This window comes from Cellulomonas xiejunii (genome assembly GCF_024508315.1).
In the GTDB taxonomy this organism is placed as follows: domain Bacteria; phylum Actinomycetota; class Actinomycetes; order Actinomycetales; family Cellulomonadaceae; genus Cellulomonas; species Cellulomonas xiejunii.
This window is the reverse complement of the sequence record NZ_CP101987.1, coordinates 2,752,225-2,867,567: the sequence shown is the minus strand read 5'-3', so window position 1 is coordinate 2,867,567 and position 115,343 is coordinate 2,752,225. Positions and strand designations below refer to the sequence as shown.

Sequence of the window (115,343 nt, the reverse complement as noted above, 5' to 3'; positions counted from 1 at the left end):
GCCGACGGCCTCCTCGTACGCGATGTCGACACCGTCGTGCTCGAGCAGCAGCTCGAGGACGTAGTCCCGCTCCTCGGTCGACCGTGCGACGGGTCGGAAGACGCCGACGCGCTGCACGGTGCGCGTCAGCAGGTCGACGAGACCCAGTGCGACGACGGACTTGCCCGTGTCACCCTCGGCCGACATGACATAGATCGTCCTGGCCACAGTGCTGCTCACTTCTCTGGCCCCGGTGGGGGCTCGTGGTTCTTCGGTCGCGTCCGGGCCGGTGGGCCCGGACGCGACCGCTGGAAAATGGTGCTACTCGTTGTCACCGCCGGTGTCCGCGGTCGCCGGCGACTGCCGGGGCTGCGGGCCACCCTCCTCGGTCGCCGTCTCGCCGACGTCGGGCCACACCCAGTCGCGCACCTCGGGGATGTCCTCGCCGTGCTCCCGCGTGTACTGCCGGGCACGGATGCGGGCATCCACCATGCGCTGCCGGAGCCCCGCGTGCGAGGCCCGCAGCCAGTGGACGTGGTCGATGACATCGATGACGAGGTGGTACCGGTCGAGGTCGTTGAGCATCACCATGTCGAAAGGCGTCGTGGTGGTGCCCTCCTCCTTGTACCCGCGGACGTGCAGGTTGGCGTGCCCGTTGCGGCGGTACGTGAGGCGGTGGATGAGCCAAGGGTAACCGTGGTAGGCGAACACGATCGGACGGTCGGCCGTGAAGATCGTGTCGAACTCCCGGTCCGACAGGCCGTGCGGGTGCTCCCGCGCGTCCTGCAGGCGCATGAGGTCGACGACGTTGACGACACGGATCTTGAGCTGCGGCAGCTCGCGTCGCAGGATGTCCGCCGCGGCCAGGACCTCGAGCGTCGGGACGTCGCCGGCGCACGCGAGGACCACGTCGGGCTCCTCGTCCTTGGCCTCCGACCCGGCCCACTCCCAGATGCCCAGACCCCGTGTGCAGTGCGCGACCGCCTGGTCCATCGTGAGGAAGTTCGGCGCGGGCTGCTTGCCCGACACGACGACGTTGACGTACTGCCGGCTGCGCAGGCAGTGGTCGTACGTGCTCAGGAGGGTGTTGGCGTCCGGCGGCAGGTAGACCCGCACCACCTCGGCCTTCTTGTTGACCACGTGGTCGATGAACCCGGGGTCCTGGTGGCTGAAGCCGTTGTGGTCCTGGCGCCACACGTGGCTCGACAGCAGGTAGTTCAGGCTGGCGATCGGCCGGCGCCACGGGATGTCGTTCGTGACCTTCAGCCACTTCGCGTGCTGGTTGAACATCGAGTCGACGATGTGGATGAAGGCCTCGTACGACGTGAACAGGCCGTGCCGCCCGGTGAGCAGGTAGCCCTCGAGCCAGCCCTGGCACTGGTGCTCCGACAGCATCTCCATGACGCGGCCGGCACGGGCCATGTGCTCGTCGACGTCAGGCCCGTAGAACTCCGCGTTCCACTGCTTGTCCGTGACCTCGTACACCGCCTGCAGGCGGTTCGACGCGGTCTCGTCGGGTCCGAAGATCCGGAAGTTCTCCGGGTTGCGGCGGATGACCTCGGTGAGGAACTCGCCGAGCACGCGGGGCGCCTCCGCGAACGTCGCGCCGGGTGCCGGCACGTCCTGCGCGAAGTCGCGGAAGTTCGGCAGGCGCAGGTCGCGCAGCAGCTCACCGCCGTTGGCGTGCGGGTTGGCGCTCATGCGCAGGTCACCCGCCGGTGCGAGTGCCGAGATGTCGTCGTCCACGCGGCCCGTGGCGTCGAACAGCTCGTCCGGGCGGTACGACTGCAGCCACTCCTCGAGGACCGCGAGGTGCTCGGGGGTGTCGCGGGCGTTGGCCAGGGGCACCTGGTGCGCGCGCCACGAGCCGGTGGTCTTCTTGCCGTCGATCTCCGCCGGGCCCGTCCAGCCCTTGGGCGTGCGGAAGACGATCATCGGGTACATCGGTCGGGTCAGGTCGCCCGTCGCGGCACGCGCCTTGATGTCGGCGATCTCGTCGAGCACCTCGTCGAGCAGGACCGCGAACCGTCGGTGGATCGACAGATCGTCCTCGTCGTCGAAGCCCGCGACGAACTCGTGCGGTGTGTGGCCGTAGCCGCGCATCAGGTCGGCGAGCTCGTCGTCCGGGATGCGCGCCAGGACCGTCGGGTTGGCGATCTTGTAGCCGTTGAGGTGCAGGATCGGCAGGACGATGCCGTCCTGCTGCGGGTTGACGAACTTGTTCGAGTGCCAGCTGGTCGCCAGCGGGCCCGTCTCGGCCTCGCCGTCACCGACGACCGCCGCGACCAGCAGGTGCGGGTTGTCGAAGGCCGCGCCGTACGCGTGGCTCAGGGCGTAGCCGAGCTCACCGCCCTCGTGGATCGACCCGGGGGTCTCCGGTGCGACGTGCGACGGGATGCCGCCGGGGAACGAGAACTGCCGGAACAGCCGGCGCAGCCCCTCCTCGTCCTCGGTGAGGTCGGAGTACACCTCCGAGTACGTGCCGTCGAGGTACGCGCTGGCCACCAGGCCGGGGCCACCGTGACCCGGACCGGTGATGTAGATCGTCGACTGCTGGCGCTCGGCGATCGCGCGGTTGAGGTGCGCGTACAGGAAGGTCAGACCTGGTGTGGTGCCCCAGTGACCCAGGAGCCGCGGCTTGACGTCGTCGCGGCTCAGCGGACGGCGCAGCAGCGGGTTGTCGAGCAGGTAGATCTGGCCCACCGACAGGTAGTTGGCCGCGCGCCAGAACTTCTCGATCCGCTGGAGGGTCGCGTCGTCGATCTCGCCCGTGCCCTTGCGCCATGCCGTGCGCGCCTCCGCCGCGGCGAAGTGCCCAGCAGCGATGGGACCGGCGCCCGCAGGGCGCTCCTGGTCCGAGGTGGTGGAAGTCATGTGTCCCCTCCCGTGGGAAAGTGCCGTTCCGCTGGGTCGGCCCCCAGCCTTGCCTGAGGTCGTGGCGAGAGATGGGACGTCGGGCCCACAACGCCTGTGCTCCTGACCACAGCCATACAAGCGCACATGCCACGCACGCGCAGCGGCATGGGAGGGGCCCGGGGGTGAACATCACGTCCCGCGCCGACCGGTCGGGCCGGTCACGCCGGGTACCGTGAGGTGTGGCCGACACCCCCACGTCCCTGTGGCGCGCAGCAGTCCGGCCGCGCATGCTCCTCCTGCTCGTGGTCTTCCTCGCGGCCGCCGCCGTGTGCGGCCGCCTCGGCGCGTGGCAGCTCGAACGAGCGGACGTGCGCGGCGCGGCGGCTGCCGAGCGCGAGGCCCAGCGTGTGGTGTCGGCGGATCCCGTGGACCTGGCGGACCTGCTCGCACCGGGCGACACGTTCGTCGGGGACCTCGTCGCTCGCAAGGCGGTCGTGACCGGTACCTACGACGACGACGCGACGCTGCTCGTGACGGGCCGTGCGCACGCCGGCCGGACCGACGGCTACCTCGTGCTGACACCGCTGCGCGTGCCCACCCCCGACGGGGAGGCGATCCTGCCCGTCGTGCGTGGCTGGTCGCCCACTGCGGACGTCGCCGCTGCGCCCGCGGGTGACGTGGAGGTCGTCGGGTGGCTGCAGGTGGGCGAGGAGGCCGGGCACGCCATCGCCGACGGGCGCACCGACGCGATCAGCGCGGCGCAGCTGCTCGCCGCCTGGGGCGGGCCCGTCTACACCGGGTACCTCGTGACGCAGACGAGCGACCCGGGCGACCCGGCGGTCGCTGACGGTCTCGAGCAGCTCGCGCCGCCGACGCGCGCGGGCTCCGGTCTCAACATCCAGAACCTCGCCTACGCCGCGCAGTGGTGGATCTTCGGGCTGTTCGCCGTCGGGCTGTGGTGGCGGCTGGTGCGCGACGAGGCCGCGGGGCGCCCCGGCCCCCCGGGGCTGCCCGCGGCGTCCGGTGGCGAGCCGGCACGCGGCGACGGCGACCGCGACGGCGCGGACGGCGGCGACGACCGCGTGGACAGCGGCGACGACCGGGTGACCAGCGGCGCTTGACGGCTCCCTCCCCGTGGGGGGCGGAGCCGAGGTCAGCGGCGCGTCAGGATCTGCACGTGGTGGTCCTCGACCGGGTCCGGTGCGACGCCGTCCACCGCGTCCACGAGGCGCAGCGTGTCGCCGGTGCACTCGTAGAACCACGTCTGGGGCTTCTGCAGCGCTGTGCGCCGCTCCTCCTGCGGGTCGGACTCCTGCGTCCACGGCGTGCCGTTCTCCAGGACCACCACCTCGTGCATGATCCCCGAGGCGTCGGCGTCGCCGAGGTCGACCTGCGTGGTCGTGGCGACGTAGGGGGCCACGACGGTCCCCTCCGTCGTGGCGGTGATGTTCACGTCGACGTCGGCGCGCTCCAGCGTGACGAGATTCGTCGTCTCGGTCATCCCGGAGTACGTCGCGGTGAACTCACCGTCCGCGAAGGAGAACGACCGCTCACCGCCGAACTGGGTGTCGTACTTCCACACGATCTGCCGCATCGTCTCCGCCTGCACGGCCGCCTCGCGCGCGAGGTCCGCCACCCACGTGCCGGACTCCAGGCACGCGACCTCGGGTGGGGCGCTCGGGCTCGGGGTCGGCGTGGGGCTGGGGGCGGCCGTCGCGGCCGTGGTCGCCTGCGGGGCGCTCGAACCGACGCAGCCGACGAGGGCCAGGCATGCCACCGCGCCCATGGCGGTCGTGGCCGAACGGACGGTGCTGCGGGACATCACGGCTCCCCAGGGGCTGACACCCCGGGAGGCTGACCAAGGGGGCGTACGGGACGAAACGGACGCGCGAGTATGGCACACGCTGCGTTCCACCCGCCGTGCCGTCCCGTCCCGTTCGCGGCCGTGCCAGGGGTGCGATGAACGACTCGTCAGGCCGACTCGTGCTGCCAGGACCGCCACAGCGCCGCGTACTCGCCGCCTGCCGCGACGAGCTCGTCGTGGGGCCCGATCTCGCTGATCCGCCCGGCGTCGACCACGGCGACGCGGTCGGCGTCGTGCGCCGTGTGCAGCCGGTGGGCGATCGCGACGACCGTCCGGCCGGCGAGCACCGCGGACAGCGACCGCTCGAGGTGCCGCGCGGCACGCGGGTCGAGCAGTGACGTCGCCTCGTCCAGCACGAGCGTGTGCGGGTCGAGCAGTACGAGGCGGGCCAGCGCGAGCTGCTGGGCCTGTGCCGGCGTGAGCGCGGCGCCCCCGGAGCCGACCTCGGTGGCCAGGCCCTCGGGCAGGCCCTGGACCCACTCCCACGCGTCGACCGCGCGCAGCGCGTGCTCGATCTCGGCGTCGTCCGCGTCGACCTTGGCCAGGCGCAGGTTGTCCGCGACGGTGCCGACGAAGACGTGGTGCTCCTGCGTGACGAGCGCCACGTGACCGCGCAGCTCCTCGAGCGGCAGGTCGACCAGGGGCACGCCGCCGACGGTCGCGGTCCCGCCCGTGGGCGGGTGGATACCGGCGAGCATGCGACCCAGCGTCGACTTGCCCGCCCCGGACGGCCCGACGACGGCGAGCCGCTCACCGGGGGCGAGGTCGAGGTCGATGCCGTGCAGCACGTCGTGTCCTTCGCGGTACGCGTACCGCAGGGCGTGCGTCGAGACGCGCTCGTCCGCGGGGCGCGCGTCGGTCGCCACGCGGTCCGTCTCGACGAGCCGCACGCCGACGATGCGCGCGAGCGCGGTCGTGGCCACCTGGATCTCGTCGACCCAGTAGATGAGCTCCCACACCGGGCCCGTCACCTGGTAGGCGTACAGGACGATGGCGGTCACCGCGCCGAACGTCACGTGACCGGTCGAGGCGAGGTACCCGCCCCACACCAGCACGGCGACGGGTGCGAGGACGAACGCGAGGTCGACCCCCGGGAACAGGATCGTGCGCAGCCGCAGGGTCGCGAGCTCGGCGTCGAACGCCTCGTGCAGGTCGTCGTGGACGCGCCGCTCGCGCGCGTCGGCGAGGCTCAGGGCGTCGATCGTGCGCGCCCCCTCGACGGTCTCGGTGATCGTCCCGTTGAGCACCGCGTACGCCGCGGACTCCCGCACGTACGCGGGTGTCGCGCGCTTGAGGTACCACCGCACCATCAGGACCATCGTCGGGACCCCGACGAACAGCGCGACGGCGACGAGCGGGGCGATGAGCAGGCACGCGACGACGGTGAGCGTGATGGTGACGACCGCGACGATGACGCGCGGCACGCCGAAGCGGACGGCGTGCTGCAGCTTGTTGACGTCGTTGGTGGTCCGCGCCACGAGGTCACCCGTGCCGGCCCGCTCGACGACCGAGAGCGGCAGCGCCGTCACCGTCTCGAGGAACTCCTCACGCAGCTCGGCGAAGACCTTCTCGCCGAACAGCATGGACGCGCGCTGCGCGTACCGGATGAGGCCGGTCTGCGTGAGCACCGCGACCGCGCCGACGACGACGAGCGTGTTGACGTACCTCGCGTCGGTGCCCCGGGCGACGGCGTCGACGAGGCGGCCGAGCAGGAGCGGACCGGCGAGGCCTGCGACGGCCGCGAGCGTGTGCAGGACCGCCAGACCGCTGAGCGGTCGCCGGTGCCGGCGCAGCAGGGCGCCGGCGTAGGCGCGCACGGTCGCCGCGTCGGCGATGGGGAGCTTCACGCGGCACCTCCGGTGGTCAGGTCGACGGGGGACAGGTGGTCGTCGTGCGTGTCGGCGAACGTCGGCTCGACGGGCAGGTCGTCGTCGAGCTGGCGTCCCACGACCGCGCGGTACCGCGCTGCGACCTCGGGCCCGGCGGCGCCGTCGAGGAGTGCGGCGTGCGTGCCGCGGGCGACGAGCACGCCGTCCTGCACGAGCTGGACCTCGTCGACGTGGTCCAGGACCAGTGGGCTGGCGGTGACGACGAGTGTCGTGCGGCCGCGCCGGGCGTCGGCGAGCCGGGACGCGATGCGGGCCTCGGTGTGGGCGTCGACCGCGCTCGTCGGCTCGACGAGCACGAGGATCTCGGGCTCGGTGAGCAGGGCGCGGGCCAGCGCGACACGCTGGCGCTGGCCGCCCGACAAAGAGCGGCCCTTCTCGGGCAGCTCGCCGTCGAGCCCCTCGGGCACGGAGTCGAGCACGTCCTGCGCGTCGGCCAGCGCGATGGCGGCGAGCAGGTCCTCGCGACTCGCGCCGCCGCGCACGTCCAGTCCGGCCGCGAGGGTCCCGGAGAACAGCTGCGGCATCGCCTCGGCGACGACGACACGGCGCCGCACCTCGGCGAGCGGCAGGTCGCGCAGCGGCACGCCGCCGAGCAGCACGGGCGTCTCGGCCTCGTCCGCGTCGTCGAACCGTCCCAGTCGGGTGGCGATGCGCGCGGACTCGTCGGGGTCGGCGGACACGAGCGCGACGACGCGGCCCGTCGTGAGCGTGACGCCGCTGACCTCGTCGACGAGGGGAGACCCTGCGGGGGGCATGGCGGCCGCCTCGCCCGGGGTCGCGCCGGCGGCCGGCACCACCCGCAGCACGGCGAGCACCTTGCGCGTCCCGACCAGCGCGCGCGTCGTCGCCTGCAGGAACTCCGTCGCGTTCTGCACCGGCCAGCCGAGGAAGGCGGCGTAGCCGTACGTCGTCACGAGCTGGCCCGGCGTGATCGTGCCGGCCAGGGCCATGTGCGCACCCATCCACACGAGCGCGATGACGAACGAGCCCGGCAGGAGCACCTGCAGCGCGTCGAGCCACGACTGCGTGACGGCGACGTGCTCACCGCGCTCCCGGACGAGCTGAGACTGGGCGCGGTAGCGCCCCGTGAACACCGACTCGCCGCCGATGCCCCGCAGCACGCGCAGCCCCGAGACGGTGTCGGCGCCGAGCGTGGTCAGGCGACCCGACGCCTCGCGCTGCGCGGACTGCCGGCGCTGCAGCGGCTTGACCAGCAGGCCGAGGGTGGCCGCGACCGTCGGCAGCCCGAGCAGCACGACGAGCCCGAGCGGCACGGACACGCGGAGCATCAGGACGGCCACGGCCCCGTACGCCGTCAGCGAGCCGACGAAGCGTGCCATGACGGCGAAGACGTCACCCACCCGCAGCGCGTCGTTCGCCACCGCGGACACGACCTCGCCGGTCGGCAGCTCCGCCGTGATCGCGTGACCGGCGCGCGCCGACGTGCGGCCCACGAGCTGCGCCGTCGTGAACGCGGCCCGCAGCCAGTTGGCGATGTCGAAGCGGTGACCGAGCGCCGACGCGCCGGCGCTCAGGAGCCCGAGCGCGAGCAGGGAGCCCGCCGCCTTCAGCAGGTCGGGACCGAAGCCCTGCTCCAGCCCGTCGTCGATCGCCCGACCCGTCAGGTAGGGCAGGAACGCCTGGCAGGCGAACTGCACCACGCCGCACCCGACGGCGGCGAGCAGGATGCCCCACTGCCGGCGGGCCAGCCAGCCCAGGTAGGTGACGGGACCGCGCAGCGGCGGGGTGCCGGGATCGGCAAGAGGGAGGGAACGCACGTCCAGCAACGTTACGGGGCGGTACCGACATCGCCGAAGGGCATTACTGCGCGACCTGACCCACCGGACCGGAACGCGCGGCGCGGAGCACCCGGACCAGGCCGGGCGCCCGGCTCAGGGCGCGGGTGGCCGGGACACGCGGCGAGCGACGAACCCCAGCACCAGCAGCACGGGCGAGAGGAGGAGCAGGACGACGCCGAAGACCCGCTCCGTGCCGGCGTTGCCGGCCGCGGTGCTGCCGATGCTCTCGAGTCCTCCACCCTGGCACGTGACCTCCTTGACCAGCGGCATGGTCTCCACCCGGACGAGGAGGACCCGCTCGTCCTCGCCGACCGTGTCGGTGACCGTCTGCCGCTCGGTCGCGACGTCGAGCTCGCGCTCGCCCGAGGGCGCGCTGCCGGTGCAGGTGACCGCGGCGAGGTCGAGGTCCGCAGGGGCCCCGTAGACCAGACGTGCCGACGTGCTGGTCACCAGCTCGAGCGGCTCGCCGGCCGCGACGGTGTCGCGCAGGGCGACCGTCGTGGGTGGTCCACCTGAGGAGCCTGCGAGCATCACCACGCCCATGACCAGGACGAGCGCGGCCCCCGCCCAGACCACGACGGCGAACATGGCCGTCGCACGCCGTACCCCCAGAGGTCCGTCCTCGGGCCTCACGGCAGCGTCACGGACTCGAGCACCGTCTCCAGCTCCTCGTCGAACTGCTCCTCGGGAGCGGTCACCGCTGCGATCAACCCGGAGCCGTCCTCGAGCGTCATGAACAGCCACCTCGAGCGCGCGGCGAAGGTCCCGCTGCCGTCTGCCCGCGGCTGGTCCCCGACGTACTCGAGCTGCACCGCCTCGCTGGCGCCCGACTTCTCCACGGGTCCGTCGGCGACCTTCTTCGCCCCCGTCGCCGCGACCATCGAGGCGAAGACGGCGTCCGCCTCGACCTGCAGCGGTCGGGGCTCGGGGACGAGGACGACGCTGGCCATCGCGTCGGTCGCGTCGCTACCGCGGCGGACCACGAGGGCGCCCTCCGACTCGTCGACCTCCCAGGTGCCGGGCGTGGAGAACGTGACGTCACCGACGGTGTGCGTCGTCCAGCCGTCGGGCACGTCGGGCTCGGCCGGCCCGGTCGTCCCGCACGACGTCAGCAGGGCGCCGAGCACCAGCGTGCCGACGAGCGTCGCGCCACGGGTGAAGGTCAACGGCATCTCCTTGGTCACGGGGCGCAACGTAGCAAGAGGCGCGCGGCGCATCAGGCGAAGCCCCCGCCGCAGCCGTCGCGCGACACGAACGACTGCCCGTTCCAGTACTCGTACTGCGAGATCGTCTGACGGGTGGCCGTGTACCCCCCGGAGAGCTCCAGCTTGGCGAGGTAGGCAGCGTCGAAGTTCACGCCGTACTCGGAGGTCTCGCGCGTCGACGTCTGTCGCCAGAGCTGGCCGTTGCCGACCGCGGCACGACCGAACTCCTGGATCGAGACCCACGGGATGACCCGGGACTGGCGTACTCCGCGACGTCGAAGCCGTCGCTCAGCCCGGGGGCGTAGGGGATCCCGGCGCTGTAGAGCGTGCGCATCGCGACCTCGCGGTCCGCGTCGGTGCGGATCGGGAGGTTCATCGCGACCTCGTTCACGACGTCCGGGTCCTCGAACTGCGCCCGCGACGCGTGTCCGGCCTCGGCGGTGCCGTCGGCGACATAGCTCGACCTCACGGTCATGGACGTGGGCACGCCGGCCTTGTCGTACTCGACCTCGAGCACGTACTCGCCCTCCAGGCGCCCCGAGAGCTCGGCGTACTGACCGGTCTGACCGGGTGCATCGCCGGGGGAGAGGCCCTGGAGGTCGCCCGAGATCCCCGCGGCGCTCTTGAAGTACACGGTCCAGCTCCCGTCCTTGCGGATGCGCGTGCCCAGCGTCTGGTCGATCGATGCCTGCGCGCTGGCGCCGCCCAGGAAGGCATTGAGGACACCGGAGGCCTCACCGCCCGCCCCGGCTGCGTAGTAGGTCTCGTCCGGCACCACTCTCTCCTGGGACGTGTCACCGAACGCGTCGTGCAGCTGGTCGACGACCCACCGGCTGGGCCCTGCGGGTCCGACGACGACGTCCTTGGCGGTGGCGACGTTCTTGGCCGCCAGCAGCGCCTCCGCGTCCTCCAAGGTGGCGACGTGGTGGACCTCCCCGCCGGTGAGGTGGGCGGATGCGCTCGCACCCGCACCGAGGCCGGCGCCGTACCGGTGACCGTCCCCGGTGACGGAGACGTCGAAGCCGATGCCGACCGACGCGCCCCCCTCGAGTCCTGCACCGCGGGTCATCCGGTACGTCCCGTCACCGAGCTCTTCGATGAGCCAGTCGCCGTTGGCTCCGCCGAAGAGCACCACACCCGCGCGTACCCCGACGGAGCCGCCGTCGGCGGTGACCACGCACTGCTCGGGCGGGAGGTAGTCCTCGGGTCCGCGTACGTCGGGGCTCGGTGCGTCGCAGCCGCCGTCGCCGCCGAAGGCCTCGGCGATCCGGCACACGGCCGCCGCGACGTGCCCTTGCGCGTCGAACGCGCGCACGGACACCACGACCGCCGAGATGAGGAGCGCGGCGATCGCCAGGACGCCGATCACCTCGATCGAACCGGCACCCGAGTCGCGAGCGCGGACCATTGGCAGGGAGTTCCCGCGCGGGGTGGCGAGAGCAGGGGTTTCGGTCAGGGGCCGAGTCTGACCGGTCGCGCCCGGTCGACGATGGGCCGCTGTGCCCATCTTGCGGGCGGATAGAGCAACGCCGGAGCCCGTGGGCGAGCCGTGCTGGGCCGCTGGGCCCAGCGTCGGGCCCAGGTGCGACCGGGCGAAACGGTCCCCGGACCCTACGCATGAGACGTCGAGGTGCCGACGATGAGGTGTGCCTCAGAACCCACCGGCCGGCGCCGCGCCGCCGTCTCCTCGCGCGAGCGTGCTGCCGACCGTGAGTCGCCATGAGTCGAAGCTGCCGCGCGGAGCCTCCAGGACGTCGACGGCGCCGCGGCGAGGTCGTGTCACCCCGAACGGGCGCAGCACGGTGGTCGCGACCACCCGTCCCTCCCGGTCGATCAGCGCGACATCGAGGGACCGTGTCATACCCACGCCGTGCACGGTCGTCTCGCCGACGAACCACATCGCGTCCGGGAGAGGGGTGCGCGCGAGCATCCCCCGGGCGCGGCGTGCCCAGGTGTCCGCGACGAGGAGGTCCGCGACGTCGCGTCCGTCCACGATCAGCCGAGTGCCGGGATTGCCCATCTCTCGTTCCCCACTATCATCCGCTGGTCCGGGATTGTCTGGGTCATACCCTTCGTGCCATGTCCGAATGGTCCAGCGATGTAACGTTTCGCCCGATCGTGTCGCCGAGCGTCACACTGCCCACGCAGGACTCTGCACCGAGGAGAGCACGGTATCCATGCAGCGCATCGTCGTGTCGGCGCTCGTGCCGCCCACCCCGGAGGTGCGTGAGCTCGTCGAGAGCGACGCCCTGCTGCTGGTTCCGCCCGACGACCTGCCGGCACTGGTCGAGCGGCTCGACGACCGCCGGACCCACATCCTCCTTCTGGGTGAAAGGCGGCACGAGCCCCTCGTCCGGCGCCATGCCGCCCTGCTGTCGGACGTCGGGTGCCCCGTCGCCTGGCGGGCCGTTCACCACGGGCCCGCCGCGCTCGCGCTGGTGGCCAACCAGGTCGCCGCGGCGGGTGTGGACGCGGGGATCGCCGTCGTGATCGCGGACCGGCTGCTCGAGCAGGCGTGGAGCGGCGCGTGGACGCCGAGCGTCGCGAAGCTCGAGCACCCGGAGGTGGCGGTCGGTCAGCACCTGCGGTCGTGGCTCCCGGGAGGGGACGGGTTCGTCGTGACGTTCTCCGGGCCGCTGCCGGACGCCCGGGCCGTCGGGCGCGTCGCGGCGGCCGAGCCGGTGCTCGGTCGCGGCGACGTGTACGGAGCCGGGCTCGGGCGCATCCCGGCCGCCGGGCTGCGTGACGTCCTCACGGTGGCCGGCGCGACGGGGACGGTGGACCTGCCGGCGCTCGCCCTCGACACGCGAGGGCGTGTAGGTGTCGACGGGGCCGTCGAGCTCGTCGCCCTGCCCGTCGAGCAGCGCATGGAGCTGCCGCCCGCTCGTGGACGGTGCGGCGTGTGCGACGCCCTCGTCTTCTCCGAGAACTGCCCCTTCTGCCATGTGCGGCCTCTTGCCGCCGACCCCCGAGGAGTCCTCGCGTGAACCCCCGCCAGCGCCGTGGCGTGCTTTTCATCCTGCTGGCCGTCGTCCTCGCCGTCGCCGTGTTCTTCGTCGTGGCGTCCTACGTGGGGAACGTCGCGAGCCAGGTCGGCTCGGTCGTCACCGTGTACCGCACGGCGGACGACATGCCCGCGTTCGCCACCATCGACGAGTCGTCCATCGTGACCGACGAGGTGCCGGAACGCTGGCTCTCGGAGTCCGCCCGCCTCGACGCGGACGACCTGGTCGGGCGACGCATCGGCTTCAACATCGCCGCGGGGACGCTGCTGTCGGAGGACATGCTGGTGCCGCCGTCGGACCTGTCGCCCACCGAGCGTGAGATCGCGATCCAGGTCAACCAGATCACGGGTGTCGCCGACCGGGTGCGCCCTGGCGACTACGTCGACATCTACGCGGTCTTCGCCGACGTCCCCGGGCTGCCCAAGCAGGTGCGGGTGCTGGTCCAGAACGTTCGCGTGGTCTCGGTGCGCGGCAGCCAGGTGCGGCTCGACGAGGACAGCCCCACCGGTGAGGCCGCGGTCGTCCCGGTGACGCTCGCGCTCGAGCCCAACGACGCCCTCGCCGTCACGTACGCGGCGGCGTTCGCGCAGGAGGTCCGGCTCGTCGGTCTGCCGACCGGTACCGGTGAGAACCGGACGGGTGAGCGGAGCGAGTTCGACGCCGAAGACCTCGGTGGCGTCTCGGTGCCCGAGGGGGGTGTCGGCTGATGGCAGGGACCGTCGTCATCGGCTGCGCCGACCAGACGCTCGCCTACGACCTGCGCTCGCAGCTCGCCGAGGTCTCCGACGTCGAGGTGCTCGCGGTCGTGGAGTCGACCGCCGAGCTCGCGCGGGTGGTCGTCGAGCGCGACCCCAACCTCGTGCTGCTGCACGACCAGCTCGGCCCCGAGCCGACGCACCAGGTGGTGCGCGACCTCAGCCTGCGGCGCCCCGCGAGCGTCACGCTCATCGTCAGCGGCGACGTGGACCCCGAGACGCTCGCAGCCGCGACCGACGCGGGAGCACGAGGGCTCCTCACCTACCCGCTGTCGTTCGCCGAGGTGCAGCAGCGCATCACGAACGCGATCGACTGGTCGCTGCGTCTCCAGTCGCTCCTGATCGAGCAGAACGCCGGGGAGGGCGGACACCGGGCGCTCGTGCTCGCGATCGCCGGCACGAAGGGAGGTGTCGGTGCCACGACGCTGGCGACGCACCTGGCCTGGGACGTGCGACGCGAGCTCCCCTCGCACCGCGTCCTGCTGATCGACCTCGACCTGGAGAAGGGCGACGTCTCCAGCTTCATCGAGGCCCGCCACCGCACGTCGATCGCCGACCTCGCGAAGGTGTCGGACGACCTGTCCTTCCGCACGGTCGCCGACGCCATCTACGAGCACGAGTCAGGCCTGCACCTGCTGCTGCCGCCCGAGGACGTGCGTGAGGTCGAGCACGTGACGCCCCGGGCGATCCGGCAGATCGTCGGCCTGGTGCGGCAGCAGTACGACCTCATCGTGATCGACGTGGGTGCGCGCGTCACGCCGCTGCAGGCTGCGGTCGTGGAGATCGCCGACGAGGTCGTGGCGGTCGCCACGCCGGACCTCGTCAGCGTGCGTGCCCTGCGTCGCAACGTCGCGACCTGGGAGACGCTGTCGGTCCGCAAGCCGGAAGGGACCTTCGTCGTCCTCAACCGCCACAACCGCGCCGACGAGATCCAGCCGGACACCCTGGCACGCCTGTCGCCGAGCCCTCTGCTCGAGGAGCGTCTGCCGGACCTCGGGCGCAAGGTCGAGCGTGCGGTGAACTCCCGGTCTCCCGAGTACGTCACCGACGTCGCCTGGTGGCAGGTCGTCCGCGCGCTCGGGCGACGGCTCGGCGTGGCCCGCGTGACGACCCCCGACGGCACGCCGGACCCGGCGTCGCGCACAGGGCGCCGGCGCTCGGGGCGGGACGACGGCTCGGCGTCCCTCGAGTTCGTCGGCGTCATGCCGTGGCTGGTGATCATGGGCGCCGCGCTCGTCCAGATGGTCGTGGTCGCTCTGACGCTCGTCTGGACCGGGTACGCAGCGAGCTCGGCGGCGCGGGAGACCGCACTGCAGGCGACCTCGTACGAGGTGCGCAAAGCGGCCGAGGACGCGATGCCGTCGGCGATGCACGGCGGTCTCGAGGTCTCGCGCGACGCGACCGGTCGTCGGGTGACGGTCAGCACGCACGTGCCGATCCTCGCGCCGGGTCTCGCGTCGTCGCCCTGGAAGATCACCATGTCCCGAGAGGTGGTGCTCGAGCCATGACCGTCCTGCGACGCAGGCTCTCCCGCGGCGACCGGGGGACCTCGACGATCGAGGCCGTCGGAGGGGTCGTCCTCATAGCGATCACCCTCGTGTGCATCGTGCAGGCGGCGTGGTTCGCCATCGCGGTCGACGCAGCCGGGCAGGCGGCCCGCGACGGAGCCCGTGCGCGCAGCCTGAGCCTGGACGTCCGGGCGGCGGTCGACCGTTCGCTGCCGGGCGACCTCGACGGCCGGATCACCTACCCGGCGCCGGACACCGTGCGCGTCCAGCTCGACGTCCGGCGGGTCAGCATGTTCCCCCCGATCACCGTCGCCCGGGAGGTCGCGATGCCGAGGACGGGACGATGAGCGGGTACACCGAGTTCTCGCAGGACCCTCCGGCCCAGCAGGCCGTCACCAGCAGCCCTTTCGCGCGGTCCGAGCTCGACGAGCAGCTCGTCGGGCAGTTCAAGCGCAAGCTGCTCGACGAGGTCGACCTCCACGAGCTCGGCCGACTCGAACCGGGTCAGCGCCGTGTGCGGCTCGAGCGCGTGGTCGCGCACCTCGTGTCCACCGAGGGCGTCATCCTGACGACGCGTGAGCGCAACGCCCTCATCCGGCGTGTCGTGGACGAGTCGATCGGGCTCGGTGTCCTCGAGCCGCTGCTCGCGGACGAGACGGTCTCGGAGATCATGATCAACGGTCATGACACGCTGTACGTCGAACGATTCGGCCAGCTCGAGCGCGTGGGGACGGCCTTCGCGTCGGAGGAGCAGCTGCGGCAGACGATCGACCGCATCGTGTCCACCGTCAACCGCCGGGTCGACGAGTCGAGCCCGATGGTCGATGCGCGTCTGCCTGCGGACGAGCGCATGCCGCGCGGTGCACGCGTGCACGTCGTCCTCCCTCCGCTCGCGCTCGACGGGCCGACCGTCACGATCCGGTTGTTCCCGCGCGCCTACGGGCTCGACGAGCTCCTCCGTCGAGGCACGCTCGACGCCGCCACCGCCGAGCTCCTCGCCGCCTGCGTCCGTGCGCGGGCCAACATCGTCGTGTCGGGCGGGACGTCCTCCGGGAAGACGACGTTCCTCAACGCCCTGTCGGCGTTCATCCAGGGCCGCCAGCGGATCATCACCATCGAGGACGCCGCTGAGCTCTCCCTCTCGCAGGAGCACGTCATCCGGCTCGAGACCCGGCCGGCGAACGTCGAGGGCCAGGGTCAGGTCACGATCCGCGACCTCGTCCGCAACGCGCTCCGGATGCGCCCCGACCGTGTGATCGTCGGCGAGGTGCGCGGGGGCGAGGCGCTGGACATGCTCCAGGCGATGAACACGGGTCACGAGGGCTCGCTGGCCACGGTGCACGCGAACTCGTCGGTCGACGCGCTCATCCGCCTCGAGACGCTGGCGTCGATGAGCGACGTCGACGTGCCCTTCCACGCCCTGCGGGACCAGGTGAACAACGCCATCGACATCGTCGTGCAGCTGCTGCGCGGCTCCGACGGGACCCGGCGCGTCGTCGAGGTCGGTTGGGTCGCGTCCCGGCATCGCGAGGACTTCGAGGTCCGCCCGATCATGCACTGGGACCCTGAGGCGGAGGGTCCCAGCGGGACGCCGGGGACGTTCGTGCTGCACCCGATGCCCCAAGCGCTCGCTGACAAGCTCCGGATCGCGGGTGAACCGATCGGGATCCAGGCGTCCGCAGCAAGAGCTGCCACGGGCCGCGTCCCGTCGCCCGGTCAGGCTGCGGTCTCATGACGGTGCTCATGATCCTCGTGGGGGTGGCTGCGGCGTCGGTGCTCTTCGTCGTCGGGGTCGCCGACGTCCTCTACGTGCGCAACCGTCGACGCGAGATGGTCCTGGAGGTCGTCGACCAGGGCGGCGGCACGTGGTTGGACCGCGTCGAGGCCTGGGACAGGTCCTACGCCCGCACCCGCGCGGGGAAGTGGGTGGCGGCCCAGCTCGTGCTGGCGGGCGACGAGCGGTCACCCGTGCTCGTGTCCGGGGTCGCCGCGGCCGGGGGTCTCGTGTTCGGCTGGCTCCTCGCGGTGCTGCTGGCGCCCGTGTTCGGGCTCCTCGGAGTCGCGGCGATGGTCATCGGTCTGCGTACCTGGTTGGGGCGCGCGCGGGAGCGCCGGAACGAGCAGTTCATCGCGCAGATGCCCGAGCTGGCACGGGTGCTGTCGAACGCGACGAGCGCCGGTCTGTCCATCGCGGCCGCCGTCGGCGTCGCGGGTGGGGAGCTCAACGACCCCGCCGGCAGCGAGCTCAAGCGGGTGGCCAACCGCATGCGCTTCGGGGCGAGCCTCGAGACCGCGATGGGCGAGCTCTCGGAACGCCTGCCCTCGCGGGAGGCGTCCGTGCTGACCTCGACGCTGCTCGTCTCGTCGCGCAGCGGCGGGTCTCTCGTCACCGCGCTGCGTGACATCGCGGACACCCTCGAGCAGCGCAAGGAGACCCGGCGCGAGGTGCGCACCATCCTGGCGCAGGCGACGGCCACCGGCTACACCGTCGTCGGGATGGGGGCGGGGATCCTGGTCCTCCTCAACTTCCTCCAGGAGGGCACGGTCGCGAAGATGACCCAGGACTGGCTGGGACGGGCGGCGCTGGTCGTGGGCTGCGGTCTCCTCGTCGGTGGCGCCCTGCTGATCAGGCGGATGACGAGGTTCCCCTCATGAACGTGATGGTGGTGACGCTGCTCGCCGGTGCCGTCGCCGCTACCGCCACGCTGCTGCTGCTCGTCGGCTACCGCTCCTTACGGACGGACGCCCTGGACACCCTCGCGGTCGAGGACCTCGACCTCCTGCGCGGTCAGCAGCGGCGACGTGCGGAAGGCACCTCGCCGCTGCAGCGGCTCGCACGGCGGCTGGTGCCACGACTGCGACGCCTGCTCGGACCGCGGCGGCTCGCAGCGCTGCAGAAGCGTGTCGACGAGGCTGGTCGGCCCGACGGGCTCACGGTCGACGGCCTGCTCGAGCGGATCGCCTGGTGGTTCGTCCTGATGCTGCCCCTGGCGGTCGTCTTCGTCCTCCAGGGCAACCTGCTGTACGTCCCGCTGGTGTTCGCGGCACCTGCGGTCCTCCCGCTGAGCCAGCTCGCTCGCAGCCAGCGGCTGCGGCGTGAGCAGATCGACCGCGACCTCCCGGACTTCCTCGACGTGCTGGCTGTCACGGTGATGGCCGGCGTCTCGTTCCGTCAGGCCCTCGCCCGGGTCTCGGAGCGGTTCGACGGCGCCCTCGGCGAGGAGGTGCAGCTCACGCTGCACCAGATCACCAACGGGGCCTCGGTGCGCGATGCGCTCGTCGCGCTGCGCCAGCGCAGCTCGTCCGAGCCGGTCGGCCAGTTCGTCTCCGCGCTGCTGCAGTCCCAGGAGCTCGGTGCACCGCTCGCGCAGTCGCTGAAGCAGATCGCCCAGGACATGCGACGCGACAGCGGCCAGCGGCAGCGCCAGGCGGCGTCGCGCATGGCCCCGCGCGTCACGCTCGTGACGTCCCTGGTGCTGGTCCCGGCCTCGATGATCTTCATCTTCGTCGGGCTGTGGGTGGGCGCGGACATCGACGTCGGCTCGCTGACGGGAGGGCTGGGCGGATGACGCCTTCCCAGGGCTTCCACCGCCGCATCGTCTCGACAGCGATGTTCGTCCGGCTCGGCGCCATCGTCGTCGCGCTGTTCGGTCTCATGGGCGAGACGATGACGGCGCCCATCCTGCTGAGCGTCCTGGCGCTCGCAGGCACGTCGTTCGGCGTCCTGCTCGACGGCAGGGTGCTCGACGTGCTGCGGAAGCACCCGCTCGTGCTCGTCGTCGACATCAGCCTCAACCTGGCACTCGTCGCCGTGCTGGGGGTCGAGAACCCGCTCGTGCTGGCGACCTTCCCGACGGCGTTGCTGATCGGCATGCTGTGGACGCAGCGCTTCGCGGTCGTCGGTGCCGCCATCCTCGCAGCGGGGTACGTCCTCGTCGTCCAGACCGGACAGGTGGAGCAGTACGGGTTCATGCTGGATGTCGGTGTGCCCGCTCTCTACCTCTGTCTCGTCGGGATCGGCGGGGCCGTGCGTGCTGCGCACCGCGAGCAGGTCGCGGCGTACCGGGCCGCCGACCTGGCCCTGCGGGCCGTCGCCGCGTCCGACGAGCGCGCGCGCCTCGCGCGAGAGATGCACGACTCGCTCGGCAAGACGTTGCACGGGATCGCTCTGGGGGCGCGAGGGCTCGTGCTGTGGGTCGAGCGCGACCCTGCGCAGGCCAGGGTGCAGGCGATCGCTCTCGCCGAGGCCTCCGAGACCGCTGCGCAGGAGGCGCGGGAGATCCTCGTGCGCATGCGCACCGATCAGCCCGATCGCCCGCTCGTCGACGTCCTCGGCGACATCTGTCAGCAGTGGGAGGCCGACCACGGGGTGCCGTGCGAGGTCGTCGCTCGCTGCGCGGTGGACCTCCCGACCGACGTGCGGTACGAGGTCCTGGCGATCATCGGTGAGGCCCTCGAGAACGCGGCCCGGCACGCGGACGCCACGCGGGTCCGCGTCGAGCTCGAGAAGGACGGCCCGGACTGCCGCATCACGGTGGCCGACGACGGCACGGGCTTCATGCCGGAGCCTGACGGCCACAGCCCTCGCGGGCACTTCGGGCTCACGGGGATGCACGAGCGTGCCGCCGAGGTCGGCATTCAGGTCCGGATCGCGTCGCGGCCCGGCGCGGGGACCCGCGTCGAGGTGGTGCACCGCGGCAGCCACGACCCGTCCGGGTCGGTCGAGCGGGGAGTGGTGGATGTCTACGGATGAGCAGCAGCTGCAGCAGACCGGCAACGGGTCGCAGGGGCGTGCCACGCAGGATGTCGTGACAGTCGTCCTCGTGGACGACAACCCCGTCATCCGCATGGGTCTGCGCAGCCTCCTGGCGGCGTCGGAGCGTTTCCGCGTGGTGGGGGAGGCGGGGGACGGGGAGGAAGCGGTCCGCGTCGTGCGGGCGACGTTGCCGGACGTCGTGCTGCTCGACGTGCGGATGCCGCGACGGGACGGCGTGCAGGTCGCCGCAGAAGTGCGCACCTGGTGCAAGATCCTCATGCTCACGTACGCCGACACGCCGGACGTGGTCCGCGCAGCCCTCGATGCCGGTGCGAGCGGCTACCTCGTCCACGGGGCGTTCGACGCCGAGGACCTCCAGCGGGCCATCCTGTCGGTCGCGTCCGGCTCCTTCGTCCTGTCGGAGCGCGCGGCCACGGCCATGCGGGCGTCGTGGAGCCAGCCGGTCCAGGACGTGCCCCCCACGCGGCCAGACGTCGGACTGTCGGCACGTGAGACCGAGGTCATGGAACTCGTGTCGGCCGGCCGCACGAACGCCGAGATCGCTCGGACGTGCTTCGTGTCCGAGAAGACCGTCAAGAACCACATCAACCACATCTTCGCGAAGCTCGGGGTACGCACCCGCGCGGAGGCCGTCTCGGTGTGGCTGGGTGGTGCGACGTACCCATCGGCGCAGGGGTCGTGAATAGGTCCGGAAGTGGGTCCGTGGGCCCGTCGGCCGGACGGTGCCGGTCCGTAGTGTCCTCGTTGTCGAGAACAGCCGGGTACGCGTAGGGCGGGCCTGGAGAGCAGCGGAGCGGTGTTGACACCGCCGGCACCGATAGGAGCAGAGACATGACTCGCATGTTCGTCGCCACGCAGGTCCGCGTTCAGAAGGCTATCGAGCGGCTGGGTGACAGTGAGAAGGGCCAGGGGACGCTCGAGTACATCGGCATCCTGGTGATCGCGGCGCTGCTGATCGCGGCGGTCGTCGGCACGATGAAGACCTGGGACCCGACGTCGACCGTGCAGCACTGGATCGACGACATCAAGAAGAACGTCGAGTCTTGATCTGACGGTCGAGAGAACGTGTGCGCGCCGGGGCGGATCCGCCCCGGCGCGCACACGTGTCCCATGGATGGTGACGGGTTGACATGCGGGGAGGACGGTCCGGTGCGGGTACGTCGATGGTGGGGATCACGCTTCGCGGGGGAAGCGGCCGATCGCGGTGCAGCTGCGACCGCCATCGTCATCATGACGACGCTGGCCGCGCTCGCACTGCTGATGTGGGTCGTCTTCCCGCTGCTCAAGGTGTCGGCGCAAGCCGGCGAGTCGTCCTCGGCAGCTGATGCCGCGGCGCTGGCCGGTGCACAGCGGGTCCGGGAGGCGGCGCTGGACGCGGTGCGGACGCTCCCCGTCGGGACCACCCTCGGGTCAGCGCTGCCGCCGTCGGTGGGCATCGAGGCCGCCGCGCAGTACGCCGAGCGGAACGGCACGCGTGTCGTCCCCGGCTCCTACCGGGCAGACCTCGGTCGTGACCGGGTACGGGTCCAGGTCGAGCTGCCGGAGGCGGGCGAGACCAGCACCTACCGGTCTGCAGAGGCGCAGGTCGGTGTCTGGCTCGATCGATGCACGCTGGGTCGCCAGCGCGTCATCGTCGGGTACCAGCCGCCGCCGACGCCCACCCCGACCCCCACGCCGTCGCCTTCGCCGTCGCCGACAGCGACGCCGTCGCCGACGCCGCCCCCTCCGCCCATCCCGATCTACGGGTGGCACCACACCTTCACGTGCCGATCCGACTCGGGCGCGACGTTGGTGAGCTTCGGACCGGACCCGAGTGCGGACACGGTGCGCACGGCCATGAGGTCCTGGCTCGATGGTCGGCTGACGCCGGCGCTCGTGCAATGATGCTGCGCGATCGGGCGGGTGACGAGACACATGTGCGGAGGAACCGGATGAGGCATCGGCGTCGTGCGCTACACCCGGCAGCCCGCGGGGTCCGCGGGATGGCCGCAGTCGTCGCACTCGCTCTGGTCGCTGGTGCCTCTGCCGCCCACGCCGGCGCGGCCGGCGTGCCCGGCGACGTCGTGGTGGAAGGGCTCGACGTGCCGGTGCGTGCGACGTTCTCCACGCGTGGGCAGGGCGAGGCTGAGCAGCCGCCCGTCGATGGTGTCGTCCACGGCGTTCGGCGCGTGGACGGCGGCACGGTGCTGTACGTGTCGCTGGGCATCGCCGCGAGCTTCGACGAGAAGTTCTACGGCTCGTCGCTCTCACGTCAGGGCGTTGCGCCGTACGAGCGTGAGAACTTCAGCAGCCTCCTGCTCGTGGACCGCAACGGGGGCAAGGCGTACCGACCGTTGCCCGGGCCGGGCACGACATCGCCTGTCCTCGACCTGCAGGCGGACCCGGGTGAGCTGGCCGTGATGTACGCCGTGTTCCCGGAGCTGCCGCCGTCGACCGCCGTGGTCGACCTGTTCTTCGGTGGTGAGCAGGTGGGGGTCCTCGGGCTCCCGGTCGAGGAGGGTGCGCTCGCCCCCGTGGTCGACGAGGTCGTCCCGCAGACGGGTACAGGCTGGCCGCGCGTGCCCTCGGGGGCGTCGCTCGGCGAGCTTGATCCGACGCTCGCGACCTTCGACCTCGTGAAGTGGTCGGAGTCCGCCGCGACCGTCACGGCGGAGACCGGGCAGCAGGTCGACGCGACGCTCGACGCCAACGTGCTGTTCGACAAGAGCTCCGCCGTTCTGACCCCGGCAGCCACGGACGTGCTCGCCCGCGTCGCGCAGGACATCGCCGCGCGGGGCAGGGGCGAGGTCCTCGTCACCGGCCACACGGACTCCGATGGCAGCGACTCCTCCAACCAGGCACTGTCCGAGCAGCGCGCAGCCGCGGTCGTCGAGGCGATCCGTGGAGCAGCCGGTGACGCCGTGACGTTCACCGCTGTCGGCAAGGGCGAGAGCGAGCCCGCGGTCCCCAACGACTCGCCTGAGAACATGCAGATCAACAGGCGTGTCGAGATCTCGTACCAGGTGGAGGACCAGTGAGCAGAGTCCGGGCTCTCCCGGTCGCCCTCGTCGTGCTCGCGCTGGTCGGTTGCACGTCGACGAGCGCGCCCGACCCGACCGGCACGGGGACCGTCAGCCCTTCCGCGGGGACCGATGAGCTGACGATCGAGGAGTTCGCGGAGAGCGTCCTGGTCGGCCAGGCGGGGGCGGACGAGGGTTCCCCGCTCGTGACGCTCCAGGGCAGCCTCGAGGAGGACCCTGGCGTACCGCTCAGCGTGGACGTGCTCACGCTCGACACCACGGCGACGGGGACCGACATGACGTTCACCGTCGCGACGGGCGACGGGTCCACCACCGGATGGGGACCGACCAGGTCCTGGACGACGCCGGGGGAGTCGGCCTTCAGCGACGTCCGGGGCATCACGCTGACGGTGGAGACCACCGCGACATCTCTCCGCCCGTACACCGTCATGACGCACGTCGCGGACGGGCTCGACATGCTGTGCGCCTGCTCGGACTTCCCTCTGAGCCTCGACGGTGACCGGCGAGTGCTCACCGCGCTCTTCCCGCCGCTGCCGGCGGGGGTCGAGACGGCGACGTTGGGGCTGCCGGGGTTCGAACCCGTCGAAGTGCCTGTCACCCGCTCGTGAGCGCGCGGCACGCCCACCGTCGCCTCGCAGGAGCTCCCGAACCGCCGACGCCGTGCCGGTCTCCTAGGGCCCGGTCGGTCGGCCGGCGGACCTGACCGGGCCGACCGATCGGTGGCATCGGTGGGCCCTGGGTCCTACTCCACCGGCGGGCAACGGGCCCGGAGCTAGAACCGGCGACCCTCGGCCGGCGGCGGAACGGTACGTAGCGTCCTTCCTGGACAGATGCTGAGGACCAGGAGGCCGACGTGGTGCTGCGGACCCTACGGGCGCGTGCCGGGGTGGGCGACAAGGGTGCGGGGACGCTCGAGTACACGGGGATCCTGGCGCTCGCGGCGATCCTCGTCGCGGCCACCGTCGCAGGGACGACCACCGTGGCCCCCTACGCGGCGTCGGCCCTGTGTCGTGTCGTGACGGCGCTCGACGGCGGCACCGGTGGGTGCGACGTCCCAGCACCCCCCACGCCCCCGGACGACATGGACTACCACCCGGGCGTCTGCATGCTCTCCGAGACCAAGGAGAAGTACAGCGCCGAGGTCAAGATCTGGTTCGTCAAGCTCAGCGACAGCTCCGGGTTCATCGTCCAGGAGTTCTCCGACAAGACGGTGCGGGCCACGCTCACCGACGGTGCCGGGATCGGCGTCAGCGGCAACGTCGGATCCAAGACGTTCGACGCCGGCAAGCTCGGTGACGGCGACAACGCCGGGGCCGAGGTGAGCCTGGGTGGCGACCTGAAGTTCGAGTACGGCTCGACGTGGCAGTTCGACTCGAACGAGCAGTGGGAGTCGATGCGCGACCAGCTCGACGACTACCTCGTCCAGCAGGAGCAGATGAAGGGGCGCGGCGCGGCGGGCATGGCGATCTACCTGTCGTTGACCGACGGCTGGGTCGACGCGCCGAAGGACCCGAAGGTCTCGTACGCGAAGATCACGCTCGAGGCCGCGTTGAAGGCCAGCGCCGGCACGCGCATCCCCGGCACGAGCAAGGACGAGAAGGGCAAGGACAAGCTCATCGACCCCAAGGTGGGCGTCAACGGCTCCCTCACCGCCGGCGGCTCGGTGATCGTCATGAACGACAAGGAGACCGGCGCCAAGAGCTACACCTACGAGCTGAGCGGCAAGGGGACGCTGGGCGGCAGCATGGTGGTCGGCCACGCGACCGGTGAGGGATCGGTGACGGGCGCGTTCACGACGACGTACGACAAGAGCGGCAACCTCTCGCAGATCGCCTTCAAGTCGGCGTACGAGGTGGGGGGCAGCGCGAGCCTGGGCAACAACACGTTCAAGTCGGCGAACGGCAAGCTCGCCGACGGTGAGAGCCGCTCCGTGGTCACGACGACCAAGCTCGACGTGACCGACGAGAACAGGGCTCTGGTGCAGGGCTGGATCGACGACAACGCCGCCGGTCAGACCCTCACGCTGCCGTTCGCGGCGATGATCCCGGAGAAGCCGTCGAACGACCCCTTCATGCAGCTGATGTACGAGAAGGCCAAGCTCAGCCAGGTGACCTACCACAACGTGAAGGACTCCTGGGAGTTCGGTGCGGCGGTGAAGAAGGGCTGGGAGTTCGGCTTCAACATCAGCGCCGAGGAGGCCACGGCTACCAAGACGGACGCGTCGTTCCTGGGAGCACCGGGCCAGGACGGCACTCGGCAGATGGTCGACGACGCCCTGTGCAACTGAGCGTCGGGCGAGGACGGGACGAGGTGGGAACGATGCGTGGGCTCGTGTGGGCGTGGGTGGCAGGGACAGCGACGTACGTCGGCGTTCTGCTGGGGGGTGCCGTGCTCGTCGGTGTCCTGGCAGCGGGCTCCGGCGAGGTCGTGGTCGCCTGGCCGCTGCTCGTGGTCCCCGGCGCGCTCGCAGGCGTGATCGCGGTCGTCGTGGCGACGGCGCGGTCCGCACAGCGGCCGCCGCGGCGACGCGGTCTGGTCGCCGTGGCAGTACCGGCCCTGGCGGCGCTGGGCATGTCCGTCGGGGCCGCCGTCGAGGCGGCCGCGCGCGCGGACATCGCACTCCTGCTCCTCGTGCTCGATGTGGCGGTGCCGACGCTGGTCCTGCTCGTCACCGGCGCGCTGGGCGGTGCCGTCGCCCACGTACGCTGGGCGCCGGCAGCCCGGTCGTCCTACGTGGAGGTGGTCTGAGGTGGCCCGTCGTGCGGCGATGGTGACGGTCTGCGGTGCCGTGCTCGGCGTCGTCCTGGCAGGGTGCGCGGCACCCGAGGAGGTGGCTCTCACGACACCGGAGGGCTGGCAGCGGGTCGAGTCGGGTGCCCTGACGTTCGCCGTCCCGGGGGACTGGGTCGAGGTGCCGCAGTCGGACGACCTGTGGGGCGTCGGATGGTCGACCGACGCCGCGCCCGGACCGGGCTCCTTGCTCGTCGTCGGTGCGGCCGACCTCGGTGACGACGGTGCCGAGCAGGCCCTCGACACCTTCGTCGCGGGCGCCCAGGTCGGCGGGTGGGGGTACGGCTCCACGGGCAGGTCGACGCCCGTCGACACCGCGGCGCTCGAGGTGCAGCGCAACGACTTCACGTACGACGACGTCGAGGGCGTCGTCTGGACAGCGTCGGACCCGGACTCGGGCCGGGCCGTCGGGTTGCAGCTCACGGGCCGCGACCTGCCGCCGGAGGTCGTCGCGGGCATCGAGGAGAGCATCGCCGTCCTGCGCGTCGACGAGGGCTGAGACTGCCGCGACCTGCGTCAGCTTTGAGCCGCTGGGCCCATCGCCGAGTCGGGACAAACCCCTAGGCTCGCGCCGTGATCGACGATCGGTATGGCCTCATGGGCGAGCGCGTTCCTCCGAAGGAGGTCGGCGCGCATCGACGGTGGCACGACGACCGTGGTTCGGGGACCATCGAGTTCCAGGGTGTCCTCGTGGTCGCCGCGCTCCTGATCGGGGCGGTCGTCGGCTCCGTCGTCGTCTTCCCCGAGTACACGCAGGCGGCGCTGTGCCGGATCACCGACGTCGTCGGCGGTGGTGGTGACTGCGCAGTCGACGTGACCGCGGACGGCCCGCCTACGGACGAGCAGCTGCAGCCGCCCGTCTGCATGCTCGCGCAGACCTCGGAGGGCGGTGGCGTCGGCGTCGACATCGGCTTCGTCAAGCTCGGAGCCGACTGGGGCCTGCAGGTGACCGAGTTCAACGACGAGTACCACGCGCGCGTGACGAACGGTGCGTCCGGGGGTGTCCAGGCCGAGGCCAAGGGAAAAGGGGGCGTGGTGGACGTGTCTGCCTCGGCATCGGCCGAGCTGACGTACCAGCACGGTGACGCGTGGATCGTCCCGAGGGACGAGTGGCCGGAGTTCGAGCGCAACGCGAAGGACTACTTCGACCAGTCCGGGTGGCGCTGGTTGGGTGCCGGCTCGTGGTGGGGAGCGAGCGAGCCGCGCCCGCCGGACGTCACGTCCCACGAGGGCGGAGGGCGGGCCCAGGTGGCGGCCAACGCCAAGGTCGACCGCGACATCGAGGCCGCCGACCCGAAGAGGGGTGGGCGCATCACGGCAGCGGGCGCGTCCGCGCAGGCTTCCGGATCCGTCTCCGTCAAGCGGGAGAGGAACGCGCAGGACGACAGCGTGACCTGGACCTACACGATGACCGGCTCCGCCTCCGCCGAGGCGAGCGTCGTGGTCGTCGGCGGGAGCGCCCAGGTGTCGCGCGAAGGATCGCTCTCGGTCAAGCGTGACGCGAGCGGTGCGCTCCTGGAGATCACCTTCGACACCGTCGCCCGCGGCGGGGTGTCAGGCACCATGGGACTGGACGTCGAGCTCGACAAGACGGGTTCGGGCCGGCACGCCGCGCCCCACACCACGTCCCCGTCCTTCAGTGGCGGCCGCGACAGCAACGACGTGGTGGTGACCACGACGGTGCTCGAGATCACGAACGAGAACAGGGAGTTCGTCGAGGAGTGGCTCGCAGTGCGCGACGGCGGGTTCGACGCCGCGCTCCCCATGAGCCCCGTGATCCCCAGCTCGCCTTCTCCTGAGGACGCGATGCTGCAGGAGCTCTACGAGCGTGGGAAGACCTCGCGTAACGTGTACGAGGCGACCGACACGTCAAGCAGCGCGGGTGTCGGTGTCAGCGCTGGCGTCGGCGGCGGGTTCGAAGTCAACGGGAACACGGGGACGCGGCAGGTGGCCGAGGCGCACTTCCTCGGTTCGCCGCGCGCGAACGGGGAGCGTCCGTTCCTCCCTCACACGAAGTGTGACTGAGGGTGCAGCGGTTCCGTCGGTCCGTGATGCGTCAACTGAAGGAGTGCCAGTGTCGAAGTCGGTTCGTGCCGCGGTGGTCGTGATGGTCACCGGTGTCCTGTCCCTCGCGGCGTGCTCGGGTGGAGACGACGACCGCGTCGTGCCGCAGGGATGGCAGGACGAGCAGGTCGGTGCCCTGCGCCTGGCCGTGCCGCCCGGCTGGGAGCGCGCCGAGAGCGGCGGCGAGTACTGGACCGACGCCTGGCAGGTGGTCGAGGGTGACACCGTGGTGACCTCGATCGCCGTTGAGTACGACATACTCAGCAACGGTCCGAAGGCGGGCCTCGTCGTCGCCCACCTCCTGGAGACGATGCCGGCGATGGCGGGGTACGAGGTCGTCGAGCGTACGCCCGACCCGATCGACCTCGACGCGGACTTCGCACGTGCGCGCTACGTCTACGAGACCACGGACGGGGCGACGGCACAGGGTGTGCTGTGGGCGCTCGGTGCGGGACGCGAACAGCCTGCGGCGATCCAGCTCACGGGTGAGGTCGACGACGAGACCATCGAGCAGATCGAAGCGAGCCTGAGTTTCGACGCGCAGAAGTAGGCGCCGACGGTTCAGGAGCGGCCCGGCCACGGACACCGAGCACTCGACAGGACGTGGACACCCTTGACTGCAGACCGCCACCGATTCCGAGGAGCAGCCGGCCTCGCGGCGCTCGTCGTCCTGCTCGCGTCCTGCGCGACGGACGGCGGGGATCCCGCGAGCTCGCCCCCGGGTCCGCAGGACCCGACGACCCCGGCGTCCCGGCTGACGACCCAGGACGACGACGGGACGACCGTCATCGTGCTCGCCCTCACGCCCGAGGGCGAGATGGCGGACTCCGACGCCGAGCGGGTGCTGCGCTCGCTGACGCTCGGCTGAGCGGTGGCCATCGGTCTGGTGCTGGGGGCGATCCCCATCGTGGTGCTCCTCCTGGCGGGGGTCGGCATGCTCGTCGCAGGGCGGGCACTCGCAGGACGCTCGTCGGACGCGCGCGGGTTGGTGACGGTGGAGGCCGTGGTCGTCGAGAGGACCTCGTTCACCGACCCGGCGCGCATCACCTTCGACTACCCGCTGCCCGACGGCTCGTGGGCTCGTGCCACCCGGGTCGAGGGCGTCCCGACGCCCGGTGAGCGCGGCGCGGTCCGGCGGCCCGGTGAACGCATCCCGGTCTGGGTGAACCCCCGGAATCCCTCGGACGTCCGGCTCCCGGGGGCCCGGAGCGCCTCCGGGGCGGGCGGTGTGCTGCTGATGGTCCTCGGCGTGATGGCGTGCGTCGGTGCGCTCGTCATGGCGGTCGCCACCACGGTCTTCCTCACCTCGTAGGCATGACGTCGCGGCGTCGCGGCGTCACGGTCGCCCTCGGGCTGACCGCCGTGACCTCCGGGCGGGGTTGGCGTTGCCGTCGATGGGTGACGCCTCGACGACCACGCCGCCGATGATCGACACCCCTCAGCGAGGTGCGTACGTCGCGCGCTCCCGAGCACCCGCGGGGGCGCTCGCGACGGCGACGGTGGCACCGCCCACCAGCAGCCACAGGGCGAGGTCGAGCAGCACGGTCGTGGCCCCCGGAGCGGTGACGAGCTCCGCCGCGTAGGTGCGTCCGGTCCACGTGGTCGGGCTGAGCGCGTATCCGAGCCCGAGCCCGAGCGTCGCGCCCACGCGGAGCTGCGCACGGGTTCCCTGCAGGAGCCGTGGGCGCACCGCGAGCCAGGTCGCCGCGAGCAGGGCCGCCGTGACGAGCAGGACGCGCAGTACCAGCCCGGCCTGCAGGTCGCCGGTCTGCTGCGCCAGGTACCCGGCCGCGAACCGGCTGAGCAGGGCAGCCGACCCGGTGGTGACGGCCACCTGGGCGACGAGTGCAGGTTGCATGGAGCAGGTCCTTCACGGATCGGTGTCGTCGGCGGTGACGAGGGGCATGTCCTCGTCGACCCGCTCCACGCTAGGTCGCGGGCGTGTGCCGCCGGTGGGCCTGCGAGCCCACGGCGGGGCCCATGCCGTACCCGGGGCGCAGCACGACGACGCCGGACGTCGACGCCTATCGGGGCGTCGGAACCCCGCGGCACGCGGACTAGGCTGGTCTGCGTGACGCAGACCCCCGATCCCGCCACGCCCCCGCAGCCCACGACCCACCGGCCGGTCCTCGTCGTCGACTTCGGCGCCCAGTACGCGCAGCTCATCGCGCGGCGCGTGCGCGAGGCGAACGTGTACTCCGAGATCGTGCCGCACACCGCGACCGTCGAGCAGATGCTCGCGAAGGACCCGGCGGCGATCATCCTGTCCGGCGGCCCGTCGTCGGTCTACGCGGCCGGCGCGCCGTTCGTCGGTCCCGAGCTCTTCGAGGCCGGGGTGCCGGTGCTCGGGATCTGCTACGGCTTCCAGGCGATGGCCCAGGCCCTCGGTGGCACCGTCGCGCAGACCGGGCAGCGCGAGTACGGCGGCACGGCCGTCGAGATCACCGACCCCGGGACCGTGCTGGACGGCAGCCCCGAGGCGCAGACGGTGTGGATGAGCCACGGCGACGCCGTGCACGCCGCACCCGAGGGCTTCGAGGTCCTCGCGACCAGCGCGGGCAGCCCCGTCGCGGCGTTCGAGGACCGGGAGCGGCACCTGTACGGGATGCAGTGGCACCCCGAGGTCAAGCACTCGCCGCTGGGTCAGGCGGCCATCGAGAACTTCCTGTACCGCGGCGCCGGGCTGAAGCCCGACTGGACCCCGGGCAACGTCGTCGCCGAGCAGGTCGAGCGCATCCGTGCCCAGGTGGGCGACGCGCGCGTGATCTGCGGCCTGTCCGGCGGCGTCGACTCGTCCGTCGCGGCGGCGCTCGTGCAGCGCGCGGTCGGTGACCAGCTCACCTGCGTGTTCGTCGACCACGGCCTGCTGCGCGCGGGCGAGGCCGAGCAGGTCGAGAAGGACTTCGTGGCGGCGACGGGCGTGCAGCTCAAGGTCGTGGACGCGCGCGAGCGTTTCCTGACCGCGCTCGCGGGCGTGTCCGACCCGGAGACGAAGCGCAAGATCATCGGCCGCGAGTTCATCCGCGTGTTCGAGGACGCCGCGCGCGAGGTCGTCGAGGACGCCGGTGCGCACGGCGACACCGTGAAGTTCCTCGTGCAGGGCACGCTCTACCCGGACGTCGTGGAGTCGGGCGGCGGCGAGGGCGCGGCCAACATCAAGTCGCACCACAACGTCGGCGGCCTGCCGGACGACCTGCAGTTCGAGCTCGTCGAGCCGCTGCGCACGCTGTTCAAGGACGAGGTGCGGGCGGTCGGTCTCGAGCTGGGCGTGCCCGAGGTCATCGTGTGGCGCCAGCCGTTCCCCGGCCCCGGGCTGGGCATCCGGATCGTCGGCGAGGTCACGGCCGAGCGGCTCGAGACGCTGCGCGCCGCTGATGCGATCGCGCGCGAGGAGCTCACGCGTGCCGGGCTGGACCGCGAGATCTGGCAGTGCCCCGTGGTGCTGCTGGGTGACGTGCGGTCGGTCGGCGTGCAGGGCGACGGCCGCACGTACGGGCACCCGATCGTGCTGCGGCCCGTGTCGTCCGAGGACGCCATGACGGCCGACTGGACGCGCCTGCCGTACGACGTGCTCGCGACCATCTCGACGCGCATCACCAACGAGGTGCCCGAGGTGAACAGGGTCGTGCTCGACGTCACGAGCAAGCCGCCGGGCACCATCGAGTGGGAATGAGCGGGACCGTCACGTGACGATGGGCGTGCTGGCGTTCGGGCTCTTCGCGGTCGGGTTCATCGCCACCGGTGCGGCCGTCGCCGTCGTGGGTGCGGTGATGCTGCGCCGCAACGCGCGCCTGCCGACGTCGCGCGTGCCCGTCGAGGCGGTCGTCGTGCACCGCACGAGCCACGTCCGCCCGTCGAGCGTGACCTTCGACTACCCGGTGCCCGGTGGGTGGCTGCGCGCGCGGCGGGTCGAAGGGCTGCCGGTGACGAACGGGCAGGGGCGGGTCGCGCAGCAGGGGGACCGGATCACCGTGTGGGTGGACCCGCGCGACCCGGCTGCCGTGCGGCTGTCGTCCGGGGCGTCCGCGTCGTCCATGGGCGGTGTGCTGCTGATCCTCATGGGTCTGCTCCTCGTGGGCGCAGGGCTGTGGTTCGTGACCGTCAGCCTGGTGCTCGGGCGCTGAGCCTGCGCCCCGTGGGGCAGAATCGACCAGCGACGACGAGAGGACCAGCGTGACCACCGAACCGACCAGCACCCCGACCGAGGTCGGGACGTCCGACGCGACGACCTGGGGGCGCAAGGCCCGGGGGTCGCTGAGGCGCTACCGCGTGATGGCGTGGATCACGGGCGTGATGCTGCTCATCCTCTGCGTCGAGATGCTGTTCAAGTACGTGCTGAAGCTCCCGGGGTTCAACGTCGAGGGCGATCCGCGGCACGAGGCGGCGCGCATCATCGCGATGGTGCACGGCTGGGTGTACGTCGTGTACCTCGTCACCGCGTTCGACCTGTGGTCGACGTTGCGCTGGCGGCTCCGGCGGTTCCTGGCGATGGCCGCGGCGGGCGTCGTGCCGGTCATGTCGTTCGTCCTGGAGCGGCGCGTGCACGCGGACGCGGACGCCCGCATCACCGCGGCCACCGGGCCGCAGGCCTGACGCCGGACGGCCGACGCGTGCGGATCGTCCACGTCTCCGACTGCTTCGCGCCGCGGACCGGGGGCATCGAGACACAGGTGGGCGACCTCGCCCGGCACCAGGCGCGTGCGGGCCACGAGGTGCACGTGCTGACGGCCACCCTCGGTGAGGGCGGGGCGCGCAGCGGCGTCGTGGACGTCGAGGACGGCGTGCACGTGCACCGGCTCGGGGCGCGCCTGCCGTTCGACCTGCCCGTCAACCCCGTCGCGGGCCCGGGCCTGATCCGGTCCGCGCTGCGCGACGTGCGACCCGACGCCGTGCACGTCCACGCCGGCGTCCTGTCACCGTTCGCGTTCGACGGCGTCCGCGTCGCGACCGCACTGCACCTGCCGACGGCGATCACGTGGCACTGCATGCTCGACGGCACGGTGCGCCTGGGACGGCCGCTCGTGCGGCACACCCGGTGGCGTGGCCTGCCCGCGGCGCTGAGCGCCGTGAGCGGTGCGGCAGCGGAGCGGGTCCGCGAGCTGTTCGACGCGCGCGTCGACGTTGTGCCCAACGGCATCGACGTCGCCGCGTGGGCGCCCCCGGCCGGGCGCGCGGCACCGGCAGTCCCGCAGGACGGCGCGCCCGAGGCGCCGCTGCGCCTCGTCGCGACCATGCGCCTGGCGCCACGCAAGCGTGCCGTACCCCTGGTCGACGTCGTCACGGCCGCCGCCCGGCGCCTGCCGCCCGACGCCCTGCACCTCACCCTGATCGGCGACGGCCCCGCGCGCGACGCCGTCCGCGCGCGTGTCGCGGCGGCCGGGCTGGAGCGCGTCGTCGAGCTCCGCGGGCGTCTCCCGCGCGCGGAGGTGCGGGCGGCGTACCGCGACGCCGACGTTTTCCTGGCGCCCGCCCGCCTGGAGGCGTTCGGGATCGCGGCGCTCGAGGCGCGCACCGCTGGACTCGCCGTGCTGGCGCACGCCGGGACGGGTGTGGGGGAGTTCGTCACCGACGGCCTCGACGGGTTCCTCGTCGCCGACGACGCGGAGATGATCGAGGCGGTCGTCCTGCTGGCCCGGGACCGGGACCTGCTGGCGGGGATGCGCCGTCGTGCGGCGAGCGTCCCGCCGCCCTTCGACTGGGAGCACGTGCTCGACGCGGCCGAGGTCCAGTACGCGAGGGCGCGCACGCTCGTGTGACGCGTGCGTGCTGGACCGGGCGCGTGCTGTGCCCGCACCCGCCGCGTGCTGTGCCCGCACCCGCCGCGTGCTGCGCCGCGTCGGGCCAGGTGGGCACACCGCAACAGGCCTAAGGTCCGGGGTCGGTCCCGTGTTTCACTCGTCCGGGTGAGCAGGGCGACACGCCCACGGGACCAGGGTCCCACCTGAATGGCCTCACCTGCGACGACGCTGTTCACGTGAGCACGTCGCTCACCGGGCCGGACCTCCGGTCACGCGGGGGTCCAGTCCTAACGATCGGGGAGATCGAGATGTCGAACGAAGCAGTCCAGAGCAAGCCCGCCCACCTCAAGGTGCTGGCGATCATCGTCCTCGTCTTCGGCGTCGTCTTCGCGGTCGCAGGCGCCGGCACCTGGATCGCCGTGTCCAGCAACCTCCGCGCCGAGCAGATCACCGTCTCCGACGACGCCGCGGCGTTCGGCGGCGCGCTGGTCGACACGCCGTGGGAGGCGTGGGCCCAGGCCGACATCATCAACACGCACGCGCTCGCCGGCTCGGGTGGCAAGACCTACGCCGAGCTCGACAAGGAGGACCCGGCGCGCGCGACCGTCATGAACGGCTCGTTCCTGCGCGCCTCGCTGTTCACCTCGGTCGTCGCCTTCGGCGTCGGGCTCCTCGTCTTCGGCCTGGGCATCGTCTTCATCGTCACCGGCGAGGCCCTGCGCCGCATCGCCGCCCGGATCGATACGCCGATCGGCTCCGCGCCCGTCGCCCAGTCCGTCTGAGCAGGTCGCGGCCTTCGCGGCTCGCGACACGCGCGGTCCGGTGAGCGGACCGCGCGGCAGACACCAGAAGGCCGGCACCCGTCACGGGTGCCGGCCTTCTGCCGTGCGCCGACCCGCCGTGCAGGTCGGCGCGCGAGTCACTGCTCGCTGCGGTTGCGGCGCACCCCCTGGAACAGGGGGCCCACGATGAGCCCGACACCACCGGCGATGAGCAGCACGATGGCGGCGAGCTGGACGTCGATCGTGTACCCGGCGGTGACGAGGACGACACCCAGACCCACGAAGGCGACGATGAGGCCCCACACGATCGTCCCCACCCGCACGCCGGCGCGGTGCGCGCTGACGCCCGGGGTGCGGGGCGTCGCGTCGTCGGGTGCGACGGTGTCGTGCCGGGCGGTGTCCTGCCGGGCGGTGTCCCGCACGGGGTCGTGCAGGGTGCTGTCGTCGGTGCTCACGGTGCGACCTCCTCGATGATGCGGACCTCGCCGACACCCGCGCTGATGTCGAGCACGAGGTTCGGTGAACCGGCGGCGGCGTCGTCGTCCTGGTACACCAGGTCGCCGAGGCCCACGCCGCTCTGCTCGTGGACGTCGTCGTCGACCTCGAACCGGACCGCCCCGATCCCGTTCGTGACGTTCGCCTGGACGGCCGCCTCCTGCGGCACGACGACCACGAGCTGCCCGGCACCGATCGAGATCGGCACCGTGAGGACGTCGTCCTCGAGCGGGACGCCCGTGAGGTCGATGCGGGAGCTGCCCGCCGCGAGCTCGAACCCGTTGCTCGCGACGACGCGGCTCGTCACCACGACGTCCCGCTGCTGCCCGTCCCAGGCGCCGTGGACGGTGTCCGCCCAATCGGTCTGGTGCAGCAGCGCCGTCGGGGCCCACACCAGGGCCCCCACGATCGCGAGGAAGCCGACGAAGCCGCTGCTGCGACCTCGCAGGCCCAGCGTCACGATGCCCAGTCCCGCGATGATCAGCGCGACGCCACCCGCGGTGAGCCCCAGCGGGCCGTCGTACGCGCCCGTGCGCTCGGCGAGCATCAGGACCCCGAGCCCCACCACGCTGAGGCCGACGACCGCGCCGACGGTCGCGCCGTCGGCGCCGCGCCGCGGGGGCCGGGGGGGTGCGGGCGGGACCGGAGACACCGGCGCGCTGCCGTACGGCGGGTACGGGGGCGCCGGCGGGTACGGCGGCTGGGGGGTTCCAGGAGCCGCAGGCGTGGCGGGTGCCTGCGCGCTCGGCGGCAGGGGTGCGGTGGGTGCCTGCGCCGCCCACGCCGCCGCCGCCGACGTCGCGGGGCCGGTCGGGTGGTGCGCGCCGCCGGGAGGCGCCCAGCCTGCGGGCGGCTGCCACCGGCTGCGACGCTGCACCGCGGTCGCCACGAGCGCGACGAGGCCGATGATGCAGACGAGCCACAGCGCGCCGCCCAGGGCGCTCCCGCCGTCCCAGAACCACCACCAGCCGTCGCCCCTGGCCAGGCCGACGACGACGAACGCGAGCGAGCCGAGCAGCGCGCCGTCCGCGTCGCCCGCGCCCAGGCGCTCGAGCAGGATCCGGTTGTCCCGGGCGTCGGGCAGCAGCGCCCACGCGACGCCGTAGAGCACGAGCCCGAGCCCACCCACGAGGAACGTCACGGCCAACAGGCCGCGCACGAGCAGCGGGTCGACGCCGGCACGCTCCGCCAGGCCGCCGGCCACGCCGCCGACCCAGCGCTCGTCGGAGCGGTACAGCCCCGTCCGACGCACCCCGGCCCAGAAGGCGGGGGGAGCGGGCGGGGGCGTGGAGCCCGGGTGCGGTCCGGGGCCCGTGCCGGGCGTCGGGCCCGGCGTGCCGGCATCAGCACCGGCGGGAGTCTGCGTGTCCATGGCTCGATCCTGACCGCACCATGGTCCCCGGGACATCCGGGACCATCCCTGACCCGACCCTGGCCTGCACCCCCATCTCCTCGTCCCGACCCCTGAACCTGGTGGCCGGAGCACCTGCGCACGGGGTCCGGCGTGTGACGATCTGTGCGTGACCCCTGTCCCGTACGGCGCCCCGGCGCAGCCCGGCGCGTCCCCGCGCGCCCGCCTGCCGTTGTGCCGTCCTGAACGCGGCCGCTGGATCGCGGGTGTGGCCACCGGGCTCGCGGCCCACCTGGACCTCCCCGTCGCGGTCGTGCGGATCGCGCTGGTGGCACTCGTGCCCGTCGCCGGCGTCGGCGCGGCGCTCTACGGGTTCTGGTGGCTCGTCGTGCCCGTCGGGGACCCCGCGGCAGCAGCCGCCGCCGCACGGCCGAGCACGATGCAGCGGCTCGCCCGGCGCCAGCCCTTGCGAGCCGACGGCCGCCGCGTCCCGTGGGCGGAGCTCGCGCTCGGCGGACTGCTCGTCCTGACGGCCGCCGTGCTGGTGGGCTCGCGTCTGGGGGCGAGCATCGACGCCGCCTGGGCCCTGCCCGTCCTCGTCGTGCTCGTCGGTGTGGCGCTCGCCTGGAGCCAGCTCGACGCGCTGCAGCACGGGCGGCAGGACGGGCGCCGCATCAGCGTCCTGCGCCTCATCGGCGGTGGCTTGCTTGCGGCAGCCGGTGTGCTGCTGGTCGTCGGGCAGGTCGTGGGGCGGGGGGTCGAGCCCATGCTCCTGGTGCAGTCCGGCGTCGCGGCGCTCGCCGTGCTGCTCGGGGTCGGGCTGGTCATGGCGCCGTGGTGGGTGCGCCTGGTGCGCGCGCTCGGGGACGAGCGCGCCGCGCGCGCCCGGGAGGCGGAGCGGGCCGACATCGCGGCGCACCTGCACGACTCGGTCCTGCAGACCCTCGCGCTGATCCGGGCGCGCTCCGACGAGCCCGCCGAGGTCGCGCGGATGGCCCGCGCGCAGGAGCGCGAGCTGCGGGAGTGGCTGTACGACGACCGGAACGAGCCGGGCGTGTCGCTGGCGGCGGCGCTGCGGGCGGTGGTCGCCGAGGTCGAGGACTCGCGCTCCGGACCGGGGGGCGAGCCGGTGGCCGTCGACGTCGTCGTCGTGGGGGACCGTGTGCCCGAGCCCGACACCCTCGCGCTGCTGCAGGCCACGCGCGAGGCGCTCGTCAACGCCGTCGTGCACGGGCGGCCCCCGGTGTCGTTGTACCTCGAGGTCGGTCCGCAGTCCGTGGAGGTCTTCGTGCGGGACCACGGCGACGGTTTCGACCTGGACGGTGTCGGTCCCGACCGGTTCGGTGTCCGGGAGTCGATCATGGGACGCGTGCGGCGCCGCGGTGGCACGGCACGAGTGACGAGCAGCCCCGAGCGGGGCACCGAGGTCCACCTGTGCATGCCCGTCGGTGGCGGCGGGTCCGGCAGGGGACCGGACGAGGACGAGGAGCGCGACGCGTGAGCGAGCAGGTCGACGTGGTGCTGGTGGACGACCACCACATGTTCCGTGCGGGCGTGAAGGCGTCGCTCGACGCGCGCGTGCGCGTCGTGGGGGAGGCCGCGACGGTCGACGAGGCGGTGCAGGTGGTGCACGACCTGCGCCCACCCGTCGTCCTGCTCGACGTGCACCTGCCCGGCGGGGACGGCGGTGGCGGCGCGGAGGTGGTCCGCAGGTGCGTCGACGTGCCGGGCACGCGGTTCCTCGCGCTGTCGGTGTCGGACGCGTCCGAGGACGTCGTCGCGGTCATCCGCGTGGGCGCGCGGGGGTACGTCACCAAGGCGATCGACCCCAAGGCGCTGTCGGACGCGGTGCTGCGGGTCGCGGGCGGGGACGCCGTGTTCTCGCCGCGCCTGGCCGGCTTCGTGCTCGACGCGTTCGGCACGGCCGCGGGTGACGTCGCGACCGGGGACGACGAGCTCGACCGGCTCTCGGCGCGCGAGCGGGAGGTCATGCGCCTCATCGCCCGCGGGTACACGTACCGGGAGGTCGCGGCCGAGCTGTTCATCTCGATCAAGACCGTCGAGACCCACGTGTCCGCGGTGCTGCGCAAGCTGCAGCTGTCGAACCGCAACGAGCTGACCCGGTGGGCGGCGGCGCGCCGGCTGCTGTGACGGCAGGCCTGTGGGCCGGTGACGTCAGGTGCGTGCGGCGTCGAGGCGCGCGACGACGGACGCGAGGATCGCGGCCCACTCCTCGTCGGGCAGCGCCGGCAGGTGGAGCGTCCACAGCGGCATGACGAGCCCGCGCAGCTGCAGCATGCCCTCGGGGCGTGCGGAGAAGAACACGTGCAGGTGCCCGTTGCCGTCGCCCCAGCGCTGCACGTGGACGCGCCCGACGCCCGGCACGGCGGCCAGCGCGCGCTCCACACGGACGATCATCCGCCCGAGCTCGGCGGCGGCGTCGTCGTCGAGGTCGTTCAGGTCGCCGTGCGCGCGTCGGTCGAGGATGACCGACGGGACGCTGACGGTGCTCGACGCGCTGAGGCGCCACGTGCCGTCCGTCCAGGCGAAGTGCTCGTCGGTACGGGCGCAGCGTCCGCAGGTCGCGGCGTCCTCGTCCTGCCGGGGCGGCTCGGGGACCACCGGGTCCTCCAGCGCGCGCATCCGCAGTCCCTCCCGCTCGAAGGGGAAGGTGTCCCAGCCGGCGATGTCACCCACGGCGAGCCGGCCGTCGGTGCCGGACGCGGCGCGGGCTCGTGCGACGAGGCCGGGGACGTCGAGAGCGGCGTCCGTCGCTCGGGGCGTGGTCATCGGATCCTCCTGCCGTGGCGTGCGAGACCTGCGCGAGCGTAACGCTCGGCGCTCCGGCGGGTGACGGGTTTCACAGGGGAGGCGGGCGAGTTCCTTGATCTGACGGGGTGTCAGGTCCTCTAGCATGTCGTGATGGACACTGTTCACGGAATCTCCCTGGTGCTGCACCTCATCGGGTGGGCGGTCGTCCTGGGCGGCGCTCTCGCGGGGATGAAGAGCACGACCCTGCCGTCGGGCACCTTCCACGGCATCCTCACCGCGCTCGTCACGGGCATCATCCTGACCGGGCTCCTGGGCGCGGACGCGAACCACGTGAAGATCGCCGTCAAGCTCGTCATCACGCTGCTCGTGACGGTCCTCGTCGTGCTCGGCCGACGCCGCCCGGAGAAGGTGACGCGCGGTTCCCTCGGGGCCATCTCCGGCCTCGTCGTGGTGAACGTCGCGCTCGCCGTCCTCTGGCACTGACGGACCGGTCCCGCGCCGACCCGGGGCTGAGGCCTCGGTCGGCGCGGGCGGGGCGTAGTCGTTAGCCTCACGTCCGTGACGATCGACTGGGCCGCGGAGCTCGACCTGCTGGTGACGGTCCTCGTGGTCGTCGGGCTGGTCGGTGTCGTCGTGCAGGTGCTTCCCGGCGCGTTCCTCGTCGGTGGTGCCGTGACCCTCTGGGGCGCGCTGCAGGGCACCGGGCTCGGATGGGCGGTCGCCGTCGTCGCGGTGGTGCTCACCGCGGCCGGGCAGGTCGTCAAGTACCTCGTCGCGGGCCGCCACATGCAGCGCTCCGGCGTGCGCAGCAGCACGCTCGTGTGGGGCGGGGTCGCAGGTGTCGTCGGGTTCTTCGTCGTCCCGGTCGTGGGCCTTCTCCTGTTCTTCGTCGGCGCGGTGTTCCTCGTCGAGTGGCTCCGGGCGCGCGACGTCCCGACGGCCCGGCGCGCGACGCTGCGCGCACTGCAGGCCACGGGCCTGACGATCCTCGTGGAGCTCGCGACGGCCATGCTCGTGGTCGGCGTGTGGCTCGGCGCGCTCCTCGCGCGATGACCTGCGCCGCGCACGGGTATGTCGGCGGCGGCGCCTAGGCTGGGTGGTGCCATGACGTCGTTGTTCGAGAGCCTCGCCCTGCCCGTCCCCGGAGCGCCCGCCGCACCGGACGCGCGCGCCGCCGTCGCGCGCTCGCACGCCGGGGAGTCGTCCGGCCTCCCGCTCGTCGTCCCACCGCGCGACGACGAGCCCGCCGACGACCGGACGGGTCCCGCCGCCGAGCGCGCCGCCGCGGACGCGAGCCGCGCCCCCGCGCTGCTCGACGGGCTCAACCCCCAGCAGCGCGCCGCCGTGCTGCACTCCGGTGGTCCGTTGCTCATCGTGGCGGGCGCCGGGTCCGGCAAGACGCGCGTGCTCACCCACCGCATCGCGCACCTGCTGGCCACGCACCGCGCGCGGGCGGGGGAGATCCTCGCGATCACGTTCACCAACAAGGCCGCAGCCGAGATGCGCGAGCGCGTCGAGCACCTGGTCGGGCCGTCCGCGCAGCGGATGTGGGTCTCGACGTTCCACTCCGCGTGCGTCCGCATCCTGCGGCGCGAGGCCGCGACGCTGGGGCTGCGGACCAGCTTCTCGATCTACGACCAGGCGGACTCCCAGCGCCTGCTCACGCTCGTGGCACGCGAGCTCGAGCTCGACCCGAAGAAGTTCCCGGCGAAGGCGCTCAGCCACAAGATCTCCGCGCTCAAGGACGAGCTGGTGGACCCCGACGCGTTCGCCGCGAGCAACGGCGGCGGCCGCGCGGACGACTTCGACACCGTCCTCGCGCAGGTCTACACGCGGTACCAGCAGCGGCTGCAGCAGGCCAACGCGCTGGACTTCGACGACCTCATCATGCGCACCGTGCACCTGCTGCAGGCGTTCCCGCAGGTCGCCGAGCACTACCGGCGCCGGTTCCGGCACATCCTCGTCGACGAGTACCAGGACACCAACCACGCGCAGTACGTGCTGGTGCGCGAGCTCGCGGGCGTGGGCGCGCCGACTGAAGGCGGCGTCGAGCGCGGCGAGCTGACGGTCGTCGGCGACGCCGACCAGTCGATCTACGCGTTCCGCGGCGCCTCGATCCGCAACATCATGGAGTTCGAGGAGGACTACCCGGACGCCACGACGATCCTGCTCGAGCAGAACTACCGCTCGACGCAGACGATCCTGTCGGCCGCGAACGCGGTCATCAGCAAGAACTCCGGGCGGCAGGCCAAGCGGCTGTGGACCGACTCGGGTGCCGGCCCGCAGATCGTCGCGTACGTCGCGGACACCGAGCACGAGGAGGCGCGGTTCGTCGCCGAGGAGATCGACCGGCTCGGCGACTCCGCGGGTGTGCGCCCCGGCGACGTCGCGATCTTCTACCGGGCCAACGCCCAGTCGCGTGCGCTCGAGGAGGTGCTCGTCCGCGTCGGCCTGCCGTACAAGGTGGTCGGCGGCACGCGCTTCTACGAGCGCAAGGAGATCAAGGACGCGATCGCGTACCTGCGCGCCGTGGCCAACCCCGACGACGACGTCAGCACCCGCCGCATCCTCAACGAGCCCAAGCGCGGGCTGGGGGAGCGCTCGGAGGCGATGGTCGCGGCGTTCGCCGAGCGGGAGCGCGTCTCGTTCGGGGCCGCGCTCACGCGCCTGGACGAGGTGCCCGGCCTGGGCACCCGTGCCCTGACCGGGCTGCGCGCGTTCGCCGCGATGCTCGACGAGCTGCGCGACCTCGCCGCGTCCGGCGCCGGGCCCGCCCAGGTGCTGGGGGCCGCGCTCGACCGCAGCGGCTACCTGACGACCCTGCGCGGCAGCGACGACCCGCAGGACGGTTCGCGCGTCGACAACCTCGCCGAGCTGCACGCCGTGGCCGCGGAGTTCGAGGAGTCCGACCCCGAGGGCGACCTCACCGACTTCCTCGAGCGTGTGTCCCTCGTGGCCGACTCCGACCAGATCCCCGTGCCGGACGGCGTCGACGACGAGGCGACCGCGGCCGCCGCACGTGACGCGGGCGTGGTCACCCTCATGACGCTGCACACCGCCAAGGGCCTGGAGTTCCCGGTCGTCTTCCTCACGGGCATGGAGGACGGCACGTTCCCGCACATGCGTTCGCTGGCGGACCCGGACCAGCTCGCGGAGGAGCGGCGCCTGGCGTACGTGGGGCTGACGCGAGCGCGGCAGCGCCTCTACGTGTCGCGTGCCGCGGTGCGCACCGCGTGGGGCGTGCCCAACGAGTTCCCGCCCAGCCGGTTCCTCGACGACATCCCCGAGGAGCTCGTCGACTGGCGGCGTCGGGAGTCCTCGACGTCGCGGCTGCGCGGCGGTTGGGGCTCGGGCTTCGGTGCCGGCGGCGGGACGCGCGGCGCGTCGTCGTGGGGCGAGCGTGGTGGCTCGGGGTCGAGCAGCGGCCCGGTGCGCAGCGAGAAGCGCGAGCCGCTGCCCCGCACGGGCGCGTCGTTCGGCTCGGCGACGCCGCGTGGTGCCGTCCCTGACCTGGCGATCGGCGACAAGGTCACGCACGACGCGTACGGGCTCGGCACCGTGATCGCGCTCGAGGGCGCCGGGCAGAACGCCGTCGCCAAGATCGACTTCGGCAGCAACGGCGAGAAGCGGCTGCTGCTGCGGTACTCCCCGGTCACCAAGCTCTAGCGGGGTGGCCCGTGCCCGTCCCCGGGCGGGCAGGTGCGCGCCGTCCGCTACCGTGTCCCGCCGGGACGCCGAGGACGGGAGCACGCGCGTGAGCAGGACCAGGACCGCTCTGGCGGTGGCCGTCGGTGCGGTGGTGGCACTGACCGCCTGCACCGGGGGAGGCGCCGTGCCGGTGCCGGCGGGGACCCCGAGCGCGACCGCCACCGCGGCTGCACCGGTCGAGCCGGTCGAGCCGGTCGTCGTCGAGACCGTGCTGGACGGTGAGACCGTCGACCTCCAGGTCGGGCCGCTGGCCGTGCACGACGACGCGGCGGTGCTCAGGCTCGCGGCGAGCGCGACGTACCCGACGCTGATGTCCGCGTTCTCCTTCGTGTTCGAGAGCATCGGCAGCCCGGGCCCCAACGGGGTCCGGGTGGTCGACCTGGACGCCGGGACCGTGACGCGGGCGCTGCGCACCGACGACGACAGGGTCGTCATGACGCGCAACGGCACCCCGGGCGGGCCCGCGACCGACGCGGCCGACGAGGCCGCCGGCGACGACGTCGTGATCCTCTACGTCGCGTTCCCCGTGCCCGACGCGGCGACGGTCGACGTGCTGCTGCCCGCCGCCGGGTGGGTCCCCGGGGTCCCGGTCGTCAGCGCCGACCACGCCGGCGTGCTCACCGTCCCGCCGTCCGAGCTGGTCGAGGGGGCTCCGGTCCAGCAGGACGCGTTCACGCTCGAGGCGTACACCGAGGTGCTGGGCGGCCAGGTGCGGTCGCGGCAGAGCACCGAGCGCCTCGAGGTCGCGGTGTCGTCAGACGTGCTCTTCGCGTTCGACTCCGACCAGCTCGCCCCCGACGCCGACGGCGTCCTGCAGGCCGCGGCCGCGCAGGTCGCGGGGCACGACGGCGGCAGGCTCACGGTCGTCGGTCACACCGACGACCAGGGCGACGAGGCGTACAACCTCGACCTCTCGCAGCGCCGCGCGGCGACGGTCGCGGCGCGCATGGCCGGGCTCGCGGACCTGGCGGCGTTCGACGTCGCCGTCGAGGGGCGGGGGGAGACGCAGCCGGCCGTGGCGGGCAGCGGTGAGGCCGAGCGTGCCCTGAACCGGCGCGTGGAGCTGGTGCTCGAGACCTCGGGCGGGCCCGAGCCGGAGGAGGTCGTCGAGGCCGTCGGGTCGCTGCCGGACCCCCAGGGCCCGGTCGCCCCTGGTCCGACCGGCGTCTCCGTGGCCGGCGACGACGTCTTCGACGTGCGGCTCGAGCAGGTCCGCCGGGTCGGGCGCTACGTCGTCGGTGGTCTCGAGGTCACGAACACCGGTGCCGCCGACCTGTCCCTGGGATCCCTCTCGGTCGGCGCGTGGGACTCGCGCGGGTCGTTCGACCCGCAGCTGCAGACCGCACCCACCAACGTCACGCTCGTCTCCGGTGGCACGCGCCTGTACCCCGTCGACTACCGCACCGACCCGCAGGACGACGAGCGCGAGCCGTTGTCCGACCGGATCGTCAACAGCATCGACCCCGGCGAGACGCGGCTGGTCACCGTGGTCTGGCCCGACCCCGGGACCGACACCGTCACGGTCGACGTCGCCCCCCGGTTCCACGGCAGCATCGCCGGCGTGCAGATCGCCGGCCGTGCGCCGTTCCGGCTCACCGACGTGCCCGTCGTCGACGGCTGACCGCGGACCGGCTCCGCGTCGTGCCACCCGTGCAGGGCGGGCGTACGGGTCGAGGACGAACCGCTCGCGACCGGCGTGCCCGTGACGGAGGCGCTCAGCGGCGGGGCGGTGGGTCCCGGCGACCCGGTGGGTGTCGTCCCGGACCGCCGCTCCCGACGGTCGGGTCACGCCACTACGGTGTGCTCGTGGTCACGGAGAGCGCGAACGGCGAGACGCGGGTGGGTGGCTTCGACACCGAGGGGCGGTGGTTCGTCGCCGGGCTGCTCGCGGCCGCGGGAGCGGCGCTCGGGCTGCTGCTGCCCCTGCTCGCGAGGTGGGCGGCGGGGCTGCCGTGGGTGCCGTTCCAGGGGCCGTTGCGCCTTCTCGCCTCGTTCGACGGGAGCTGGCTCGTCTGGGGGCGTCCCCTGCTCGGCGCCGTCCTCGGGCTGCTGCTCGCCGCGTGGGTCGTCACCGGCACCGCCGTGCTGGTCCTCAGCGACGCGCAGGTCGAGGTCGTGCGCCGAGGTCAGGTCGAGCGGGTCATCCGGCGCGACCAGGTCGACGGCGTCCACCGGCGCGGGTCGAAGGTCGTGGTCGAGAGCGCGCAGGGCCGCGAGCTGTTCGCCGACGACGTCGAGGGGCCGAAGGACGCGGTGCGCGCGGCCTTCGTGCGGCACGGCTACCCGTGGGAGGGTGGCGACGTCTGAGGCGTGCCCGCAGAGGGTCGCCCGTCCGTGACGGGCGCCGTCACCGTCAGGCCCCTCGTACCACCCGCGGTCGGCTCGGGTCGGTGTGGTCGAGCACCACGTGCGCGCGCTCGACGGGGCGGCACGCCGCCAGGTAGAGCAGCTGACCTTCGCGGTACCGCGCGTTCGCGGGGTGGGCGGGGTCCGGCGGGCAGCCGTCGCGCGCCGCCATGCGCGCGTACGTCGCCTCGAACGGCGCGTCGAGCCACACCCGCAGGTCCCACGCGTCCACGAGCTCGCCACGCTGCAGGAAGACGCCGTCGACCACGGCGACCGTCGTGTCGGTGACGTCGCGCCAGGGGGTCTCGAGGGCCGTGTCGGTGACGACGTCGCGCACCGCCGTCCGGACCCGCCGCGGGCCCGTGCGGCCTGGTGCCAGCGGGTCGAGCAGCATGCGCCGAAAGGCGTCGAGGTCGTACGAGTCGAGGAAGAACCCCTCGGGACTGGTGCGTCCGCGGCGGTAGCGCTCGTCGGCCGGCCGGTGGAACCCGTCGACGGACGCTCGCAGCACCTCGCGGCCGTCCGCGCGCAGCAGGTCCGCGAGGTCGTCGGCGAACGTCGTCTTGCCCACGCCGTCCACGCCGTCCACGCCCACCCGCACCGGGCGTCCGAGGCGGTGCGCGTCCGGCACGGCCGCCGCCACGCGGTGCAGCACCCGGCTGCGCTCGTCGGTCACGGGGCGGACGGTACCGGCCGGGCGCGATGGACGGGGCGGTCGCCCGCGCGGTCCGGGATCGGGCTCGCCGCGGACGGTCCGCTGAGAAGGTGAGCCCGGCCACAGTCTCTTGATGTCGAGGGACCTCGGTCCCGGCGATAGCATGCGTGCGGGCGATGCGGCCGCACCGAGGTCGCTGCGCGCGGTCGACGAGAGGAAACCGGACCAGGTGGACCTGTTCGAGTACCAGGCACGTGACATCTTCGAGAAGCACGGCGTGCCCGTGCTCGGCGGCATCGTCGCCACGACGCCCGAGGAGGCGCGCGCGGCGGCCGAGCAGCTGCTGCCGCCCGACGGCGGCGTGGTCGTCGTCAAGGCGCAGGTCAAGACCGGTGGTCGCGGCAAGGCGGGCGGCGTGAAGCTCGCGCGGTCGGCCGATGAGGCCGCCGAGAAGGCCGGCGAGATCCTCGGCATGGACATCAAGGGCCACACCGTGCACCGCGTGATGATCGCGGCCGGCGCACGGATCGCCCAGGAGTTCTACTTCTCGCTCCTGCTGGACCGCGCCGAGCGTCGCTACCTCGCGATGGCCTCCGTCGAGGGCGGCATGGACATCGAGCAGCTCGCGGTCGAGCGCCCCGAGGCGCTCGCCAAGGTCGCCGTCGACCCGCAGACGGGCATCGACCAGGCCAAGGCCGACGAGATCGTCGCCGCCGCCGGGTTCGCGCCCGAGATCGCGGGCAAGGTCGCCGACGTCCTGCAGAAGCTGTGGCTCGTGTACCGCGACGAGGACGCGACGCTCGTCGAGGTCAACCCGCTGGTCCTCACGGAGGACGGTGAGGTCGTGGCCCTCGACGGCAAGGTCACGCTCGACGCCAACGCGGACTTCCGGCACCCCGACCACGCCGCGCTCGAGGACAAGGCCGCGGCCGACCCGCGCGAGGCGAAGGCCAAGGAGAAGGACCTCAACTACGTCAAGCTCGACGGCGAGGTCGGCATCATCGGCAACGGCGCGGGACTCGTGATGAGCACGCTCGACGTCGTCGCGTACGCCGGCGAGGCGCACGGCGGCGTGAAGCCCGCCAACTTCCTCGACATCGGCGGCGGCGCGTCGGCCGAGGTCATGGCCGCGGGTCTCGACATCATCCTCACGGACCCGCAGGTCAAGTCGGTGTTCGTCAACGTCTTCGGCGGCATCACCGCGTGCGACGCGGTGGCCAACGGCATCGTCGCGGCCCTCGAGATCCTCGGGGACGAGGCGTCCAAGCCGTTGGTCGTGCGCCTCGACGGCAACAACGTCGTCGAGGGCCGCCAGATCCTCGCGGATGCCGGGCACCCGCTCGTCACGCTCGCCGACACGATGGACGGCGGGGCCGACGCGGCCGCCCGCCTGGCGCACAGCGCCGCCTGAGACCCCCGACGCAGAGAGAAGCAGACTTCACATGGCGATCTTCCTGACCGAGGACTCCAAGGTCATCGTCCAGGGCATGACGGGTTCCGAGGGCCAGAAGCACACGAACCGCATGCTCGCGTCCGGCACCGACGTGGTCGGCGGGGTGAACCCCCGCAAGGCCGGCACCACCGTGACGTTCGGTGACGTCGACGTCCCCGTGTTCGGATCGGTGGCCGAGGCCATCGACAAGACCGGTGCCGACGTGTCCGTCATCTTCGTCCCGCCGGCACACACCAAGGGCGCCGTGATCGAGGCCGTCGACGCGGGCATCCCGCTGGTGGTCATCATCACCGAGGGCGTGCCGGTGGCCGACACGGCCGAGTTCTTCTCCTACGCCCAGGAGAAGGGCGTGCGGCTCATCGGCCCCAACTGCCCCGGCCTCATCAGCCCCGGGAAGTCCAACGTCGGCATCATCCCTGCCGACATCACGGGACCCGGCAAGGTCGGTCTGGTCTCGAAGTCGGGCACGCTGACCTACCAGATGATGTTCGAGCTGCGGGACTTCGGGTTCTCCACCGCCATCGGCATCGGCGGCGACCCGATCATCGGCACGACGCACATCGACGCGCTCGCCGCGTTCGAGGCCGACCCCGAGACCGAGGTCATCGTGATGATCGGCGAGATCGGGGGCGACGCCGAGGAGCGTGCCGCGGCCTATATCGCCGAGCACGTCACCAAGCCGGTCGTCGGCTACGTCGCGGGCTTCACCGCCCCCGAGGGCAAGACGATGGGTCACGCCGGGGCGATCGTGTCCGGCTCGTCGGGCACCGCGCAGGCCAAGAAGGAGGCCCTCGAGGCCGCCGGCGTCAAGGTCGGCAAGACGCCGTCCGAGACCGCCCAGCTCGCGCGCGAGATCCTCAGCGCCTGACGAACGCGTCACGCGTCGCACCGCGGCCCCGGTCCCACGGACCGGGGCCGCGGTGCGTCCCGCACCCGGTCGACGCAGCACGCCGTCACCGCGCGGGTGGGGGCGGCCTCGCGCGCCGCCGGTGGCGACGCGCCGGGCCGGGTCCGGCGACGCGCCCGAGCCACCGGTCACCATGGGCGGGTGCCCCCGTCCACCGGTCCCGTCCCCCTCGCGGGTCGCGTCCGCCGAGTCCTGCAGGACGACCCGCACCCCACGTTCTTCACGTCGGCCATCGACGGTGCGCCGCGCTGGACCATCGGCGTGCTCACGGCCGTGCAGGCGGCCGCACTGTCCTTGCTCACGCTCGCGGTGCCCGCGATCGCGGTCTTCGTCACGACCGCGTCCGACCCCGCCCACGCCGAGGTGGCGTGGACGCGTGCCGTCGTCGTCGCCACCAACCTGTGGCTGCTCGCCCACGGGGTCCCTGCGGGCCTCGGCGGTGCGGTCGTCTCCGTGATCCCGCTCGGTCTGACGATGCTCGCGGTGTTCACCTGCTACGCGTCGGCCCGCCGGTCGGGCCACGCGACCCGGACCGGTGCCGTCGCCTCGATCGGCGGCTACGCGCTGCTCACCGGTCTCGTCGGGCTCGTCGCGGGCGCGGGTGTCCTGGGAGTCCTGCGCGCCGTCCTCGGTGGCCTGGTCGTCGGAGCCCTGGGCCTGGGCGCGGGCCTGCTGCGCCGTCCGGAGGCAGCGCCATGGGCGCAGGTCGTCGCGCCGCTGCGAGACCGGCTGCCGGAGCCGGTGGTCGTGGGTCTGCGCGCCGGGTTCGTGGCGGCCGCCGGCCTGCTGGCGCTCGCGGCGCTCCTGACGACGCTGTGGGTCCTCGCGGGCCACGCGACGATCATCGACGTCGCGCGCGGTCTCTCGCTCGACGCCGTCGGCGGGGTGGTCCTGGCGTTCGCCGAGCTCGCGTTCGTGCCCAACCTCGTCGTGTGGGCCCTCGCGTGGATCGCCGGTCCGGGATTCGCCGTGGGAGCGGGGACGCGCTTCGCGCCCGACGCGGTCGTCGCGGGCCCGCTGCCCGCGCTGCCGCTGCTCGGCGCTCTGCCCGGCGCGCAGGGCGGCCCGGTCCTCCTCGCACCGCTGCTCGTCGTCGGGGTCGGCGTGCTGGCGGGACTGGCCGTGCGCCGGTGGCTCAGGCCGGTCCGGGCGCGCGACGTCGTGGTGGCGGTGGGAGTCGTGGCGTGCACCGTCGGGGTCCTGGTGGCGCTGCTCGTCGCGCTCGCCGGGGGTGCCGCAGGGCCCGGCCGCATGGCCCACGTCGGGGCGAGCCCGCTCTGGGTCGGACTGCTCAGCGTCGCGGGGTGCGGCCTGGGTGCAGCCGGTGCGGCCGTGCCGTTCGACCGGACGGTGCGCGACGCGCTGCGCGCGCGCCGTGCGCGTCGTCGCGGGGTGGCGGCGGACGTCGCCGCCGACTGACCGTCCGTCGCCGGCCGCGGGCCGAACGGGTCAGGTCGGACCGGTCACGACGACGGAGGCACCGGCACGCCGAGGCGCCCGAACACCGTCTCGAGCCGCTCGCGCATGTCGGTCTCGAGCTGGGTCGCGCAGTTGCGCTGCGCCTGGTGCGTGAGCGCGGCCGACTTGCACTGCGCGAAGTCCCGGGACGCGTCGACGTACAGGAGCGTCTGCGAGCTCAGGCCCACCCAGACCAGCGACGCCACGAGCAGCACGACGGGCAATGCGACGACGGACCCGCGCGCCCGAGCCCGCGCGGCGCGCACCACGGCGACGAGCGCGAGCACGACACCGGCGAGCGCGGCGGCCGGCGCGGCGAGCATGGCGGGCCACGGCGCGCTCATCAGCAGCACCGAGGCGAGCAGCGCGCCGGCGGTCCAGGCGGACGTGCGGGACGCCCGCGCGACGCCCTCCGGGTCCGGCGGTTGGACGGGGTGCGGACCGGGGGTCCCGGGGGCGGGCAGGTGGCCCGGGGGAGCCGGGGGCCAGCCGTCACCGACGGGGGCGTGGGACGGAGCGTGCGCAGGAGCACCCTGCGGGGTGCGCGGCGGGGCGCCGTCGGAGGTGGGCGGGGCGCCGTCGCGGGTCGCGGCCGGAGCCTGTGACGGGACGTGCGCGGGTGTCCGCTGCCCGAGTTCCTGCGAGTCGTCCGGCGGTGCCCACGGGTTGCCCATGTGGCCATTCTCCCGCACGTCGTGGGTGGACGAACCCACGCCGTCCGCGCTGCGGGCGGGTAGGTTGCGCGGCGTGACGTCCTCCACACAGCCACGTCCTGTCCCGCCTGCCCACGCCGTGGCGGCGAGCCACCGTCTGGTCGTGCTCGTCTCGGGTGCGGGGTCGAACCTCGCGGCGCTGCTCGACGCGCACCGCGACCCCGCGTACGGTGCGCGCGTCGTGGGCGTGGTGTCGGACCGGCCGGGGATCGCCGCGCTCGACCTCGCCCGCCAGGCCGGCGTCCCGACCGCCGTCGTCGCCCTGCGGGACTTCCCGGACCGCGCGGCGTGGGACCGGGCGCTCACCGAGGCGGTCGGGGTCTTCTCGCCCGACACGGTCGTCTGCGCCGGGTTCATGAAGCTGGTCGGTGCCGCCTTCCTCGGGCGGTTCGGCGGGCGGACCGTCAACACGCACCCGGCGCTGCTGCCCTCGTTCCCGGGCGCGCACGGCGTGCGCGACGCGCTCGCGTACGGCGTCAAGGTCAGCGGGTGCTCGGTGATCGTCGTCGACGACGGCGTCGACGCGGGCCCGATCATCGCGCAGGAGGCGGTGCCCGTCGCCGACGACGACACCGAGGAGACGCTGCACGAGCGGATCAAGGTCGTCGAGCGGCGGCTGCTGGTGGACGTCGTCGGGCGGATCGCGCGCCACGGCCTGGACGTCGACGGCCGCCACGCGCGCCTGGGCTGAGCGGCGGCGGGAACGACGGCGGCCGCTAGACTCGGCCCCGGTCGTGACTGGCGCAGGTGGAGGACCACCGGGGAGCGACCGAGCACACCCCCTGCCGTGCACCGCCCGCCTGGGTGCCGGGGTCTACCGCTGAGGTCCCTCCGGACCGCCGACCGACCCAGGAAGGTGTGCCATGACGCACGACCCGACCCCCCTCGCCGCCGTCGCCGACGCGACCGCCGACACCACCCGCCGCCCCGTGCGCCGCGCTCTGCTGTCGGTGTACGACAAGACCGGCCTGGTCGAGCTCGCCACCGCGCTGCACGGCGCCGGCGTCGAGCTGGTCTCGACCGGCTCCACCGCGGCGACCGTCGCGGCGGCGGGCGTCCCCGTGACGCGTGTCGAGGACGTCACCGGCTTCCCCGAGTGCCTCGACGGCCGCGTCAAGACCCTGCACCCCCGGGTGCACGCCGGGATCCTCGCGGACACGCGCCGCCCCGAGCACCTCGCCCAGCTCGACGAGCTCGGTGTGGCGGCGTTCGAGCTCGTCGTGGTCAACCTGTACCCGTTCACCCAGACCGTGGAGTCGGGTGCGGGCGTCGACGAGTGCGTCGAGCAGATCGACATCGGTGGACCCTCGATGGTGCGGGCGGCCGCCAAGAACCACCCGAGCGTCGCGGTCGTCGTCGACCCCGCGCGCTACGGCGACGTCGTGGCAGCGGTGGCCGCCGGTGGCTTCACCCTCGCCGAGCGCACGCGGCTCGCGGCCGACGCGTTCGTCCACACGGCCTCGTACGACGTCGCCGTCGCGTCGTGGATGGGCAACGTCGCGACGACGACCGACGAGGTCGACGGCGTGGCGACCGGGTTCCCGGCGTGGATCGGCGCGACCTGGGAGCGCTCGGACGTCCTGCGGTACGGCGAGAACCCGCACCAGCGCGCGGCGCTGTACACGACCGGCCACGGTCCGGCCGGCCTGGCCCAGGCGCGCCAGCTGCACGGCAAGGCCATGAGCTACAACAACTACGTCGACGCCGACGCCGCGTGGCGTGCCGCGCACGACCACGGTGACACCGCCACGGTCGCGATCGTCAAGCACGCCAACCCGTGCGGGATCGCCGTCGGTGCGGACGTCGCGCAGGCTCACGCCCGCGCCCACGCGTGCGACCCCGTGTCGGCGTTCGGCGGCGTGATCGCCACGAACCAACGGCTGTCGCTCGCTGCTGCGCAGCAGATCGCGCCCGTGTTCACGGAGGTCGTCGTCGCGCCCGCGTTCGACGACGACGCGCTCGAGCTGCTGTCGCAGAAGAAGAACATCCGCCTGCTCGTGGTCGACGCCCCGCCGACGGCGCTCGTCGAGACGCGCCCGGTGTCCGGTGGCTTGCTCGTGCAGTCGGTCGACCGGATCGACGCGCCGGGGGACGACCCGGCGGCGTGGACGCTCGCCGCCGGCGACGCCGCCGACGACGCCACCCTGGCGGACCTGGCGTTCGCGTGGCGGGCCGTGCGGGCCGTGAAGTCCAACGCGATCCTGCTGGCGGACGGTGGTGCGTCGGTCGGGGTCGGGATGGGGCAGGTCAACCGGGTCGACTCGTGCCGGCTGGCCGTCGAGCGCGCGAACGCCGGTGACGTCGAGCGGGCACGGGGCGCCGTCGCGGCGTCCGACGCGTTCTTCCCGTTCGCCGACGGGCTGCAGGTCCTGCTCGACGCGGGCGTGCGCGCCGTGGTGCAGCCGGGTGGGTCCGTGCGCGACGAGGAGGTCGTCGCCGCGGCGGCCGCCGCGGGCGTGACGCTCTACCTCACGGGCACGCGCCACTTCGCACACTGATCGGGCGCGACCCCGCGGGGTCGCGCGGCTCGACCGCCCTCGTCACGCACGAGGGCGGTCGAGCCGCCACGTCAGGTCGCCGGGGACGCGCGCAGGAGCGTCCGCAGGTCCGCGGGCAGCTCACTGCCGGGCAGCTCACTGCCGGGCAGGGTCACGCGCGGCAGGTCGCCGCGCGCGAACAGGCGACGCGCAGCACCGACGTCGCGCGGCCGGTCCACCACGAGCGCACCCGTGACGGTGTCGCCGCGGGTCCACAAGGCCGTCCACCCGGTCACCCCGGGGTCGCCCAGCACGGTCACCCCGTCCTGCCGGGCAGGGAGCCCGAAGACGGTCAGGTCGTGACCGAGCTGCGTCGAGAAGACGTAGGGGACGGCCTCCGGCTCGTCGACCGCCACACCCAGGAGCCGCCGGACCAGGACGTCCGGTCCGTGGAGCGCCTCGTCCCAGTGCCCGCCGGGCACCCAGCCGTGGCGGGCCGAGCGACGCACCGCGACGTCACCCACGGCCAGCAGCCCGGGAAGGGGGCCGCTCGTGCCGAGCACGCGGTACGACTCGTCGACGGGGACCGCACCGGCCCGCAGCGGGACCACGCCCGCCAGCCAGCCGGTCGCGGGGCGTGCGCCCACCGCGACGAGGACGGCGTCGGCGGACAGGTGGGTCCCGTCCGCGAGGTCCACGCCCGTGCTGTCCACGGCGGCGACCGGGGTGGACGTCCGCAGCTCGACGCCGGCCGCCGCGTACCAGGGGGCCGTGAGCGCGCCGACCCGCTCACCGAGCGCCGTCGCGAGCGGCGCTGCCCGGGCCTCGACCACCACGACGTCGTGCCCGGCAGCGGCGGTGACACCCGCCACCTCGGCCCCGATCCACCCGGCCCCGACGACGACGAGCCGGCGGGTGCCGCCCCCGAGCGCGGCCCGCAGCGCGTCGGCGTCGGCCGCCGTGTGCAGCGTCGCGCCCCGCCAGCCGGGCACGGAGACCGCGTGGGCGCCCGTGGCGAGCACCACGCACGACGACGTGACCTCACCGTCGTCGGTGAGGACCGTTGCGCCGCCGCCGGGACGCAGGCGCAGACCGCGAGCGGGCCGGGCGAGGTGGACCTCGTCGGCGAGTGCGTCCAGGTCGTGGCCGAGGTCGTCGGCGAGCCACGTGGGTGAGGTGCGGTCGAGGAGGTGCTTCGACAGCGGCGGTCGGTCGTACGGCGCCAGTCCCTCGGCCCCCAGGAGGCCCACCGGGCCGTCGTAGCTGTGGTCCCGCAGGGCGGCGACCGTCCGCAGGGCGGCAAGACCCCCGCCGACCACGAGGACGTCGGCCGGAGGGGCGGGCGCGCGGGACGGGTCGGTCACGGGATCACGGTAGCCCGGGCCTCGCGGCGGTACGCTGGGCCGACCGTGCAAGGTCCCGGGGCGACGTCCGCGGGGCTGTCGAGCGTGTGGTCCGCCCACGTGGCGCCCCGGAGCCGGACGGAGGAAACGGAACCGATGTCGACGCCTGCGCGCACGCCGTCGGCCGGTCTACCCGGTCCTGTCCGGTCGCCGCGTCAGCACGCACCGGTCGCCCCTGCGGAGCGCGCGGCACCCGAGCCCGTCGACGCGCCGGTGTCCGAGCCCGTTCCCGACGCCCCCGCGCAGGGTAGCCAGCTGGACGCGCGCAGCATCGCGCGTGCGTCCCTCGCCGCGGGGAGCAGTCGTTCCCTGTGGTGGACGACATCGGGGATCGTGGCGTCCGTCGCGGTCGCCTACCTCGTGGACGCTGTCACCGGCACGTACGTGCTCGCGCTGGTGCTGCTCGGCGCGGCGATCGCGCGTGCCCTCGGGCGTGAGCCGGGCCCGGTCGCCCTGGCCGTGCGGTCCAGGCCGTTCGACGTCGCGATGCTCCTGGCCGGTGCCGTCGCGCTCGCGGTCCTGGCGTCCGTGCTGCCCCCGGGCTGATACCGGCTCACGCAGGCACGAGGCCCCGGGGGCGACGCTCCCGGGGCCTCGTGACGTGCGGTGTCAGCGGTCGACGACGACCACGTCGTCCTCGGCCACGTACAGCTCGTCCTCGCCGAACAGCGAGTCCTCCACGGGCTCGGCAGCGAAGGCGCGGTAGATGAGTGCCGCGATCGCCGCACCGAGCAGGGGAGCGGCCCAGAAGAGCCACACCTGCTCCAGCGCCCACGACTCCGAGAAGATCGCCGCGGCCAGCGAGCGCGCCGGGTTGATCGAGCCGTTCGTCACGGGCGTGGCCAGCAGGAGCACGACCGTGAGCGTCAGACCGACCGCGAACGGCACGTGCTGCTTGTTCGCGCGGCGGTCGGTCGCACCGAGGATGACGCCGACGAACACGGCCGTGCCGATGACCTCGACCAGGAGCGCCGCGACCAGGCTGAACTCCGCCTGCCCGTTCGACAGCGTCGCGAGGGGGGAGTGCGGGCCGAAGCCGTTGGCCGTGCCGCTGAAGAAGGCGCGGACGCCGGTGGACTCGCCCTGGCTGATGAGAGCCGGGAGCGAGGTGGGCACGGTGAGGAAGAGGATGGCGGCGGCGAGGACGCCACCGACGATCTGGGCGACCCAGTAGGGGAGCAGGTCACGGAACGGCGTGCGCCCGGCGAGGCACGCGCCGAGCGTCACGGCGGGGTTGAAGTGCCCCCCGGAGACGTGGCCCACCGCGACGATGCCGGCCAGCACCGCGACACCGAACCCGAGGGCGACGCCGAGCCCCCCGCCCACGTTGCTGAACGCCGCGTACAGGGCGATGCCGACGCCGACGAGCACGAGGAAGAACGTGCCGAACGCCTCGGCGCCCAGACGTGCGGCGAGGCCGGGCGCAGCGGCGACGACGGTGCCAGCGGGCACGACGTAGGAGTCGTCGTCATCGTCGTCGTCGTCATCGTCGACCTCGACGGGAGCGGGCCGGGCCGGGGCAGGCTGCGCGACCGCGGGCGTGTCGTCCGCCTCGACGACGACCTCCTCGACGACGACCTCCTCGACGGGCTCGACCCGCGAGGAGGTGTCCGGGGTGGCGTCCTCGGGCACCGGGGTGCCGTCGGGGGTCTCTGGCTTCTGCTGGGACATGTCGGTCCTGTCGTGTCAGGTGGGTGAGCCACCGGTCGGTGCCGCGTCGTCGGGCCGCACCTCGGTGTGGGCGTGTGGGACGGCAACGGGGCGAACTACGCAAGCACAGCATGCCAGCCCGGCCTGTGCGTGCGCAGGTGGAGCACGGGCACGCGGCGGGCGTCCCGGATGGAGCCACGCAGGTCTCTCGACGTCGAGTAACCTGGCCGCCACACCCACGGCACAGGAGGCAGGCCCCCGCATGGCGAAGATCAAGGTCGTCGGCCCGGTCGTCGAGCTCGACGGCGACGAGATGACGCGCATCATCTGGCAGTTCATCAAGGACCGCCTGATCCACCCGTACCTCGACATCGACCTGCGCTACTACGACCTGTCGATCGAGAACCGCGACGCGACCGACGACCAGGTGACGATCGACGCGGCCCACGCCATCAAGGAGCACGGCGTCGGCGTCAAGTGCGCGACGATCACGCCCGACGAGGCGCGCGTCGAGGAGTTCGGCCTGAAGAAGATGTGGGTCTCGCCCAACGGGACGATCCGCAACATCCTCGGCGGCGTCGTCTTCCGCGAGCCGATCATCATCTCCAACATCCCGCGGCTGGTCCCGGGCTGGAACAAGCCGATCATCATCGGCCGTCACGCCCACGGCGACCAGTACAAGGCGACCAACTTCAAGGTGGCGGGCGCCGGCACCCTGACGCTGACGTTCACGCCCGCCGACGGCTCGGAGCCGATCCAGCAGCAGGTCGTGACGTACCCGGAGACCGGTGGCGTCGCGATGGGCATGTACAACTTCAACGAGTCGATCCGCGACTTCGCGCGTGCCTCGTTCGCGTACGGCCTGCGGCGCGGCTACCCCGTGTACCTGTCGACGAAGAACACGATCCTCAAGGCGTACGACGGCGCGTTCAAGGACATCTTCGCCGAGGTGTTCGACGCCGAGTTCAAGGCGGACTTCGACGCCGCCGGCCTGACGTACGAGCACCGCCTCATCGACGACATGGTCGCCGCCGCGATGAAGTGGGAGGGCGGCTACGTCTGGGCGTGCAAGAACTACGACGGCGACGTCCAGTCCGACACCGTCGCCCAGGGCTTCGGCTCCCTCGGCCTCATGACGTCCGTCCTCATGACGCCCGACGGCAAGACCGTCGAGGCCGAGGCGGCGCACGGCACGGTCACGCGGCACTACCGCCAGCACCAGGCCGGCAAGCCGACGTCGACCAACCCGATCGCGTCGATCTTCGCGTGGACCGGTGGCCTGAAGCACCGCGGCAAGCTGGACGGCACGCCCGAGGTCACGCAGTTCGCCGAGACCCTCGAGGACGTCGTCATCAAGACCGTCGAGAGCGGCAAGATGACGAAGGACCTCGCGCTGCTCGTCGGGCCCGCGCAGGCGTGGCTGACGACCGAGGAGTTCCTCGCCGCGCTCGACGAGAACCTCGCTGCGCGCCTGGGCTGAGCGTCTCTCGCACGGACGGCGCCCTCCCGCACGGGAGGGCGCCGTCGCGCGTCGGGGGCCTGTGCACCGAGGCGTCCCTTGGCTACGCTCGCCCGCCAGATGCCCATCTCGACGCCGTCGGCCGAGGGCGCTCGCACCGACCGCGGTGGGACGTCGTGCCGGCAGTGCCGTCGGTGTGCGGTCGGACCGGGAGGTGGTGCCAGGTGGGGTACACGTTGGAGCTGCGCGTGGGGTCGGTCGAGGCGGTCGTCGCGGAGCTGGCGGCGCCGACGCTGACCGTTGCGGACGTCGCGTCCACCATCGGGTTCGACCTCGACGACGAGGTGGTCGACCGCTGGTCCGAGATCGCGCAGGGCGTCGCGCAGGGGACTGCGACCGCCGGCGGCCTGCTGGACGAGGACTCGACCGCGTACGTGGTCGCGGTCCTGCACCGCCTGACGCACTGGTACGGGGCGTTGGTGCACTCCTCGTCCGGCGGGGAGGAGTTCCGTGCGTTCCTGGCCGGTCCGGCCGACGAGACGTTCGGCGGCGGCCTCGTCGAGCACCTGCTGGGCCGTGAGCTGGCGGGCACCACCCTGGAGGACGACCCGTCGGTCGGGTGGGTGAGCAACGCAGACCTGCGGGCAGCGGTGGCCCGCGGGCTGCCCGACGACTGCGGTCACCTGGGTCCGGAGGACGAGGAGGACCTGGTGCAGCTGATCGCCATGGTCCAGCGCGCTGCTGCCGGCGGGCTCGACCTGTTCGCCGTCTACGCCTGACGCCCCGTGACGACGACCAGCGTCGGCCGCGGAACCGTTCTCCCGAGGAGCTGAGCCCATGACCCGTCCCTACTCCCACCGCCCGGACGTCGCGGACGCCGGGGCCTGGTACACCCGGGCCGCGGGCGAGGTGGACCGGGCCGTCGACGACCTCGCCCGGGGTCGGACCGTGGAGATCCGCGACGTCGGACTGACGCTCGACGACCTGTGGGACGCGCTGGCGTGGGGGTGGCTGACCGAGCGGCCTCTGGAGGAGCTGGCGGCGCTGGTCGGGTCGGCCGCCGGACTGGTGGTCGCCTGGCTCGACGCGCCGCACGGTCGACCCGTGAGGCTGCGTGACGTCGAGCTGCTGGTCGCCACCGCGCTGCTCGCCGGTGACGGCGACGCCGCCAGGCGGACCGCTGCTCTCGACGTCCCGCCACCGTCCCAGGACGTGGAGTGGCGGGCAGCAGCCCTGACGGGGCTGGTGCGCCAGGACGACGTCGCCGCAGACGCGGCCGCGGACCGGTTGCGCTCGATCGTCGCGGCGCCGACGACGGCTCCGGTCGTCGCGAGCTGGTTGGCGCACCTGGACGAGCTGTGCGACGCCGTGATCCGTCGGGACCAGGCCGCGTTCGGTGCCGCGTTGAGCGCGCGGGCGCACGCCGTCGCCCGTCTGCACCGGACGGCCGTGACGCGTCGGCGGTCGTCCGGGCTCCTCGACTGGACCGCGATCGCGCTGGCGCGGGTCGGTGAGCAGCGTGGCCTGGTCGTGCCGCCCGGCGTGGAGGTCGTGCCGGCGGAGCTGCTGGCCGCTGTCGGCCCGGTCGGACGTGCGGAGTCCGCCGCGCGTCGGAGCCGTGCGCGGCGGCAGTGGTGGCCGGGGGCGCGCAGCGGCGTCCGTCCGGGTTGACCGGTGCCCGTCGCGGTGCGGCTCCGGTAGGTTCGAGGCAGGCGCGGACGCCCAGGCGTCGCGCCGTCCGCCGGCCGATCGAAGGAGCCCGTCCGTGTCCGTCTCCATGCCCGCTGTCGTCACCGTCACCGGCGCCGCCGGTCAGATCGGCTACGCCCTCGCCTTCCGCATCGCGTCCGGTCAGCTGCTGGGTCCTGACACCCCGGTGCGCCTGCGGATGCTGGAGATCCCGCCGGCGGTGAAGGCTGCCGAGGGTGTGGCGATGGAGCTCGACGACTGCGCGTTCCCGCTGCTCGACGGCATCGACATCACGGACGACGCCAAGGCGGCCTTCGACGGCGTGAACGTGGCGCTGCTGGTGGGTGCCCGCCCGCGGACCAAGGGCATGGAGCGCGGTGACCTGCTGAGCGCCAACGGCGGCATCTTCGGCCCGCAGGGCGCGGCGATCAACGCCGGCGCCGCGGACGACGTGCGGGTCCTGGTGGTCGGTAACCCGGCCAACACCAACGCGTACATCGCGTCGGCCCACGCGCCCGACGTGCCGGCCGACCGGTTCACCGCGATGACGCGGCTCGACCACAACCGGGCCCTCGCGCAGCTGCGGCAGCGCACGGGCGCCGCGATCGACGACATCGCGCGCGTCGCGATCTGGGGCAACCACTCCGCGACCCAGTACCCGGACCTCACGCACGCGACCATCGGCGGGCGTCCCGCGCTCGAGGTCGTCGGCGACGACGCGTGGGTGCGCGACACCTTCATCCCGACGGTCGCCAAGCGCGGTGCCGCGATCATCGAGGCGCGCGGCGCGTCGTCGGCAGCGTCCGCCGCGAACGCCGCGATCGACCACATGCACACGTGGGTGCACGGCACGCCCGAGGGCGGCTGGACGTCGGCGGGCGTGGTGTCCGACGGGTCGTACGGCGTGCCGGAGGGGCTGATCTCGTCGTTCCCGGTCACGGCGAGCGGCGGCGCCTACACGATCGTGCCGGGCCTCGACGTCGACGCGTTCTCGCGCGAGCGCATCGACGCGTCGGTGGCCGAGCTCGTCGAGGAGCGCGAGGCAGTGCGCGCGCTCGGGCTCGTCTGACGGCTGCGCACGCCGCGGCTCGGGCGGGCCGCGGGGGGTCAGCGACGTCCGCCCAGTGCGTCGCGGAGCACGTCGAAGACGTCCGTGCTGTGCTGCGTGCGCGCGAGACGGTCGGCACCGGGTCCCTGTGCGGTCAGGGGCGTGGCGCCACCCGTGTGGCTGCCGGTCGTCCAGTCGACGGTGAACTGCAGGTCGCTGCCCGCGACGGTGAAGGGGCCGTCCTCGACGCTCTGCGTCACGGACGGCTCCGTGCTGCCGGTGTCACCGGACTCGTCCTCGACATCGACGTTCTCCACAGCGAGACCGCCGGTCTCGTGGTCGCCCACGACGACGACGAGGGTTCCGGGGTGCCGGTCGGCGAAGTCCCGCACGAGGTCGACCGTCTCGTCCAGGGCCTGACCTGCCCGGATGGCGAGCGCGGCGTTGTTGGCGTGCGCCATCTCGTCGACGCCCTCCTCCTCGACGAGCAGGAAGAACCCCTGCCGGTCGCGTGAGAGCACGTCCAGCGCCTTCGCGGTCATCGTGGCCAGCGGGACGGTCGGTTCGTACTCGTCACCCTGACCCTCGGGTGCCTGCTCGAACATCTCCTCGTTGGCGAAGAGCCCGAGGATCCGGCCGGACCGCGTCGCGGCCAGCTCCTCGGCCGTCGTCACGTGGTCGTAGCCGACGGCCTCGGCGCGCGCGACGAGGTCACCGGCGGTGCTGCGCGACACCTCGGGGCGGGGGTCGTCGGGGTCGTCGGGGTGCGCGCCCTCGTCGCCCTCCGGGTACCACCAGTCCTCGCCACCGCCCAGGATCACGTCGGGCCGCGTCACCTCGACGTACTGGCGGGCGATCTCGCTCTGGTCCGCCCGGTCTGCCACGTGCGCGCCGAACGCCGCGGGAGTGGCGTCGGTGACCTGGGCCGTGGTGACCAGGCCGGTGGCCTTGCGCGCGCGCTGGGCGTGCTCCAGCAGCGTCGTCACGGGGGTCCCCTCGACGTCGACCGAGACCGCGCCGTTGTAGGTGCGGACGCCGGTGGCGAACGCCGTCGCGCTCGCTGCCGAGTCGGTCACGGCCTCGACGGGGTCCGCCGAGTCGGTGCGCGTCCACCCCGCGTGTCGCAGCGCGTCCATCGCGAGCCGTCCGTCCTGGCCGACGGTGGCGAGCCGGATGGCGTCGCGGGCGGCGACGCCGAGCCCGTCCCCGACGACGAGGACGACGTTGCGCGCGGTCGGCGGGCCGCCGCGTCCCCGCTCCGTGGACTGGCCGCCGCCTGGGACGTCGACGGCCGCGCTCGCCGCCAGCCCGAGCGTCAGGGCGACGGTGCCGCCCGTGCTGATCCAGGTCCGCAGGCCCGTGCGCATGGTGCTGCCTCCCCTGTGCGGGACGTCGTCGTCCCCGTCCACGGGCCGGTCGGGGCCCGTCGGATCCACCATGCCCCGCCCGTCGGTGGTCGGCAACGGGGCCGAGGGATGGGGCAGCGGTGCCGCCGTCCGTTGCGCCAGGAATGACCGAAACCCTTGCTGCAAGTTGTTGCAACTTGTTACGGTCGTTCGACAGCCCGAGCAACGGCACGACGAGGTGCCGCGACGAAGGAGTCCCGATGGTCGGCGCGCCCTTGCCACGTCCAGCCCGTCCCCGCACGCCGCACACCACCGGGCGGGGGAGGCGGGCCGTCGCCGCGCTCGCCGCCGCGTCCGTCGCCGTCTCCGGCGCGGCCGTCGCCCTCGGGGCGCCGGCGGCCGCGGACGCAGGTTCGGTCACCCTGGTCGGCAGCCTGCAGGACGAGCTCGGGTGCCCGGGAGACTGGGACCCCGCCTGCGGCGCGACCGCGCTCGCGGCGACCGACGTCCCCGGTCGGTTCTCGGCGACGTTCCGGGTGCCGGGCGGCGCCCACGAGTGGAAGGTCGCGCTCGACGGCACGTGGGACGCGGCGTACGGCGCGGACGGCGGGGGCACCAACACCCCGCTCGTCCTCGCCGGGCCCGCCGACCTGACGTTCACCTACGACGACTCGACGCACCGCACGTCCGTCGTCGTCGACGTGGCGGGCGGCTACACCGACACGGACGCCGCGCTGGTCGCCGACCCCGCGCGCGACCCCGGCGCGGGGGAGCAGCTGTACTTCGTCCTCACTGACCGGTTCGCCAACGGTGACCCGTCGAACGACACCGGCGGCCTGACGGGCGACCGCCTCGCGACCGGGCTCGACCCGACGGACAAGGGGTTCTACCACGGCGGCGACCTCGCCGGCCTGCGCGAGCGCCTCGACTACATCGAGGGTCTGGGCACCACGGCGATCTGGCTGACCCCGTCGTTCCTCAACCGACCGGTGCAGGGCACCGGGCCGGACGCGTCCGCCGGGTACCACGGCTACTGGATCACGGACTTCACCCGCATCGACCCGCACCTGGGCACGAATGCCGAGCTCGAGGCGCTGATCGACGACGCGCACGGGCGCGGCATCAAGGTCTACTTCGACATCATCACCAACCACACGGCCGACGTCATCGACTACGCCGAGGGGAGCTACGCGTACGTCGAGCAGTCGGCCGAGCCCTACCGCGACGCCGCGGGAGCCCCGTTCGACCCGGCGGACGTCGCGGGCGGCGACGACTTCCCGGAGCTCGACGCCGCCACGTCGTTCCCGTACACGCCGGTCGTCGACCCCGCGGACGCCGACCGCAAGGTGCCGGCCTGGCTCAACGACCCGACGCTCTACCACAACCGCGGGAACTCGACGTGGACGGGCGAGTCCGTCACGTACGGCGACTTCGACGGCCTCGACGACCTCATGACCGAGCACCCCGCCGTCGTCGACGGCTTCGTCGACGTGTACGAGGCGTGGGTCGACCTGGGCGTCGACGGCTTCCGGATCGACACGGTCAAGCACGTGAACCGCGAGTTCTGGGACGAGTTCACGACCGCGATCTCGGAGCACGCCGCAGCAGCCGGCGACCCGGACTTCTTCATGTTCGGCGAGGTGTACGACGCCGACGCCGCGCTCACCGCGCCGTACGTGCGCGAGACCGACATGAACGCGGTCCTCGACTTCTCGTTCCAGGCCGCGGCCGCGAACTACGCCACGGGCCTGTCGGCCGCCGGCCTGCAGGCGCTGTTCGCGAGCGACGACCTGTACACGACGACGACGAGCAACGCCCAGGCGCTGCCCACGTTCCTCGGCAACCACGACATGGGTCGCATCGGGTACGCCGTCAAGGACGCGGCGGACCCGCAGGCGCGGTCCGGGCTCGCGCACGCGCTGATGTACACCAGCCGCGGTCAGCCGGTCGTCTACTACGGCGACGAGCAGGGGTTCGTGGGGGAGGGACCGCTCGCCGGCAAGGACAAGGACGCGCGCCAGTCGCTGTTCGCCACGCAGGTGGCGCAGTACGCCGACCAGGCGCTGCTCGACGGCACGGCGGCGGGAGCGGTCGACCGCTACGACACCGCGGCGCCCCTGTACACGCACGTCGCGGCCCTCGCGGACCTGCGCGCGACCACCCCGGCGCTGACGTCGGGTGCCCAGGTCGAGCGGCTCGCCGCGGGGTCGGTGTACGCGTTCTCGCGCATCGGTGACGACGACGTCGAGCACCTCGTCGCCCTCAACAACGCCGACGCCCCGGCGGTCGTCACGGTCGACACCCTCACGCCCGGCGCGGCGTTCACCCCGCTGCTGGCGACCTCGGGCACGGACGTCGTCGACGCCGCGCCCGTCGAGGCTGCTGCGGACGGCACGGTCGAGCTCACGGTGCCCGCGCACGGCTCCGTGGTGCTGCGGGCCGGCGCGACGGTCGCCGCGGGCGACGACACGATCACGCTGACCGTCCCGGGTGCGGGCGCCGCGCTCACCGGCCTCGCCCCCGTGGCGGCCCGCACCGACGACGCCTACGCCACCACGTCGTTCGCGTACCGCGTGGTGGGGGACGACGCCTGGACGCCGCTGGGCACGGCCGAGACGGCCGACCCGCGCGTCTTCCACGACGTGGCCGGGCTCGCCCCCGGCGCGCTGGTCGAGTACCGCGCCGTGCGCGAGGACGTCACGGGGAACCGCAGCGCCGCGTCGACGTACGCGAGCGTGGGCGTCGCGGTCGACGGTGTCGAACCGCCGCCCGGCCCGGGGGACGTGCTCGTCACGGTCCCGGGCAGCCACAACGCGGCCATGGGGTGCCCGGCGGACTGGCAGCCCGGCTGCGAGGCCGCCCGCCTGACCTCGACGAACGGTCTGGTGTACTCCGGGACGTTCACGATCCCGCCGGGCTCCTACGAGTACAAGGTCGCGATCGGCGGCACGTGGGACGAGAACTACGGCGCCGGCGGCGCGCCGGGCGGGGCGAACCTCGCGTACACCGTCACGGGTGACGCGCCGCAGCCGGTGACGTTCGTGTACGACGCGACGACGCACCAGGCCACGTCGTCCGCGCAGGGCGCGTTGATCACCCTGCCGGGCTCGTTCCAGAGCGAGGCGGGCTGCCCGGCGGACTGGGACCCTGCGTGCCTGGGGGCGGCGCTGGTCGACGGTGACGGCGACGGCACCGCGACGTTCACGCTGCCCGACCTGGCGGCCGGGACGTACGGCGTGAAGGTCGCCCACGGGCTGACGTGGGACGAGGACTACGGTGCCGACGGTGTGCCCGGCGGTGCCGACATCCCGTTCACGGTGCCCGGGGGCTCGCCCGTGACGTTCACGTACGACCTGACGACGCACGTGCTGACCGTCCAGGTCACGGACCCCCCGCTGTCCGGCACGGGTGAGCTGGCCGCGCAGTGGCTGGACCGGCGGACGATCGCCTGGCCCACGTCGCTCGTGGCGATCGGCACCGACCCCGCGACGCTGCGGTTCTCGCTGCACGGATCCGCCGAGGCCACGCTCGAGGTCGTCGACGGCCAGGTCACGGGCGGCGACGACGTCGGGCTGACGCTCGTGCCCGGCGGGCTCACCGCCGACCAGCTCGCACGGTTCCCCGCCCTCGAGGGGTACCTCGCCCTGCGGGTCGACGCCGACCGGCGCACGGTCGAGCGGCTGCTCACCGGCCAGCTGCTGGTGCGGCAGGCGGACGCCGACGACGTCGCCCAGGCCGTGACGGGGGTGCAGGTGCCCGGGGTTCTGGACGACCTGTACAGCGGCAAGGCCGTCGAGCGGACGTTCGGCACGACGTGGTCGAAGGGTCGCCCGTCGCTCGCGCTGTGGGCACCCACGGCGCAGGACGTCGACCTGCTCGTGTGGCCGGCCGACCGCCGGGGCGCGGTCGACCTCGACGCCGACCCCGTGCGGACCGACGCGTCGCGCCAGCGGGACGGGTCGTGGACCGCGTCCGGGCCCTCGTCGTGGTCCGGTGGCGCCTACCTGTGGGAGGTGACCGTCTACGCGCCGACGACCGGGCAGATCGAGGTCAACCGTGTGACCGACCCGTACGCCGTCGCCCTGACGCTCAACAGCACGCACGGCGTGCTGGTGGACCTCGACGACCGGCGCTACCGCCCGCGGCAGTGGGAGCGCACGGCGCAGCCGGTCGTCCGGCCCGTCGACCAGACCATCTACGAGCTGCACGTGCGCGACTTCTCGATCTCCGACGAGACCGTGCCCGAGCGCCTGCGCGGCACGTACGGCGCGTTCGCGGTGCGCTCCAGCGACGGGCGCGAGCACCTGCGCGACCTCGCGGACGCCGGCCTGACGACCGTGCACCTGCTGCCGACGTTCGACATCGCCTCGATCGAGGAGGACCGCGCCGCCCAGGCCACCCCGGCCTGCGACCTCGCGTCGCTGCCGCCGGACTCGACCGAGCAGCAGGCGTGCGTCACCGCCGTCGCGGGCTCCGACGGCTTCAACTGGGGCTACGACCCGTGGCACTGGACCGCGCCCGAGGGCTCCTACGCCGTCGACGCGCACGGTGGCGCCCGCATCGCCGAGTTCCGCTCGATGGTCGGCGCGCTGCACGCCGACGGCCTGCAGGTGGTGCTCGACCAGGTGTTCAACCACACCGCGGCGAGCGGTCAGGACGCGAAGAGCGTGCTCGACCGCGTGGTCCCGGGGTACTACCACCGGCTGAACGCCACGGGCCAGGTCGAGACGTCGACGTGCTGCCAGAACGTCGCGACCGAGCACGCGCTGGCCGAGAAGATGATGGTCGACTCGGTCGTCACGTGGGCGCGGGACCACAAGGTCGACGGGTTCCGGTTCGACCTCATGGGGCACCACTCCCGCCGGACGATGGAGGCGGTGCGCGACGCGCTCGACCGGCTCACGCCGCGGCGCGACGGCGTCGACGGGCGCAAGGTGTACCTGTACGGCGAGGGATGGAACTTCGGCGAGGTGGCCGACAACCGGCTGTTCGAGCAGGCCACGCAGGGGCAGCTCGGCGGCACCGGCATCGGGACCTTCTCCGACCGGCTGCGTGACGCCGTGCGCGGCGGAGGCCCGTTCGACGAGGACCCGCGCCTGCAGGGCTTCGGCTCGGGTGCGTTCACGGACCCGAACGGTGCGGCGGTCAACGGGACGCCCGACGAGCAGCTCGCGCGCGTGCAGCACCAGGCCGACCTGGTCCGGCTGGGCATGGCGGGCAACCTGCGCGACTACGAGCTGGCGACGAGCGACGGCACCGTCCGGCGTGGTGACCAGGTCGACTACAACGGGCAGCCCGCCGGCTACGCCGACTCCCCGGAGGAGGTCGTCACCTACGTCGACGCCCACGACAACGAGACGCTGTTCGACAACCTGTACCTCAAGCTGCCGCAGGACACGTCCATGGCGGACCGGGTGCGCATGAACACGGTGTCCCTCGCGACGGCGACGCTCGCGCAGACCCCGTCGTTCTGGCACGCGGGCGCCGACCTGCTGCGGAGCAAGTCCCTCGACCGCAACTCCTACGACTCGGGGGACTGGTTCAACGTCCTCGACTTCTCCGGGCAGACCAACGGGTTCGCCCGCGGCCTGCCACCGGCGGCGGACAACGAGGCGAAGTGGTCGTACCAGCGGCCCCTGCTGGCCGACCCCGCTCTCGTGCCCACGTCCGACGACATCGCCACCGCGTCGGCGGCGGCCGCCGAGCTGCTCGAGCTGCGGTCCTCGACGCGCCTGTTCCGGCTCGGCGACGCGCGCCTGATCGAGGAGAAGCTGACCTTCCCGGGCGCGGGGCCGGACGCGGACCCGGGGGTCGTGGTGATGCACGTGGACGACCGGCGCGGCTGGGACGCGTCGGCACGGCGCTGGCGCACCGACGTCGACCGTCGGCTCGACGGGCTGCTCGTCGTCGTGAACGCCTCGGCCGAGCCGACGACCCAGCGGGTCGACGCCCTGGCAGGGCGGGCCTACGCGCTGTCGCCGGTCCAGGCTTCCGGGACCGACGCGGTCGTGCGTGGCACGACGTACGACAGGGCGACGGGCACGGTGGTGGTGCCTGCTCGGACGGTCGCCGTGCTCGTCGAGGCGGTGCCTCGCGGGCACGGCCATGGTCATGGCGGAGGGGTCGGCGGACGGTGACCGGTGCCTTCGGGGCGCGAAGGCATCGGGTCCTCGTCGCGTTTCTCCCCGGATGTCGCGGGGGTGTCACTCCGTCGAGTGACGCAAACGTGCCCAATGTCTCGCCGAGGACACAGATCGGTCACGGCCCTTGTCGGCCGTTGCGTTCAGGTCTTGAATGCAACCGAAGCCGCACCCGGCTCACCGGCACTGCCGCCGGAGCCGGGCCGGCGGGACGACGGACGTCCCGACCGGTCGAGCGGCGAACGCAAGGGAGCGGACAACGATGTCACTGGCGTGGAAGAAGAGCGCGATCGCGATGGTCGCCGCAGGCATGCTCGTCGGGTCGCTCGCGGCCTGCAGCACCGAGCGCGACTCCGGTACGGACGCCGGCGGCGGCGACGACGAGGGGACGTTCGTCGGGATCGCGATGCCCACCAAGAGCCTGGAGCGCTGGAACCGCGACGGCAGCCACCTGGAAGGTCTGCTCGAGGAGGCAGGCTACGAGACGAGCCTGCAGTACGCGGACAACAAGGTCGACCAGCAGATCACCCAGCTGGAGAACATGATCAACCAGGGCGCCGACGTCCTCGTCATCGCCCCGATCGACGACACGGCCCTCGCGCCGACCCTGCAGCAGGCGGCCGACGCGGACATCACCGTCATCGCGTACGACCGCCTCCTGCTGGGCACGCCGAACGTCGACTACTACGCGACGTTCGACAACTACAGCGTCGGCACGATGCAGGGCGAGTACATCGTCGACGCCCTCGACCTCGAGGGTGGCGCCGGCCCGTTCAACCTGGAGCCGTTCGCCGGCTCGCCGGACGACAACAACGCGAAGTTCTTCTTCGCCGGGGCGTGGGACATCCTGTCGGAGTACGTCGACAGCGGCCAGCTCGTCGTGCCGTCCGGCAAGGCCCCGGCGACGAACGACGACTGGAAGTCCATCGGCGTCGAGGGGTGGAAGACCGACACCGCGCAGGCCGAGATGGAGATCCGCCTCAACTCGTTCTACGCGAGCGGCACCAAGGTCGACGTCGTGCTCTCGCCCAACGACTCGCTCGCGCTCGGCATCGCCCAGGCGCTCGCGGGCAACGGCTACGCGCCCGGCGCGGAGTACCCGATCGTCACGGGGCAGGATGCCGACAAGGCCAACGTCCTCAACCTCATCGAGGGCAAGCAGTCGATGACGGTCTGGAAGGACACCCGCACCCTCGGTGACCAGGTCGCCGTGATGATCAAGCAGATCGTGGCCGGAGACACCGTCGAGGTCAACGACGAGAAGACCTACGACAACGGCGAGAAGGTCGTCCCGACCTACCTGCTGCCGCCGCAGGTCGTCACGCCGGACAGCGTCGACGTCCTCGTCGAGTCCGGGTTCTACAAGGCTGCGGACCTCGGCCTCTGAGATCCCGCCGGCCGCGCGGCCCCCGGGTCGCGCGGCCGGCACCCAGGCCCACCTCCGGCCCGGCCCGGACCACTCAGCGAGGACACATGGACACCGAGCACATCCTCGAGATGCGCGGCATCACCAAGACCTTCCCCGGCGTCAAGGCGCTCAGCGACGTCACCCTCGCGGTACGGCGCGGTGAGATCCACGCCATCTGCGGCGAGAACGGCGCCGGCAAGTCGACGCTCATGAAGGTCCTGTCCGGCATCTACCCCCACGGCACGTACGACGGCGACATCGTCCTCGACGGCCAGGTGCAGGAGTTCCGCGGCATCCGCGACTCCGAGCGCCAGGGGATCGTCATCATCCACCAGGAGCTCGCGCTCTCGCCGTTCCTGTCGATCGCCGAGAACATCTTCCTCGGCAACGAGCGTTCCGAGCGTGGCGTCATCGACTGGAACCGCACGAACTCCGAGGCCGCCAGGCTGCTCGACCGCGTCGGCCTCGCCGAGCGCCCCGACACCCGCGTCAGCGACATCGGTGTCGGCAAGCAGCAGCTGGTCGAGATCGCCAAGGCGCTGTCCAAGGACGTGCGCCTGCTCATCCTCGACGAGCCGACCGCCGCCCTCAACGACGAGGACAGCGCCCACCTGCTCGGGCTGATCCGGGGGCTGCGCGAGCACGGCATCACCTCGATCATCATCAGCCACAAGCTCAACGAGATCGAGGCGATCGCCGACACCACGACGATCATCCGCGACGGGCAGACGATCGAGTCGCTCGACATGCACGGCGACGAGCCGGTCAGCGAGGAGCGGATCATCCGGGGGATGGTCGGCCGACCGCTCGACAACCGGTTCCCCGCGCACGAGTCGTCGATCGGCGAGGAGGTGCTGCGCATCGAGGACTGGACGGTCCACCACCCCGTCGACCAGTCGCGCAAGGTCGTCGACCGCGCCAGCGTCACGGTGCACCGCGGCGAGATCGTCGGCCTGGCCGGGCTCATGGGGGCCGGTCGCACCGAGCTGGCCATGAGCGTCTTCGGACGGTCCTACGGCACGCGGATCTCCGGGCGCCTCTACAAGGACGGGAAGGAGATCACGGCAGGCTCCGTGAGCCAGGCCATCTCGCACGGGATCGCGTACGCGACCGAGGACCGCAAGCGGTTCGGCCTCAACCTCATCGACACCGTGCAGCACAACGTGTCCGCAGCGAACCTCGGCTCGCTGTCGCGCGGCGGCGTGGTCGACCGTGAGGAGGAGGTCGAGGTCGCCGAGCGGTACCGGCGTGAGCTCAACATCCGCACCCGCACGGTCGACACCCTCGTCGGCAAGCTGTCCGGCGGCAACCAGCAGAAGGTCGTGCTGGCCAAGTGGCTGCACGCCGACCCCGACGTGCTCATCCTCGACGAGCCCACCCGCGGCATCGACGTGGGGGCGAAGTACGAGATCTACATGATCATCAACAGGCTCGCGGACGCGGGCAAGGGGGTGCTGGTCATCTCCTCCGAGCTGCCCGAGCTGCTCGGCGTCTGCGACCGCATCTACGCGCTCAGCCAGGGCCGCGTCACCGGCGAGGTGGCCCGGGCCGACGCGACCCAGGAGCACCTCATGCACTTCATGACGATGGACAAGGACGGGATCGCCCGATGAGCACCACCACCGACGTCAACGTCCCCTCCCCGACACCGCCCGGAGCGACGCGCGTGTCGCTCGGTCAGCGGCTCCAGGGGCTCGGCGGCAACGCGCGCCAGTACGGCATCTTCGGTGCGCTCGTCGTCATCGTCCTGCTGTTCCAGGTGCTCACCGACGGCAAGCTGCTGCTCGCCAACAACGTCGCGGCGCTGTTCCAGCAGAACGCGTACGTCATGATCCTCGCGATCGGCATGGTCATGGTCATCGTGGCCGGGCACATCGACCTCTCGGTCGGGTCCGTGGTCGCCTTCGTCGGCGGCGTGGTCGCGGTGACCATGCGCGACCTCGACGCACCCTGGATCGTCGCCGTGCTGGTCGGCCTGGCGCTCGGCGCCCTGGTCGGTGCCTGGCAGGGGTTCTGGATCGCCTACGTGGGGATCCCGGCGTTCATCGTGACGCTCGCCGGCATGCTCATCTTCCGCGGCCTGGCGCTCGCGGTCGTCGGTGAGACGCTCGCCGGCCTGCCGACGGCGTTCATCAGGATCTCCAAGGGCTCGCTGCCGAACTTCCTGGGCTTCGCCAACAACATGGACGTCGTCACGCTCGTCATCGGCGTGCTCGCGGTGGCGGCCATCGTCGTGACCCAGCTGCGGGCGCGCGCCGCGCTGCGCAAGCACGACCTGCACGTCGAGGCCCCGGCGCTCTTCCTCACCAAGATCGCCATGGTCGCCGTCGGCATCGGGGCACTGACGGTCATCCTGTCCCTGTCCGCCGGTGGGACGCCGATCGTCCTGGTCATCGTCGGCGCCCTCGTCGTCCTGTACTCGTTCCTCATGGGACGCACCGTCTTCGGCCGGCACATCTACGCGATCGGCGGCAACCGCTCCGCGGCGGCGCTGTCAGGCGTCAACACCCGCAGGGTCGACTTCTGGATCTTCGTCAACATCGGGTTCCTCGCCGGTGTGGCGGCCGTCGTCACGACGGCCCGCTCCGGGGCCGCGATCGCGGCCGCCGGCCAGAACTACGAGCTCGACGCCATCGCCGCGTGCTTCATCGGCGGTGCGGCCGTCACGGGTGGCATCGGACGGATCTCCGGGGCCATCGTCGGTGCGCTCATCATGGGCGTGCTCAACATGGGCCTGTCGATCCTGTCCGTCGAGCCGTCGTGGCAGATGGCGATCAAGGGCATGGTGCTGCTGCTGGCCGTCGCGTTCGACCTGGTGAACAAGCGGCGCGCGGGCACGCAGTAGGGCCGAGGTACCGCAGTGCGGCGCACGAGCGCCGGTAGGTTGCCCCCGTGAGCAGGCGAGCGGCAGCAGCGGGCTCGCAGTCGTCCCTGCGGGAGGCCAACAAGGCGCTGGTGGTGGGGACGATCCAGCGGTACGGCGGCCTGACCCAGGTGGAGCTCGCCGCCGCCACGGGGCTGTCCCAGGCGACGGTGTCGACCATCGTCCGCGAGCTGCTCGCGGTCGGACTGGTCGACACCGCCGTCACCACCCGCAGCGGTCGGCGTGCGCAGCTCGTCACGTTGGCCCGTCGGGTGGGTCTGGCGGTGGGCGTGCAGATCGGGCACCGGCACCTGCGCGTCGCCCTGGGCGACTTCGCGCACGAGGTGGTCGCCGAGCAGGTGCTGCCGCTGCCGTACGAGCACCCGTCGGACACCACGCTGGACCGCGCGGCGCTCCTCGTCACGGACCTGCTCGAGCGCGTCGGCTCGGGTCTCGACGAGGTCGTCGGCATCGGGGTCGGCGTGCCGGCGCCGGTCGACGCGGACACCGGCATGGTGTCCGTGCCCGGTGTCATGCGGGGCTGGGAGGGGGAGCACCTGGGGCAGGTGCTGGCCAAACGGCTCGGGCGGCCCGTGCACGTCGACAACGACGCGAACCTCGGGGCGCTCGCGGAGTCGACGCTGGGAGCGGCGCGCGGGTACCGCGACGCCGTGTACGTGCGGGCGTCGTACGGCACGGGCGCGGGCATCGTCATCAGCGGTCAGGTGCACCGGGGGTTCGCCGGCACGGCTGGGGAGATCGGGCACGTCCAGGTCGACCCGGCGGGGCACATCTGCCGGTGCGGGTCGCGCGGGTGCCTCGACACCGTCGTGGGGTCGAGCGCGCTCGTCGAGTCGCTGCGTGCGACGCACGGCTCGCTGGCCCTGCGCGACGTCATCGCGCGGACGCGTGACGGGGACCCGGGGTTCGCGCGCGTGGTGGCCGACGCGGGCGCGATGATCGGCGCCGTCGTGGCGGGACTCGGCACGGCCGTCAACCCGCAGTGCGTGGTCGTCGGGGGCGAGCTCTCGGAGACCGGCGAGGTGCTGCTGGGACCGTTGCGCGAGGCGGTGCGGCGGCGGGTGCTCGTCAACCGGATCGCACCGCTCGAGGTCGTCCCGGCGGCCCTGGGGCAGCGTGCCGAGGTGATGGGCGCCTTGGTGCTCGCGCTGGCGTCGGCGGACGTGGCGGTGCGGGCGGACGACGACGCAGGGTTGGACGGCGGCGCCGACGAGCACGAGGAGCAGGAAGGCGAGGGTTGACCGGGGGAGGGCGGGGGGCTTCACTGCACGTGGACGTGCGCGACGGGAGCAGGTGGATCGAGGCATGACTGACGCGACACGGGTGCCGTTGCTGTCGATGCGAGGTATCAGCAAACGGTTCGGGGCGGTCGAGGCGCTCGTGGGCGTCGACCTCGACGTGCACCGGCACGAGGTCGTCGCGCTGGTGGGGGACAACGGCGCGGGCAAGTCGACGCTCGCGAAGATGGTCGCCGGCGTCCTGAGCCCGGACACGGGCTTCATCGAGATCGACGGCGCACCGGTGAGCATCCCGACGCCGGCGGCCGCGCGCGCTCTGGGCGTCGCGACGGTCTTCCAGGACCTGGCGCTGTGCGACAACCTCGACGTGACCTCCAACCTGTTCCTGGGCCGCGAGCTGCGCGACGCCCGCGGAGTGCGCGACGACGAGCGCATGGAGGAGGAGGCTCGCCGGATCCTGCGGGACCTGACGAGCAGGATCCCCTCGGTCCGGGTGCCGCTGTCGAACCTGTCGAAGGGCCAGCGGCAGACGGTCGCGATCGCGCGCACGCTCATCGGCGATCCGCGCATCGTGGTCCTCGACGAGCCGACGGCGGCGCTGTCGGTGGCGCAGACGGCGGAGGTCCTCGTTCACATCGAGGGCCTGCGCGACCTCGGGCTCGGGGTGGTGCTCATCAGCCACAACATGACCGACGTGCGGGCGGTCGCGGACCGCATCGAGGTGCTGCGGCACGGTCGCAGCAACGGGTCGTTCGACGCGCGGACGACGGGCTACGAGAAGATCCTCGGGGCGATCACGGGAGCGGTCCGCGCGGACACCGCGCAGCCACCGGCCCGCGTCTCGTGACGTCAGCGCCGTCCCAGGCCCCGGCGAGGAGGCGGGGGCCTGGGTGCGCTTCCACGGCGCGTGCGGCGCGCTCAGGTCGCGGCGTTGCGCAGGCCGAGGCCGCCGAGCACGAACCCGGTCCCGATGCCCACGAGCGCGAGCGCCACGCCGAACGCGATGACGGACGTGATCAGGGAGGCGCGCAGGAAGGTCCCGGTGGCGACTGCGGGACGCTGCGGGTCCTCACGGTCCATCTCCGCGTAGGTGAGGCCCCCGGTCATCTCGGCGAGGTCCGCGCGGATGACCTCGGTCTGCGCCCAGGCGGCCCACGGCGTCACGACGGGTTGGCCGGCGAACGCGGCCGCGTCCTCGGAGACGGTGATCTCCTCCTGCGCCAGGCCCTGCGCGATGCCCGCCCAGGTGCCGACACCGGCGAGGGCCATGAGGATCCCGAGTGCTGTCAGGAGCGTGCCGAGCAGGTGGGCCCGGCGTGCGGGGGGCGTCGAGGACGGGGTGCTGACGGGTGTGGCGTTGGGTGCGACATCGGCGGACATGGGGTTCCCCTTCGGTCGGACGGTGCCGGTGCCTTCGGCGGCCCCGGCTGGCCCCACCGTGGTGGGTGAATTCTCAAGGAGATACCCGGCAAAACGATTTGTCGGACTTCAGTCACGTCGGTCACGTCCGTGTGACATCGCGCGGCGTGGCCCCGCGCCGCGCGAGGCGGCGGCTCCCGCGTCGCAGGAGCCGCCGCCTCACTCACGGCGCGGGTGGGCGGTCAGCCGTTGGTGCAGGTGGCGCCGTTCAGCGTGAACGACGACGGTGACGCGTTGGTGCCGGAGTGCGACCCGTTGAAGCCGATCTGCACCGAGCCGCCGGCCGGGATCGTGCCGTTCCACGGTGCGTTCCGCGCCGTCACCCGGCTGCCGGACTGCTCCACCTCACTGCTCCAGGCCTGGGTGACCTGCTGGCCGGAGGGGAAGGCCCAGCTCAGGGTCCACCCGTTGATCGCGCTGGACGACGTGTTGGCGATCGTGAGGTTGGCCGTGAAACCGGTGTTCCACTGGTTGACGGAGTACGCGACGGAGCACGTCCCGGCCGGGGCGCCGGTCGTCGGGGTGGGCGTCGGGGTCGGGGTAGGCGTCGGGGTCGGGGTCGGGGTCGGGGTCGGGGTGACCGTCGGCGTCGGCGTCGGCGTCGGTGTGGGTGTGGGTGTGGTGGTCGCCGTGGGTGTGGGTGTCGGGGTGGGCGTGGGTGTCGGGGTGGGCGTCGTGCTCGTCTGGTCGAGGCCGAAGAACGCGATCGCCGCGGCAGCGTCGACCGGCAGGTTGTGCGTCACGCCCTGCAGGAGGTTGGCCTCCAGCAGCGCCTGCGTGCCGGTACCGCCGTAGCGGGCGCGCGTGCGGTTGCCGATGGTCTCGGTCGAGGCGGGGGTCGAGCTGATCCCCATCACGTTCGTCCACTGCTTGACGGCCTCGGTGTGGTTCTGCGAGCTCAGGGTCTCGTCGTTGCTGCCGTGCCACAGCTGGACGCGGGGGCGCTTGCCGCTGTAGCCGGGGTACGTGGCCCGGGCGAGGTCGCCCCACTGCTGGGCGGACAGGATGCGCCGGCCCTGGGCGCAGTCGCTGTTCCAGCCGGCCTGCGCCGTCGTGCCCGGCTTCGCGCCACCGGTCGAGAAGCACGTGGCGGGGACGCCGGCGAACGCGGCACCGGCTGCGAAGACGTCGGGGTACTCGGCCAGCACCAGCTGGGTCGTCATGGCACCCGACGACGTCCCCGTGATGAAGACGCGCGACGTGTCCGTCGTGTAGCGCTGCTGCACGTGCCGGACCATCTGCACGATGCTCTGCGGGTCCGAGCCGCCGTCACGCGTCATCGCGGCCGACGACGAGACGTCGAAGCAGTTGCCCGGCCGGTTCGTGCTGGGGTACACGACGATGTACCCGTGCTGGGAGGCGAGCTCGTCGAACTGCTGGCCGCTGTACATCGCCTGCGCGCTGCCGGTGCAGTAGTGCACGACGACCAGCACGCCGGGGTTGGCGGGCAGGCGGTCGGGCACGAACTGGTACATGCGCAGGCCGCCGGGGTTGGTGCCGAAGCCGGTCACCTCGACCAGCGAGGCGGCCTGCGCCGCCGGTGCGCCGGCGAGCTGCGCAGCTCCCGCCAGCGCCAGCGCGACCACAGTGCCCAGCAGGCCGACACGTACGGCGCCGCGACCGCGGGTGCGGAACAGTCTCATGGTGGTGCCCTCCTCGCCCTGCCGGGCGCGACGGCGCACCGGCACTCCTCGACGGCGGGGAACGTTTGCCGCACCGTCAGGCCGAGCATGTCGCGCGGCGCGCGCGACCGCACGGGGCGAAACGCTTCGTGCCGGACCGACCACACGCGCGGCGGGAGCCCCGCCGCGACGCGGTCAGCGGAAGACGATCGTCCGGGTGCCGTCCAGCAGCACGCGGTGCTCGGCGTGCCAGCGCACGGCGCGTGCCAGCGCACGGCGCTCGACGTCCTGACCCAGGGCCACGAGGTGCTCGACCGCGTGCGTGTGGTCCACACGCTCGACGTCCTGCTCGATGATCGGGCCCTCGTCGAGGTCGCCCGTCACGTAGTGCGCCGTCGCCCCGATGAGCTTGACGCCGCGCTGGTGCGCCTGCGCGTAGGGGCGTGCGCCCTTGAACGACGGCAGGAACGAGTGGTGGATGTTGATGACCCGGCCCTGCAGGCGCCGGCACAGGTCGTCGGACAGGATCTGCATGTAGCGCGCGAGCACGACGAGCTCCACATCGAGCTCCTCGACCAGCTCGAGCAGGCGCGCCTCGGCCGCCGCCTTCGTCGCCGCCGTCACCGGCACGTGGTGGAACGGGATGCCGTAGAAGTCGGCCATGGGGCGCAGCACGTCGTGGTTGGACACGACGGCGACGAGGTCCACGGGCAGGTTCTCCGAGCGCTGCCGGAACGCCAGGTCGTTGAGGCAGTGCGCCGTCGTCGACACCATGACCAGCGTGCGGACGGGTCGGCCCGCGACGTCCAGTCGCCACGTCATGCCGAACCGGTCCGCGAGCCGGGTCAGGCCCGCCCGCAGCACGTCGTCCCCGGCGTCCGTCGTCACCTGCACGCGCATGAAGAACAACCCGGACAACGGGTCACCGAACTGCTGCGACTCGGTGATGTTGCCCCCGTGCTCGGCCAGCAGACCGGCGACGGCCGCGACGATGCCGGGCTGGTCGGGGCAGGACAGGGTCAGGACGAGGTGCGTCGGGTCGACGGGCGAAGTGTGTGACACGAGGTCTGAGAGTAGTGCGCGGGTGCCGCGGGCTGACACCATGGCGCCATGACCGCCCTCGACATCCGCCCGGTGACCGTGGACGACGCGGGTGAGCTGCTCACGCTGCGCCGCGCCGCCTTCGTCACCGAGGCGCAGCAGTACGGCGACCCGAACATCCCGCCGCTGACGCAGACGCTCAAGGAGCTCAAGGCCGACCTGGAGGCCGACGGCGTCATCACGCTCGGTGCCTGGTGGGGTCACCGTCTGGTCGGCTCCATCCGCGTGCTCGTCGAGGGCGGCAAGGCCACGCTCGGCCGGTTCGCCGTGGCCCCCGACCTGCAGGGCAAGGGCATCGGCACCGAGCTGCTCTCCGCGATCCTGCCGACGCTGCCGGACGGCATCGAGGAGGTCTGGGTCTTCACGGGCCGCGACTCGCTGCAGAACATCGCCCTGTACAACAAGGCCGGCTACGAGCACCAGCACGACCAGACCGCCGGCGACCTCACGTACGCGTACCTGCGCAAGCTCCTGGGTGAGGGTGAAGTCGTCCAGGCCTGATCCCGGAACGATCCCGACGCCCCGCGACGCAACCTTCGTGGGGCGTCGTGCGTGAAGAGGGCATGAGGACGTCGACGCCACCGCACGGGGCGCAGCAGCACGACCCGCCGGACGACGCAGGCCCGCGCGAACCGCTGGCCACGGTGCTGCCGCCGGGCCGTGGCCGCGACGAGGAGTTCGCCGCGTTCATGGTGACCGCCGTGCCGTCGCTCGCGCGGACGCCTGGTTGCTCTGCGGTGACACGCACCAGGCCGACGAGCTGGTGCAGCAGGCCATGGTGCGCACCTACCTCGCCTGGGACCGGGCGCGAGAGCGCGAGCCGCTCGCGTACGCCCGTCGGGTGCTGGCCAACCAGCGGGTGTCGACGTGGCGACGGCGACGCCGCGAGGTCCTGCTCGCGACGTCCGAGCTCCCCGAGCGCGGCCGCGACGACGGCCAGCAGCTGCACGCGGACCGGGACCAGCTCGTCCGGGCGCTCGCGCTGCTCACGGCACGCCAGCGCCGCGTCGTCGTCCTGCGCCACCTGGAGGGACTGACGGAGAAGGAGGTCGCCGACGACCTGGGCATCTCCGTCGGCACGGTGAAGTCGACCGCGTCCCGGGCGCTCGCCCGGCTGCGCGAGGCGATGGGCGACCACGACCGCGACGACGCCGCGACGCCGGCTGCCGGCGTGCGGGACGGAGGTGTGCGATGAGCACGCAGGACGAGCGTTACGCGCAGGTGCTGCGGGAGCGGGCGGCGGCCGTCGTGCCGGCGGTCGAGGTGGATGTCGACCGGGTCGTGCCCCGTGCGCGCCGGCGGCGGGCCGTCGTGCGCGGCGGGTTCACGGCGGGCACGCTGGCGCTGGTGCTCGGCGTCGGGTCGCTCGCCGGGTCCGCGCTCGGCGGCGCCGCGCCGCAGCCCATCCCGCCGGCCGGGACGTCGGGTGCGGAGCCCCCGGCGGCCTCGGAGCCGGTGGCGCCGTCCGTACCCACGCGGCGTCCGACCGTGCCCGGGGTCGCCGTCATCGCGGCCGACGGCACGGTGACCGGCGTCCCGGGCGACCCGTGGGACGGGGACGCGAAGTACTGGTACCAGCTCACCGAGGCGAGCTACCCGGCGTGGCAGGACGGGGTGCTGATGCCCCCCGAGACGCAGCGCGGGGAGTCGTGGAGGAGCCGGGAGCGTCCCGGGCTGCTGGTCTCGGACGGTGACCTCGAGGCGGCCATGGGCACGGGGCCGTCCGTGGTCCTCGGCACCTGGGTGGTGGCGGGCCAGCGGCACGAGATGCTCACCGACCCCACCGTTCTGCCCACCGACGGCGACGAGCTCGCGCAGGTCGTGCGCGACAGCCTGGAGGAAGGGCGGGGTGCGGGCACGGATGACGACAAGGTGTACGAGGTCGTGCGGACCGCGCTGCGTGAGGGAGGCCTGTGGGCCGAGGACCTGAGGTCCGCGCTGTGGGCGGTCGCGGCGTCGCTCCCGGGCGCCGAGGTCGGCCAGGGCGAGGACGGTCTGGGCCGCGCGGGCGAGGTGCTGCGGTACAGGGACTCGGCCGGGGAGCTGCACCAGCTCGTCCGGGACGCGTCCGGTCTCCTGCTCGAGGACAGCAGCCCCGAGGAGGGCTCGTACACCCGTTACCTCGAGCAGCGCCCGGTGGACGACGTGCCCGTGGAGCCGACGGTCGAGACGACCGGGTGCTTCGACTGGGCGACCTGCTGACCTGCGACTCTGCCCCCTGCCGCCCGTCACCGCCGGTGACGGGCGGCAGCCGGGTGCCTCGGCGAGCACGACGAGGACGCCCGCCCGAACCCGCTCCTCGAACCCGCCCCCGGGGCCCGCGCGGTCCGATACGGTCCGGGTGTCCGACGGGAGTGGAGGTCGACGTGCGACGCAGGACGCTCGGAGCGGCGGGGGTGCTCGCGGCCGCGCTCGCGGTCACCGTCCTGGTCGGCCCGGTGGCGCCGGCGCAGGCGGGGACGCAGCCCGTCGTCGTCGGTCCGTCCGCCGTGAAGGACTGCACGAGCGTCACCCTCTCCGGGGACCTCGACTGGACGGTGCGACGCGGGCTGCTCGTCGCGCGGTGGTCCGGCAGGACGGTCACCGGGACGAGCGTCCGGCTCGACGTCGACGCCGCGTGCGCTGAGGCGGCCGGGTTCCACGCGGTCGTCGGCGCCGTGGGGAGAGGTCCGCAGGCCGTGGCCGAGCAGCGGGACGGCCAGGGCGGGTTCGCGTTCGGCGACGGGTGGTCGACCGGGTTCGGCGGCATCTCCTGGGAGGAGACGGCCCCCGCCGACCTGGTGTCCGGGTGGGTCTCGGCACGTGACGTCGACCTCGGCTCCGCGCGCACCCGACCGGAGGGCGGCTGGTGCGCCCCGGTCGTCGTCGTCGTCGAGCGCGCACGCACCCAGCCCGACGGCATCGTCGTGCCCGAGCGGGTCGACCACCATCTTGAGGTCTGCTCGTCCCGCTGACGCGTCCGCGGCCCGGACGTGCACCCGACGCCCGCCGCGCGGTTGCTAGGCTGTCGGGGTCGCGACTGGCGCAGCAGGTGGGTCACCACCGGGGAGCGACGCAGCAGCTGGACCAACGGGTCGGACGCCTGGGCCCTCGGTCGCCCCACACCCGACGTGTGCGGTGCGCCGGACGCCGCCCGCACAGTTGACTGCGACAGGAGCCCTTCGTATGAGCGAGAACGTGCTCGACCAGAACATCTCCCAGCTCGACCCGGAGATCGCGGCGGTCCTCGACGGTGAGCTGGCCCGCCAGCAGAACACCCTCGAGATGATCGCCTCCGAGAACTTCGTGCCGCGCGCGGTCCTGCAGGCGCAGGGCTCCGTGCTCACCAACAAGTACGCCGAGGGCTACCCCGGCCGCCGCTACTACGGCGGCTGCGAGCAGGTCGACATCGCCGAGACCATCGCGATCGACCGCGCCAAGGCCCTGTTCGGCGCCGAGCACGCCAACGTCCAGCCGCACTCCGGCGCCACGGCCAACGCCGCGGTGCTGCACGCGCTGATCAACGCGGGCGACAAGATCCTCGGCCTCGACCTCGCGCACGGCGGCCACCTCACGCACGGCATGCGCATCAACTTCTCGGGCAAGCTCTACGACGTGGCCGCCTACGGCGTGGACCCGCACACGTTCCGCGTCGACTACGACGCCGTCCGCAAGGCCGCGCTCGAGCACCGCCCCGACGTCCTCATCGGCGGCTGGTCCGCCTACCCGCGCCAGCTCGACTTCGCTGCGTTCCGCGAGATCGCGGACGAGGTCGGCGCGAAGCTGTGGGTCGACATGGCGCACTTCGCGGGCCTCGTCGCCGCGGGCCTGCACCCCAACCCCGTCGAGCACGCCGACGTCGTGTCGTCGACCGTGCACAAGACGATCGGCGGCCCCCGCTCGGGCTTCATCCTGAGCAAGGAGCAGTACGCCAAGAAGATCGACTCCGCCGTGTTCCCGGGCCAGCAGGGCGGCCCGCTCATGCACGTCATCGCCGCCAAGGCCGTGGCGTTCAAGGTCGCCTCGACCGAGGACTTCAAGGCCCGCCAGCAGCGCACGATCGACGGCGCCCGCATCATCGCCGACCGTCTGACGGCCCCGGACGTCGCCGCGGCCGGCGTCTCGGTCCTCACCGGCGGCACCGACGTGCACCTCGTGCTCGTCGACCTGCGCCACTCGACGCTCGACGGCCAGCAGGCGGAGGACCTCCTGCACTCCGCCGGTGTCACGGTCAACCGCAACGCCGTCCCGTTCGACCCGCGCCCCCCGCGCGTCACGTCCGGCCTGCGCATCGGCACGCCCGCCCTGGCGACGCGGGGCTTCGGCGACGCGGAGTTCACCGAGGTCGCCGACATCATCGCCACCGCGCTGGTCGAGGGCACGTCGGCGGACGTCGAGGCGCTGGGCGCGCGGGTGCGCAAGCTCACCGAGGCGTTCCCGCTGTACCCCGGCCTGCAGCAGTACTGAGCGGAGAGGAACCGATGACCGCCCAGAAGCTGGACGGCACCGCCACGGCGGCTGCCATCAAGGCCGAGCTCACCACTCGCGTCGCCGCGCTCGCCGCGCGCGGCGTCGTGCCGGGGCTCGGCACGCTGCTCGTCGGCGACAGCCCGGCCTCACGCTCGTACGTCAACGGCAAGCACAAGGACTGCGCCGAGGTGGGCATCGCCTCGATCCGTGCGGAGCTGCCCGCCGACGCCTCGCAGGCCGACATCGAGGCTGCGGTGCAGCGGCTGAACGACGACCCGGCGTGCACCGGGTACATCGTCCAGCTGCCGCTGCCGCAGGGCATCGACCAGAACCGCGTCCTCGAGCTGATCGACCCGGACAAGGACGCGGACGGTCTGCACCCGACCAACCTCGGGCGCCTCGTGCTGCGGGTCAACGACCCCGTCACGTCGCCGCTGCCGTGCACCCCGGCGGGCATCATCGAGCTGCTCGAGCGGTACGGTGTCCCGCTCCAGGGCGCCGACGTGGTCGTCGTCGGGCGCGGTGTCACCGTGGGGCGCTCGATCGGTCTGCTGCTCACGCGGCGCGAGGTCAACGCGACGGTCACACTCACGCACACGGGCACGGTCGACCTGGCGGAGCACACCCGCAACGCGGACGTCGTCATCGCCGCGGCCGGCGTGCCCGGCGTCGTGACGGCCGAGATCGTCAAGCCCGGTGCTGTCGTCGTCGACGTCGGCGTCTCCCGGGAGCTGGACGCCGTCACGGGCAAGAGCCGCGTCGTCGGCGACGTCCACCCCAACGTCTGGGACGTCGCGTCCTGGGTGTCGCCCAACCCCGGCGGCGTGGGACCGATGACGCGCGCGATGCTCCTGAGCAACGTGGTCCGCACGGCGGAGCTCCAGGCCGGCTGACGCCGAGCAGCCACGAGGCCCCGGGTCGCGCGACCCGGGGCCCTCGTGCGTCCGCCCGGTGAGTTCCCGGTGGGTCGGTGGTCGGTACGGGGGACCACCGAGGAGAGGAGCCCACCATGGGCATGGTCCGTACGCACCTGTGGTTCGCCAGGGACGGTCACGAGGCCGCGCAGTTCTACGTGTCCGTCATCCCGAACTCGCGCATCACGAAGGTCGTGGACGCGGGTCCCGGCGTGCCCGACGTCCCCGAGGGGACACCGTTCATCGTCGAGCTCGAGCTCGACGGGCACGCCGTGACGATCCTCACGGCGGGTCCGTCGTTCACCCCCGACGAGGCGTTCTCGTTCTACCTGAGCGTCGACGGTCAGGAGGAGGTCGACCACTACTGGCAGACGCTGATCGCCGACGGCGGGGAGCCCAGCCAGTGCGGCTGGCTGAAGGACCGGTACGGCGTGTCGTGGCAGGTCGTGCCGAAGGCGCTCGACGACATCATGTCGCGCCCGGACGCAGCCGGGGTCGCCCGCGCGACCCAGGCGATGCTGCAGATGCGCAAGCTCGAGATCGCCCCGCTCGAGGCCGCGTACGCGGGGGAGTGAGTCGGGCGCCGCCCGCCCGGCGGCGCGGACCGTGGCACGGGGACGTCGGCGGTGTGCGGCAGGATGGCTCGGTGCTCCGAGTCGCCACCGTCAACGTCAACGGGATCCGCGCCGCCTTCCGCCGCGGCATGGGGGAGTGGCTGGACGTCCGCAAGCCGGACGTCCTGCTGCTGCAGGAGGTGCGGGCGTCGGACGAGATCCTCGCCGACCACCTGCCGCCGGGCGGCTGGCACCTCGCGCACGAGGCCGGGCACGCCAAGGGGCGTGCGGGCGTCGCGATCGCGTCGCGCCTGCCGATGAGCGCGGTGCGGATCGGGTTGGGCACCGGCGTCACGGGCGACGCCGGGCGCTGGGTCGAGGCCGATCTGGAGGTGCCGTCGGACGGCGACGGCCCCGCGCGGACGCTCACGGTCGCCTCGGCCTACCTGCACTCCGGCACGGTGGGCACGCCCTCGATGGACGAGAAGTACGCCTTCCTCGCCCACGTCACCGACAGGCTGGCCGCGCTCGTCGCGTCCGGCGGCCTCGTCGTCGTCGCCGGGGACCTGAACATCGCCCACCGCGAGGTCGACATCAAGAACTGGAAGGGCAACCTGGCGAAGGCCGGGTTCCTGCCGCAGGAGCGCGCTTACCTCGACCGGTGGTTCGACGAGCTCGGGTGGCGCGATCTCGGCCGTCAGCTGGGCGGCCCGGGGCCGGGCCCGTTCACGTGGTGGTCGTGGCGCGGCAAGGCGTTCGACAACGACGCCGGCTGGCGCATCGACTACCAGCTCGCCAGCCCGCCCCTGGCGGTGCTGGCGGGGTCAGCGACCGTCGACCGTGCCGCCACCTACGACGCGCGGTTCAGCGACCACGCGCCCCTGGTCGTCGAGTACGACCTCTGACCCGGTCGGCCGTGCTCAGACGCCGCCGCGCAGGGCGGAGATGGGCTCGATCGACGCCGCCTTGAGTGACGGGTAGAGGCCCGCGAGCAGGCCGATGAGCCCTCCGGACAGGGCTGCGACGGCGACCATGCGCAGGTCCAGGATCGGCGTCCAGTCGGACGCCGCCGAGACGATCGCCACGACCGCCACGCCGAGCGCAGCACCGACGAGGCCGCCGAGCATGCCGACGACCACCGACTCGACCATGAACTGGGCGGCGATCTGCCGTCGCGTCGCACCGAGGGCACGGCGCAGACCGATCTCCCCGACCCGTTCGAGCACGGACAGGAGGGTCACGTTGGCGATACCGACGCCACCGATCAGGAGCGCGACTCCACCGAGTGCCAGGAAGATCGCGTTGATGTCCGCCTGGACGTTCTCCCGCACCGACGAGCGTCCCGCCGGCACCTGGACCTTCACCGTCTCCGGGCTGTTCGGGGACAGCGCGGTCGGCAGCTGCGAGCCCACCACCGGCCCGGCGGCGACGCTCAGGTGCAGGTGGAGCTCCTGCGGCGCCGTCAGGCCGTGGTCGGTCCGCGCGGTCCCGTTCGGCATGATCACCGCGGACAGCAGGTCCGTGCGTCGCACCACACCGTCCATGACGCCGATGACCTGGTAGGCACGGTCGCCGATGAAGATCGACGGCTGCCGGTCGACGCGGGTGACGCCGAGGCGACTGGCGGCCTCCGCACCGAGGACCACGACGCGGTCGCCCCGCTCGTCGTGGCCCGCGTCGAAGAAGCGGCCCTGCACGACGTGCCCGTCGAGGGACTCGAGGGCGTGGGCGCTCGTGGCGACGACGGCAGGGCTGGCGAGGCGGGGCGCCGACGGGTCGTGGACGGGCACCGCCGTCACGTCGAGGTCACCCACGTCGACCTCGGAGATCAGCGCCGCTGCCTCGACGCCGTTGAGCCGCTCGGCGCGGTCGGGGGCGTCCCACGGCAGCGTGCCGAGGGGCCGCTCGTTGCCGCCGAAGCCGTCGCTCGTCGCAGGCTTCGCCACGCCCTGGGTCGCGGCGACCGCGTCGAACTGCTTGTTGATCTGCCCGGCGGCGGTCTGCGCGAGGCCGACGGTGACGACGACGGAGGCGATCCCGAGGACGGTCCCCAGGATCGTCAGCACGAGCCGGCCGGGACGAGCCCCGATGCCCGCGGCCGCCTCGGCGAGCAGGTCGGCCGGACCGAACCGGTCCGCGCGCGGCACGTGCTGCGCGACGGCGGTCACGCGATCTCCCGCAGGTGACCGTCGATGATCCGCACGCGCCGCTGGGCACGTGCCGAGACGTCGTCCTCGTGCGTGATGACCAGCAGCGTCAGGCCCCCGGCGTGCAGCTCGTCGAAGAGCTCCAGCACGGCGGCCGAGCTCTCCGAGTCGAGGTTGCCCGTCGGCTCGTCGGCCAGCAGCACGCGGGGCTGGGAGACGACAGCACGCGCGATGGCGGTGCGCTGACGCTCGCCGCCGGACAGCACAGTGGGCCGGAAGTCCATCCGGTGCGTCAGGCCCACGCGGTCGAGCGCCTCCACCGCGCGATCACGTCGCTCGGCGCGTGGCACGCCGCTGTAGATCGTCGCGAGCTGCACGTTCTCCAGCACGGTGCGGTGCGGCAGCAGGTGGAACGCCTGGAACACGAACCCGATGTGCTGCGCCCGCAGGGCGGCCCGCTCCCGCTCGCCCGCGCGCGCGGTCGGGATGCCGTCGAGCAGGTACTCGCCGCCCGACGGGCGGTCGAGCAGCCCGAGCAGGTTCAGCAGCGTCGACTTGCCCGAGCCGGACGGCCCGACGACCGACAGGTATTCGCCGGCCCCGACCTGCAGGTCCGCCGGGTACAGGGCGTGCACGGGCGGTTCCCCGGGGAACTGCCGCTCGGCTGCCCGGAGCTCGACGACCGGAGGTCGTTGCTCCGGGTCGCCCGGCGCGCCCCCCTGCGGCGCATCGAGCAGATCGAGCACGGTCACTCGCCCGCCTCCGTCGGCTCGTCCTTCGCGGGTTCCTCCGCGTCGTCCGTCGCCGCGTCCTCGGCGGTCTCCTCCTCCGTCGAGGCGATGCCGACGACGACGAGGTCGCCCGCCTCCAGCGGCTCCTTCGACCCGGTGATCTCGACGAAGCCCGAGGCTGCCAGGCCCGTCGTGACCTCGACGAGGCGGCTCGTGCCGTCCTCCACGAGCTCGACCCGGCTCTCGCCGCCGGGACCGGCGGTCAGCGCGGCCAGCGGGACAGCGAGCACCTCGCCGTCGGTGGAGCTGACAGGGACGCGCACCCGCACGTTGCTGCCCTGCAGTGCCGCGATCTGCTCCGCCGTGAGCTCCCCGACGGTGAAGACGACCTTGCGGCGGTCACCTGCGGGCTTCTTCTCGGCGGCGGCCTCCCCGGACGCGTCCGCCTCGGCGGCGTCCGGTTCGGTGACCTCGGCCACGGTGACCGGCACGTCGGTGCCGTCCACGCTGATCTGGCCGACCGTTCCGGGCGCCATGAGCTCCGCGTCGGCGCGTGACGCCGACGCCGTGATCTGGACCGTCGCGCCGGAGACGCTCATGAACTTGCTCTGCACGGTCCCGCCGCGCTCGACCGACACGGCGTCGACGCGCCGCGGCAAGGACGGCAGGTACACGATCTCGGTCGCGGGCAGGGGAGTCATCGCGGCGGCCTGCGCCTCACCGAGCGCCTGCCGGGCGGCGGTCAGCCGGTCCTTGGCGGCCCGGATGCTCGCGCGCTCCGCGCTCGTGTCGGGCGCGACGTCCGCCGCAGCCCGTGCGGCACGTGCGGTGGCGAGCTGCGTCTCGGCCTGCACCCGCGCGGGCGGCGTGCAGTCCACGGCCGGCCCCGCCTCCGGGTCGACGGGCTTCGCGCACTGCTCCGCGAGGAACGCGAGCTGCGCCTCCGCGACGCGGACCTGGCCGTCGAGCTCGGTCAACGACGCCCCGGCGGACGACCGCGCGGCGCTCCCCAGCGCGGCCTCGGCCGCGCCGACCTCCGCCTGGGCGGCGGCCACGGACTCCTGGGCGGCCTTCACCGCGCCCTGGGCCTCCTCGCCACCGGTCGGCGGCTCGTACCCGACCTTCTGGTACAGGGCGCGGACACCCGCTGCGGCCGCGGCGTCGTACGTCGCGCCCGCCGGGTCCCCGCCGTCCAGGCCGACGGCGCGCAGCGCGGCCTTCAGCTGCTGGACATCCGGCCCCGACACCCCGGCGCGCAGCGTGCGGTAGGTGGGCAGCTCACCGGGCAGGGCGATGACCGGCCGGCCCACGACCTCGAGGACCACCGACGCGGCCTCGACGGTCGCGCCGACCTCCTTGACCTGGCCGGTGACGACCGCAGGGCCGCCGAGGTCGCCGGTCTCGATCGAGAGCGCGACGGCGTCGTCGTAGCCGACGTCACCGCGCAGCACGACCTCGTTGCCGATGACCCGGCTCTCGACGGGCACCGTGATGGGGCCCGCGGTCGGCGGGGCCGCGTTCGCCGCCGCCTGCCCAGGGGAGACGATGAACCGCGACAGCAGCAGCCCCACCGCCAGACAGACGACCGCGACGACGGCCATGACGCCGATGGTGCGGCGTCCGCCGCTGACGTGGGTGGAGATCCTGCTCACGGTGTCGTCCTCGTCCCAGGCTCCTGCGTCACTTGGCCGGCGTGTGCTTCGCGGCAGCCGCCTCGAGCTGGTCGCCGTACTTCTCCCACAGGCGCTTCTCGAGCGCGAGCTGCGCGACCTTCTCCGCCTCTTCGTAGCCCGAGGCCTCCTTGCACGCGAAGTCCACGGGCGCCAGCGCGAGCTCCTTCTTCTTCAGCTCCTCCAGGGCGGCCTCGTCGACCTCGAACGACGCCTCGGGATCCAGCTCGGCCTCGGGGTCCGCCGGGGCCTCCCACAGGGCGCTCATCTCGTCGTAGATGCTGTTCTGCGCGGCCTGCGGGTCCTCGAAGTCGTAGCCGGCCTCCGCCATGCACGACGACCACTCGGTCAGCGCCTTGCGCACCGCCGGGTCGTCCAGACGCTCCTCGTAGACGGTGTTCATCTCCTCGAACATCGCCTCGAAGGCGGGGTCCTCCCAGAGCTGGCCCTGCTCGTACACCTCGTGCGAGGCCTTGCCCGAGCAGCCGCCGTCCTCCCAGTTGTACTCGACCGCCGCGTCGGGGTCGGCGTCGGGGTCGACCTCGGGCTCCGCGCCGTAGAGGGCCTCGTAGAACGCCGCCTGCTCGCCCTCGGACATCGTGGCGAGGTAGTCGGCGTTGGGGTCGACCCACTCCTCGCCGTCGTCCATGCCCCCGCTGGTCGTCGCGCCGTAGCCGTACTCCTCGGCGTACTCCTTGCTGTTCCACTCCGGCATGTCCTCGTCAGCGGCCATGCCCATGGTCATCGACTCGTCGGCGGTGTACTCGAAGCCCTGCTCGGCCATGCAGGCGGCGATGATCTCGTCCATCTCGCGCTGCTGCTTCGCGGCGTCGTCCTCCTCGTAGGAGCCCCCGACCTTCTCGAAGAACGCGCTGAGCGGGCCGATCTCGTCGTCCGAGGCCGACGACGTGCCGTCGCCGCTGCACCCCGCCAGGACGAGCGCCACGACCGTGGCGGCGAGGACGGGCAGTGCGGGGGAGCGGCGCATCGGCGTGCCTTTCGAGGATGTCGATGACAGAAGTCAGTGCGCCCTCGACCAGGGCGCAGACGCGACGATAGCGAAGCCGCACCCGCCCCGGGTCCGACTTCGGGATGACCCTGTGCTCTCGGCAGGATGAGGTGGGCCGGAGGGTTGGGGTACCCAGGGAGGGTTTTCGACGGAGTCCATCGGCGAACCCGGCGGGCGCTGCTCAGTACCGGATCGCGTCGATGACCTTGACGCGGACCGCGACGGTCGCGGGGATGACCCCGGCGAGGGCGCCGACGCCGGTCGCGCACGCCATCCCCACCAGCGCGGCGGACACCGGGAACGGCGGCCGGTCCTGCAGGCCGCTGCCGAACACGACGTCGATGGGGATGTTCTTGATCACCGCCACCGCGAGCACCACCCCGACGAGGCCGGCCACCGCGGTCGCGACCACGGACTCCATGAGCACGCCGAAGAAGATCCGGCTTGACGTGGCACCGAACGAGCGTCGGATGCCGATCTCGCGGATCCGGTGACGCACGGTCACGAGCGCGATGTTGACGAGCCCCAGGCCACCGAGCAGCAGGGCGAAGCCGCCCACGCCGAACGCCACCCAGCGAGCGGCGCCGTCCATCATCCCGAGACCGCCGCTGCGGTTGTCGTAGGAGTGGACCTCCCACCCGGGCAGCGCGGCGGCCACGTCACGCTCGAGGCGGACCGACAGGTCGGCGGCGGCGTCGGGAGGGACCCACACCTTGAGCGTCGGCACGGGCTGACCCCAGCCCCCCGCCGCGTCGGGTGTGTACCAGCGCGCGAGCTGGTCGTAGAGCACCATCGCCGAGGGTCCCTCATCAGGCCAGGCCCTCGGGGTGACACCCACGATCGTGGCCCGCACCGGGGTCTCGTCCCCGAGCAGGACGGTCGGGCGCGGGTCCAGCCCGGTGAACCCGAGCTGCTCCAGGAACACGTCGTTCACGACGAGGAGGGGCGCGAACGCGTCCGTGTCGGCGTCCGTGAACCACCGGCCCTGGACGACGTCCACGCGCTGCATGGTCCCCAGGTCGGGGTCGACCGCACGGACCTCGGTGGGACGGGTGCCGTCGGGGAAGCGGAACGGCACCTGCGTGTACCAGTCGCGGGTGGCCCAGGTGATGTCGTACCGCTGGAGGGCGAGCTCGTAGGCGGCGTCGAGCTGGGTGGCGGGACCGGCCTGCTCGCTCATCGGGTACGCGTCGATCGCCAACGTGATCTGTCGGCCCATCTGACGCTCGGTCGTCTCGGTGTACGCCTGGGTCAGCATCTGCACGGCCGCCGTGACGGCGGTGATCGCCATCACGGCCGCGGCGACGCCGATCAGCGCGAGCAGGACACGCATCTTGTGCAGCCGCAGCTCGTCCCAGGCCTCGACGAGGGCACCGACCACGCCGGTCACGGCTCGACCCGCGCGGGGACGGGCCGGCTGAGCTCCGGCACCCCGGGGACGCCGCCCGCGACGGCAGGCAGCCGGCCGACACCGGGCAGGGTCGGCACGTCGCCCACCCACTCGTGCCCCGCACCACCGAGGTCGACGGGCACGAGCACGCCGTCGGCCAGCCGGTAGTGCCGCTGCGCGCGCGCGGCCACGGCCAGGTCGTGCGTGATGGTCACCAGAGCGGCGCCGGTGATCGAGGCGATCTCGTCGAGCAGCCCCATGACCTCCTGCCCCGTCTCGACGTCCAGGGCGCCCGTCGGCTCGTCCGCGAGGATGACCCGGGGCCCGCGGACGAGCGCACGCGCGATCGCGACGCGCTGCTGCTCCCCGCCGGACAGCTTCTCGGGCATCGTGTCGAGCCGGTCGCCGAGCCCGACCCGCTCGAGCATCTGCGTCGCGAGCGCGCGGCGCCGCCAGAACTGCCGCCCGGAGGCATACATCAGGGGCGCCGCCACGTTCTCGAGCGCCGTCCGGCCGGGCAGCAGGTTGAACTGCTGGAAGACGAACCCGAAGTCGCGGCCGCGGCGCCGGGTGCGCTCGCCGGCCGACAGGCGCCCGATCGGCACGCCCTCCAGCAGGTACTGGCCGTCGGTGGGTGCGTCGAGCAGCCCGAGGATGTTCAGGAGCGTGGACTTGCCGGTGCCGGAACGGCCCACGACCGCGACGTGCTCACCGGTGTCGACGCTCAGCGTGACGCCCCGCAGGATCTCCAGCAGCCGGTCGTCCGGCAGACGGACCGACCGCGTGACGCCGGTCAGCTCGAGCAGGCTCATCCGCCGCACACCGCCGGGTCGTACGTCGCGGGGTCCTCGCACTCGTCCTTGCCGTCGTCGGGTACCGGGATGAACTCGAGCACCTGGTCCCCGAGCGCGAGGCCCTCGGTGATCTGCACGACCTCGCCGTCCGTCAGCCCGAGCCCGACCTGACGCTGCTCGGGCTCGGCGCCCTCGGACGTCACGACCCACACGTTGCCGCGCTGCACCGTGCCCTGGACCGCCGTGACGGGGACGACGACCGCGTCGGCGGCCGTGCCGTTGACGATCTCGAGGTCGGCACCCAGGCCGGGGAACGCCGTGACGTCGCCGGGCAGGGCGCACACGACCGTGCCCGACGGGGCGGTGCCGCCCTCCTGCTCCGGCTCGGCCGGTGCGGCCGGCTGTGCCGCCGCACCGATCCGCAGCCCGGTGCAGGTGAACGGTGCCGGCCCGCCCTTGAGCGTCACCTGCGCCTCGGTGGGCGCGCCGACGAGCCGGTACTGCTGGTCGGGCGTCAGGTTTCCCGAGACCGACAGCGTGCCGGGGGAGACCTGGCCGACCGTGTCACCCACGGAGAGGATCTGGTCCTTGAGGGTCGGCAGGCTCAGCGTCCCGGCGACGGGGGCCTTCACGGTCTCGACCACGACCTTCGGCTTGCGCTCGGTCACCGTGACCTCACCGGTCTCCGGATCGGTCTTCGTCAGGGGGTCCTGCGGCGTCTCCTGCCGGATCTCCAGGACGGGCGTGCCCACCTCGACACGGGCCCCGTTCTCGACCAACAGCTTCGACACGGTGCCTGCGAGCGTCGCGCGCACCGGGACGGCGGGGTCCGCGACGACGGACGCACGGACCGTGACGGCGTTCGTGATCGTCGCCGCCGTGACCTCGACCGTGGGCTCGACGACCTGCCCGGTCGGGACCGCGCCGCCGGCGTCGACGCTCATGTCGGCACCCGCGAACGCGATGCGGACGAGCGCGACCGCGATGACGGCCCAGATCAGGATCCGCAGTGCGGGAAAGACGTAACGACGGACCACTGCGCCTGCTCCTCGTGTCGATGGCGCCGGCGCGGGTCGCGCGGTGCGGTGCGGTTCGGTCTGACGACGGCAGGCTAGCGCCGCGCGCGGCGGCGCCGCGTCAACCCCCGGTCGTACCTGTGCTCGTGGGGTCCGGCCACGTCAGCGCCCACGCGTCCAGCTCCGCGCGGTGCTCCTCGACGTACGCGACCTGGGCGTCGCGCACGGCCGCGGCGAGCCGCCGGGGCAGCTCCGAGACGTCCTCGCACCGTCGCGACGCCGTCGCGACGGTGCGCTCCAGCTCCAGCAGCCCCGTGCGGGTCGGCTCGGGAACCGTCCCGGGGCCGTTCCGCTCGGCTTCCTGCACGCGCTCCGTCACGTCGCGCACGGCGGCGTCGGGTGAGTCGTACCCCGGGACGCCCTCGTCGGCCATGCAGGTGCGCCAGGCGTCCCGGGCGGTGACCACCGCGGCCGCCGCGCGGGCATCCTCCTCGAGGCGCGCCGCCTCCTCGACGTGGTGGAGGTACGTCTCGTCGCTCCAGGCGTCGGCCGGGTCCGGGGCTCGCGCGAGGCACCCGTCCTGCGGTGCGTCGGGTGGGCCGTGCAGCGCGAGGAGGTACGCGGTCCGCTCCGCCGCGCTCATCTCCGCCACGAGATCGGCGTTCGGGTCGGTGGCGCCCTCCAGGTCCGGCCCGGACGCGCTGCCGTCGACCAGCCCGTACCCGTGCTCCTGCGCCCACTGCGCGGTGCTGCGCTCCGGGGGGACGGTCGCGGTCGTCACCGACCACGCATCGACGAAGGGGGCGTGGTCGAACCCCTGCGCGTGCATGCAGGCGGCCACCGCCTCGGCACCGGCGACGCGCTCACGTTCGGCCTGCGCGAGCACCCGCGCGGCGAACTCCGACGTGTAGTCCGTCAACGGGCCCGCGGTCGCCGGCTCGTCGTGGCTCGGCCCGGACGAGCACGCACCGAGGACCGCGGCGGCGGCGACGACGCGGGTCAGCGTGGCAGCGAGCCTTCGCACCGACGCCCGTCGTCCCGACACGCGCCGCAGCCTAGCGTCAGCCTGCGGGTGGTCCGGCGACTGCCACGGCGAACGCGGGTGCGGCGAGCCCGCGGGCGGCGAAGGCGCCGGTGACGGCGGTGGCGACGTGCTGGACGGTGTGCGCCTCGACCAGGGCGATCGCCGACCCGCCGAACCCGCCGCCGGTCATGCGCGCGCCCAGCGCGCCGGCGGCGCGCGCGGCCTCCACGGCCAGGTCCAGCTCGGCGCAGGAGACCTCGTAGTCGTCGCGCAACGACGTGTGGGACGCGTCCATGAGCGGGCCCACGGCCGCCACGTCGCCGGTGGCCAGCACGTCGACGAACGCCTGCACCCGTGCGATCTCGGAGGTCACGTGCCGCACGCGTCGGACGAGCACGTCACCGTCCGGCTCCCCGGCGAGCGACGCGAGCGCGGGGCCGTCTCCGTGCGGGTCGTCGGCGACGTCCCGCAGCGACGCGACCCCCAGACGTCGTGCTGCTCCCTCGCACGCCGCCCGACGCTGCGCGTACTCGCCGTCGACGTGCGAGTGCGCGGCGCGCGTGTCGACGACCAGCAGTGCCAGGCCGTGCGTCGCGAGGTCGAACGGGACGTGGCGCGCGGACCCGTCGCGGCAGTCGAGCAGCAGCGCGTGGCCTGCGCGGGCGCGCAGCGACGCCGCCTGGTCCATGCCGCCCGTCGGTGCGCCGGCGATCTCGTTCTCGGCCCGCACGCACACGTCGGCCAGGACCGCGCGGCTCGCGTCGTGCGTCGGTGCGCCGGCAGGGTCGACGTCACCGGCCAGCTCCAGGCCGTGCAGCGCGTCGAGGGCGACGGCGACGGACGCCTCCAGCGCCGCCGACGACGACAGGCCCGCGCCGGACGGCACGCACGAGTCGATCGCGACGTCGAAGCCGCCCACGTCGTGCCCGGCCGCGCGCAGCGCCCACGCGACCCCCGCGACGTACGCCGCCCAGCCGCCCACCGTCCCGGGCGCGACGTCAGCCAGCCGCACCTCGCGCACCTCGGAGCGTTCCTGCGCGGACACGAGTCGCACGACGTCGTCGTCGCGACGGGCGAGGGCGGCGTAGGTGCGGTGGGGCAGCGCGATCGGCAGGGCGAGACCGCCGTTGTAGTCCGTGTGCTCGCCGATGAGGTTGACGCGGCCGGGGGCCGACCGGACGACCTGGGGCGCTGACCCGTATGTCGCCGCGAACAGGTCGCGGACCCGCCGGGTGCCGTCCGCGCGCCCCCATGCCTCGGTCCACACGGCGGTCATGCGAGCTCCTGCAGCCGCCGGGCGATGCGCTCGGGCGTGGTGTCCGAGATCCAGGACGCCATCGCGGACTCCACGCCCGCGAGGTACTTGAGCCTGCCCGGTGCGCGCAGGACCGAGAAGAGCTGCAGGTGCAGCCGTGACACGTCCCGTCCCTCGCGCACGGGCGCCTGGTGCCAGCCGCTGACGTACGGCAGGGGGATCGCGGCGCCGTCGCCGTCGACGAAGAACTGGTCCAGGCGGCGCAGCAGGGTGAGGTAGGCGGTCGCGAGGTCGGCCTTCTCGGCGTCCGTCAGCGCCGGGAGGTCCGGCACGTCGCGGCGCGGAGCGAGGTGCACCTCGACGGGCCAGCGCGCCGCGTACGGCACGTAGGCCACCCAGTGCTCCGACTCGAGGACCACCCGCTCGCGGTGCCGGAGCTCGGCGTCGAGCACGTCCCGCAGCAGCACGCGCCCCGTCCTGGTCCGGTGGGCGCGCGCCTGCTCCAGCATCGTCCGCGTCCGCGGGGTCACGTAGGGGAACGCGTAGATCTGCCCGTGCGGGTGGTGGAGCGTCACCCCGATCTCCTTGCCCCGGTTCTCGAAGCAGAACACCTGCTCGACGCCGGGGAGCAGCGACAGCTCGCGCGTGCGGTCCGTCCAGGCCTCGATGACGGTGCGCATGCGCCGCGGGCTGACGGTGGCGAGCGACGCCGTGGGATCGGACGAGAAGCAGATGACCTCGCAGCGTCCGACCGCGGGGCGCCGCTGCCACAGCGGCTCGCCGTCGACGAGCTCGGTCGTGGGCTCGGCCCCCGGGACGTCCAGCAGCGAGGGGAACCGGTTCTCGAACACCACGACGTCGTAGTCGGTGTCCGGGACCTCGCCGTCCTGGTACGCCGCGCCGGGCTTCGCGGGCGCCAGCGGGTTCGCGTCCGCGGGCGGCAGGAACGTGCGGTTCATGCGGTGCGCGGCCATCGGGACCCACTCGCCGGTCAGTGGGTCGAGCCGGAGCTCGGGGCCGGTGACGGCGTGTGCGACGCCGTGCGCGTCGACCACGGGGGCGAAGCGGTCGGGCAGGGGGCGCGGGTCGTCGAGCCGACGCGTCGCCGCGCCCGAGACGTAGGGCTCGGAGTCGTCGTAGTAGATCAGCTCGCGGCCGTCGGCCAGGTGGGTGGACGTGCGACGCACGTGACTGGGGGACGCGAGCACGGCGACAGTATCCACCAGCGGTCGGCGCGACCTGCACCGTCGTCGACGGGCGCTGGACGAGCACAGCGGGTCCTGGACGAGCACAGCGGGCGTGGTGCCGTGTGGCACCACGCCCGCTGTGTCACTGCGACCGGCCCGTCGGGGCGCCGATCAGCCGTGGACGATCAGGTCGTCACGACGCTGCGCAGCTCACGGACGGCCACGTCCAGTTGCCGCCGTGCTGGACCGTGAACCCGAAGGACGCGGTCTGCCCGTTCGACAGCGCACCGCCGCCGTTCGGACGCATCACCATGACGTTGGCCGAGGGCCACGTCGGTGACCCGCTCCAGGTCGCGATGATCCGCTGCGGGTTCTGCAGCGTGACCGTGGAGGTCCAGCTTCTGATGTTGCCGTTGGCGCGGATCGTCACGACCCCGTTGAAGCGGTCGTTCCACTTCTCGCCCTCGGAGTACGTCGCCGTGCAGCTGCCGGTGCCGCCGCCGTTGCCCGGGTCCTGCGTCGGCTGCTGCGTCGGCTGCTGCGTCGGCTGCTGCGTCGGCTGCTGGGTGGGCTGCTGCGTCGGCTGCTGGCCACCGTTCTGACCGCCCGGGGTGGCGCGCACGGTGCCGCTCGCCTGGTTGAGGGCGTCGAGCGAGTAGTTGTACGCCGCCTTCTTGTTGCCGCTGCCGTCGAACAGCAGCGGGGTGCCCGAGGAGCGCCACGACTCGCTGTCACGCACGCCCCACACGGTGATGCCGGTGCAGCGTGCGACCGAGAGGCAGGCCTGGTGCACGCCGCGGAACTGCTCGGCCTGGCTGGTGCCGGAGCCCTCGATGTCGAGCTCGGTGATCTGCACGTCGACACCCAGTGCGGCGAAGTTGCCGAGCGTGGTGTGGTAGTTCGACGGGACCGGGTTGCCCGAGTTGAAGTGCGCCTGGAAGCCGACGCAGTCGATCGGCACGCCGCGGGCCTTGAAGTCCTTGACCATGTTGTAGACGCCCTGGGTCTTGGCGTGGGACCAGTCGTCGGTGTTGTAGTCGTTGTAGCAGAGCTTGGCGCCGGGGTCCGCGGCGCGGGCTGCGCGGAACGCGGCCTCGATCCAGTCGCCGCCGGTGCCCTGCAGGTTCGAGTTGCGCCGGGCGCCGGAGTTGCCGTCGGCGAAGGCCTCGTTGACGACGTCCCAGCTGTGGATCTTGCCCTTGTAGTGCGTGGCGACCTGCGTGACGTGGTTGAGCATCGCGTTGCGCAGGGACTGGCCGGACATGTTCTGCATCCAGCCGGGCTGCTGGGAGTGCCACGCCAGGGCGTGCCCGCGGACCTGCTTGCCGTTCTGCAGCGCCCAGTTCACGATCCGGTCGCCGTTGGTGTAGTTGAACTGGTTCTGGTTCGGCTCCGTCGCGTCCATCTTCATCTCGTTCTCAGCCGTGATCATGTTGAACTCACGCTGCAAGATGCCGGTGATCTGGGAGTTGTTCAGGTAGCTGCCGGCCATGGCGGCGCCGTAGTACCGGTTGGACTCAGCGGCGGCTGCCTGCAGCGTGCTACCTGCGGCCGCGGCCGGCAGTGCCAGCGGCACGGCCATGCCCACGGCCATGGCCGCCACGGCGACGGCGCTGACAGCGCGCGCTCGACGGCGGCGGTGACGTGTGATCGTCATCGATCCCTCCTCAAGGGTGGTGAGCCGGGGGAAGCCGGCAGGACACGGTCCCGTCCGTCCAGGTTTAACGTCAATGCGCCAGGGCGGGTTTCGGGAGGTTTCGATGCGCTCGTAATCGTTTAGGCGCTGGCCGACGACGCCGGAGGGGGCGATGTATCGATAAACAGACGCCGTCCTGTGATCTGGATCACAGGACGGCGTGGTGGTGCGGTGGGAGCGTGACCGCAGCCCTCCGAAATTATCGGAAAGGACCCCGTCAGCGGGTGACGGGGGAGAGGTCCAACGATCGGCCCGCCAGGTTGCGCGGACGTGCCGCCAGCGTGCTCGCCACGGCACGCAGCGCGACGGCGGCCGGCGACGCCGGCGCCGCGAGCACGACCGGTGTGCCGCCGTCGCTCGCCTCCCGCAGCTCGACGTCGAGCGGCACCTGACCCAGGAGAGGGACGTCGGCACCCGTCAGGCGCGTCAGGTTCTCCGCGACGCGGCGCCCGCCACCAGCCCCGAACAGCTCGAGCCGCGACCCGTCCGGCTGCTCGAGCCACGCCATGTTCTCGACGACACCCACGACGCGCTGACGCGTCTGCGCCGCCACCGCGCCCGCGCGCTCGGCGACCTCCGCCGCCGCCACCTGCGGCGTCGTGACGACCACGATCTCGGAGCCCGGCAGCAGCTGGGCCACCGAGATCGCGATGTCCCCGGTCCCCGGCGGCAGGTCCAGCAGCAGGACGTCGAGGTCGCCCCAGAACACGTCGGCCAGGAACTGCTGCAGCGCCCGGTGCAGCATCGGGCCGCGCCACACCACCGGCTGACCCGCCGGCACGAACATGCCGATGGAGACGACCTTCACGTCGTGCGCGACCGGCGGCAGGAGCATGTCGTCGACCTTGGTCGGCGCCCGGTCGACCCCCAGCATGCGGGGGATCGAGAAGCCGTAGATGTCCGCGTCCACGACGCCGACGCGCAACCCGTCGGCGGCCATCGCCACCGCGAGGTTCGCCGTCACGGTCGACTTGCCCACGCCACCCTTGCCGGACGCCACGGCGATCACCTTGGTCAACGACCCCGGCAGCGCGAAGGGGATCTGCGGCTCCGCGTCGGTGCCACGCAGCATCGTGCGCAGGGCGGCGCGCTGCTCGGCCGACATGACGCCGAGGTCGACGCGGACGCCGGCGACACCGTCGAGCGGCGCCACCGCCGCCGTGATGTCCCGCGTCAGGGTCTCCTTCATCGGGCAGCCCGGCGTCGTCAGGTCGAGCCCCACGACCACGAACGACCCGGCGTCACGCGGCTCGAGCGACACCGAGCGCACCATCCCGAGGTCGGTGATCGGGCGGCGGATCTCCGGGTCCTGCACGGTGCTCAGCGCCGTGCGGACGGCCTCGAGCAGCGGATCGACGGGGGCGGGGGTCTCGACGGGCGGCACCCGACCATCGTAGGTCGCCGCGACGGCGACGCCGCGGGCCATCCCAGCGGCGCCGGCGTCAGCGCTCGACGGCCCCTCGTCGGGTCCCGTCGGGTGACGGCCGTGCGCCAGGCGCCCCGTCCTCGTCGTCCGCCTGCTCGGCCTGCAGGTCCTCGAGCAGGTTGCGCAGCTCGGAGCGGACGAAGTCGCGGGTCGCCACCTCCGACAGCGCGATGCGCAGCGACGCCATCTCGCGGGCCAGGAACTCCGTGTCGGCGAGGTTCCGCTCGGCGCGCTGACGGTCCTGCTCGGCGGCCACCCGGTCCCGGTCCGCCTGCCGGCTCTGGGCGAGCAGGATCAGCGGGGCGGCGTACGAGGCCTGCAGGGACAGCATGAGGGTGAGGGCGGTGAAGCCGTTCGCGGACTTGTCGAACCGCAGCTCGACGGGCCCCCACGCGTTCCACGCCAGCCACACGACGCAGAAGACCGTGAGCCACACGATGAACCGCGGCGTGCCCAGGAAGCGGGCGATGGACTCGGACACCCGGCCCGACGCGTCCGCCTCCACCTGCATGCGGGGCAGCAGCGAGCGCCCCCGGGTACGGGGCTGGTCGAGGCGGTCAGCCACGGTCACCCCCGTGGGGCGCGCGGACGAGCGGCGTGGGTCGTGTCGGCGGGCCGGCGTGCACGTCGTCCGTCTCGCGCCAGTCGTCGGGCAGCAGGTGGTCCAGGACGTCGTCGACCGACACGGCACCCAGCAGGCGCCGCTGCTCGTCGACCACCGGCAGGGCCAGCAGGTTGTACGTCGCGAGCTGGCGGGTCACCGTCAGCAGCGGGGCATCGACCGCGACCGGCTCGAGGTCGGTGTCGACGATCTGCCCGATCGCCTCGTGCGGCGGCTCCCGCAGCATCCGCTGCAGGTGGACGATGCCGATGTACCGCCCCGTCGGCGTCTCCAGCGGGGGGCGCGCAACGAACACCACGGACGCGAGCGCCGGGTTGAGGTCCTGACGGCGGACGTGCGCGAGCGCGGCCGCGATCGACGTCTCCGGGCCCAGGATCACCGGCTCCGTCGTCATCAGGCCGCCGGCCGTGTTGTCCGCGTACGCCAGGAGCCGGCGCACGTCCTTGGCCTCGTCGGGCTCCATGAGGGAGAGGAGCTCGGCGGCCTGCTCGGCGGTCAGCTCACCCAGCAGGTCCGCGGCGTCGTCCGGCTGCATCGCCTCCAGGACGTCGGCCGCGCGCCCACGCTCCAGGCCGCCGAGGATCTCGACCTGGTCGTCCTCGGGCAGCTCCTCGAGCACGTCGGCGAGGCGTTCGTCGTCGAGCGCGGTCGCGACCTGGAGGCGGCGCGTGACCCCCATGTCGTGCAGGACGTCGGCCAGGTCGGCCGGCTTGAGGTCCTCGTACTGGGCGAGCAGCAGCTGCGCGCCCTGCGCCGCGGTCGGCAGGCTCAGGCCCCGGACGTCCTCGACCGACACCAGCAGCGTCTCGCCACGTCGCCGCAGCAGCCCTCCGCGCTGGTCGGTGCGTCGCACGAACACCTTGGTGACGAGCCAGTCGCCGTTGCGCTGCAGCTCGATCGCCACGTCCTCGACACGCGCGCTGCCGGAGCCGTCCGCGAGCTCGACCGTCCGGTCCAGCAGCTCGCCCATCACGAGCGTCTCGGACACCCGCTGCTCGAAGCGCCGCATGTTGACCAGGCCCGTCGAGATGACCTGGCCGGCGTCGACGGCCGTCACCCTCGTCAGCGGCAGGAACACGCGTCGTCGGCCGGGGACCTCGACCACGAGGCCCACCGCGCGGGGCGCACCCTTGAGGCGCACGAGCACGACGACGTCACGCACCCTGCCGACCTCGTCGCCGATGGGGTCGAAGACGGCGGTGCCGGCGAGGCGCGCGACGAACACCCTGGCCCCGACGCTGCTCACGCCGGTCAGCCTAGACGGCGGTCGGCGGCGCGGCTCGGTGCGAATCGCGGGAGAGGGTGGTCCCGCGGGCGGGCGGCACCCAGCCTGGCGGTGTCCCGTGCGGTGCGGGAGGATCAGGCCATGTCGTTCAAGCAGTCCGAGCGGATCCCGACGACCCCCACGCTGCCGACGGGGGAGACGGTCGCGACGTACGGCACCTACCTGCAGGCGCAGAAGGCGGTCGAGCTCCTCGCCGAGCAGCAGTTCCCCGTGCGTTCCGTGACGATCGTCGGCACGGACCTGCGGATGGTGGAGCGGGTGCTGCGGCGGCTGTCCTACCCGAGCGCCGCGCTCGGCGGGTTCCTGTCCGGCGCCTGGTTCGGGCTCTTCGTGGGACTGATCCTCACGATGTTCTCGTCCGGCGGGGCGGGCATCATGCTGCCCACCGTGCTGTTCGGCGGCGCGTTCGGGCTGCTCTTCTCCGTCATCGGGTACTCCCTGACCCGCGGACGGCGCGACTTCGCGTCGTCCAGCCAGATCGTCGCGACGTCCTACTCGGTGCTCTGCCTGGCCGAGCACGCCAACAAGGCGCGCCACCTCCTCGCGGAGACCGGCGGCGTCGTGTCGGGCTGGCCCGAGCCGGTCCGGCCCGCGCCCCCCGAGCAGCCGACGCCCCCCGAGCAGCCGACGCCCCCCGCCCCGCCGACGCCCCCCGCCCCGCCGACGCCCCCCGCCCCGCCGACCCTCTGAGGCCGACGGCGCGGATCAGCCCTCGCGCAGCGCTGCCATCCAGGCCTCGACCGCGTCGGGGTCCCGCGGCAGCGCGGCCGACAGGTTCTCGTTGCCGTCGGCCGTCATCAGGACGTCGTCCTCGATGCGCACGCCGATGCCCCGGTACTCGGCCGGGACCAGCAGGTCGTCCGACTTGAAGTACAGGCCGGGCTCGATCGTGAACACCATGCCGGGCTGCAGCACACCGTCCAGGTACAGCTCAGCGCGGGCCTGCGCGCAGTCGTGCACGTCCAGGCCCAGGTGGTGCGACGTGCCGTGGACCATCCAGCGCCGGTGGTGCTGGTTGTCCGGCGCGAGGGACTCCTCGGCCGTGACCGGCAGCAGGCCCCACTCCTCGAGCCGCGCCGCCAGGACGCGCATCGCGGCGTCGTGCACGTCGCGGAACCGTGCGCCGGGGACCGCCGCGGCGAAGCCCGCGTCGGCGGCGTCGAGCACCGCCTGGTAGACGCGGCGCTGGACGTCGGTGAACGTGCCGTCGACGGGCAGCGTGCGCGTCACGTCGGCGGTGTACAGGGAGTCGACCTCCACGCCCGCGTCGACCAGCACGAGCTCGCCCGGTCGGACCTGCCCGTCGTTGTCGGTCCAGTGCAACGTCGTGGCGTGCTCGCCGGCCGCCGCGATCGTGGTGTAGCCGACGTCGTTGCCCTCCTCGCGCGCGTGGCCGATGAACGTCCCCTCGACGACACGCTCACCGCGCCGGTGCCCGACAGCACGCGGCAACGCGCGCACGACCTTCTCGAACCCGGCGATCGTCGCGTCCACCGCGAGCCGCATCTGTTCGACCTCGTACGCGTCCTTCAGCAGCCGCAGCTCGGAGAGCGCCTCCGCGAGCCGCGCGTCGGCCTCACCGGACTCCTCCTCGCCGCGGATCTGCGCGACGACCTCCTCGACCGCGAGGTCCGCACCCGGGACCACGAGGACCTGCACCCCGCCCTCGCCGACGTCCTTCGCGAGCGCGTCGCGCAGGTCCGCCACGTGCGCCGTGGTGATCCCGGTCGTCGTCGCGACCTCGTCGAGCGTGGGGCGCGCGCCGACCCAGAACTCGCCGTAGCGCGCGTCGGAGAAGAACTCGGGGGTGTCGCGGCCCGCGAGGGGGTTCATGTACAGCACCGCCCGGTGCGCGCTGCCGTCGTCGCCCGTGCCGTCGGCCACCGGGTGCAGCACCAGGACGGCGTCGGGCTCCTGCTCCGTGCCGAGGCCCGTGAGGTGCGCGAACGCGGCGTGCGGTCGGAACCGGAAGTCGGTGTCGTTGGAGCGGACCTTGAACGAACCGGCCGGGACGACGAGCCGCACCCCGGGGAACTGGGCCGACAGCGCGCTGCGGCGCTCCGCGGTCCGGTCCGCCACGGCGGCGCGCACGGCCGTCGACGCAGGGCGCTCGCCCCATCCCGACGTCACGAACTCCACGAACCGGCGCGACTGCGGGCGGTGCGACCGATTCGATCCGCGCTCCTCGAGTGGCTGCTCGTCGCCCTCGGCCACGGCCGGGCTCCCGGTCTCGGAGGTGAGGTTCTGGAGGTCGTCGTCGGTGCTCACCGCTCCAGTCTGGCACCGACTGCACACCCGGGGGCAGGGCGGTGGTGCGGAGCGGATAGCGTGAGCGGGTGCGCATCGACCTCCACACGCACTCCCGCGCGTCGGACGGCACGCAGACTCCCGCCGAGCTCGTCACCGCCGCGCGTGCTGCGGGCCTCGACGTGGTCGCGCTGACCGACCACGACACGACGGCCGGCTGGGGCGAGGCAGCGGCCGCCGCACGCGAGGTCGGGATCGCGCTCGTGCGCGGCACCGAGGTCTCGGCACGTGCCCGCGGCGTCAGCGTCCACCTGCTGAGCTACCTGCAGGACCCCGAGCACCCCGCGCTCGCCGACGAGCTCGCGCGCGCCCGTGAGTCCCGTGTCCACCGTGCACGGCACATCGTCGAGCGGCTCGCGCGGGACGTGCCGATCACCTGGCAGGACGTGCTCGACCAGGCCCGCGACGCGGTCGTCGTCGGACGCCCCCACATCGCGGACGCCCTGGTGGCGCGCGGCGTCGTCCCGGACCGGGACGCGGCCTTCGCCCACCTGCTGGCGTCGAACGGCCCGTACCACGTCGACCACTACGCGCCCGAGGCCCCGGTCGCCGTCGCTGCCATCCGCGCGTCCGGGGGCGTCCCGGTGTTCGCGCACCCAGCCGCCGACGCACGCGGCCGGATCGTCCCGGACCGGGTGTTCGACGAGCTCGCGGACGCCGGCCTGGCCGGGCTCGAGGTCTACCACCGCGATCACTCTGCCGCGCAGCGTGAGCGGCTGCTGGCGATCGCGGACCGGCTCGACCTGCTGGTCACGGGCTCGAGCGACTACCACGGGACCGGCAAGCTGAACCTTCTGGGGGAGAACCTGACCGCCCCGGACGTGCTCGACGAGATCGTCCGTCAGGGGACGACGGAAGTGGTGACGGCGTGAGCAACGCCCTGGACGTCCAGCTGTTCCTCTCGGTCTTCGTGACCCTGTTCGTCATCATGGACCCCCCGGGGACGGTCCCGCTGTTCCTGGCGCTGACCGGGTCCATGACCCGTCACCAGCGGGCGCGCGCCGCCCGGCAGGCCATCCTCGTCGCGTTCGGGGTCATCGTCGGCTTCGCGCTCTTCGGCCAGTCGCTCCTCAACTACCTGCACGTGTCCGTCCAGGCGCTGCAGGGTGCGGGAGGTCTGCTGCTGCTGCTCGTCGCGATGGAGCTGCTCACCGGCAAGATGGACAGCAGCGAGGGCTACGAGGGCACGCAGGGGAACGTCGCGCTCGTGCCGCTGGGCACCCCCCTGCTCGCGGGACCGGGCGCGATCGTCGCGACCATGGTCTACGTCCAGCAGTCCACCGAGCCCTCCGACTGGGTGGCCCTGGCCCTCGGCGTCGTCCTGGTACACGTGTGCCTGTGGCTGTCCATGCGGTTCGCGGGCGCGATCCACCGCATCCTGAAGGACTCCGGGACGATGCTCGTCAGCCGCATCGCCGGCCTGCTGCTCGCCGCGATCGCGGTGCAGCTGCTCGCCGACGCCGTGCTGGCCTTCGCGCGCGAGATCTGACGCCGCGGCACCACGGCGGTGCGGACGCCCCGCCCGGGCTCTGTCGCCGGGTGGTGGGTGACTGGATCGCACCCTCGCCGGGGTGGTGGGGTGCCGGATCGCGCTCTCGCGCGGGTGGGGGGTGGGGGTGGAAAGGGATCGCCCCCTCACCTGGTGGTGAGAGGGCGATCCAGCGTCGCGGTGGGTCAGGCGTCCGAGCCGGCGGGTGCGGCGGCGTCGGACGGGGCGCCGGCGGCGCCACCGCGCGAGCGGCGACGGCGACGGCGACGGGGCGTGCCGTCGGACTCCCCGCCCGCGGGGGCGTCGGCACCCGGTGCCTCGGCGGACACCGGCTGCTCCGCGCGCGACGCACCCTGCTCGGTACGTGCGGCGCCGTCCCCACCTGCGCGGCCGCGGCCACCGCGGCGACGGCGACGGCCCTCGCCCTCGGCGTCGGAGGTCGCGGTGCTGGAGGGTGCGGTGCCGGAGGTCGCGGTGCCGGAGGTCGCGGTGCCGGAGGTCGCCGTGGCGGAGGGTGCCGTGCCGGAGGGGGCGGCGTCGGCCCCACGGGTACGCGCGCCGCTGTCGCGCGCACCCCCGCGGCCGCCGTCGCGCGATCCCTCGCGGCGTCCGCCGCCGGACCGCTCGTCGGAGCGCGCGGGACGTGCTCCGCCGCCGCGCTTGCCGGTCTCGCCCAGGTCCTCGAGGACCTCGGCGTCGAGGCCGGCACGGGTCTGCTGCGACTTCGGCAGCCGGCCCTTGGTGCCCTCGGGGATGTCGAGGTCCGCGTAGACGTGCGGCGACGAGGAGTACGTCTCGACGGGGGCCGGGATGCCCAGGCCGAGCGCCTTGTCGATCAGGCCCCAGCGCGGCAGGTCGTCCCAGTCCACGAACGTGACGGCGGTGCCCTTGTTGCCCGCGCGGCCGGTGCGGCCGGTGCGGTGCAGGTACGTCTTCTCGTCCTCGGGGCACTGGTAGTTGATGACGTGCGTGACGTCCTCGACGTCGATGCCGCGGGCCGCGACGTCGGTGGCGACGAGCACGTCGACCTTGCCGTGGCGGAAAGCGCGCAGCGCCTGCTCACGCGCGCCCTGACCCAGGTCGCCGTGGATCGCGCCGGCGGCGAACCCGCGCTCGACCAGGTCGTCCGCGACCTTCGCGGCGGTGCGCTTGGTGCGCGCGAAGACGATGGTCAGCCCGCGGCCCCGTGCCTGCAGGATGCGCGCGAGCAGCTCGACCTTGTCCAGCGCGTGCGCTCGGTACGCGACCTGCTTGATGTTCTTGACCGTCTGGCCCTCGTCGTCCGGGGCGGACGCCCGGATGTGCGTGGGCTGCGACATGTATCGGCGGGCCATCGCGACGACTGCGCCCGGCATGGTCGCCGAGAACAGCATGGTGTGGCGGTTCGCGGGGGTCGCGGCGAGCAGCTTCTCGACGTCGGGCAGGAAGCCGAGGTCGAGCATCTCGTCGGCCTCGTCGAGCACGACCTCGGTGGCGTGGTTCAGGCGGAGGTGACGCTGGTTCAGCAGGTCGATCATGCGGCCCGGCGTGCCGACGACGACGTCGGCTCCGCGCTTGAGCGCCTCGACCTGCGGCTCGTACGCGCGCCCGCCGTACACCTGCACGATGCGGACCTTGCGGCCGGTCGACGCCATGGCGAGGTCGCCCGCGACCTGGACGGCGAGCTCACGCGTCGGCACCACGACCAGCGCCTGCGGCTCACCGGGCGCCGCGAGCCGCTCGTAGCCCTCCTCGCCCGGTGCGATGACGCGGTGCAGCAGCGGGACGCCGAAGCCGAGGGTCTTGCCGGTGCCCGTCTTGGCCTGGCCGATGATGTCGTGGCCCGCCAGCGCGACCGGCAGGGTCATCGCCTGGATGGGGAACGGCTGCGAGATCCCTGCCGCGGCGAGCGCGGCCACGATCTCCGGCCGGACGTCGAAGTCCGCGAACGAGGCGTCGACGGCCTGCACCGAGGCGGCGCGGCGCGAACCGGTCGGCGACTCGGTCGGGACGGCGTCGGCGGCGGTACGGATGATGTCGGAGGTGTCGAGGACGGGGGTGTCGACGGCGGCGTCGGTGCGCGGCTCCTGGTCGACGGTCTGGTCGGTGGTCACGTGCGGCTCTTCACTGCCAGGGTGGCGGCTCACGGTGCGCGCCAGGGGCCGGCGGCGCGGCGTGCGCTCGTCCGCCCCGGGCGACAGCGGGCTGCGCCACGCGGGTTGGCCGGCAGCCGATCGTAGAAGTCACCCCGCGCGGCGCACCCTGCCGGCGCGTCTGCGGGCGTCGAGCCCTGCGGACGGCGGCCGGTGCGCGTCGTGCGGGGAGGGTCTGGCATGGTGCCGGACCGGGAAACCGAGACGAACGGGCAACCGATGTACGGGATGTACGCACCCAGTCTATCGGACGCACGTCCCGGACACCTGGTCGTCCCGGGGGCGGCGCGCCTCCCGGCGCTACCATCGCCGGATGACCTCCAGCGCCGGCAGCGCCCGCCCCCTGCGTCCCGAGCACGCCGCCGCCGACGAGCGGTCGGCGAACCGCGGCGGTACGGACGTCGGGACCGTGGGGGATCTCCGGGTCGGCGACGCGGTCGAGGTCCTCGGTCTGGTGGCCGGCCTGGAGCACCAGGCGTTCGCGCGGCTCGCGGACGACAGCCGCCAGGCGCCGTGCCTCGAGCAGTCGCTCGTGCTGAGCCGCCTGTCCGCCCGCTGCATCGAGCGTCGCGACCGCGTGCTCGCCCGCATCGAGGAGCTGGGCGGGGACGGTCCCGCGGCCCTCGCGCGGTTCGACGTCGTGCTGGCCGACTTCGACGCGCGCACGCCCTCGAGCACGTGGGCGGAGCGTCTGCTCAAGGCGTACGTGGGCTACGGCGTGACCGACGACTTTTGCCGGCTCGCCGCACGCGGTCTGGACGAGGAGTCGGCGCGTCTGGTGGCCGACGTCCTGGGCGACGTGTCACGCAGCGAGGTCGCCGTGCGTGAGCTCGACCGGGCGTGCGCGGGTGACGAGGTCCTGTCGTCCCGGCTGGCCCTGTGGGGGCGGCGGCTGGTCGGGGAGGCGCTGGGCGTCGTCCAGCGCGTGGCCCAGCGTCCCGAGGTCGCCCGTGTGCTCGACCGGGCGGGACTCGCAGCGGCGACGCCCCATGACGCGCCCGCCGGGAACGCGACGCCCCAGGCTGCTCCCGGCGTCTTCACCGAGCTGACCGCCGAGCACACGCGGCGCATGTCGCGCCTGCACCTGACGGCCTGACGGCCCGGCAGCCGGCGCGCCACGACCGGGTCCGGCCCCCAGCGCCGACGCGCCCAGCCCTCAGCGCTGACGCGCCCAGCCCTCAGCGCTGACGCGCCCGGCGCCCGGCGCGAGCCGGACGCCGGGGCGTGCTCACAGCTGGCCGAAGCCCACGCGGCCCTTGGTCTCGGCGCCGATCTCCACGAAGCCGAGGACGGCGGCGGGCACGACGACCCGACGGCCGCGGACGTCGGTCAGGTCCAGCGTCGTCGTCCTGCCGTCGACCGCCGCCTGCACGGCCGCGACGATCTCGTCCGCGGACTGGTCGGACTCGAGCGTCAGCTCGCGCGAGTGGTGCTGCACGCCGATCGTGATCTCCACGGGCACTCCTCATCGGACGGGACCCGGCGCAGGGCGCCGGGCTGGTCGCCACCGATCCTAGGCGTCCCCGTACGGGAAGTCGGGCCGCACCAGGCCGGCGAGGCCCCGCCACTGCAGGTCCGTCACCAGCTCGACGACGCGCTCGACGCCCTGGCCGTCGCCGCGGCGCAGCCAGTAGGTCGCGGCACCCTGGGCGGTGGCCACGAGTGCCGAGGCGAGCACGTCGGCGTCGGCCCGGTCCCGGCCGGTGACGGCGGCGAGCACGTCGGCGATGCGACGCGTCGCCTCAGCGGCCGCGTGCTCGACCCGGACGCGGACCTGCGCGTCGTGCGTCACGTCGGACTCGAACAGGAGGGTGGACGACTCGCCGGCCACCTGGACGAACGCGAGGTACGCGTGCACCACGGCGGCCACGACCGCGCGGCCCTCGCCGCGGCCGATCGGGCCCGCCTCGATCGGCGCGACGGCACGCTCCACGGCGGACAGGAGAGCCTCGCCCTGCTCGTCGACGACCGCGAGGTAGAGGTCGAGCTTCGACGGGAAGTGCCGGTACAGGACGGGCTTGCTGACCTCCGCACGGTCGGCGATGTCGTCCATCGAGACGTGGTGGAACCCCTCGGTGGAGAACAGGTCGAGGGCCACCGCGAGAAGCTGCGACCTGCGCTCGGCGCGTGCCATCCGCAGCCCGCGAGCTCGGGGTCCGGTGGCGTCCTGGGCGTCGGTCACCCGCAGATCGTAGCCAGGGTGTGTTGCGGGCAGGGGTCGCCCTCGTGGCGTGACGGGGCGCTCACCCCGCACGGCGCGTTCCGGTACGGGGATGTCGGTGGGACGTGATGGGATCTGGCCCGTGACGACGGCATCGACCACCCGGCTCGTGGCGGCGCCCCTCGTCGAGCGTGCGGCGCGCGGCGCAGCGGCCCGTCCGGTGCTGGACGACCAGCAGCGCGAGGTGGTCGAGCGGGTGGCCTCCGGGGCCGATCGCGCCCTGCTCGTCACCGGAGCGCCGGGGACCGGCCGCACGACCGTCGCGCTGGAGGCCGCCGCCGCCGCGGTGGCGGCGGGCCTCACTCCGGACGACGTGCTGGTGCTGGCGGCGAGCCGCCGAGCCGCAGCCGACCTGCGTGACCGGCTGGCGGTGCGCCTGGGACGCACCGCGGGTCGGCCGTTGGTCCAGACCGCAGCGGCCGTCGCGTTCGCGGTGCTCCGGGCGCGGGCGGGCGCGCTCGGTGAGCCGCCGCCGGTGCTCGTCTCGGGGCCCGAGCAGGACCTGGCGCTGGCCGAGCTGCTCGCCGGGCACGCCGCCGGGGAGGTGCCGGGGCCGCGGTGGCCCACCGGCGTCCCCGAGGCCGCGCTGGGGACGCGCGCGTTCCGTGACGAGCTGCGCGACCTGCTGATGAGAGCCGCCGAGCGAGGGCTCGCCCCGACCGACCTCGCGGCGCTCGGCCGGCGTGAGCAGCGCCCCGCCTGGGTCGCCGCGGCGCGCGTCTACGAGGAGTACCTCGACGTCATGGCGCTCGCGGCGGGCACGCCCGACGCCGGCGAGCGTCTCGACCCGGCGGTCGTCGTGGACGCCGCCGTTGCCGCGCTGCGCGGCTGGGACGACGAGGTCCCCGGTGTGCCGTGCCCGCGTCGGCGCCTCGTGGTGGTCGACGACTACCAGGAGAGCACGGCGGCCACCGCGCGGCTGCTGCGGGCCTTCGCGGACGACGGGGCCCGGCTGCTGCTGCTCGGCGACCCGGACGTCGCCGTGCAGACCTTCCGCGGTGCCCAGCCGTCGCTCGTCGCGCGCGCGACGGCCGGAGGGCCGGGGGAGCCGGCGGCCGAGCACGTCGTGCTGCGCACCGTCTGGCGGCAGAGTGCGCCGCTGCGGGAGGTGACGGCGAGGATCACGGAGCGGGTCGCCGCGTCCGGGACGGTCGCGCACCGGCGGGCTCTGGTACCCGAGGACCGGGCGGAGGGCCCTGCGCCTCGTGTCGCTGTGCTGCCCAGCGCCGCGCAGGAGGCCGCCTGGGTCGCGCACCGGCTGCGACGCGCCCACCTGCAGGGCGGCGTCCCGTGGGACGAGATGGCCGTCCTCGCACGTGCCGGTGGTCGCGTGACGGCGGTCCGCCGCGCGCTCGCCCAGGCCGGTGTGCCCGTCCGGGTCGTCGGGAGCGACGTGCCGCTGCGCGACGAGCCCGCGGTGCGGCCCCTCCTCGACGCGGTGCGCGTCGCTCTGCAGCCCGACGAGCTGGACGCCGACGTCGCCGCTCGGCTCGCCTGCTCACCGCTCGGGGGTCTGGACGCGGTGGGTCTGCGGCGGGTGCGGCGGGCGCTGCGGGCCGAGGAGCTCGCAGGGGGCGGTGGCCGCTCCAGCGACGTGCTCCTGGTCGAGGCGCTCGGTGCGCCCGACCGGGCCGCCACGCTCGAGCCGCACGTGGGGCGTCCGGTGCAGCGTCTCGCCAGGCTGCTGCAGGCGGGACGTGACGCCGCTGCCTCGCCCGGCGCGGACGTGCAGGCCGTGCTGTGGGCCGTATGGGACCGCGCCGGCCTCGCCGAGCCGTGGCGGCAGGCGGCGCTCGCCGGTGGATCGGGTGGCGAGCGCGCCGACCGTGACCTCGATGCCGTGCTGGCGCTCTTCCGGGCCGCCGAGACCTTCGTCGAGCGCGTGCCGCAGGCGACGCCGCGCGCGTTCGTCGACTGGGTGATGGCGCAGGACCTCCCGGCGGACTCCCTGGCGCCGGCGTCGCGCGCGGCCGGGGTCAGCGTGCTCACGCCGGCGGGTGCCGCGGGCGGGTCGTGGGAGGTCGTGGCGGTCGTCGGCGTCCAGGAGGGCGTCTGGCCCGACCTGCGGCTGCGGGACTCACTGCTGGGTGCGCAGTCGCTCGTCGACCTCCTGGCCGGGCGTCAGACCGCCGGGGGGCCGGGGGAGGAGCACGCGCGGGCGGCGCGGGCCGCCGTGCTGGCCGACGAGCTGCGCGCGTTCGCGCTCGCCTGCTCGCGCGCTCGCACGGTCCTGCTGGTCACGGCCGTGGACGACCAGGACACGACACCGTCGCCGTTCCTCGACCTCGTGCAGCCCGGGTCCGACGACGACGGGCCCGACCCGCGTCGGACGAGCGCCCCCGCGCCGCTCGACCTGCGCGGGCTCGTCGCGCGCCTGCGCTCCGCTCTCGAGCGCGCGGCGGCGCAGGGCGGGACGGACACGGCGGCCGCACGCACCCTCGCGCGGCTGGCCGCCGCCGGCGTCCCCGGTGCGGACCCGGCGTCCTGGTTCGGGCTGCCCGCACCGTCGAGCGACGCGCCGTTGTGGCCGGCCGACGCGAAGGTCCCGGTCTCACCCTCGCGGCTGGAGACCGCCCAGCGGTGCGCCCTGCGCTGGGCCCTGGAGTCGGCCGGCGGCACACCGGCGTCCTCCGCCCAGCAGTCGCTCGGCACGCTCGTGCACGCCATCGCCCAGGAGCACCCGACGGCCGACCTGCCGACGCTGCGCGCCGAGCTCGACCGTCGCTGGCACGAGCTGGGGCTGGGCGAGGGCTGGCCGTCGGTCGCGGCACGCCGTAAGGCCGACGCGATGGTCGAGCGGCTCGCGGCGTACCTGCGCGACGCGGGAGAGCCGCTGCTCGTCGAGGCGCCCTTCTCGCTCGAGACGGACCGCGCGGTCGTGCGGGGGTCGATCGACCGCGTCGAACGTGCGGTCGCCGAGGGCGACGGCGCCGGGGACGCCGTCGAGGTCGTGGACCTGAAGACCGGCTCCCGCGTGCCGACTCTTGCGCAGGCCGCGGAGCACCCCCAGCTCGGTGCCTACCAGCTCGCGGTCGACGCCGGCGCGGTCCCGGGGCTCGAGCCGGGGACCTACAGCGCAGCGGCGCGACTCGTCCACCTGGCCCAGGGCTCCGGAGGTGCCACGCAACGTCGCCAGGACGGGCTGGGACCACAGGAGGGCGCCCCGAGCTGGGCGCGCACCCTCGTCGACGACGTCGCGGACCGCATGGCGGCGTCGAGCTTCGAGGCGCGCGCGAACGACCTGTGTACCCGCTGCCCGGTGCGCCGCTCGTGCCCGTTGCGTGGCGAGGGCGGGCAGGTGGTCGCGTGACCGCCACCGACGCCCCGGTCGTGGCGGGCCTGTCGGCCGTGCGGATCGCCCAGCTCGTGGGGCAGCACCCGCCGACGGACGAGCAGCGCGCGGTGATCGAGGCCCCGCTGCGGCCGTCGCTCGTCGTCGCCGGCGCCGGCTCGGGCAAGACCGAGACCATGGCGGCGCGGGTCGTCTGGCTCGTCGCCAACGGACTCGTCGCCCCCGACCAGGTGCTCGGCCTGACCTTCACGCGCAAGGCCGCCGGTGAGCTCTCCGAGCGGGTGAGGCGCCGGCTGCGGGGGCTGGTGCGTGCGGCCGCGGCCGAGGGCGTCGCGCTGCCGACCGGCGCGGACGTCGTCGACGAGCTCGCGCGACCGCACGTGTCGACGTACCACGCGTACGCGGCGTCCCTCGTGACGGACCACGCGCTGCGCCTGGGCGTCGAGCCCGGCGCGCGGCTGCTCGGTGAGGCCGCGCAGTGGCAGCTGGCGTCGGAGGTCGTCGAGTCGTGGGCCGGTGACCTGGACACGTCGGCCGCGACGTCGACCGTCGTCGACGCGGTGCTGGCGCTGTCCGGCGCCCTGGACGAGCACCTGCTCGACCCGGCGACCGCCCGCCACGGCATCGAGGCGCTCGTCGAGAGCCTCGTGTCGACACCCGCCGGCGAGCCGCCGCGCGCCCCGTACGCCAAGGTCCGCGAGCTCGTCGCGTCCCTCGGCGAGCGCTCGCGCGTGCTCGACCTCGTCGCGGACTACCGCGCGCGCAAGAGGGCGGCCGACAGCCTCGACTTCGGCGACCAGGTGGCGCTCGCGGCGCGCATCGCGCGCGACGTCCCGGAGGTCGGCGCCGGGGAGCGCGACCGGTTCCGGGTCGTGCTCCTGGACGAGTACCAGGACACCTCCTACGCCCAGCTGGTCCTGCTGCAGGCGCTCTTCACGGCAGGGCACCCGGTGACCGCGGTCGGTGACCCGCACCAGTCGATCTACGGCTGGCGCGGCGCGAGCCCGGGCGGCCTCGCGCGGTTCCCCGCGGCGTTCCCGGTCGTCGAGCGGGACGGTGACGGCCGCGAGTCGAACCGGCGCCGTGCCGACGTCGTCCCGTTGTCGACGTCGTGGCGCAACGACGTCGCGGTCCTCGACGCCGCCAACGCGGTCGCCGCGCCTCTGCGCACCGGTGCTGCGCAGGTCGACGTCCCGCGGCTCGCGCCACGTCCCGGTGCGGGCGAGGGCGTCGTCCAGGCGATCGTGGCCGCGACGGTCGAGGACGAGGCCGAGCAGGTCGCCGCGTGGGTCGCGCAGCGGTGGCGCCCAGGGCTCCACCCGGCCGGGCGACGCACCGCGGCCGTCCTGTGCCGCAAGCGCTCGCAGTTCGAGCCGCTGCGTCGTGCCCTGCGCGCGGCGGGTCTGCCCGTCGAGGTCGTCGGACTCGGTGGTCTGCTCGCGACCCCGGAGGTCGTCGACCTCGTCGCCGTGCTGCAGGCTGCCCACGACCCGACGCGGGGCGACGCGGTCGTCCGGCTGCTGACGGGGGCGCGCACGCGGCTCGGTGCGGCCGACCTGCACGCACTGGGGGAGTGGGCGCGTCAGGGTGCGCGCCCGGCCGCGGGGCGGGTGCCCGGGCGCGACGGCGTCGAGGCGGACGTCGTCGACGAGAGGAGCCTCGTCGACGCGCTGGACGACCCGCCGCCGCCCGGGTGGCGCAGCCCTGCCGGTCGCGTCGTGACGCCCGAGGGGCGACGCCGCCTCGTGGACCTGGCAGCCGTCCTGCGCGCCGTCCGCGCGCACCAGGGCCTGTCGCTGCCCGAGCTCGTCGGGGAGGCCGAGCGGCTGTTCGGTCTCGACATCGAGGTGCAGGCCCGTGCCGACGTCGCACCGGGCCGGGCACGCGCGCACCTGGACGCGTTCGCGGACGTGGCTGCGGAGTTCGCGCGCGGTGCCGACCGCCCGACGCTCGGCGCGTTCCTGGCCTGGCTCGAGGCCGCGGAGGCCCGGGAGGACGGTCTCGAGCTCCCCGTGACCGAGCCCGACCCCGACGCGGTGCAGGTCACGACCGTGCACGCCGCGAAGGGGCTGGAGTGGGACGCGGTCGCGGTCGCCGGCATGGTCGACGGAGGACTGCCCGCGACGGCGATGCTCGGCAAGGACGGTCCCAAGGACTCCGCCTGGCTCACGGGTCTCGGCGTCCTGCCGTACCCGTTGCGCGGTGACGCCGACGACCTGCCGCGACTCGAGTGCGCGGGTGCGGAGTCGCCCAAGGAGCTCGCGGACCGCCTGGACCGGTTCCGTCTGGACGCCGGCGACCACGAGGTCGCCGAGGAGCGTCGGCTCGCGTACGTCGCGCTGACCCGGGCGCGCGAGGCCCTCCTGCTGTCGGCGGCGTACTGGGGTGAGCCGAAGGCTCCGCGCAAGCTCTCGCCGTTCCTCACCGAGCTCCTCGACGCAGGGCTCGCGGAGGTCGTCGGACGTGCCGACGAGCCCGAGCCGGGCAGCCCGAACCCCCGAGCAGCGCTGACGCCGACCGCGGTCTGGCCGGTCGACCCCTTCACCCGGGACGGTGCGGCACCGCGACGCGCGGCGGTCGTCGCAGCCGCCGAGGCGGTGCGCGCCGCTGCGGCGAACCAGCCGGCGGCCACCCCCGCCGCGGCCGCCCCGGGCGACAGCGAGGACTGGGACGTGCTCGCGGACAGGTTGCTCGCAGAGCAGGCAGCGCGTCGGCGGGGTGACGCGCGCGTCGCGCTGCCGGCGCACCTCTCGGCGTCGTCGCTCGTGCGTCTGGATGCCCAGCCGGACCAGTTCGCCCTGGGCCTGCGGCGGCCCGTCCCGCGCGAACCGTCCCCCCAGGCGCGTCGGGGCACGGCCTTCCATGCCTGGGTCGAGGCCTGGTACGGGCAGGCCACGCTCGTCGACGTCGACGACCTGCCCGGGGCGGACGACGACGTGCTGCCCGGCGACCCGGACCAGGCCGAGCTGCGCGCCGCCTTCCTGCGCACCCCGTGGGCGCACCGGTCACCCGTGGCGGTGGAGGTCGACGTCGAGACCACGATCGGTGGGTACGTCCTGCGGTCGCGCATCGACGCGGTCTTCGCCGACCCCGACCGGCCCGACGTGCCCGGCGCCGTCGTCGTCGTCGACTGGAAGACGGGCTCGCCGCCGCGGGACTCGGCGCAGCGCGCCTCGCGCGACCTCCAGCTCGCGGTCTACCGCATCGCCTGGGCGCGGCTGACGGGGACGGACCCCGACCTGGTCCGCGCGGCTTTCTGCTACGTCGGCGCCGGTGTCACGGTCCTGCCCGAACGCCTTCCAGGGGAGGACGAGGTGGCGCGTCTGCTGGCGGACGCGGCGCCGGCAGCCTCGAGCGTGGCCGAGGGCGCGACGGGCAGGACGCCCGGAGGCGGGGCACCGCCGACGGTCCGCCGGTCACGCGGACGACGGCCGGGCCGGGCCGCACCGCGGCCAGGGAACTAGGGCGTGTCTCTCAAAGTTCGTGTGAGGCACGCGGGAGTATCGCGGTGTGACGACCCGGTACTACCAGCGCGTCCGATGGCTCCATCGCGAACCTGACGATCCAGTACTGCTCTGGGCCGAGATCGTCGATGGGTGGGAGGTGCGGAAGGTCGACGAGTTTGTCGACGGCCACCTGGTCTGGGCTGACGGCGAGAACGAGGCGGATAGCACCCTGCTGGGGGCAATGCCCGTCCCCGCGCCTGGAGAGATCGCACAGGACCCCCAGTTCCTGATCGAGCTCGTCGATCAAGAGACGTTCGAGGGTGTGTGGCAGCGAGCTCGCGCCAGGGGCAAGTAGGGCGGGCCATCTCTACGGCGTGCGGAGCCAGGCCAGGAGGGCGGCCAGGACCGCTCCGCCGCGGTCGATGACAGCGAGCTCGTCGTAGCGGGTCGGGGTCGGCCCGGCCCGACGCGCGGGACCCGGATCGCGTCCAGGATCGGCAGGCACATCGGTGCA

General features: G+C 73.4%; 104 protein-coding genes and 2 riboswitches (1 of these 106 running past the window's edge). Of the genes, 64 read left to right on the top strand and 40 right to left on the bottom strand.

What is annotated here, in order from left to right:
- Together pta and NP048_RS13035 are read right to left on the bottom strand one after the other, a co-directional pair.
- Nucleotides 1–207, bottom strand: the beginning of a protein-coding gene (gene pta, locus NP048_RS13040; RefSeq protein ID WP_227576073.1) for a phosphate acetyltransferase. 1,908 nt of this gene lie to the left of the window's left edge; 207 of the gene's 2,115 nt are visible here — the first part of the coding sequence; the start codon lies at nt 205–207; the stop codon falls past the left edge of the window.
- 93 nt (nt 208–300) lie between these two features.
- Nucleotides 301–2,853, bottom strand: coding sequence for a phosphoketolase family protein (locus NP048_RS13035; RefSeq protein WP_227576071.1), 2,553 nt, complete (start codon nt 2,851–2,853; stop codon nt 301–303).
- A 221-nt stretch (nt 2,854–3,074) separates the two neighbouring features.
- On the opposite strand from NP048_RS13035, the gene NP048_RS13030 reads away from it, so the two are divergent.
- Nucleotides 3,075–3,956 carry an SURF1 family protein gene (locus tag NP048_RS13030; protein WP_227576070.1) on the top strand — a complete coding sequence of 294 codons (882 nt, stop codon included), beginning with the start codon at nt 3,075–3,077 and terminating at the stop codon, nt 3,954–3,956.
- A 32-nt stretch (nt 3,957–3,988) separates the two neighbouring features.
- On the opposite strand, the gene NP048_RS13025 is transcribed toward NP048_RS13030, so the two are convergent.
- The 8 genes from NP048_RS13025 to NP048_RS12990 form a co-directional block, all read right to left on the bottom strand.
- Nucleotides 3,989–4,657: a hypothetical protein gene (locus NP048_RS13025; RefSeq protein ID WP_227576069.1), complete on the bottom strand. Its 669-nt coding sequence runs from the start codon at nt 4,655–4,657 to the stop codon at nt 3,989–3,991.
- A gap of 149 nt (nt 4,658–4,806) precedes the next feature.
- Nucleotides 4,807–6,546, bottom strand: a complete 1,740-nt coding sequence (locus NP048_RS13020) for an ABC transporter ATP-binding protein (RefSeq protein ID WP_227576068.1) — start codon at nt 6,544–6,546, stop codon at nt 4,807–4,809.
- Nucleotides 6,543–8,366, bottom strand: coding sequence for an ABC transporter transmembrane domain-containing protein (locus tag NP048_RS13015; RefSeq protein ID WP_227576067.1), 1,824 nt, complete (start codon nt 8,364–8,366; stop codon nt 6,543–6,545). Before NP048_RS13015 ends, NP048_RS13020 begins: the two co-directional genes overlap by 4 nt.
- Before the next feature lie 114 nt (nt 8,367–8,480).
- On the bottom strand, nt 8,481–9,020 hold the full coding sequence (locus NP048_RS13010; protein ID WP_227576066.1) for a hypothetical protein: 540 nt from the start codon (nt 9,018–9,020) through the stop codon (nt 8,481–8,483).
- Nucleotides 9,017–9,571 carry a hypothetical protein gene (locus NP048_RS13005; protein WP_227576065.1) on the bottom strand — a complete coding sequence of 185 codons (555 nt, stop codon included), beginning with the start codon at nt 9,569–9,571 and terminating at the stop codon, nt 9,017–9,019. The genes NP048_RS13010 and NP048_RS13005 overlap by 4 nt, the downstream gene beginning before the upstream one ends.
- Nucleotides 9,572–9,603: 32 nt before the next feature.
- Nucleotides 9,604–9,744, bottom strand: a complete 141-nt coding sequence (locus NP048_RS13000) for a hypothetical protein (RefSeq protein WP_227576064.1) — start codon at nt 9,742–9,744, stop codon at nt 9,604–9,606.
- On the bottom strand, nt 9,741–10,961 hold the full coding sequence (locus tag NP048_RS12995) for a hypothetical protein (protein ID WP_227576063.1): 1,221 nt from the start codon (nt 10,959–10,961) through the stop codon (nt 9,741–9,743). Before NP048_RS12995 ends, NP048_RS13000 begins: the two co-directional genes overlap by 4 nt.
- Nucleotides 10,962–11,243: 282 nt before the next feature.
- Nucleotides 11,244–11,585 carry a DUF192 domain-containing protein gene (locus NP048_RS12990; protein WP_227576062.1) on the bottom strand — a complete coding sequence of 114 codons (342 nt, stop codon included), beginning with the start codon at nt 11,583–11,585 and terminating at the stop codon, nt 11,244–11,246.
- Between the two features lie 184 nt (nt 11,586–11,769).
- Here NP048_RS12990 and NP048_RS12985 point away from each other — a divergent pair, with 184 nt between their 5' ends.
- The 20 genes from NP048_RS12985 (at nt 11,770) to NP048_RS12890 (ending at nt 28,823) form a co-directional block, all read left to right on the top strand.
- Nucleotides 11,770–12,579 (top strand): hypothetical protein, encoded by an 810-nt coding sequence (locus tag NP048_RS12985; protein ID WP_227576061.1) that lies wholly within the window; start codon nt 11,770–11,772, stop codon nt 12,577–12,579.
- On the top strand, nt 12,576–13,304 hold the full coding sequence (gene cpaB, locus NP048_RS12980) for a Flp pilus assembly protein CpaB (RefSeq protein WP_227579512.1): 729 nt from the start codon (nt 12,576–12,578) through the stop codon (nt 13,302–13,304). The genes NP048_RS12985 and cpaB overlap by 4 nt, the downstream gene beginning before the upstream one ends.
- Complete coding sequence (locus NP048_RS12975) at nt 13,304–14,860, top strand: CpaE/TadZ family protein (protein WP_227576059.1); 1,557 nt, start codon at nt 13,304–13,306, stop codon at nt 14,858–14,860. Before cpaB ends, NP048_RS12975 begins: the two co-directional genes overlap by 1 nt.
- Entirely contained in the window at nt 14,857–15,207 is a 351-nt protein-coding gene (locus NP048_RS12970; protein ID WP_227576058.1) for a hypothetical protein, read from the top strand. The genes NP048_RS12975 and NP048_RS12970 overlap by 4 nt, the downstream gene beginning before the upstream one ends.
- Nucleotides 15,204–16,595 carry a TadA family conjugal transfer-associated ATPase gene (locus tag NP048_RS12965; RefSeq protein ID WP_227576057.1) on the top strand — a complete coding sequence of 464 codons (1,392 nt, stop codon included), beginning with the start codon at nt 15,204–15,206 and terminating at the stop codon, nt 16,593–16,595. Before NP048_RS12970 ends, NP048_RS12965 begins: the two co-directional genes overlap by 4 nt.
- A complete protein-coding gene (locus NP048_RS12960) occupies nt 16,592–17,515 on the top strand; it encodes a type II secretion system F family protein (RefSeq protein ID WP_227576056.1) in 924 nt (307 codons plus the stop codon). Before NP048_RS12965 ends, NP048_RS12960 begins: the two co-directional genes overlap by 4 nt.
- A complete protein-coding gene (locus NP048_RS12955; RefSeq protein WP_227576055.1) occupies nt 17,512–18,429 on the top strand; it encodes a type II secretion system F family protein in 918 nt (305 codons plus the stop codon). Before NP048_RS12960 ends, NP048_RS12955 begins: the two co-directional genes overlap by 4 nt.
- Entirely contained in the window at nt 18,426–19,613 is a 1,188-nt protein-coding gene (locus NP048_RS12950; protein WP_227576054.1) for a sensor histidine kinase, read from the top strand. The genes NP048_RS12955 and NP048_RS12950 overlap by 4 nt, the downstream gene beginning before the upstream one ends.
- Nucleotides 19,600–20,319 carry a response regulator gene (locus NP048_RS12945; RefSeq protein ID WP_227576053.1) on the top strand — a complete coding sequence of 240 codons (720 nt, stop codon included), beginning with the start codon at nt 19,600–19,602 and terminating at the stop codon, nt 20,317–20,319. The genes NP048_RS12950 and NP048_RS12945 overlap by 14 nt, the downstream gene beginning before the upstream one ends.
- A 149-nt stretch (nt 20,320–20,468) precedes the next feature.
- Nucleotides 20,469–20,684, top strand: a complete 216-nt coding sequence (locus tag NP048_RS12940) for a hypothetical protein (protein ID WP_227576052.1) — start codon at nt 20,469–20,471, stop codon at nt 20,682–20,684.
- A 183-nt stretch (nt 20,685–20,867) separates the two neighbouring features.
- On the top strand, nt 20,868–21,521 hold the full coding sequence (locus NP048_RS12935; RefSeq protein ID WP_227576051.1) for a hypothetical protein: 654 nt from the start codon (nt 20,868–20,870) through the stop codon (nt 21,519–21,521).
- A 98-nt stretch (nt 21,522–21,619) separates the two neighbouring features.
- Nucleotides 21,620–22,654: an OmpA family protein gene (locus tag NP048_RS12930; protein ID WP_227576050.1), complete on the top strand. Its 1,035-nt coding sequence runs from the start codon at nt 21,620–21,622 to the stop codon at nt 22,652–22,654.
- Nucleotides 22,651–23,265, top strand: a complete 615-nt coding sequence (locus NP048_RS12925; RefSeq protein ID WP_227576049.1) for a hypothetical protein — start codon at nt 22,651–22,653, stop codon at nt 23,263–23,265. The genes NP048_RS12930 and NP048_RS12925 overlap by 4 nt, the downstream gene beginning before the upstream one ends.
- 245 nt (nt 23,266–23,510) lie before the next feature.
- The gene (locus tag NP048_RS12920; protein WP_227576048.1) at nt 23,511–24,944 is read left to right on the top strand and encodes a hypothetical protein; all 1,434 of its coding nucleotides are present in this window, start codon (nt 23,511–23,513) and stop codon (nt 24,942–24,944) included.
- Between the two features lie 32 nt (nt 24,945–24,976).
- Nucleotides 24,977–25,405 (top strand): hypothetical protein, encoded by a 429-nt coding sequence (locus NP048_RS12915; protein ID WP_227579514.1) that lies wholly within the window; start codon nt 24,977–24,979, stop codon nt 25,403–25,405.
- 1 nt (nt 25,406) lies between these two features.
- Nucleotides 25,407–25,946 (top strand): hypothetical protein, encoded by a 540-nt coding sequence (locus NP048_RS12910; protein ID WP_227576046.1) that lies wholly within the window; start codon nt 25,407–25,409, stop codon nt 25,944–25,946.
- 74 nt (nt 25,947–26,020) lie between these two features.
- A complete protein-coding gene (locus NP048_RS12905) occupies nt 26,021–27,472 on the top strand; it encodes a hypothetical protein (protein ID WP_227576045.1) in 1,452 nt (483 codons plus the stop codon).
- Between the two features lie 49 nt (nt 27,473–27,521).
- Nucleotides 27,522–28,061, top strand: a complete 540-nt coding sequence (locus tag NP048_RS12900; RefSeq protein ID WP_227576044.1) for a hypothetical protein — start codon at nt 27,522–27,524, stop codon at nt 28,059–28,061.
- Nucleotides 28,062–28,124: 63 nt separating this feature from the next.
- A complete protein-coding gene (locus tag NP048_RS12895) occupies nt 28,125–28,379 on the top strand; it encodes a hypothetical protein (protein WP_227576043.1) in 255 nt (84 codons plus the stop codon).
- Nucleotides 28,380–28,382: 3 nt separating this feature from the next.
- Complete coding sequence (locus NP048_RS12890) at nt 28,383–28,823, top strand: DUF3592 domain-containing protein (protein ID WP_227576042.1); 441 nt, start codon at nt 28,383–28,385, stop codon at nt 28,821–28,823.
- 126 nt (nt 28,824–28,949) lie between these two features.
- Here NP048_RS12890 and NP048_RS12885 read toward each other — a convergent pair whose 3' ends face one another.
- Nucleotides 28,950–29,369 carry a hypothetical protein gene (locus tag NP048_RS12885; RefSeq protein ID WP_227576041.1) on the bottom strand — a complete coding sequence of 140 codons (420 nt, stop codon included), beginning with the start codon at nt 29,367–29,369 and terminating at the stop codon, nt 28,950–28,952.
- Nucleotides 29,370–29,582: 213 nt separating this feature from the next.
- Here NP048_RS12885 and guaA point away from each other — a divergent pair, with 213 nt between their 5' ends.
- The 5 genes from guaA to NP048_RS12860 all read left to right on the top strand — a co-directional run bounded on the left by guaA (nt 29,583) and on the right by NP048_RS12860 (nt 34,031).
- Entirely contained in the window at nt 29,583–31,184 is a 1,602-nt protein-coding gene (gene guaA, locus NP048_RS12880; protein ID WP_227576040.1) for a glutamine-hydrolyzing GMP synthase, read from the top strand.
- A 13-nt stretch (nt 31,185–31,197) separates the two neighbouring features.
- A complete protein-coding gene (locus NP048_RS12875; protein WP_431355880.1) occupies nt 31,198–31,635 on the top strand; it encodes a hypothetical protein in 438 nt (145 codons plus the stop codon).
- 49 nt (nt 31,636–31,684) lie between these two features.
- Nucleotides 31,685–32,104 (top strand): DUF3817 domain-containing protein, encoded by a 420-nt coding sequence (locus NP048_RS12870; RefSeq protein WP_227576039.1) that lies wholly within the window; start codon nt 31,685–31,687, stop codon nt 32,102–32,104.
- A 17-nt stretch (nt 32,105–32,121) separates the two neighbouring features.
- Nucleotides 32,122–33,267, top strand: a complete 1,146-nt coding sequence (locus NP048_RS12865; RefSeq protein WP_227576038.1) for a glycosyltransferase family 4 protein — start codon at nt 32,122–32,124, stop codon at nt 33,265–33,267.
- A 290-nt stretch (nt 33,268–33,557) separates the two neighbouring features.
- Nucleotides 33,558–34,031, top strand: a complete 474-nt coding sequence (locus NP048_RS12860) for an aromatic ring-opening dioxygenase LigA (RefSeq protein ID WP_227576037.1) — start codon at nt 33,558–33,560, stop codon at nt 34,029–34,031.
- A gap of 137 nt (nt 34,032–34,168) precedes the next feature.
- Here NP048_RS12860 and NP048_RS12855 read toward each other — a convergent pair whose 3' ends face one another.
- Nucleotides 34,169–34,486, bottom strand: coding sequence for a hypothetical protein (locus tag NP048_RS12855; protein ID WP_227576035.1), 318 nt, complete (start codon nt 34,484–34,486; stop codon nt 34,169–34,171).
- Nucleotides 34,483–35,898, bottom strand: coding sequence for a PspC domain-containing protein (locus NP048_RS12850; protein ID WP_227576034.1), 1,416 nt, complete (start codon nt 35,896–35,898; stop codon nt 34,483–34,485). The genes NP048_RS12855 and NP048_RS12850 overlap by 4 nt, the downstream gene beginning before the upstream one ends.
- A 148-nt stretch (nt 35,899–36,046) precedes the next feature.
- Between NP048_RS12850 and NP048_RS12845 the strand changes: the two genes are divergently transcribed.
- Together NP048_RS12845 and NP048_RS12840 are read left to right on the top strand one after the other, a co-directional pair.
- Nucleotides 36,047–37,378 (top strand): ATP-binding protein, encoded by a 1,332-nt coding sequence (locus NP048_RS12845; protein WP_227576033.1) that lies wholly within the window; start codon nt 36,047–36,049, stop codon nt 37,376–37,378.
- Nucleotides 37,375–38,028: a LuxR C-terminal-related transcriptional regulator gene (locus NP048_RS12840; RefSeq protein WP_227576032.1), complete on the top strand. Its 654-nt coding sequence runs from the start codon at nt 37,375–37,377 to the stop codon at nt 38,026–38,028. The genes NP048_RS12845 and NP048_RS12840 overlap by 4 nt, the downstream gene beginning before the upstream one ends.
- Before the next feature lie 24 nt (nt 38,029–38,052).
- Here NP048_RS12840 and NP048_RS12835 read toward each other — a convergent pair whose 3' ends face one another.
- On the bottom strand, nt 38,053–38,667 hold the full coding sequence (locus NP048_RS12835) for a hypothetical protein (protein ID WP_227576031.1): 615 nt from the start codon (nt 38,665–38,667) through the stop codon (nt 38,053–38,055).
- A gap of 132 nt (nt 38,668–38,799) precedes the next feature.
- Between NP048_RS12835 and NP048_RS12830 the strand changes: the two genes are divergently transcribed.
- The 5 genes from NP048_RS12830 (at nt 38,800) to NP048_RS12810 (ending at nt 44,664) form a co-directional block, all read left to right on the top strand.
- Complete coding sequence (locus NP048_RS12830; RefSeq protein WP_227576030.1) at nt 38,800–39,132, top strand: hypothetical protein; 333 nt, start codon at nt 38,800–38,802, stop codon at nt 39,130–39,132.
- A 75-nt stretch (nt 39,133–39,207) separates the two neighbouring features.
- On the top strand, nt 39,208–39,702 hold the full coding sequence (locus tag NP048_RS12825; RefSeq protein WP_227576029.1) for a DUF456 domain-containing protein: 495 nt from the start codon (nt 39,208–39,210) through the stop codon (nt 39,700–39,702).
- Nucleotides 39,703–39,753: 51 nt separating this feature from the next.
- Nucleotides 39,754–42,315: a DNA helicase PcrA gene (pcrA, locus tag NP048_RS12820; RefSeq protein WP_227576028.1), complete on the top strand. Its 2,562-nt coding sequence runs from the start codon at nt 39,754–39,756 to the stop codon at nt 42,313–42,315.
- Nucleotides 42,316–42,403: 88 nt separating this feature from the next.
- A complete protein-coding gene (locus tag NP048_RS12815; protein ID WP_227576027.1) occupies nt 42,404–43,978 on the top strand; it encodes an OmpA family protein in 1,575 nt (524 codons plus the stop codon).
- Nucleotides 43,979–44,163: 185 nt separating this feature from the next.
- Nucleotides 44,164–44,664: a YqeB family protein gene (locus NP048_RS12810; protein WP_227576026.1), complete on the top strand. Its 501-nt coding sequence runs from the start codon at nt 44,164–44,166 to the stop codon at nt 44,662–44,664.
- Between the two features lie 46 nt (nt 44,665–44,710).
- On the opposite strand, the gene NP048_RS12805 is transcribed toward NP048_RS12810, so the two are convergent.
- Complete coding sequence (locus tag NP048_RS12805; protein ID WP_227576025.1) at nt 44,711–45,379, bottom strand: nucleoside/nucleotide kinase family protein; 669 nt, start codon at nt 45,377–45,379, stop codon at nt 44,711–44,713.
- Nucleotides 45,380–45,587: 208 nt separating this feature from the next.
- Here NP048_RS12805 and sucC point away from each other — a divergent pair, with 208 nt between their 5' ends.
- The 3 genes from sucC (at nt 45,588) to NP048_RS12790 (ending at nt 49,137) form a co-directional block, all read left to right on the top strand.
- Nucleotides 45,588–46,769 carry an ADP-forming succinate--CoA ligase subunit beta gene (sucC, locus tag NP048_RS12800; RefSeq protein ID WP_227576036.1) on the top strand — a complete coding sequence of 394 codons (1,182 nt, stop codon included), beginning with the start codon at nt 45,588–45,590 and terminating at the stop codon, nt 46,767–46,769.
- Nucleotides 46,770–46,800: 31 nt separating this feature from the next.
- Nucleotides 46,801–47,679 carry a succinate--CoA ligase subunit alpha gene (gene sucD, locus NP048_RS12795; protein ID WP_227576024.1) on the top strand — a complete coding sequence of 293 codons (879 nt, stop codon included), beginning with the start codon at nt 46,801–46,803 and terminating at the stop codon, nt 47,677–47,679.
- A gap of 180 nt (nt 47,680–47,859) precedes the next feature.
- On the top strand, nt 47,860–49,137 hold the full coding sequence (locus tag NP048_RS12790; RefSeq protein WP_227576023.1) for a cell division protein PerM: 1,278 nt from the start codon (nt 47,860–47,862) through the stop codon (nt 49,135–49,137).
- A gap of 44 nt (nt 49,138–49,181) precedes the next feature.
- Here NP048_RS12790 and NP048_RS12785 read toward each other — a convergent pair whose 3' ends face one another.
- Complete coding sequence (locus NP048_RS12785) at nt 49,182–49,850, bottom strand: hypothetical protein (RefSeq protein WP_227576022.1); 669 nt, start codon at nt 49,848–49,850, stop codon at nt 49,182–49,184.
- 73 nt (nt 49,851–49,923) lie between these two features.
- Between NP048_RS12785 and purN the strand changes: the two genes are divergently transcribed.
- Nucleotides 49,924–50,580 (top strand): phosphoribosylglycinamide formyltransferase, encoded by a 657-nt coding sequence (gene purN, locus NP048_RS12780; protein WP_227576021.1) that lies wholly within the window; start codon nt 49,924–49,926, stop codon nt 50,578–50,580.
- A 33-nt stretch (nt 50,581–50,613) separates the two neighbouring features.
- A riboswitch (ZMP/ZTP riboswitch) is annotated at nt 50,614–50,702 on the top strand.
- A 50-nt stretch (nt 50,703–50,752) separates the two neighbouring features.
- Nucleotides 50,753–52,387, top strand: a complete 1,635-nt coding sequence (gene purH / locus NP048_RS12775; RefSeq protein WP_227576020.1) for a bifunctional phosphoribosylaminoimidazolecarboxamide formyltransferase/IMP cyclohydrolase — start codon at nt 50,753–50,755, stop codon at nt 52,385–52,387.
- 71 nt (nt 52,388–52,458) lie between these two features.
- On the opposite strand, the gene NP048_RS12770 is transcribed toward purH, so the two are convergent.
- Entirely contained in the window at nt 52,459–53,730 is a 1,272-nt protein-coding gene (locus NP048_RS12770; protein WP_227575963.1) for an NAD(P)/FAD-dependent oxidoreductase, read from the bottom strand.
- A 135-nt stretch (nt 53,731–53,865) separates the two neighbouring features.
- Here NP048_RS12770 and NP048_RS12765 point away from each other — a divergent pair, with 135 nt between their 5' ends.
- The gene (locus NP048_RS12765; RefSeq protein WP_227575962.1) at nt 53,866–54,315 is read left to right on the top strand and encodes a DUF3017 domain-containing protein; all 450 of its coding nucleotides are present in this window, start codon (nt 53,866–53,868) and stop codon (nt 54,313–54,315) included.
- A gap of 63 nt (nt 54,316–54,378) precedes the next feature.
- On the opposite strand, the gene NP048_RS12760 is transcribed toward NP048_RS12765, so the two are convergent.
- On the bottom strand, nt 54,379–55,440 hold the full coding sequence (locus tag NP048_RS12760; RefSeq protein ID WP_227575961.1) for an MIP family channel protein: 1,062 nt from the start codon (nt 55,438–55,440) through the stop codon (nt 54,379–54,381).
- A 241-nt stretch (nt 55,441–55,681) separates the two neighbouring features.
- On the opposite strand from NP048_RS12760, the gene NP048_RS12755 reads away from it, so the two are divergent.
- From NP048_RS12755 to NP048_RS12740, 4 genes are all read left to right on the top strand, one after another.
- Nucleotides 55,682–56,899 carry an NADP-dependent isocitrate dehydrogenase gene (locus NP048_RS12755; RefSeq protein WP_227575960.1) on the top strand — a complete coding sequence of 406 codons (1,218 nt, stop codon included), beginning with the start codon at nt 55,682–55,684 and terminating at the stop codon, nt 56,897–56,899.
- A gap of 203 nt (nt 56,900–57,102) precedes the next feature.
- Nucleotides 57,103–57,657 carry a hypothetical protein gene (locus NP048_RS12750; protein ID WP_227575959.1) on the top strand — a complete coding sequence of 185 codons (555 nt, stop codon included), beginning with the start codon at nt 57,103–57,105 and terminating at the stop codon, nt 57,655–57,657.
- A 58-nt stretch (nt 57,658–57,715) separates the two neighbouring features.
- On the top strand, nt 57,716–58,549 hold the full coding sequence (locus tag NP048_RS12745; protein WP_227575958.1) for a hypothetical protein: 834 nt from the start codon (nt 57,716–57,718) through the stop codon (nt 58,547–58,549).
- Nucleotides 58,550–58,655: 106 nt separating this feature from the next.
- A complete protein-coding gene (locus NP048_RS12740) occupies nt 58,656–59,636 on the top strand; it encodes a malate dehydrogenase (protein ID WP_227576017.1) in 981 nt (326 codons plus the stop codon).
- Nucleotides 59,637–59,674: 38 nt separating this feature from the next.
- On the opposite strand, the gene NP048_RS12735 is transcribed toward NP048_RS12740, so the two are convergent.
- Nucleotides 59,675–61,054, bottom strand: a complete 1,380-nt coding sequence (locus NP048_RS12735) for an alkaline phosphatase (RefSeq protein ID WP_227575957.1) — start codon at nt 61,052–61,054, stop codon at nt 59,675–59,677.
- A 167-nt stretch (nt 61,055–61,221) separates the two neighbouring features.
- Between NP048_RS12735 and pulA the strand changes: the two genes are divergently transcribed.
- The 6 genes from pulA (at nt 61,222) to NP048_RS12705 (ending at nt 73,478) form a co-directional block, all read left to right on the top strand.
- Entirely contained in the window at nt 61,222–67,098 is a 5,877-nt protein-coding gene (pulA, locus tag NP048_RS12730) for a pullulanase-type alpha-1,6-glucosidase (protein WP_227575956.1), read from the top strand.
- A gap of 265 nt (nt 67,099–67,363) precedes the next feature.
- Nucleotides 67,364–68,488, top strand: coding sequence for a substrate-binding domain-containing protein (locus tag NP048_RS12725; protein ID WP_227575955.1), 1,125 nt, complete (start codon nt 67,364–67,366; stop codon nt 68,486–68,488).
- Between the two features lie 86 nt (nt 68,489–68,574).
- Nucleotides 68,575–70,122 carry a multiple monosaccharide ABC transporter ATP-binding protein gene (gene mmsA / locus NP048_RS12720; RefSeq protein ID WP_227575954.1) on the top strand — a complete coding sequence of 516 codons (1,548 nt, stop codon included), beginning with the start codon at nt 68,575–68,577 and terminating at the stop codon, nt 70,120–70,122.
- On the top strand, nt 70,119–71,354 hold the full coding sequence (mmsB, locus tag NP048_RS12715) for a multiple monosaccharide ABC transporter permease (protein ID WP_227575953.1): 1,236 nt from the start codon (nt 70,119–70,121) through the stop codon (nt 71,352–71,354). The genes mmsA and mmsB overlap by 4 nt, the downstream gene beginning before the upstream one ends.
- A gap of 47 nt (nt 71,355–71,401) precedes the next feature.
- Complete coding sequence (locus NP048_RS12710) at nt 71,402–72,634, top strand: ROK family transcriptional regulator (RefSeq protein ID WP_227575952.1); 1,233 nt, start codon at nt 71,402–71,404, stop codon at nt 72,632–72,634.
- Nucleotides 72,635–72,698: 64 nt separating this feature from the next.
- A complete protein-coding gene (locus NP048_RS12705) occupies nt 72,699–73,478 on the top strand; it encodes an ATP-binding cassette domain-containing protein (protein ID WP_227575951.1) in 780 nt (259 codons plus the stop codon).
- A 71-nt stretch (nt 73,479–73,549) separates the two neighbouring features.
- Here NP048_RS12705 and NP048_RS12700 read toward each other — a convergent pair whose 3' ends face one another.
- The 3 genes from NP048_RS12700 to purU form a co-directional block, all read right to left on the bottom strand.
- Nucleotides 73,550–74,011 (bottom strand): aromatic ring-opening dioxygenase LigA, encoded by a 462-nt coding sequence (locus tag NP048_RS12700; protein ID WP_227575950.1) that lies wholly within the window; start codon nt 74,009–74,011, stop codon nt 73,550–73,552.
- A gap of 221 nt (nt 74,012–74,232) precedes the next feature.
- Nucleotides 74,233–75,693, bottom strand: coding sequence for an extracellular catalytic domain type 1 short-chain-length polyhydroxyalkanoate depolymerase (locus NP048_RS12695; RefSeq protein WP_227575949.1), 1,461 nt, complete (start codon nt 75,691–75,693; stop codon nt 74,233–74,235).
- Between the two features lie 174 nt (nt 75,694–75,867).
- Entirely contained in the window at nt 75,868–76,734 is an 867-nt protein-coding gene (gene purU / locus NP048_RS12690; protein ID WP_227575948.1) for a formyltetrahydrofolate deformylase, read from the bottom strand.
- A 48-nt stretch (nt 76,735–76,782) separates the two neighbouring features.
- Here purU and NP048_RS12685 point away from each other — a divergent pair, with 48 nt between their 5' ends.
- From NP048_RS12685 to NP048_RS12650, 8 genes are all read left to right on the top strand, one after another.
- Nucleotides 76,783–77,274 (top strand): GNAT family N-acetyltransferase, encoded by a 492-nt coding sequence (locus tag NP048_RS12685; RefSeq protein WP_227575947.1) that lies wholly within the window; start codon nt 76,783–76,785, stop codon nt 77,272–77,274.
- A gap of 226 nt (nt 77,275–77,500) precedes the next feature.
- Complete coding sequence (locus tag NP048_RS12680; protein ID WP_227575946.1) at nt 77,501–77,968, top strand: SigE family RNA polymerase sigma factor; 468 nt, start codon at nt 77,501–77,503, stop codon at nt 77,966–77,968.
- On the top strand, nt 77,965–78,975 hold the full coding sequence (locus NP048_RS12675) for a hypothetical protein (RefSeq protein WP_227575945.1): 1,011 nt from the start codon (nt 77,965–77,967) through the stop codon (nt 78,973–78,975). The genes NP048_RS12680 and NP048_RS12675 overlap by 4 nt, the downstream gene beginning before the upstream one ends.
- Before the next feature lie 164 nt (nt 78,976–79,139).
- Nucleotides 79,140–79,727 carry a hypothetical protein gene (locus NP048_RS12670; protein WP_227575944.1) on the top strand — a complete coding sequence of 196 codons (588 nt, stop codon included), beginning with the start codon at nt 79,140–79,142 and terminating at the stop codon, nt 79,725–79,727.
- Between the two features lie 51 nt (nt 79,728–79,778).
- A riboswitch (ZMP/ZTP riboswitch) is annotated at nt 79,779–79,868 on the top strand.
- Between the two features lie 70 nt (nt 79,869–79,938).
- Complete coding sequence (glyA, locus tag NP048_RS12665; RefSeq protein ID WP_227575943.1) at nt 79,939–81,219, top strand: serine hydroxymethyltransferase; 1,281 nt, start codon at nt 79,939–79,941, stop codon at nt 81,217–81,219.
- Between the two features lie 14 nt (nt 81,220–81,233).
- Nucleotides 81,234–82,115, top strand: a complete 882-nt coding sequence (locus NP048_RS12660) for a bifunctional methylenetetrahydrofolate dehydrogenase/methenyltetrahydrofolate cyclohydrolase (RefSeq protein ID WP_227575942.1) — start codon at nt 81,234–81,236, stop codon at nt 82,113–82,115.
- 116 nt (nt 82,116–82,231) lie between these two features.
- A complete protein-coding gene (locus NP048_RS12655; RefSeq protein ID WP_227575941.1) occupies nt 82,232–82,711 on the top strand; it encodes a VOC family protein in 480 nt (159 codons plus the stop codon).
- A gap of 71 nt (nt 82,712–82,782) precedes the next feature.
- Nucleotides 82,783–83,595 (top strand): exodeoxyribonuclease III, encoded by an 813-nt coding sequence (locus tag NP048_RS12650; RefSeq protein ID WP_227575940.1) that lies wholly within the window; start codon nt 82,783–82,785, stop codon nt 83,593–83,595.
- Between the two features lie 15 nt (nt 83,596–83,610).
- On the opposite strand, the gene NP048_RS12645 is transcribed toward NP048_RS12650, so the two are convergent.
- The 14 genes from NP048_RS12645 to NP048_RS12580 form a co-directional block, all read right to left on the bottom strand.
- The gene (locus NP048_RS12645) at nt 83,611–84,858 is read right to left on the bottom strand and encodes an ABC transporter permease (protein ID WP_227575939.1); all 1,248 of its coding nucleotides are present in this window, start codon (nt 84,856–84,858) and stop codon (nt 83,611–83,613) included.
- Complete coding sequence (locus tag NP048_RS12640) at nt 84,855–85,589, bottom strand: ABC transporter ATP-binding protein (RefSeq protein ID WP_372456785.1); 735 nt, start codon at nt 85,587–85,589, stop codon at nt 84,855–84,857. The genes NP048_RS12645 and NP048_RS12640 overlap by 4 nt, the downstream gene beginning before the upstream one ends.
- Nucleotides 85,586–87,220 (bottom strand): efflux RND transporter periplasmic adaptor subunit, encoded by a 1,635-nt coding sequence (locus NP048_RS12635; RefSeq protein ID WP_227575938.1) that lies wholly within the window; start codon nt 87,218–87,220, stop codon nt 85,586–85,588. Before NP048_RS12635 ends, NP048_RS12640 begins: the two co-directional genes overlap by 4 nt.
- A gap of 28 nt (nt 87,221–87,248) precedes the next feature.
- On the bottom strand, nt 87,249–88,226 hold the full coding sequence (locus NP048_RS12630) for a hypothetical protein (RefSeq protein WP_227575937.1): 978 nt from the start codon (nt 88,224–88,226) through the stop codon (nt 87,249–87,251).
- Between the two features lie 202 nt (nt 88,227–88,428).
- Nucleotides 88,429–89,637 carry an ABC transporter permease gene (locus NP048_RS12625; protein WP_227575936.1) on the bottom strand — a complete coding sequence of 403 codons (1,209 nt, stop codon included), beginning with the start codon at nt 89,635–89,637 and terminating at the stop codon, nt 88,429–88,431.
- Nucleotides 89,634–90,449 (bottom strand): ABC transporter ATP-binding protein, encoded by an 816-nt coding sequence (locus tag NP048_RS12620; RefSeq protein ID WP_227575935.1) that lies wholly within the window; start codon nt 90,447–90,449, stop codon nt 89,634–89,636. Before NP048_RS12620 ends, NP048_RS12625 begins: the two co-directional genes overlap by 4 nt.
- Complete coding sequence (locus NP048_RS12615; RefSeq protein ID WP_227575934.1) at nt 90,446–91,468, bottom strand: permuted SH3 domain-containing protein; 1,023 nt, start codon at nt 91,466–91,468, stop codon at nt 90,446–90,448. The genes NP048_RS12620 and NP048_RS12615 overlap by 4 nt, the downstream gene beginning before the upstream one ends.
- A gap of 100 nt (nt 91,469–91,568) precedes the next feature.
- Nucleotides 91,569–92,492, bottom strand: coding sequence for a hypothetical protein (locus tag NP048_RS12610; RefSeq protein WP_227575933.1), 924 nt, complete (start codon nt 92,490–92,492; stop codon nt 91,569–91,571).
- Between the two features lie 16 nt (nt 92,493–92,508).
- Nucleotides 92,509–93,747 (bottom strand): galactokinase, encoded by a 1,239-nt coding sequence (gene galK / locus NP048_RS12605; RefSeq protein WP_227575932.1) that lies wholly within the window; start codon nt 93,745–93,747, stop codon nt 92,509–92,511.
- Nucleotides 93,744–94,934, bottom strand: coding sequence for a galactose-1-phosphate uridylyltransferase (galT, locus tag NP048_RS12600; RefSeq protein ID WP_227575931.1), 1,191 nt, complete (start codon nt 94,932–94,934; stop codon nt 93,744–93,746). Before galT ends, galK begins: the two co-directional genes overlap by 4 nt.
- 172 nt (nt 94,935–95,106) lie before the next feature.
- Nucleotides 95,107–96,570: a glycoside hydrolase family 10 protein gene (locus tag NP048_RS12595; protein ID WP_227575930.1), complete on the bottom strand. Its 1,464-nt coding sequence runs from the start codon at nt 96,568–96,570 to the stop codon at nt 95,107–95,109.
- Nucleotides 96,571–96,826: 256 nt separating this feature from the next.
- Nucleotides 96,827–97,993, bottom strand: a complete 1,167-nt coding sequence (locus NP048_RS12590; RefSeq protein ID WP_227575929.1) for an Mrp/NBP35 family ATP-binding protein — start codon at nt 97,991–97,993, stop codon at nt 96,827–96,829.
- A gap of 58 nt (nt 97,994–98,051) precedes the next feature.
- Nucleotides 98,052–98,600, bottom strand: a complete 549-nt coding sequence (locus NP048_RS12585; protein WP_227575928.1) for a DUF1003 domain-containing protein — start codon at nt 98,598–98,600, stop codon at nt 98,052–98,054.
- A complete protein-coding gene (locus tag NP048_RS12580) occupies nt 98,593–99,903 on the bottom strand; it encodes a magnesium transporter MgtE N-terminal domain-containing protein (RefSeq protein ID WP_227575927.1) in 1,311 nt (436 codons plus the stop codon). Before NP048_RS12580 ends, NP048_RS12585 begins: the two co-directional genes overlap by 8 nt.
- A gap of 120 nt (nt 99,904–100,023) precedes the next feature.
- Between NP048_RS12580 and NP048_RS12575 the strand changes: the two genes are divergently transcribed.
- Nucleotides 100,024–100,632 (top strand): YflT domain-containing protein, encoded by a 609-nt coding sequence (locus NP048_RS12575; RefSeq protein ID WP_227575926.1) that lies wholly within the window; start codon nt 100,024–100,026, stop codon nt 100,630–100,632.
- A gap of 15 nt (nt 100,633–100,647) precedes the next feature.
- On the opposite strand, the gene NP048_RS12570 is transcribed toward NP048_RS12575, so the two are convergent.
- Complete coding sequence (locus NP048_RS12570; RefSeq protein ID WP_227576015.1) at nt 100,648–102,156, bottom strand: aminopeptidase P family protein; 1,509 nt, start codon at nt 102,154–102,156, stop codon at nt 100,648–100,650.
- Between the two features lie 122 nt (nt 102,157–102,278).
- On the opposite strand from NP048_RS12570, the gene NP048_RS12565 reads away from it, so the two are divergent.
- Both NP048_RS12565 and NP048_RS12560 read left to right on the top strand, forming a co-directional pair.
- A complete protein-coding gene (locus tag NP048_RS12565; protein WP_227575925.1) occupies nt 102,279–103,121 on the top strand; it encodes a PHP domain-containing protein in 843 nt (280 codons plus the stop codon).
- Nucleotides 103,118–103,738 carry a MarC family protein gene (locus NP048_RS12560; protein WP_227575924.1) on the top strand — a complete coding sequence of 207 codons (621 nt, stop codon included), beginning with the start codon at nt 103,118–103,120 and terminating at the stop codon, nt 103,736–103,738. Before NP048_RS12565 ends, NP048_RS12560 begins: the two co-directional genes overlap by 4 nt.
- 185 nt (nt 103,739–103,923) lie before the next feature.
- On the opposite strand, the gene NP048_RS12555 is transcribed toward NP048_RS12560, so the two are convergent.
- Complete coding sequence (locus NP048_RS12555) at nt 103,924–105,831, bottom strand: DEAD/DEAH box helicase (RefSeq protein ID WP_372456783.1); 1,908 nt, start codon at nt 105,829–105,831, stop codon at nt 103,924–103,926.
- 352 nt (nt 105,832–106,183) lie between these two features.
- Here NP048_RS12555 and NP048_RS12550 point away from each other — a divergent pair, with 352 nt between their 5' ends.
- The gene (locus NP048_RS12550) at nt 106,184–106,966 is read left to right on the top strand and encodes a ferritin-like fold-containing protein (protein ID WP_227575923.1); all 783 of its coding nucleotides are present in this window, start codon (nt 106,184–106,186) and stop codon (nt 106,964–106,966) included.
- Nucleotides 106,967–107,098: 132 nt separating this feature from the next.
- On the opposite strand, the gene NP048_RS12545 is transcribed toward NP048_RS12550, so the two are convergent.
- Both NP048_RS12545 and NP048_RS12540 read right to left on the bottom strand, forming a co-directional pair.
- Nucleotides 107,099–107,326 (bottom strand): DUF3107 domain-containing protein, encoded by a 228-nt coding sequence (locus NP048_RS12545; protein ID WP_227575922.1) that lies wholly within the window; start codon nt 107,324–107,326, stop codon nt 107,099–107,101.
- Between the two features lie 57 nt (nt 107,327–107,383).
- Nucleotides 107,384–108,052, bottom strand: a complete 669-nt coding sequence (locus NP048_RS12540) for a TetR/AcrR family transcriptional regulator (protein ID WP_227575921.1) — start codon at nt 108,050–108,052, stop codon at nt 107,384–107,386.
- Between the two features lie 121 nt (nt 108,053–108,173).
- On the opposite strand from NP048_RS12540, the gene NP048_RS12535 reads away from it, so the two are divergent.
- From NP048_RS12535 to NP048_RS12525, 3 genes are read left to right on the top strand one after another with little or no spacing between them, the layout of a single operon-like run.
- On the top strand, nt 108,174–111,401 hold the full coding sequence (locus tag NP048_RS12535; RefSeq protein WP_227575920.1) for an ATP-dependent helicase: 3,228 nt from the start codon (nt 108,174–108,176) through the stop codon (nt 111,399–111,401).
- Nucleotides 111,398–114,847, top strand: a complete 3,450-nt coding sequence (locus NP048_RS12530; protein WP_227575919.1) for an ATP-dependent helicase — start codon at nt 111,398–111,400, stop codon at nt 114,845–114,847. Before NP048_RS12535 ends, NP048_RS12530 begins: the two co-directional genes overlap by 4 nt.
- Before the next feature lie 46 nt (nt 114,848–114,893).
- A complete protein-coding gene (locus tag NP048_RS12525) occupies nt 114,894–115,184 on the top strand; it encodes a DUF6881 domain-containing protein (RefSeq protein ID WP_227576019.1) in 291 nt (96 codons plus the stop codon).
- The last annotated feature ends 159 nt before the right edge of the window (nt 115,185–115,343 follow it).

Excerpts from the sequence above, each read along its gene's own strand:
- NP048_RS13035 (WP_227576071.1), bottom strand. The coding sequence starts at position 2,853 with ATGACTTCCACCACCTCGGACCAGGAGCGCCCTGCGGGCGCCGGTCCC.
- NP048_RS13025 (WP_227576069.1), bottom strand. The coding sequence starts at position 4,657 with ATGTCCCGCAGCACCGTCCGTTCGGCCACGACCGCCATGGGCGCGGTG.
- NP048_RS12985 (WP_227576061.1), top strand. The coding sequence starts at position 11,770 with ATGCAGCGCATCGTCGTGTCGGCGCTCGTGCCGCCCACCCCGGAGGTG.
- NP048_RS12975 (WP_227576059.1), top strand. The coding sequence starts at position 13,304 with ATGGCAGGGACCGTCGTCATCGGCTGCGCCGACCAGACGCTCGCCTAC.
- NP048_RS12970 (WP_227576058.1), top strand. The coding sequence starts at position 14,857 with ATGACCGTCCTGCGACGCAGGCTCTCCCGCGGCGACCGGGGGACCTCG.
- NP048_RS12965 (WP_227576057.1), top strand. The coding sequence starts at position 15,204 with ATGAGCGGGTACACCGAGTTCTCGCAGGACCCTCCGGCCCAGCAGGCC.
- NP048_RS12960 (WP_227576056.1), top strand. The coding sequence starts at position 16,592 with ATGACGGTGCTCATGATCCTCGTGGGGGTGGCTGCGGCGTCGGTGCTC.
- NP048_RS12955 (WP_227576055.1), top strand. The coding sequence starts at position 17,512 with ATGAACGTGATGGTGGTGACGCTGCTCGCCGGTGCCGTCGCCGCTACC.
- NP048_RS12950 (WP_227576054.1), top strand. The coding sequence starts at position 18,426 with ATGACGCCTTCCCAGGGCTTCCACCGCCGCATCGTCTCGACAGCGATG.
- NP048_RS12945 (WP_227576053.1), top strand. The coding sequence starts at position 19,600 with ATGTCTACGGATGAGCAGCAGCTGCAGCAGACCGGCAACGGGTCGCAG.
- NP048_RS12940 (WP_227576052.1), top strand. The coding sequence starts at position 20,469 with ATGACTCGCATGTTCGTCGCCACGCAGGTCCGCGTTCAGAAGGCTATC.
- NP048_RS12935 (WP_227576051.1), top strand. The coding sequence starts at position 20,868 with ATGACGACGCTGGCCGCGCTCGCACTGCTGATGTGGGTCGTCTTCCCG.
- NP048_RS12930 (WP_227576050.1), top strand. The coding sequence starts at position 21,620 with ATGGCCGCAGTCGTCGCACTCGCTCTGGTCGCTGGTGCCTCTGCCGCC.
- NP048_RS12915 (WP_227579514.1), top strand. The coding sequence starts at position 24,977 with ATGCGTGGGCTCGTGTGGGCGTGGGTGGCAGGGACAGCGACGTACGTC.
- NP048_RS12885 (WP_227576041.1), bottom strand. The coding sequence starts at position 29,369 with ATGCAACCTGCACTCGTCGCCCAGGTGGCCGTCACCACCGGGTCGGCT.
- NP048_RS12860 (WP_227576037.1), top strand. The coding sequence starts at position 33,558 with ATGTCGAACGAAGCAGTCCAGAGCAAGCCCGCCCACCTCAAGGTGCTG.
- NP048_RS12850 (WP_227576034.1), bottom strand. The coding sequence starts at position 35,898 with ATGGACACGCAGACTCCCGCCGGTGCTGATGCCGGCACGCCGGGCCCG.
- NP048_RS12835 (WP_227576031.1), bottom strand. The coding sequence starts at position 38,667 with ATGACCACGCCCCGAGCGACGGACGCCGCTCTCGACGTCCCCGGCCTC.
- NP048_RS12830 (WP_227576030.1), top strand. The coding sequence starts at position 38,800 with ATGGACACTGTTCACGGAATCTCCCTGGTGCTGCACCTCATCGGGTGG.
- pcrA (WP_227576028.1), top strand. The coding sequence starts at position 39,754 with ATGACGTCGTTGTTCGAGAGCCTCGCCCTGCCCGTCCCCGGAGCGCCC.
- sucD (WP_227576024.1), top strand. The coding sequence starts at position 46,801 with ATGGCGATCTTCCTGACCGAGGACTCCAAGGTCATCGTCCAGGGCATG.
- NP048_RS12785 (WP_227576022.1), bottom strand. The coding sequence starts at position 49,850 with ATGGGCAACCCGTGGGCACCGCCGGACGACTCGCAGGAACTCGGGCAG.
- purH (WP_227576020.1), top strand. The coding sequence starts at position 50,753 with ATGACGCACGACCCGACCCCCCTCGCCGCCGTCGCCGACGCGACCGCC.
- NP048_RS12765 (WP_227575962.1), top strand. The coding sequence starts at position 53,866 with ATGTCGACGCCTGCGCGCACGCCGTCGGCCGGTCTACCCGGTCCTGTC.
- NP048_RS12760 (WP_227575961.1), bottom strand. The coding sequence starts at position 55,440 with ATGTCCCAGCAGAAGCCAGAGACCCCCGACGGCACCCCGGTGCCCGAG.
- NP048_RS12755 (WP_227575960.1), top strand. The coding sequence starts at position 55,682 with ATGGCGAAGATCAAGGTCGTCGGCCCGGTCGTCGAGCTCGACGGCGAC.
- NP048_RS12745 (WP_227575958.1), top strand. The coding sequence starts at position 57,716 with ATGACCCGTCCCTACTCCCACCGCCCGGACGTCGCGGACGCCGGGGCC.
- NP048_RS12740 (WP_227576017.1), top strand. The coding sequence starts at position 58,656 with ATGCCCGCTGTCGTCACCGTCACCGGCGCCGCCGGTCAGATCGGCTAC.
- NP048_RS12735 (WP_227575957.1), bottom strand. The coding sequence starts at position 61,054 with ATGGTGGATCCGACGGGCCCCGACCGGCCCGTGGACGGGGACGACGAC.
- pulA (WP_227575956.1), top strand. The coding sequence starts at position 61,222 with ATGGTCGGCGCGCCCTTGCCACGTCCAGCCCGTCCCCGCACGCCGCAC.
- NP048_RS12725 (WP_227575955.1), top strand. The coding sequence starts at position 67,364 with ATGTCACTGGCGTGGAAGAAGAGCGCGATCGCGATGGTCGCCGCAGGC.
- mmsA (WP_227575954.1), top strand. The coding sequence starts at position 68,575 with ATGGACACCGAGCACATCCTCGAGATGCGCGGCATCACCAAGACCTTC.
- mmsB (WP_227575953.1), top strand. The coding sequence starts at position 70,119 with ATGAGCACCACCACCGACGTCAACGTCCCCTCCCCGACACCGCCCGGA.
- NP048_RS12705 (WP_227575951.1), top strand. The coding sequence starts at position 72,699 with ATGACTGACGCGACACGGGTGCCGTTGCTGTCGATGCGAGGTATCAGC.
- NP048_RS12700 (WP_227575950.1), bottom strand. The coding sequence starts at position 74,011 with ATGTCCGCCGATGTCGCACCCAACGCCACACCCGTCAGCACCCCGTCC.
- NP048_RS12695 (WP_227575949.1), bottom strand. The coding sequence starts at position 75,693 with ATGAGACTGTTCCGCACCCGCGGTCGCGGCGCCGTACGTGTCGGCCTG.
- NP048_RS12685 (WP_227575947.1), top strand. The coding sequence starts at position 76,783 with ATGACCGCCCTCGACATCCGCCCGGTGACCGTGGACGACGCGGGTGAG.
- NP048_RS12675 (WP_227575945.1), top strand. The coding sequence starts at position 77,965 with ATGAGCACGCAGGACGAGCGTTACGCGCAGGTGCTGCGGGAGCGGGCG.
- glyA (WP_227575943.1), top strand. The coding sequence starts at position 79,939 with ATGAGCGAGAACGTGCTCGACCAGAACATCTCCCAGCTCGACCCGGAG.
- NP048_RS12660 (WP_227575942.1), top strand. The coding sequence starts at position 81,234 with ATGACCGCCCAGAAGCTGGACGGCACCGCCACGGCGGCTGCCATCAAG.
- NP048_RS12655 (WP_227575941.1), top strand. The coding sequence starts at position 82,232 with ATGGGCATGGTCCGTACGCACCTGTGGTTCGCCAGGGACGGTCACGAG.
- NP048_RS12630 (WP_227575937.1), bottom strand. The coding sequence starts at position 88,226 with ATGCGCCGCTCCCCCGCACTGCCCGTCCTCGCCGCCACGGTCGTGGCG.
- NP048_RS12620 (WP_227575935.1), bottom strand. The coding sequence starts at position 90,449 with ATGAGCCTGCTCGAGCTGACCGGCGTCACGCGGTCGGTCCGTCTGCCG.
- galK (WP_227575932.1), bottom strand. The coding sequence starts at position 93,747 with ATGACCGCCGTGTGGACCGAGGCATGGGGGCGCGCGGACGGCACCCGG.
- NP048_RS12595 (WP_227575930.1), bottom strand. The coding sequence starts at position 96,570 with ATGACGATCACACGTCACCGCCGCCGTCGAGCGCGCGCTGTCAGCGCC.
- NP048_RS12575 (WP_227575926.1), top strand. The coding sequence starts at position 100,024 with ATGTCGTTCAAGCAGTCCGAGCGGATCCCGACGACCCCCACGCTGCCG.
- NP048_RS12550 (WP_227575923.1), top strand. The coding sequence starts at position 106,184 with ATGACCTCCAGCGCCGGCAGCGCCCGCCCCCTGCGTCCCGAGCACGCC.